This is a genomic window from Citrobacter amalonaticus Y19 (assembly GCF_000981805.1).
GTDB lineage: Bacteria > Pseudomonadota > Gammaproteobacteria > Enterobacterales > Enterobacteriaceae > Citrobacter_A > Citrobacter_A amalonaticus_C.
Genome location: NZ_CP011132.1, coordinates 805,919 through 921,261 on the forward strand (window position 1 = coordinate 805,919; position 115,343 = coordinate 921,261).

Annotated in this window: 105 protein-coding genes (2 of these 105 running past the window's edge); 53 read left to right on the forward strand and 52 right to left on the reverse strand. The window is 54.5% G+C overall.

All coding sequences use genetic code 11. The features are described from left to right. The 3 genes in view from F384_RS03640 to cecR are tightly spaced (each overlapping or abutting the next) and all read right to left on the reverse strand, a layout consistent with a single transcriptional unit that may run on beyond the window. Positions 1 to 853: the 5' portion of an ATP-binding cassette domain-containing protein gene (locus F384_RS03640; protein ID WP_046477689.1), read on the reverse strand. 884 nt of this gene lie to the left of the window's left edge; only the first 853 of its 1,737 coding nucleotides appear in the window; it begins with the start codon at positions 851 to 853; its stop codon lies off the left edge, out of view. Next, complete coding sequence (hlyD, locus tag F384_RS03645; protein ID WP_046477691.1) at positions 846 to 1,841, reverse strand: secretion protein HlyD; 996 nt, start codon at positions 1,839 to 1,841, stop codon at positions 846 to 848. The genes F384_RS03640 and hlyD overlap by 8 nt, the downstream gene beginning before the upstream one ends. After that, a complete protein-coding gene (gene cecR / locus F384_RS03650; protein WP_046477693.1) occupies positions 1,841 to 2,515 on the reverse strand; it encodes a transcriptional regulator CecR in 675 nt (224 codons plus the stop codon). The genes hlyD and cecR overlap by 1 nt, the downstream gene beginning before the upstream one ends. A gap of 231 nt (positions 2,516 to 2,746) precedes the next feature. Between cecR and rhlE the strand changes: the two genes are divergently transcribed. Beyond that, positions 2,747 to 4,123: an ATP-dependent RNA helicase RhlE gene (gene rhlE / locus F384_RS03655; RefSeq protein ID WP_046477695.1), complete on the forward strand. Its 1,377-nt coding sequence runs from the start codon at positions 2,747 to 2,749 to the stop codon at positions 4,121 to 4,123. 674 nt (positions 4,124 to 4,797) lie between these two features. Here rhlE and F384_RS03660 read toward each other — a convergent pair. Further along, positions 4,798 to 5,532: a GntR family transcriptional regulator gene (locus F384_RS03660; RefSeq protein ID WP_046477697.1), complete on the reverse strand. Its 735-nt coding sequence runs from the start codon at positions 5,530 to 5,532 to the stop codon at positions 4,798 to 4,800. 202 nt (positions 5,533 to 5,734) lie between these two features. Here F384_RS03660 and pcaB point away from each other — a divergent pair, with 202 nt between their 5' ends. The 3 genes from pcaB to dinG all read left to right on the forward strand — a co-directional run bounded on the left by pcaB (position 5,735) and on the right by dinG (position 10,941). Further along, entirely contained in the window at positions 5,735 to 7,087 is a 1,353-nt protein-coding gene (gene pcaB, locus F384_RS03665) for a 3-carboxy-cis,cis-muconate cycloisomerase (RefSeq protein WP_046477699.1), read from the forward strand. Between the two features lie 33 nt (positions 7,088 to 7,120). After that, entirely contained in the window at positions 7,121 to 8,542 is a 1,422-nt protein-coding gene (locus F384_RS03670) for a DASS family sodium-coupled anion symporter (protein WP_046477701.1), read from the forward strand. A 221-nt stretch (positions 8,543 to 8,763) separates the two neighbouring features. Then, positions 8,764 to 10,941, forward strand: a complete 2,178-nt coding sequence (gene dinG / locus F384_RS03675; RefSeq protein ID WP_046477702.1) for an ATP-dependent DNA helicase DinG — start codon at positions 8,764 to 8,766, stop codon at positions 10,939 to 10,941. Here dinG and F384_RS03680 read toward each other — a convergent pair. The 5 genes from F384_RS03680 to F384_RS03700 all read right to left on the reverse strand — a co-directional run bounded on the left by F384_RS03680 (position 10,928) and on the right by F384_RS03700 (position 16,284). Further along, positions 10,928 to 11,431 carry a fimbrial protein gene (locus F384_RS03680; RefSeq protein WP_046477704.1) on the reverse strand — a complete coding sequence of 168 codons (504 nt, stop codon included), beginning with the start codon at positions 11,429 to 11,431 and terminating at the stop codon, positions 10,928 to 10,930. The two genes, dinG and F384_RS03680, sit on opposite strands and share 14 nt — an antisense overlap. Then, a complete protein-coding gene (locus F384_RS03685) occupies positions 11,428 to 12,411 on the reverse strand; it encodes a fimbrial protein (RefSeq protein WP_046477705.1) in 984 nt (327 codons plus the stop codon). Before F384_RS03685 ends, F384_RS03680 begins: the two co-directional genes overlap by 4 nt. A gap of 20 nt (positions 12,412 to 12,431) precedes the next feature. After that, positions 12,432 to 14,975: a fimbria/pilus outer membrane usher protein gene (locus tag F384_RS03690; RefSeq protein ID WP_080949868.1), complete on the reverse strand. Its 2,544-nt coding sequence runs from the start codon at positions 14,973 to 14,975 to the stop codon at positions 12,432 to 12,434. A gap of 30 nt (positions 14,976 to 15,005) precedes the next feature. Then, complete coding sequence (locus F384_RS03695) at positions 15,006 to 15,680, reverse strand: molecular chaperone (protein ID WP_046477706.1); 675 nt, start codon at positions 15,678 to 15,680, stop codon at positions 15,006 to 15,008. Positions 15,681 to 15,747: 67 nt separating this feature from the next. Further along, entirely contained in the window at positions 15,748 to 16,284 is a 537-nt protein-coding gene (locus tag F384_RS03700) for a fimbrial protein (RefSeq protein WP_046477707.1), read from the reverse strand. Between the two features lie 253 nt (positions 16,285 to 16,537). Here F384_RS03700 and ybiB point away from each other — a divergent pair, with 253 nt between their 5' ends. Further along, complete coding sequence (ybiB, locus tag F384_RS03705; RefSeq protein ID WP_046477709.1) at positions 16,538 to 17,506, forward strand: DNA-binding protein YbiB; 969 nt, start codon at positions 16,538 to 16,540, stop codon at positions 17,504 to 17,506. Positions 17,507 to 17,614: 108 nt separating this feature from the next. Here the strand turns inward: ybiB and ybiJ are convergent, their stop codons facing one another. The 3 genes from ybiJ to mcbA form a co-directional block, all read right to left on the reverse strand. After that, positions 17,615 to 17,875 (reverse strand): DUF1471 family protein YbiJ, encoded by a 261-nt coding sequence (gene ybiJ / locus F384_RS03710; protein ID WP_043001280.1) that lies wholly within the window; start codon positions 17,873 to 17,875, stop codon positions 17,615 to 17,617. A 285-nt stretch (positions 17,876 to 18,160) separates the two neighbouring features. Beyond that, entirely contained in the window at positions 18,161 to 18,427 is a 267-nt protein-coding gene (locus F384_RS03715; protein ID WP_046477712.1) for a DksA/TraR family C4-type zinc finger protein, read from the reverse strand. Between the two features lie 122 nt (positions 18,428 to 18,549). Next, complete coding sequence (gene mcbA, locus F384_RS03720) at positions 18,550 to 18,810, reverse strand: DUF1471 family periplasmic protein McbA (protein WP_046477714.1); 261 nt, start codon at positions 18,808 to 18,810, stop codon at positions 18,550 to 18,552. Positions 18,811 to 19,096: 286 nt separating this feature from the next. Between mcbA and rlmF the strand changes: the two genes are divergently transcribed. Then, positions 19,097 to 20,023 (forward strand): 23S rRNA (adenine(1618)-N(6))-methyltransferase RlmF, encoded by a 927-nt coding sequence (gene rlmF, locus F384_RS03725; protein WP_046477716.1) that lies wholly within the window; start codon positions 19,097 to 19,099, stop codon positions 20,021 to 20,023. Here the strand turns inward: rlmF and ybiO are convergent. The 6 genes from ybiO to rhtA form a co-directional block, all read right to left on the reverse strand. Continuing rightward, a complete protein-coding gene (ybiO, locus tag F384_RS03730; protein ID WP_046477719.1) occupies positions 20,020 to 22,260 on the reverse strand; it encodes a mechanosensitive channel protein in 2,241 nt (746 codons plus the stop codon). The genes rlmF and ybiO overlap by 4 nt on opposite strands. Before the next feature lie 116 nt (positions 22,261 to 22,376). Next, on the reverse strand, positions 22,377 to 23,099 hold the full coding sequence (gene glnQ / locus F384_RS03735) for a glutamine ABC transporter ATP-binding protein GlnQ (RefSeq protein ID WP_046477720.1): 723 nt from the start codon (positions 23,097 to 23,099) through the stop codon (positions 22,377 to 22,379). Next, entirely contained in the window at positions 23,096 to 23,755 is a 660-nt protein-coding gene (glnP, locus tag F384_RS03740; RefSeq protein ID WP_046477722.1) for a glutamine ABC transporter permease GlnP, read from the reverse strand. The genes glnQ and glnP overlap by 4 nt, the downstream gene beginning before the upstream one ends. 86 nt (positions 23,756 to 23,841) lie before the next feature. Beyond that, complete coding sequence (gene glnH, locus F384_RS03745; RefSeq protein ID WP_046477724.1) at positions 23,842 to 24,588, reverse strand: glutamine ABC transporter substrate-binding protein GlnH; 747 nt, start codon at positions 24,586 to 24,588, stop codon at positions 23,842 to 23,844. Positions 24,589 to 24,952: 364 nt separating this feature from the next. Then, the gene (dps, locus tag F384_RS03750; protein WP_042320427.1) at positions 24,953 to 25,456 is read right to left on the reverse strand and encodes a DNA starvation/stationary phase protection protein Dps; all 504 of its coding nucleotides are present in this window, start codon (positions 25,454 to 25,456) and stop codon (positions 24,953 to 24,955) included. A gap of 309 nt (positions 25,457 to 25,765) precedes the next feature. Then, positions 25,766 to 26,653, reverse strand: coding sequence for a threonine/homoserine exporter RhtA (gene rhtA / locus F384_RS03755; RefSeq protein WP_046477726.1), 888 nt, complete (start codon positions 26,651 to 26,653; stop codon positions 25,766 to 25,768). A 389-nt stretch (positions 26,654 to 27,042) separates the two neighbouring features. Between rhtA and ompX the strand changes: the two genes are divergently transcribed. Further along, positions 27,043 to 27,558 (forward strand): outer membrane protein OmpX, encoded by a 516-nt coding sequence (ompX, locus tag F384_RS03760; protein ID WP_046477727.1) that lies wholly within the window; start codon positions 27,043 to 27,045, stop codon positions 27,556 to 27,558. 66 nt (positions 27,559 to 27,624) lie between these two features. Here ompX and F384_RS03765 read toward each other — a convergent pair whose 3' ends face one another. Then, complete coding sequence (locus tag F384_RS03765) at positions 27,625 to 29,211, reverse strand: phosphoethanolamine transferase (RefSeq protein ID WP_046477729.1); 1,587 nt, start codon at positions 29,209 to 29,211, stop codon at positions 27,625 to 27,627. Between the two features lie 277 nt (positions 29,212 to 29,488). Next, entirely contained in the window at positions 29,489 to 29,617 is a 129-nt protein-coding gene (gene mntS / locus F384_RS03770; protein ID WP_046477731.1) for a manganase accumulation protein MntS, read from the reverse strand. A gap of 185 nt (positions 29,618 to 29,802) precedes the next feature. On the opposite strand from mntS, the gene mntR reads away from it, so the two are divergent. The 4 genes from mntR (at position 29,803) to F384_RS03790 (ending at position 35,309) form a co-directional block, all read left to right on the forward strand. Further along, positions 29,803 to 30,276, forward strand: a complete 474-nt coding sequence (mntR, locus tag F384_RS03775) for a manganese-binding transcriptional regulator MntR (RefSeq protein WP_046477732.1) — start codon at positions 29,803 to 29,805, stop codon at positions 30,274 to 30,276. Continuing rightward, positions 30,273 to 31,379, forward strand: a complete 1,107-nt coding sequence (locus F384_RS03780) for an anion transporter (RefSeq protein ID WP_046477734.1) — start codon at positions 30,273 to 30,275, stop codon at positions 31,377 to 31,379. The genes mntR and F384_RS03780 overlap by 4 nt, the downstream gene beginning before the upstream one ends. A 186-nt stretch (positions 31,380 to 31,565) precedes the next feature. Then, positions 31,566 to 34,661, forward strand: a complete 3,096-nt coding sequence (locus tag F384_RS03785) for an efflux RND transporter permease subunit (RefSeq protein ID WP_046477736.1) — start codon at positions 31,566 to 31,568, stop codon at positions 34,659 to 34,661. Positions 34,662 to 34,694: 33 nt separating this feature from the next. Beyond that, complete coding sequence (locus F384_RS03790; protein WP_046477738.1) at positions 34,695 to 35,309, forward strand: TetR/AcrR family transcriptional regulator; 615 nt, start codon at positions 34,695 to 34,697, stop codon at positions 35,307 to 35,309. Between the two features lie 48 nt (positions 35,310 to 35,357). On the opposite strand, the gene ldtB is transcribed toward F384_RS03790, so the two are convergent. Next, positions 35,358 to 36,278 carry a L,D-transpeptidase gene (ldtB, locus tag F384_RS03795; RefSeq protein ID WP_046477740.1) on the reverse strand — a complete coding sequence of 307 codons (921 nt, stop codon included), beginning with the start codon at positions 36,276 to 36,278 and terminating at the stop codon, positions 35,358 to 35,360. Between the two features lie 217 nt (positions 36,279 to 36,495). Between ldtB and F384_RS03800 the strand changes: the two genes are divergently transcribed. Beyond that, on the forward strand, positions 36,496 to 38,091 hold the full coding sequence (locus F384_RS03800; protein ID WP_042320412.1) for an ABC-F family ATPase: 1,596 nt from the start codon (positions 36,496 to 36,498) through the stop codon (positions 38,089 to 38,091). A gap of 57 nt (positions 38,092 to 38,148) precedes the next feature. On the opposite strand, the gene F384_RS03805 is transcribed toward F384_RS03800, so the two are convergent. The 6 genes from F384_RS03805 to F384_RS03830 all read right to left on the reverse strand — a co-directional run bounded on the left by F384_RS03805 (position 38,149) and on the right by F384_RS03830 (position 48,215). Continuing rightward, positions 38,149 to 39,411 (reverse strand): DUF1479 domain-containing protein, encoded by a 1,263-nt coding sequence (locus F384_RS03805; protein ID WP_046477742.1) that lies wholly within the window; start codon positions 39,409 to 39,411, stop codon positions 38,149 to 38,151. A 193-nt stretch (positions 39,412 to 39,604) separates the two neighbouring features. After that, positions 39,605 to 40,747, reverse strand: coding sequence for a glycosyltransferase family 4 protein (locus F384_RS03810; RefSeq protein ID WP_046477745.1), 1,143 nt, complete (start codon positions 40,745 to 40,747; stop codon positions 39,605 to 39,607). A gap of 90 nt (positions 40,748 to 40,837) precedes the next feature. Then, positions 40,838 to 43,198 (reverse strand): autotransporter outer membrane beta-barrel domain-containing protein, encoded by a 2,361-nt coding sequence (locus tag F384_RS03815; protein WP_080950049.1) that lies wholly within the window; start codon positions 43,196 to 43,198, stop codon positions 40,838 to 40,840. Between the two features lie 692 nt (positions 43,199 to 43,890). Continuing rightward, positions 43,891 to 44,706, reverse strand: a complete 816-nt coding sequence (locus F384_RS03820) for a Cof-type HAD-IIB family hydrolase (protein ID WP_046477747.1) — start codon at positions 44,704 to 44,706, stop codon at positions 43,891 to 43,893. 172 nt (positions 44,707 to 44,878) lie between these two features. Beyond that, on the reverse strand, positions 44,879 to 47,311 hold the full coding sequence (locus F384_RS03825) for a glycyl radical protein (RefSeq protein ID WP_046477748.1): 2,433 nt from the start codon (positions 47,309 to 47,311) through the stop codon (positions 44,879 to 44,881). 4 nt (positions 47,312 to 47,315) lie between these two features. Next, on the reverse strand, positions 47,316 to 48,215 hold the full coding sequence (locus tag F384_RS03830; protein ID WP_046477751.1) for a glycyl-radical enzyme activating protein: 900 nt from the start codon (positions 48,213 to 48,215) through the stop codon (positions 47,316 to 47,318). Between the two features lie 131 nt (positions 48,216 to 48,346). Between F384_RS03830 and fsa the strand changes: the two genes are divergently transcribed. After that, positions 48,347 to 49,009 carry a fructose-6-phosphate aldolase gene (gene fsa, locus F384_RS03835; protein ID WP_046477752.1) on the forward strand — a complete coding sequence of 221 codons (663 nt, stop codon included), beginning with the start codon at positions 48,347 to 48,349 and terminating at the stop codon, positions 49,007 to 49,009. A gap of 114 nt (positions 49,010 to 49,123) precedes the next feature. Here the strand turns inward: fsa and moeB are convergent, their stop codons facing one another. Next, the gene (moeB, locus tag F384_RS03840) at positions 49,124 to 49,882 is read right to left on the reverse strand and encodes a molybdopterin-synthase adenylyltransferase MoeB (protein WP_046477754.1); all 759 of its coding nucleotides are present in this window, start codon (positions 49,880 to 49,882) and stop codon (positions 49,124 to 49,126) included. Beyond that, entirely contained in the window at positions 49,882 to 51,117 is a 1,236-nt protein-coding gene (gene moeA, locus F384_RS03845; RefSeq protein WP_046477756.1) for a molybdopterin molybdotransferase MoeA, read from the reverse strand. Before moeA ends, moeB begins: the two co-directional genes overlap by 1 nt. 184 nt (positions 51,118 to 51,301) lie before the next feature. On the opposite strand from moeA, the gene iaaA reads away from it, so the two are divergent. The 5 genes from iaaA to gsiD are packed head-to-tail and all read left to right on the forward strand — an operon-like array spanning position 51,302 to position 57,544. Then, positions 51,302 to 52,267, forward strand: a complete 966-nt coding sequence (iaaA, locus tag F384_RS03850) for a beta-aspartyl-peptidase (protein ID WP_046477758.1) — start codon at positions 51,302 to 51,304, stop codon at positions 52,265 to 52,267. Further along, complete coding sequence (gsiA, locus tag F384_RS03855; RefSeq protein ID WP_046477760.1) at positions 52,254 to 54,125, forward strand: glutathione ABC transporter ATP-binding protein GsiA; 1,872 nt, start codon at positions 52,254 to 52,256, stop codon at positions 54,123 to 54,125. The genes iaaA and gsiA overlap by 14 nt, the downstream gene beginning before the upstream one ends. Before the next feature lie 28 nt (positions 54,126 to 54,153). Further along, entirely contained in the window at positions 54,154 to 55,692 is a 1,539-nt protein-coding gene (gsiB, locus tag F384_RS03860) for a glutathione ABC transporter substrate-binding protein GsiB (protein ID WP_046477762.1), read from the forward strand. Between the two features lie 17 nt (positions 55,693 to 55,709). Continuing rightward, on the forward strand, positions 55,710 to 56,630 hold the full coding sequence (gsiC, locus tag F384_RS03865; protein WP_046477764.1) for a glutathione ABC transporter permease GsiC: 921 nt from the start codon (positions 55,710 to 55,712) through the stop codon (positions 56,628 to 56,630). 2 nt (positions 56,631 to 56,632) lie between these two features. After that, complete coding sequence (gsiD, locus tag F384_RS03870) at positions 56,633 to 57,544, forward strand: glutathione ABC transporter permease GsiD (RefSeq protein WP_046477766.1); 912 nt, start codon at positions 56,633 to 56,635, stop codon at positions 57,542 to 57,544. A gap of 85 nt (positions 57,545 to 57,629) precedes the next feature. On the opposite strand, the gene rimO is transcribed toward gsiD, so the two are convergent. Then, a complete protein-coding gene (rimO, locus tag F384_RS03875) occupies positions 57,630 to 58,955 on the reverse strand; it encodes a 30S ribosomal protein S12 methylthiotransferase RimO (protein ID WP_046477768.1) in 1,326 nt (441 codons plus the stop codon). A 230-nt stretch (positions 58,956 to 59,185) separates the two neighbouring features. Here rimO and bssR point away from each other — a divergent pair, with 230 nt between their 5' ends. Then, positions 59,186 to 59,569 (forward strand): biofilm formation regulator BssR, encoded by a 384-nt coding sequence (gene bssR, locus F384_RS03880; protein ID WP_046477770.1) that lies wholly within the window; start codon positions 59,186 to 59,188, stop codon positions 59,567 to 59,569. 106 nt (positions 59,570 to 59,675) lie between these two features. Further along, entirely contained in the window at positions 59,676 to 60,803 is a 1,128-nt protein-coding gene (locus F384_RS03885) for a PQQ-dependent sugar dehydrogenase (RefSeq protein WP_046477772.1), read from the forward strand. On the opposite strand, the gene F384_RS03890 is transcribed toward F384_RS03885, so the two are convergent. Beyond that, the gene (locus tag F384_RS03890) at positions 60,775 to 61,854 is read right to left on the reverse strand and encodes a cellulase family glycosylhydrolase (RefSeq protein ID WP_046477774.1); all 1,080 of its coding nucleotides are present in this window, start codon (positions 61,852 to 61,854) and stop codon (positions 60,775 to 60,777) included. The two genes, F384_RS03885 and F384_RS03890, sit on opposite strands and share 29 nt — an antisense overlap. Before the next feature lie 226 nt (positions 61,855 to 62,080). Further along, a complete protein-coding gene (locus F384_RS03895) occupies positions 62,081 to 62,707 on the reverse strand; it encodes a glutathione S-transferase family protein (protein ID WP_046477776.1) in 627 nt (208 codons plus the stop codon). A 247-nt stretch (positions 62,708 to 62,954) separates the two neighbouring features. Here F384_RS03895 and dacC point away from each other — a divergent pair, with 247 nt between their 5' ends. Next, positions 62,955 to 64,157: a serine-type D-Ala-D-Ala carboxypeptidase gene (gene dacC, locus F384_RS03900; RefSeq protein ID WP_046497703.1), complete on the forward strand. Its 1,203-nt coding sequence runs from the start codon at positions 62,955 to 62,957 to the stop codon at positions 64,155 to 64,157. Between the two features lie 49 nt (positions 64,158 to 64,206). Here the strand turns inward: dacC and deoR are convergent, their stop codons facing one another. Beyond that, on the reverse strand, positions 64,207 to 64,965 hold the full coding sequence (gene deoR / locus F384_RS03905; protein ID WP_046477778.1) for a DNA-binding transcriptional repressor DeoR: 759 nt from the start codon (positions 64,963 to 64,965) through the stop codon (positions 64,207 to 64,209). A 71-nt stretch (positions 64,966 to 65,036) separates the two neighbouring features. Continuing rightward, on the reverse strand, positions 65,037 to 65,645 hold the full coding sequence (ybjG, locus tag F384_RS03910; protein WP_046477779.1) for an undecaprenyl-diphosphate phosphatase: 609 nt from the start codon (positions 65,643 to 65,645) through the stop codon (positions 65,037 to 65,039). Positions 65,646 to 65,939: 294 nt separating this feature from the next. On the opposite strand from ybjG, the gene F384_RS03915 reads away from it, so the two are divergent. Continuing rightward, positions 65,940 to 67,172: an MFS transporter gene (locus F384_RS03915; protein ID WP_046477782.1), complete on the forward strand. Its 1,233-nt coding sequence runs from the start codon at positions 65,940 to 65,942 to the stop codon at positions 67,170 to 67,172. A gap of 101 nt (positions 67,173 to 67,273) precedes the next feature. Here F384_RS03915 and F384_RS03920 read toward each other — a convergent pair whose 3' ends face one another. Both F384_RS03920 and F384_RS03925 read right to left on the reverse strand, forming a co-directional pair. After that, entirely contained in the window at positions 67,274 to 68,086 is an 813-nt protein-coding gene (locus F384_RS03920) for a Cof-type HAD-IIB family hydrolase (RefSeq protein WP_046477783.1), read from the reverse strand. Beyond that, positions 68,087 to 69,295 carry an MFS transporter gene (locus tag F384_RS03925; protein WP_046477785.1) on the reverse strand — a complete coding sequence of 403 codons (1,209 nt, stop codon included), beginning with the start codon at positions 69,293 to 69,295 and terminating at the stop codon, positions 68,087 to 68,089. 85 nt (positions 69,296 to 69,380) lie between these two features. Between F384_RS03925 and F384_RS03930 the strand changes: the two genes are divergently transcribed. Continuing rightward, on the forward strand, positions 69,381 to 69,917 hold the full coding sequence (locus F384_RS03930) for a TetR/AcrR family transcriptional regulator (RefSeq protein ID WP_046477787.1): 537 nt from the start codon (positions 69,381 to 69,383) through the stop codon (positions 69,915 to 69,917). Between the two features lie 7 nt (positions 69,918 to 69,924). Here the strand turns inward: F384_RS03930 and F384_RS03935 are convergent, their stop codons facing one another. Together F384_RS03935 and F384_RS03940 are read right to left on the reverse strand one after the other, a co-directional pair. Continuing rightward, positions 69,925 to 70,722: an SDR family NAD(P)-dependent oxidoreductase gene (locus F384_RS03935; protein WP_046477789.1), complete on the reverse strand. Its 798-nt coding sequence runs from the start codon at positions 70,720 to 70,722 to the stop codon at positions 69,925 to 69,927. A gap of 242 nt (positions 70,723 to 70,964) precedes the next feature. Then, a complete protein-coding gene (locus F384_RS03940) occupies positions 70,965 to 72,650 on the reverse strand; it encodes an aspartate:alanine antiporter (RefSeq protein WP_046477790.1) in 1,686 nt (561 codons plus the stop codon). 267 nt (positions 72,651 to 72,917) lie between these two features. Between F384_RS03940 and F384_RS03945 the strand changes: the two genes are divergently transcribed. Beyond that, positions 72,918 to 73,280 (forward strand): inner membrane protein YbjM, encoded by a 363-nt coding sequence (locus tag F384_RS03945; protein WP_046477792.1) that lies wholly within the window; start codon positions 72,918 to 72,920, stop codon positions 73,278 to 73,280. A 54-nt stretch (positions 73,281 to 73,334) separates the two neighbouring features. On the opposite strand, the gene F384_RS03950 is transcribed toward F384_RS03945, so the two are convergent. Continuing rightward, positions 73,335 to 73,598 carry a GrxA family glutaredoxin gene (locus tag F384_RS03950; protein ID WP_046477794.1) on the reverse strand — a complete coding sequence of 88 codons (264 nt, stop codon included), beginning with the start codon at positions 73,596 to 73,598 and terminating at the stop codon, positions 73,335 to 73,337. A gap of 172 nt (positions 73,599 to 73,770) precedes the next feature. Between F384_RS03950 and F384_RS03955 the strand changes: the two genes are divergently transcribed. The 10 genes from F384_RS03955 (at position 73,771) to rlmC (ending at position 82,521) form a co-directional block, all read left to right on the forward strand. Further along, on the forward strand, positions 73,771 to 74,058 hold the full coding sequence (locus F384_RS03955; protein WP_046477796.1) for a DUF1418 family protein: 288 nt from the start codon (positions 73,771 to 73,773) through the stop codon (positions 74,056 to 74,058). Then, a complete protein-coding gene (gene nfsA, locus F384_RS03960) occupies positions 74,042 to 74,764 on the forward strand; it encodes an oxygen-insensitive NADPH nitroreductase (RefSeq protein WP_046477798.1) in 723 nt (240 codons plus the stop codon). Before F384_RS03955 ends, nfsA begins: the two co-directional genes overlap by 17 nt. Before the next feature lie 60 nt (positions 74,765 to 74,824). After that, entirely contained in the window at positions 74,825 to 75,727 is a 903-nt protein-coding gene (gene rimK, locus F384_RS03965; protein WP_046477799.1) for a 30S ribosomal protein S6--L-glutamate ligase, read from the forward strand. Positions 75,728 to 75,816: 89 nt separating this feature from the next. After that, complete coding sequence (locus F384_RS03970; protein WP_046477801.1) at positions 75,817 to 76,293, forward strand: YbjN domain-containing protein; 477 nt, start codon at positions 75,817 to 75,819, stop codon at positions 76,291 to 76,293. A gap of 363 nt (positions 76,294 to 76,656) precedes the next feature. After that, positions 76,657 to 77,769: a spermidine/putrescine ABC transporter substrate-binding protein PotF gene (potF, locus tag F384_RS03975; RefSeq protein WP_046477802.1), complete on the forward strand. Its 1,113-nt coding sequence runs from the start codon at positions 76,657 to 76,659 to the stop codon at positions 77,767 to 77,769. A 97-nt stretch (positions 77,770 to 77,866) separates the two neighbouring features. Next, positions 77,867 to 79,000: a putrescine ABC transporter ATP-binding subunit PotG gene (gene potG, locus F384_RS03980; protein WP_046477804.1), complete on the forward strand. Its 1,134-nt coding sequence runs from the start codon at positions 77,867 to 77,869 to the stop codon at positions 78,998 to 79,000. Between the two features lie 9 nt (positions 79,001 to 79,009). Continuing rightward, the gene (gene potH, locus F384_RS03985) at positions 79,010 to 79,963 is read left to right on the forward strand and encodes a putrescine ABC transporter permease PotH (protein ID WP_046477806.1); all 954 of its coding nucleotides are present in this window, start codon (positions 79,010 to 79,012) and stop codon (positions 79,961 to 79,963) included. Beyond that, on the forward strand, positions 79,960 to 80,805 hold the full coding sequence (potI, locus tag F384_RS03990; RefSeq protein WP_042320333.1) for a putrescine ABC transporter permease PotI: 846 nt from the start codon (positions 79,960 to 79,962) through the stop codon (positions 80,803 to 80,805). The genes potH and potI overlap by 4 nt, the downstream gene beginning before the upstream one ends. A gap of 59 nt (positions 80,806 to 80,864) precedes the next feature. After that, a complete protein-coding gene (locus F384_RS03995; protein WP_046477807.1) occupies positions 80,865 to 81,353 on the forward strand; it encodes a YbjO family protein in 489 nt (162 codons plus the stop codon). A 40-nt stretch (positions 81,354 to 81,393) separates the two neighbouring features. After that, positions 81,394 to 82,521, forward strand: coding sequence for a 23S rRNA (uracil(747)-C(5))-methyltransferase RlmC (gene rlmC, locus F384_RS04000; protein ID WP_046477809.1), 1,128 nt, complete (start codon positions 81,394 to 81,396; stop codon positions 82,519 to 82,521). Between the two features lie 112 nt (positions 82,522 to 82,633). Here the strand turns inward: rlmC and artJ are convergent, their stop codons facing one another. The 6 genes from artJ to F384_RS04030 all read right to left on the reverse strand — a co-directional run bounded on the left by artJ (position 82,634) and on the right by F384_RS04030 (position 87,147). Next, positions 82,634 to 83,365: an arginine ABC transporter substrate-binding protein ArtJ gene (gene artJ / locus F384_RS04005; protein ID WP_046477811.1), complete on the reverse strand. Its 732-nt coding sequence runs from the start codon at positions 83,363 to 83,365 to the stop codon at positions 82,634 to 82,636. 169 nt (positions 83,366 to 83,534) lie between these two features. Continuing rightward, entirely contained in the window at positions 83,535 to 84,203 is a 669-nt protein-coding gene (gene artM / locus F384_RS04010) for an arginine ABC transporter permease ArtM (protein ID WP_046477812.1), read from the reverse strand. Further along, a complete protein-coding gene (gene artQ, locus F384_RS04015; protein ID WP_046477814.1) occupies positions 84,203 to 84,919 on the reverse strand; it encodes an arginine ABC transporter permease ArtQ in 717 nt (238 codons plus the stop codon). The genes artM and artQ overlap by 1 nt, the downstream gene beginning before the upstream one ends. 6 nt (positions 84,920 to 84,925) lie before the next feature. Then, complete coding sequence (artI, locus tag F384_RS04020) at positions 84,926 to 85,657, reverse strand: arginine ABC transporter substrate-binding protein ArtI (RefSeq protein WP_046477815.1); 732 nt, start codon at positions 85,655 to 85,657, stop codon at positions 84,926 to 84,928. A gap of 16 nt (positions 85,658 to 85,673) precedes the next feature. Next, positions 85,674 to 86,402, reverse strand: coding sequence for an arginine ABC transporter ATP-binding protein ArtP (artP, locus tag F384_RS04025; RefSeq protein ID WP_046477816.1), 729 nt, complete (start codon positions 86,400 to 86,402; stop codon positions 85,674 to 85,676). A gap of 229 nt (positions 86,403 to 86,631) precedes the next feature. After that, a complete protein-coding gene (locus F384_RS04030) occupies positions 86,632 to 87,147 on the reverse strand; it encodes a lipoprotein (RefSeq protein WP_046477818.1) in 516 nt (171 codons plus the stop codon). Between the two features lie 128 nt (positions 87,148 to 87,275). Here F384_RS04030 and F384_RS04035 point away from each other — a divergent pair, with 128 nt between their 5' ends. From F384_RS04035 to F384_RS04045, 3 genes are all read left to right on the forward strand, one after another. Beyond that, entirely contained in the window at positions 87,276 to 87,599 is a 324-nt protein-coding gene (locus F384_RS04035; RefSeq protein ID WP_042320310.1) for a heavy metal-binding domain-containing protein, read from the forward strand. After that, positions 87,596 to 88,426 carry an N-acetylmuramoyl-L-alanine amidase gene (locus F384_RS04040; RefSeq protein WP_046477820.1) on the forward strand — a complete coding sequence of 277 codons (831 nt, stop codon included), beginning with the start codon at positions 87,596 to 87,598 and terminating at the stop codon, positions 88,424 to 88,426. The genes F384_RS04035 and F384_RS04040 overlap by 4 nt, the downstream gene beginning before the upstream one ends. Positions 88,427 to 88,698: 272 nt before the next feature. Beyond that, complete coding sequence (locus tag F384_RS04045; protein WP_046477822.1) at positions 88,699 to 89,322, forward strand: helix-turn-helix domain-containing protein; 624 nt, start codon at positions 88,699 to 88,701, stop codon at positions 89,320 to 89,322. Here F384_RS04045 and F384_RS04050 read toward each other — a convergent pair whose 3' ends face one another. Both F384_RS04050 and F384_RS04055 read right to left on the reverse strand, forming a co-directional pair. Further along, a complete protein-coding gene (locus F384_RS04050; protein WP_046477824.1) occupies positions 89,323 to 89,961 on the reverse strand; it encodes a hypothetical protein in 639 nt (212 codons plus the stop codon). After that, on the reverse strand, positions 89,961 to 91,538 hold the full coding sequence (locus tag F384_RS04055; RefSeq protein ID WP_046477826.1) for an ExeA family protein: 1,578 nt from the start codon (positions 91,536 to 91,538) through the stop codon (positions 89,961 to 89,963). Before F384_RS04055 ends, F384_RS04050 begins: the two co-directional genes overlap by 1 nt. Positions 91,539 to 91,838: 300 nt before the next feature. Between F384_RS04055 and gspC the strand changes: the two genes are divergently transcribed. From gspC to F384_RS04130, 15 genes are all read left to right on the forward strand, one after another. Further along, the gene (gene gspC / locus F384_RS04060; RefSeq protein WP_046497705.1) at positions 91,839 to 92,570 is read left to right on the forward strand and encodes a type II secretion system protein GspC; all 732 of its coding nucleotides are present in this window, start codon (positions 91,839 to 91,841) and stop codon (positions 92,568 to 92,570) included. A 12-nt stretch (positions 92,571 to 92,582) separates the two neighbouring features. Then, positions 92,583 to 94,505, forward strand: a complete 1,923-nt coding sequence (gene gspD / locus F384_RS04065) for a type II secretion system secretin GspD (RefSeq protein ID WP_046477828.1) — start codon at positions 92,583 to 92,585, stop codon at positions 94,503 to 94,505. A 14-nt stretch (positions 94,506 to 94,519) separates the two neighbouring features. After that, complete coding sequence (gspE, locus tag F384_RS04070) at positions 94,520 to 95,998, forward strand: type II secretion system ATPase GspE (RefSeq protein ID WP_046477830.1); 1,479 nt, start codon at positions 94,520 to 94,522, stop codon at positions 95,996 to 95,998. Then, the gene (gspF, locus tag F384_RS04075; RefSeq protein WP_046477832.1) at positions 95,998 to 97,206 is read left to right on the forward strand and encodes a type II secretion system inner membrane protein GspF; all 1,209 of its coding nucleotides are present in this window, start codon (positions 95,998 to 96,000) and stop codon (positions 97,204 to 97,206) included. Before gspE ends, gspF begins: the two co-directional genes overlap by 1 nt. Positions 97,207 to 97,209: 3 nt before the next feature. Beyond that, the gene (gspG, locus tag F384_RS04080) at positions 97,210 to 97,659 is read left to right on the forward strand and encodes a type II secretion system major pseudopilin GspG (RefSeq protein ID WP_046477834.1); all 450 of its coding nucleotides are present in this window, start codon (positions 97,210 to 97,212) and stop codon (positions 97,657 to 97,659) included. Beyond that, positions 97,659 to 98,144 carry a type II secretion system minor pseudopilin GspH gene (gene gspH, locus F384_RS04085; protein ID WP_046477836.1) on the forward strand — a complete coding sequence of 162 codons (486 nt, stop codon included), beginning with the start codon at positions 97,659 to 97,661 and terminating at the stop codon, positions 98,142 to 98,144. The genes gspG and gspH overlap by 1 nt, the downstream gene beginning before the upstream one ends. Further along, positions 98,137 to 98,517 (forward strand): type II secretion system minor pseudopilin GspI, encoded by a 381-nt coding sequence (gene gspI, locus F384_RS04090; protein ID WP_046477837.1) that lies wholly within the window; start codon positions 98,137 to 98,139, stop codon positions 98,515 to 98,517. The genes gspH and gspI overlap by 8 nt, the downstream gene beginning before the upstream one ends. Next, positions 98,514 to 99,203: a type II secretion system minor pseudopilin GspJ gene (gene gspJ, locus F384_RS04095; RefSeq protein ID WP_046477839.1), complete on the forward strand. Its 690-nt coding sequence runs from the start codon at positions 98,514 to 98,516 to the stop codon at positions 99,201 to 99,203. The genes gspI and gspJ overlap by 4 nt, the downstream gene beginning before the upstream one ends. Further along, positions 99,203 to 100,213 carry a type II secretion system minor pseudopilin GspK gene (gene gspK, locus F384_RS04100; RefSeq protein ID WP_046497710.1) on the forward strand — a complete coding sequence of 337 codons (1,011 nt, stop codon included), beginning with the start codon at positions 99,203 to 99,205 and terminating at the stop codon, positions 100,211 to 100,213. Before gspJ ends, gspK begins: the two co-directional genes overlap by 1 nt. Before the next feature lie 15 nt (positions 100,214 to 100,228). Next, positions 100,229 to 101,371, forward strand: coding sequence for a type II secretion system protein GspL (gspL, locus tag F384_RS04105; RefSeq protein ID WP_046477841.1), 1,143 nt, complete (start codon positions 100,229 to 100,231; stop codon positions 101,369 to 101,371). Next, positions 101,368 to 101,853 carry a type II secretion system protein GspM gene (gspM, locus tag F384_RS04110; RefSeq protein ID WP_046477843.1) on the forward strand — a complete coding sequence of 162 codons (486 nt, stop codon included), beginning with the start codon at positions 101,368 to 101,370 and terminating at the stop codon, positions 101,851 to 101,853. Before gspL ends, gspM begins: the two co-directional genes overlap by 4 nt. Then, positions 101,850 to 102,647: a prepilin peptidase gene (locus tag F384_RS04115; protein WP_046477845.1), complete on the forward strand. Its 798-nt coding sequence runs from the start codon at positions 101,850 to 101,852 to the stop codon at positions 102,645 to 102,647. The genes gspM and F384_RS04115 overlap by 4 nt, the downstream gene beginning before the upstream one ends. Before the next feature lie 258 nt (positions 102,648 to 102,905). After that, positions 102,906 to 105,665 carry a glycosyl hydrolase family 18 protein gene (locus F384_RS04120; protein ID WP_046477847.1) on the forward strand — a complete coding sequence of 920 codons (2,760 nt, stop codon included), beginning with the start codon at positions 102,906 to 102,908 and terminating at the stop codon, positions 105,663 to 105,665. 137 nt (positions 105,666 to 105,802) lie between these two features. Continuing rightward, positions 105,803 to 106,249 (forward strand): type III secretion system invasion protein IagB, encoded by a 447-nt coding sequence (gene iagB, locus F384_RS04125; protein ID WP_046477849.1) that lies wholly within the window; start codon positions 105,803 to 105,805, stop codon positions 106,247 to 106,249. A 140-nt stretch (positions 106,250 to 106,389) separates the two neighbouring features. After that, positions 106,390 to 108,225, forward strand: a complete 1,836-nt coding sequence (locus F384_RS04130; RefSeq protein ID WP_046477850.1) for a glycoside hydrolase family 19 protein — start codon at positions 106,390 to 106,392, stop codon at positions 108,223 to 108,225. Positions 108,226 to 108,761: 536 nt separating this feature from the next. Here F384_RS04130 and F384_RS04135 read toward each other — a convergent pair. The 4 genes from F384_RS04135 to poxB all read right to left on the reverse strand — a co-directional run bounded on the left by F384_RS04135 (position 108,762) and on the right by poxB (position 114,073). Continuing rightward, entirely contained in the window at positions 108,762 to 109,775 is a 1,014-nt protein-coding gene (locus F384_RS04135; RefSeq protein WP_046477852.1) for an NAD-dependent epimerase/dehydratase family protein, read from the reverse strand. Between the two features lie 92 nt (positions 109,776 to 109,867). Continuing rightward, complete coding sequence (locus F384_RS04140) at positions 109,868 to 111,304, reverse strand: SDR family oxidoreductase (RefSeq protein ID WP_046477854.1); 1,437 nt, start codon at positions 111,302 to 111,304, stop codon at positions 109,868 to 109,870. 10 nt (positions 111,305 to 111,314) lie between these two features. Further along, positions 111,315 to 112,316: a low-specificity L-threonine aldolase gene (ltaE, locus tag F384_RS04145; RefSeq protein ID WP_046477855.1), complete on the reverse strand. Its 1,002-nt coding sequence runs from the start codon at positions 112,314 to 112,316 to the stop codon at positions 111,315 to 111,317. A 38-nt stretch (positions 112,317 to 112,354) separates the two neighbouring features. Further along, complete coding sequence (gene poxB / locus F384_RS04150; protein WP_046477857.1) at positions 112,355 to 114,073, reverse strand: ubiquinone-dependent pyruvate dehydrogenase; 1,719 nt, start codon at positions 114,071 to 114,073, stop codon at positions 112,355 to 112,357. A 152-nt stretch (positions 114,074 to 114,225) separates the two neighbouring features. On the opposite strand from poxB, the gene F384_RS04155 reads away from it, so the two are divergent. Continuing rightward, the gene (locus F384_RS04155; protein WP_046477860.1) at positions 114,226 to 114,660 is read left to right on the forward strand and encodes a DoxX family protein; all 435 of its coding nucleotides are present in this window, start codon (positions 114,226 to 114,228) and stop codon (positions 114,658 to 114,660) included. Positions 114,661 to 114,750: 90 nt separating this feature from the next. Here the strand turns inward: F384_RS04155 and hcr are convergent, their stop codons facing one another. After that, positions 114,751 to 115,343, reverse strand: the 3' portion of a protein-coding gene (gene hcr, locus F384_RS04160) for an NADH oxidoreductase (protein ID WP_046477862.1). Its footprint extends 376 nt past the window's final position; 593 of the gene's 969 nt are visible here — the last part of the coding sequence; its start codon lies beyond the right edge, outside the window — the gene reads right to left on this strand; the stop codon is at positions 114,751 to 114,753.

A 115,343-nucleotide genomic window follows, 5' to 3' on the forward strand; every position in this document is an offset into this window, starting at 1 on the left:
GCATTCCGTTGCCGTGGCGGATGTCGTCCGCCGTGGCCTCTTTTTTCAGGATCAGACGCACCGATTTCCCCTGGATCATGCCGTCGCTGACCTGCGGCAGTTTCAGCGCCCGCTGGAGCAGTTTGCGGTTGTTTTCCTGCGGGCTGTGCATCAGAAAGCTGCGCCCGGCCATGGTTTGCGTCAGTTGCGTCGGTTCGCCCTGATACAGCAGTTCGCCTTCATTCATCAGCAGCACGTCCCGACACTGCTCGGCTTCATCCAGATACGAGGTGCTCCACAAGATAAGCATCCCGTCGCCCGCCAGTTCGTGCACCATCTGCCATAGCTCGCGCCGTGAGATCGGGTCAACGCCGACGCCGGGTTCATCCAGTAACAGTACTTTGGGTTCGCCGACCAGCGTACAGGCCAGCCCCAGTTTCTGTTTCATCCCGCCGGAGAGTTTTCCCGCCAGACGACCGGTAAACGGGCCGAGCGAGGTAAATTCCAGCAGGCGGGCAAAGGTTTTTTCCCGCACGTCGCCCGTCACGCTGCGTAAATCGGCGTACAGGTTGAGGTTCTCCATCACGGTGAGATCCTCATACAGGCCGAATTTTTGTGGCATGTAACCCAGCACCGCATGCAGCGCGCTGTCGTTTTTAATCGGATCAAAGCCAATCACCGTTGCGCTGCCGCCATCCGGCTTCAGCAATCCCGCCAACATTCGCATCAGCGTGGTTTTTCCTGCGCCGTCCGGCCCCACCAGCCCGGTTACATACCCGGCGTGGATCGTACAGTCGAGCGGGGCAACCGCCGGTTTTTCCAGCCCGGCAAAACGCTTAGTCAACCCGCTCAGCGTGATGACGGCGTCATTCATGTCCAGCCTCGTTGCCGAACTTCACCGTCACCGGCATGCCCTGGCGCAGGGCGTCGTCGGCATCGGTGACCACAATGCGCAGGCGGTAAACCAGATCGGTACGCAGGTCCGGCGTCTCGACCGTTTTCGGGGTGAATTCTGCGGTCGGGGAGACAAAGCCGATTTTACCGTGATAAGGCTTGTCGGGACGTCCATCGGTGTACAGCAGGATTTCGCGTCCCGGCTGTGCCTGAGAAAGATGACGCTCGTCGACGTAGGCGCGCACCCAGACCGGTCGGGTGAGGGAGAGCGTCAGCACGGTCCCCCCTGCGCTGAGCATGCTGCCGGGTTCAACCGCGCGGGTTAACAGCGTGCCGTTCGACGGGGCGACAAGCGTGGTGTCATGGAGGTCGAGTTCCGCCTGAGCCAGTTGTGCCTGCGCCTGTTCAAGGCTGGCTTTCGCCTGGGCGATATCCTGTTCACGATTACCGGAACGGTACTGACGCAGTTTATCCTGCGCGGATTTCAACGTGGCCAATGCCTGGTCGCGGGAAGAGCGGGCGTTTTCCAGATCGTTAGCGGAAATAGTGCGGCTTTTCCACAATCCCTGCTGACGGTTGTAGAAATTCTGCGCGTAATCATAGGCGGCCTGCGCCTGTTTCACTGCCGCGGCCGCCTGGGCAATCTCTTCCTGACGATAACCCGCCAGCATCAAATCGTACTGGGCCTGAGCGACGGAAACCCCGGCTTTTGCCTGCATCAGGGCGTTCTCATAGGGAGCATGATCCAGCTCGCCCAGCACCTGTCCTGTTTTGATGGCATCGCCTTCATCCACCGCCAGCGACGCGAGTCGACCACCGACGCGAAAGCTGAGGTTAACGGTACGGATGTCCACGTTGCCGTAGAGCGTCAGTCCGTTGTCCTGCCGGCTTTGATACCACCATGTGCCACCGGCAATCACGGCGAGCAGCGCCGCAATCACCAGGCCAATAACGACAGGCTTTTTCATCAGTCCAGACTCCTTTGCGATAAACCTTGCAGAATAAGATCGATATGACAGGTCACGGTCTGCGTAATCAGCGCTGTTTTTTCTTCATCAAACTGCGACCAGCCGGTACGTAACAGAATGGTTTCTTTACCGAGACGAAATGCCAGCACTTCGCCGAGCAGCGCGTGGGTATGCAGAATCATGCGCGTGTCGTGGGCGTCGCAGCCGGTATACGCGGCGATGAGACGGGTCAGATGACTGTGCAACGGCTCGATAACCTGCTCGTGCACCCGTTGATACGCTGCGGTAGGGGAGAGCTGTTCGCGCGAAATAAATTTGCTCAGATTGACGGTGTCATCCTGGGTTAACAGCATGATCATGTTTTTACAGGCCCGCAGAATCAGCTCGCGCATGGCGGCACGGTCAGGATGGGCCTGGGCGAATAAACGTTCGGCGTCTTCCGCGTGCGGGCGAAACTGACTGCCAATGAAATCGGCAATCCACTGGGCGCAGGCGAGGTATAAATCCTCTTTTGAGCCAAAATAGTAGGTAATGGCGGCAATGTTTTGCCCGGCCTGCGCGGCAATATCGCGAGTGGTGGCATGCAGACCATACTCGCCAAACTGGGCGAGCGCGGCGGCAATCAGTTGGCTTTTGGCCTGTTCACCTTTCGTGGTCATGGTGGGAGTATTCATCACGCGACCTAAGTATTAATCAATCGATTGATTAAGATTATGACTGAAAATCATCCTTGTCCAGTCTGGTGGTTTATTTTGTCGGTGCCAGTAAGAGGGATAATTTATGCGGTGCGTCACAAAAACTGCTACACTCCGCCCCTTCATGACATTGTGGTTTTTGTCATTCCCAAATTGTATGTATCTCCCTGAAAACGACACCGGGAACGGTCGGGGCGGTTCGGAGTAGTTATGTCTTTTGATTCCCTGGGTTTGAACCCTGATATTCTGCGCGCCATTGCCGAGCAGGGTTACCGTGAACCTACCCCTATTCAGCAACAGGCGATCCCCGCCGTGCTGGAAGGTCGCGACCTGATGGCGAGTGCGCAGACCGGTACCGGTAAAACGGCGGGCTTTACGCTGCCGCTGTTACAGCACCTTATTACCAAAGAGCCGCACAGCAAAGCACGTCGCCCGGTACGGGCGCTGATCCTGACGCCGACGCGTGAACTGGCGGCGCAGATTGGTGAAAACGTCCGTGATTACAGCAAGTATCTGAACATCCGTTCGCTGGTGATTTTTGGCGGCGTGAGCATTAACCCGCAGATGATGAAACTGCGCGGCGGCGTCGATGTGCTGGTGGCAACGCCGGGGCGCTTGCTGGATCTGGAACACCAGAACGCGGTGAAACTGGACCAGATTGAGATTCTGGTGCTGGATGAAGCGGACCGTATGCTGGATATGGGCTTTATTCACGACATTCGCCGTGTGTTAGCGAAACTGCCGGCGAAGCGTCAGAACCTGCTGTTCTCTGCGACATTCTCTGATGAGATAAAGGCGCTGGCCGAAAAGCTGCTGCATAACCCACTGGAAATTGAAGTGGCGCGCCGCAACACGGCGTCAGAACAGATTACGCAGCACGTGCATTTCGTGGATAAGAAACGCAAACGTGAGCTGTTATCGCAGATGATAGGCCAGGGTAACTGGCAGCAGGTGCTGGTGTTTACCCGTACCAAACACGGCGCCAATCATCTGGCGGAGCAGTTGAACAAAGATGGCATTCGCAGTGCGGCGATCCACGGCAACAAGAGTCAGGGGGCGCGTACCCGTGCGCTGGCTGATTTCAAATCCGGTGACATTCGCGTGCTGGTGGCAACGGATATTGCCGCGCGTGGTCTGGATATCGAAGAACTGCCGCACGTAGTGAACTACGAGCTGCCGAATGTTCCGGAAGATTATGTACACCGTATCGGTCGTACCGGGCGTGCTGCGGCTACCGGTGAAGCGCTGTCGCTGGTTTGTGTTGATGAACACAAAATGCTGCGTGATATCGAAAAACTGCTGAAAAAAGAGATCCCGCGCATTGCCATTCCAGGCTACGAGCCGGATCCATCGATTAAAGCTGAGCCGATCCAGAATGGTCGCCAGCAGCGTAGCGGTGGCGGCGGCGGTCGAGGCCGTGGTCAGGGGCAAGGGCAGGGCGCGGGTCGCGCTCAGCAGCCACGTCGTCAGGACGGCGGTGCGCCAAAAGCCGGCGCTAAACCTTCACGCCGCACAGGCGATGCGAAACCGGCTGGCGAAAAACCGCGTCCGCCGCGTCGTCCACGCAGAATTACGCCAGTGCAATAAGGGGCCAGGGGTGCCTGATACTCTGAGAACTTTTACGTTCACTTTGTATTCAGTTATTCTCTGAAACCTCAGCACACGTGAACGTGCAAGGGAGGCTCGCCGCCGCCTCCCTTGCAACCCTGGCTCCCGGCAGGGAAAATCGCCACTTTGTGGTGCATTCGCCTTATGCCGTCTGCCTGTCGGGTCGGGGCCGAGCCTGCATCCCTGCAGGCCGGCCCCTCCGCCCGCATCCCTGCGGGCGGTCCCGGTCAGCCGTCAACGTCTCATCGATTTTCACGCCGGACCAACGGCATCGCTTCGATTTTCTGCTCTACAAACAAATTCTTTTCGCTGTTAAAAAGGCAAACCGCAATCATGGTCAGGTGTGGAGTGGTCCGGCTGAAAATTGCCGACGTGTTTCCGTAGGGCCGGGGGAACCCGCAGGGATGCGGGTTCAGGGTGCGCGAAGCAGGGATGCTGAGTCGCACCCGACCCGGTAGCCTGAAGGAATAAGCGGAGGGCATCGCGAAGCGACAATTTTCCCGCCGGGAGCCTGGATTGTTAAGGAGGCGGCGACGAGCCTCCTTAACACGTTCACAGGTGCTGGTGCACCAGACAAGCGGCGAACATGAGGTGAACGTAAACCATCACCGGTGGTGGCATATTCACGCTTAAAAGCGTAGGCAACCCCCCCCTTATTCCCCCGAATTCTGCGATTTCAACACAATAGAGCAGGTATATCTTCCCGCCGGGTGAATTGAAATCGTGGTCTCGAACACCTTTCCGTCTCGATCCCGATAGCGTCGCACGATGCGCAGCCCCGGAGAATCGGGCTCGACATTCAGTATCTTCGCGATTTTCTTCGGTACGCCAACGGCGGTGATCGTCTGGTGGACTTCGTGACTCTTAATCCCATAGTGCGTTTCAATAAGATCGCTAATCAGCGAGTGCGGATCGTCACGGATAAACGCGCGCAGCCTGGTGTAGTCGGTGCTGGCGTAGCTGTCCGTCCAGCAAATGGGGGCGTCCGGGTTTTGCGCATCCTCGCGAATACTGGCGATATGTAGCCAGCGTGAGCCGGGCGGACAATCTATCAGCTGAGAAAGCTCAATATCCGCCACAATCTCATCGATCTTCTTTATCACCCGCAGATTGTTTTTCGCCAACAGCAGCAGATCTTCCAGATGCGACAGCGGATGGTTTACCCCGCTCGCCTGCGGTTCACAGACGCGAGTACCCGCGCCTTTACGCCGCGAAATCAGCCCCTGTTCTGTTAATTCCCGCAACGCTTCGCGCATGGTGTGACGGCTCACCTGCCAGGTTTCGCACAGTTCCATTTCCGTCGGAAACAGCGAACCCGGCGGATAAGTTCCCGTCGAGATTTGATGGGCCAGTTCACGGGCTATCCGCTTGTACAGAGATTCTTTCATCGCAGTTTCATCAAATAATTAATGATCACAGTCACAAAAATGTGTACGGGCTATTCCATACATTCATCATGATTATTATAAATGTCCGTACATTTAAAATGTACGGACATTGTTTTATGTTCGGACATTCAAGCTGTCCCGACTGAGGTGTAAACCGGGACAGGCACACATCTTATCACTATCGGATTAAACCGGGGGATTTATGGCTTCGAATGTAATGGATTCTGTTTTATTTAGAGATTCTTTTGGGACACCGGCAATGCGTGCGGTGTTTGATGATTACGAACTCATTCGCAAATATGTCGAAGTGGAGGTGGCGCTCGCCAAAGCGCAGGCGCGCTGTGGGGTGATCCCGGAAGCGGCAGCCAAAGAGATCGCCGAGAAGTGCAATGCCGATACGCTGGATTTTGATTTGCTGCGCCATGAGACAGAAATTGTCGGTTACCCGATCCTGCCGCTCGTCCACCAGATTTCAAAGCAGGCCGGCGAGTCTGGTGGCTACGTACACTGGGGGGCGACGACGCAGGACATTATGGACACGGCGGTGGTACTGCAAATCCGTGATGCCTTCGAACTGATCGAGGCAGACATGGACCGCTTGCGTGCGACGCTGGCTGACCTGTCGCTGCGCTATCGTGATACGCCAATGGCTGGACGCACCCACTTACAGCAGGCATTGCCGGTGACGTTTGGCTATAAAGCCGCCATCTGGCTGGACATGTTTGAACGCCATGCCGAGCGTTTGCAGCAGGCGCGTCCGCGCGTGCTGGTCGGTGAATTTGCCGGGGCAGCGGGCACGCTGGCGTCGCTGGGTGATAAAGGATTGGCGGTACAAAAAGCGCTGATGGAAGAGTTGGGTCTCAACGTCCCAACCTCCACCTGGCATGTGGCGCGCGACGGCTTTGCCGAAGCGGTGAACCTGCTGGCGGTTATTACCGGTTCGTTAGGGAAGATTGCGTATGACGTCATGCTAATGGCGTCGAACGAGTTTGGCGAACTGTATGAACCGTTCGTCAAAGGACGCGGTGCGAGCAGCACAATGCCGCAAAAACGCAACCCTATCTCCAGCGAACTGATGCTGGCCTGCGCGAAAGGCGTTCGTCAACAGGCCGGACTGATGCTGGATGCGATGGTTCAGGATCTGGAACGCGCGACCGGGCCGTGGCATGCGGAGTGGATTGCGATCCCGGAAAGTTTCGTGCTGAGTGCAGGCGCGCTGCATCAGGCCAACTTTATGCTGGCAGGGCTGGAAGTCGATGAAGCGGCGATGCTGCGCAATCTGGGGATGACCAATGGGCTGATCGTGGCAGAAGCGGTGATGATGGGGCTGGCTCCGTACATCGGTCGCCAGGATGCTCACGATGTCGTCTATGACGCCTGTCGTATCGTCAACGAGAAGGGCGGTCACCTGGCCGACGTGCTCAACGCCATGCCGACCGTCGCGCAACGGCTGGATCCGCAACTGATTCACCAACTGACCGACCCGGCAAATTATTTGGGCATGGCGCCTGAAATGGTCGATCAGGTGCTGGCCAAATATCAGTCACGGAAATGAACGTTCTCGTGTTAACGGAATAAGGATATTGCTATGTCTACGAATTCTGTCGCGGGAAAGAAACTTATCTCATTTCTGATCCCGCTGGTGATTGGTGCCGTCATTTGGTTTATTCCCGTCCCTGACGGGTTAACACCGGCGGCCTGGCATATGTTTGCGATTTTTGCCGCGACCATTGCGGCAATCCTGACCCAACCGCTCCCGTCGGGGGCGGTGATGCTGATTGCGCTTTGCGTGGTTATCTTTAGCAACACCTTGACCGAGGCGAAGGCGCTGTCGGGTTTTGCCTCCGGCACCGTGTGGCTGATTTTCTGCGCCTACGTGCTCTCGCTGGGGTTTGTGACCTCCGGACTGGGGAAACGTATTGCCTATAAAATGCTGTCGCTGTTTGGCGGAAGCAGCCTGGGAATAGCCTATTCGCTTGGTGTTTCCGACCTGATCATGGCCCCGGCGATGCCTTCCGTGACGGCGCGTTCTGGTGGGATTATTTTCCCTATCGCCCGCTCAATCAACGATGTACTCGGCTCGGCACCCGGCGCGACCGGTAAGCGAATTGGCGATTTCTTAACGATGGTCTGCTTTCAGTTCACGCCGATCACCGGGGCCATATTTTTAACGGGGATGGCGGCGAACCCGCTGGTGGCAAGTCTGGCAAAATCCACGCTGGGCCTGGAGATCACCTGGGGCGGCTGGTTTATTTCCGCCGTGGTACCGGCGATGGTCTGTTTTTGTCTGATGCCGCTGCTGGTCTACAAGCTGCTGGATCCGGAACTGAAGCACACGCCGGAAGCCAAAGCGATGGGCAAACAGTCGCTCAGCGAACTGGGCGGGATGAGCAGTAATGAGAAAAAGGTCGCCGTGGGTTTTGTGCTGGCGCTGGTGGGCTGGGGAACCAGTCTGATCACCGGGATCTCCGCGACGTCAGTCGGGCTGGGTCTGGCCGCCTATCTGTTTGCGACCGGGGCCGTCAGCTGGAAAAGTCTCCTCAATGACCATGCGGCATGGGATACGGTTATCTGGTTTAGCGTGATCATCAGCCTGGCGACGGGGTTGGCTGATTTGGGATTCATCAAATGGATGACGGTGAAGTTGGGCAGTGGGATTCAGGGATTCGGCGCAATGGAAGCCTTTATCGTGCTCGGGGTCTTGTACATCTACGTCCACTACCTGTTTGCTACCGCCACGGGGCACGTTGCCGCGCTGTACGCGCCGTTTGCCGCAACGGCGATTGCGGCCGGGGCACCGCCGATGATGGTGGCTATCTGCTTCGGTATCTTCAGTAACCTGATGTGGGGAAACACCGAGTACGGCGGCGGACCCGGGCCTATCTACTTCGCGCAAGGCTATTTCGAGCGACCGCGGTTTTACCGAATCAACCTGTGCGTGGTGACGTTCAATGTGATTATCATTTTTGCAGTTGGCATGCTGTGGTGGAAGCTGCTGGGTTACTATTAAGTCGCAGCGCAGCTGCCTGATGGCGCTGCGCTTATCAGGCCTACGCGATGCACTTATCCGGCCTGGCGTATGCTTATACGTAGGCCGGATAAGGCGTAAGCCGCCATCCGGCACTTCGCCTCCAGGTTGCGACGCGCTTTCCAGAACCGGCAAAAAAGGTACGTTCCAGGCCTGAAATGTGCCACAATAGTGGCTGTTTATACAGTATTTCAGGTTTTCTCATGGCATTAACCGCTGCGCTCAAAGCGCAAATCGCCGCCTGGTATAAGGCGCTTCAGGAACAGATCCCCGACTTTATCCCCCGTGCGCCGCAGCGGCAGATGATTGCTGATGTCGCGAAAACGCTGACCGGAGAAGAAGGGCGCCATCTGGCGATTGAAGCACCCACCGGGGTGGGGAAAACCCTGTCTTATCTCATTCCCGGTATTGCCATTGCGCGGGAAGAGCAAAAAACGCTGGTAGTCAGTACCGCCAACGTGGCGTTGCAGGATCAGATCTACAGTAAAGATCTGCCATTACTGCGCAAAATCATTCCCGATCTTCGCTTTACCGCCGCGTTTGGTCGCGGCCGCTATGTGTGCCCGCGAAATCTGACTGCGCTGGCCAGCACTGAGCCCACGCAGCAGGATCTGCTCGCGTTTCTTGATGATGAACTCACACCGAACAATCAGGAAGAGCAGAAGCGCTGCGCAAAGCTGAAAGGCGACCTTGACAGCTACAAGTGGGACGGCCTGCGCGATCATACGGATATCGCCATTGATGACGATCTCTGGCGGCGACTGAGTACCGATAAAGCCAGTTGCCTGAACCGCAACTGTCATTACTATCGTGAATGCCCGTTCTTTGTGGCGCGTCGCGAGATTCAGGAAGCGGAAGTGGTGGTGGCAAACCATGCGCTAGTGATGGCGGCGATGGAAAGCGAAGCGGTTTTGCCGGACCCGAAAAACCTGCTGCTGGTGCTCGATGAAGGCCATCACCTGCCGGACGTCGCCCGCGATGCGCTGGAAATGAGTGCCGAAATTACCGCCCCCTGGTATCGCCTGCAACTGGATCTGTTCAGCAAACTGGTGGCGACCTGCATGGAGCAGTTTCGTCCCAAAACCACGCCGCCGCTGGCGAATCCGGAGCGTCTGAACGCCCATTGCGAAGAGCTGTATGAGCTCATCGCCTCGCTTAATAGCATCCTCAATCTGTACATGCCTGCCGGGCAGGAGGCGGAATATCGCTTTGCGATGGGAACTCTGCCGGATGAAGTGATGGAGATTTGCCAGCGTCTGGCGAAGCTCACCGAAACGCTGCGCGGTCTGGCGGAGCTGTTTTTAAACGATCTCAGCGAGAAAACCGGCAGCCATGATGTTGTGCGCCTGCACCGGGCTATTTTACAGATGAACCGGGCGCTGGGGATGTTTGAGGCACAAAGCAAACTGTGGCGGCTGGCCTCGCTGGCTCAGTCGTCCGGCGCGCCGGTGTCGAAATGGACGACGCGCGATGTGCGCGACGGGCAGCCTCACGTCTGGTTTCACTGTGTAGGGATCCGCGTGAGCGATCAACTGGAGCGGTTACTCTGGCGCAGCGTGCCGCATATCATCGTCACTTCTGCCACGCTGCGTTCGCTGAACAGCTTTTCACGCCTGCAGGAGATGAGCGGTCTGAAGGAGAAGGCCGGAGACCGCTTTGTCGCGCTCGATTCGCCGTTTAACCATGTCGAACAGGGGAAAATTGTCATTCCCCAAATGCAGTATGAGCCGCTTATCGATAATGAAGAGCAGCATATTGCGGAGATGGCGGCCTATTTTCGTCAGGAGCTTGAAAGCAAAAAGCACACCGGGATGCTGGTGCTGTTTGCCAGCGGAAGGGCGATGCAGCGATTTCTGGAACATGTCACCGATCTGCGTCTGCTGCTGCTGGTCCAGGGTGACCAGCCGCGTTACCGACTGGTGGAACTACACCGTAAGCGGGTGGAGAACGGTGAGCGTAGCGTGTTGGTTGGGTTGCAATCTTTCGCCGAGGGGCTGGATCTGAAAGGGGATTTGCTCAGCCAGGTGCATATCCACAAGATTGCGTTCCCGCCCATCGACAGTCCGGTGGTGATCACCGAAGGCGAATGGCTCAAAAGCCTCAACCGCTATCCGTTTGAGGTGCAAAGCCTGCCCGCCGCGTCGTTTAATCTCATTCAGCAGGTCGGACGTTTGATTCGCAGCCATAGCTGCTGGGGCGAAGTGGTGATTTATGATAAACGGCTCCTCACCAAAAATTATGGTCAACGGTTGCTGAACGCGCTGCCGGTATTCCCGATTGAACAACCCGACGTGCCGGAAGTAAAAAAACGCCCGGCAACACTCGCCGCCGGGCGTAAAAAAAGCGTCCGTACTAAAAAGCGCGGTTCTACTGGTAAATAAATGTCACCTGCACAACGCTGCTGAAAGTGCCTGCCGTCACGGGCATCGACGTTGCATAGTAGCGGGCGGCCAGCGGGAAATCCGCCGTGTGATCGCTTTGGTTGATCAACACGTTGAAGCTTGAGTGTGGCGCGAGCGCTATCTGATCCTGAGGGTCAGCGAGCTCAAGCGCCAGTCCTTTTGCCGTACCGGTATTGGCGAATTTTGTCGGATGCACGCTGTCCGGCATACCGTGAAAGGTGGCGGTCGCCAATACCAGGCTTGAAGGACAGCTCGACAGCGTCAGATCAAACGTCTTCCACACGCCAGTATCGCCCACGTCTTTAAAATCGCTTGAATTCGCCTTACCCAGGCTCACCGTTAAATCCTGGCTGGCGCTGTCCACCTTACACGTGTTGGCATAAATGTTGCCCAGAATGCTAATCGGGATCTCGTCTGCCATGGCCTGACAGGCCATCCCGCAAAGCAGAACAAACCAGAATGTTTTCATTTGTAACCCAGCGTAATGGTGGCAACGGCGTTGGCTGTTCCCGGCGTTACTTCGTCGGCCGTTTGTTCATAAGCGAAAGTAAACGGAATGGAAGAATTAATGTTTTCATAGACAGGGGTTGCCGTCGTCGTGTAAGTGCCAAATCGCACGCTTTGTCCGTTCATCATGACCCTGACGCCCACACCGGTAGCGACATTGCTTTCCTGTGTCAGCTTTAGCACCCCAGAATAGTTTTGCTCATAGCCATTTCCGCTGGTGACCATGACCTGAGGCTGCACGGTTTGGTTACACAGCATAGTGATGTCGACCACTTTCTGTGGGAGTACTTTTCCCGGGCCGGTGAACGAGCTAAGCGGAATGTCGCCCAGTTGGACGGTAAGCGATTTGGGGGCAACAGAGCAGGTTACGTTTTTAACCTGTACATCACCCGAGTAGGAGATAGAGTTGGGATAGCCAATCCCTTCCTGGCCATAAACGCCAATGTTGAACTGTGTATTACTGGGTGTGAGTGAGCCGGAGTCGACGGTTTCGCTGGTCTTCACCAGTTCCAGCGTGACGTCAAAGCTAAACGATCGCGAGCCGTCACTGGCGACTTCGCCAACGGGCATTGTCGCTGGACAAAATCGAGCTGCCGCGCCTGTCACGCGTTGCCCTTGTTCATTCCTGAGCGCTACGCCAACGCCGGAAACACCGCTATCATAGACGCCCGGGAGTCCCGGTATTTCCTGGCCGAAGCCGTTGTAACAGGCGATGATAGGGAGTCCCACATCTATGTCCATCAAACATTCCCCTGCCACATGCACGGTACGTTCAGTTCCCGGAATCGTCTCCCCGACGGGAAGACTGGTGGCTACCGAAATAGATGACAGTGATAATAGCGCCGGTATATTGGGTGTTTGGCAAGAGGCTTTTGCGTGCGGCATAAAGAGCGCAGCGGTCGCCAGAATCAGAAGTAAAAAACACTGTTTTGCTATTTGCATGATTACGTTTCCAGAGTCAATCAGCGACACTGCGCGGCAGCGTTGATGATTGCATTTTTATTTTTCTCTTCAGGCAACGCATATTGCACGTCACAATGCTCGCTGGCGTCCTGACCCCAGGAAACAGAGAGCAGACCGTGCGAGGGCATGCCGGAGAGGTAAGTCTGGCCATCATTGCCAACAATAAACTCGCCATCCTTGTCCTGAGTGGTCACGCTCGCCCCAAAGGGCAGCGGTTTCCCGTTTTGCGTCAGTCGCATTAATACTCTGCTCCCCACACGGGTGTTGAAACTGGCGCGTACCACGGCGCCTCGGGTCGGTGTGACCGTCAACGCGGCATGCGTGACATCGGCATCATCCGGTAGCGTCTCGGTATCCAGCGAGAGGGCATTGTGGCGATAGGCAGTGACAAACGGCACCACGGTATAACCGCGAAAATCCGTTTCCACGCCGGTCTGGTTAGTGATATGTGTGCCATGTGTGCCTGGCGCTTTAATCAGCGCGATGGTTTCACCGAGCGGCTGGCTCAGGGTGATACCGTTGGCATGGGCCACGACACCGCCCTGGAGAGCGACGTTAACGGTCTGTTGATATTTATCCTGACTCACGCCGCCACTCAGTTCGCCGTAAGTGGACTTGTAATCGGCGTTCATGCTGGTCGAGCTACCGCTACCCGTTGTGCTCAGCCCGTGCTGGATATTCCAGTTCAGATTGTCATTTTGCAGAGCCGTACCGTTAATCCCCATATTTTGCGTGGTGCCATCTTTGGTGTTGTTCAGGTTGTACGTGGCCCAGGTGTTGTGCATCCAGCGGTCGAGCGGCACGGAGACGCTCAGCGATAACTGTTTGTCATTGCTTACAGATTCACCGAAATCGCCATTGTCCTGACTGTTTTTATTCATGCTGTAGCTCAGGCTGTAACTGATGCCACGCCAACTGTTGTTATAGCTGACGCTCATGGAGGTCATATCCTGACTCTGACTCCAGTAAGTCTCTTTGACCAGGCTTAGCGTGACGGATCCCCAGCCTTCACCCAGGGTCTGGTCGATGGACGCTTCAGTACGGGCGCGGCGCTGTTGCGGCGCGGAAGCGTCAGACGAATGGGTGTAAGACGACATGGTGTCTTCCAGGGTGTAAAACCCTTTGCTGTTATAGCGATATCCGGCCAGTGAAAAGTTGGTACCCATACCGGCAAAATTTTTGCTGTAGCGCGCGCGCCACGACTGACCTTTGCTCGACTGCTGCTTTTTAAGCAGCGCTTTCGCGCGCGTCACATCGATGGAGAATGCGCCAAGACTGCCCATGTTTTTCCCGGCCCCCAGCGCTTGTGACTGGTAGTGACTGCTCTGTTGTGCACCACCATAGGCGGTGAAACCATGGGGCAGACCATAAATGGCGCTCCCCTGGGCAAAGGGCGTTTTTTCTACATCGGTGTCATAAGAGCGGTAACGGCCTGCGGTCACGTTGTAATGCAGGCTTTTCTCACGCTGTAGCACTGGCACTGAGGCATAAGGCACGACGAAATGGCTTTCGCTGCCATCTGTCTCTTTCACCGTGACCTGAAGGTCACCGCTGCTGCCCGTGGGGTAGAGGTCGTTAATTTCGAAGGTTCCGGGCGCGACCGTGTTCTGATAGATGACGTAACCATTCTGGCGAACCATCACCAGGGCGTTACTGTGCGCGGTGCCGCGAATGATCGGCGCGTATCCTTTCTCGCTATCTGGCTGCATGTCAGTGTCGGAATTAAGCTGGGCGCCGGTATAAGGTACGCTGTCGAACACGTCTGACGGGGAGGAACTTTGCCCGACGGTCAGGCTGCTTTTCATCGCCACGATATCGCGCTGGGCATAGGTATAAACCGATGAAAATTTCTGCTGCGTCTCGTGGCCCGTGGTGCTGCGATTCCAGGTTGAGTAGTTACGCAGACGCCATGCGCCGAGATTAAGGCCAGGGCGCAGGTTGACATACTGACTGCTATTATCCTGAACGCCTGGCTGGCGGGAATAACTCTGGCTGGCGGTAGCGCTGTAGTTAAGTAACCCTGCGTTTATCCCTTCGTCGTATTCTGTTGGATCAATATAGCCGCGTGGCACCTGGCCCAGCGCAGACTGAGGAATACTGAGCAGCAGTTGCTGATTGCGAACGTGAAATGTCGCGGAAGCGGATGGAATCGCGCTTAAGTTTGCACACTGGTTTTCGCCTATCAACTGTGAGAATTTTTTGGTTTTAATGCCGAGGTTTTTTAAATCATCGAGACTAAAACACGGCTGTAGCGATGAATTTCCGTCACCGTCCTTTTGCAAGTTAAAGGTGACATCGCGAGTGTCGATTTTATTATTATTAATAAAAATGGAAACCTGATATTTGCCTGGTGCCTGGCCAGGCCCTTTCTCATAAATGGAAAGGTCTGTTTTTTCCTGCTGCGGGTTATCAACATCCAGCAGCGCGGGGTTAAAATAATCATCTGCTCTTGTTTGCTGCGCAAAACACGCTATTGCCAGGCCAAATAAAATGACCAGCAGCGTGAATAATCGGCAGGATAAGGGTTTCTGATTCGTGTACATGTCGATTCCAGGTGCCGAAGCACCGGGTTATTAATGAACGGTTTTTGACCAGGTTTTGCTGATGCTGCCGTAATCCGTAATGATGGACCAGGCCACGGTCGTCCCTGCGGTATTGGCAGGAAGGGCAATATGCGTCTCGGTTTCAGGAACAGCCCAGGTCGCTTTTGTCACCTTGTTACCGTTGAGCGTGACGCTCTGGAAGTTCATATAGAACGGGGTCGGGTTATTCACGACCAGATCGTTACCTTCACGATGCCATTCCAGTTTTTCCGCCACCTCTTCCGGCTTACCTTTCACGCCAGAAGGTCGATATAACAATTTAATCCGGGTATTGATGGCGATTTGCAGGGTATTTGCATCCTTATCCTGTTTGGAGGACGGAATAGCTTTAATATTTAACCAGTACAGTGACTCCCGATCTTCCTGGATATTTCCGCCAGTACGCACTACGCGCAAAACATTATCCTCTTTGGCATTGAGTCGAAATAATGGTGGAGTAATCAGAAAAGGCGCCTCCGTTCTTTTTTTCATACCGGCATCCACCCATGACTGAACCAGATAATCCGTTGTGTCTGGGTTTGAAAGACCGATTGATGACTCTTTTTTATCACCCTGGTAAACCAGTCGAGTGCCATTAATAATCACACCTGCGTGAGCTGTTGTTACAGCGAGTAAAAGAGAGCTGAGTAAAAGACCGTGGCGCATAGATATTTCTCAAATGAAGAAGAGATATTAATGCTGAACACGCGTTAATATCTCTGGTTGAAGACGATTAGTTATAAATTACGGTAAACGTAGAAACTGAGTTAGCCGGACCTGCAGTGATAGCTGTCTGAGTCTGAATATAACGTGCACCGAATTCGAGATTGTTGACCGCGGTACCGGACGCTAACGGATACTGCCGGGTAGGGGAATAGAGACTGACGGGTTGCGCTGAAGAGTCAACCAGTTGGATCGCCACGCCCGTTGCCGCATCGACATCCGGTGTTAACGCCAGCGTGGCGTTGTTATCCGCATCCGGTGTACCACCGAAATTAATGGCTGCTGAGGTGACTGTCTCAGGGCAATCTTTCAGTTGGATATCAAATTTCGTCAATGTGCTGGTAGAGCCAGCACCGGTAAAGACGGTTTTAGAGACCTTGCCTAACTGTACATTCAATGGATTACTGACAGCATTCACCACCTGACAGGCGGAATCGATGATTTCCCCTGTAAAGTTAATTTGTCCTTCACCATCAGTGGCTGCAAATGCAGATGCGGAACATCCCACGGTTGCAGCAATAAATAAACCTAACGCAATTTTGTTCATGTTAAATCCTGGTATTCTCCTGTGAAAACCTTGCCTGGAAGTTTTCAGATTGACAATTAACTATTTTCCGGGAGCTATTAAACCAGAATATTCAGGGAGACTGTTTTTCTATAGACATCACTAGTATTTTAAATAATTCTTGCGTTTTGATATTTTCTACAAAAACAGCCGTGTGGCGGCCTGGAAAAAAACTCACCGCAGGGCCTCCTTAGGCGCTATATTGTTAAAAAAAGTCGCATAGAGAAGAGACGTTATGGATTATCGCAAAATTATTAAGGAGATCGGCCGGGGCAAAAACCATGCCCGCGATCTGGACCTGGACACAGCCCGCGGTCTGTATACTCACATGCTCAACGGGGATGTGCCTGAACTGGAGATGGGTGGCGTGCTGATTGCGCTGCGTATTAAAGGGGAAGGGGAAGCTGAAATGCTGGGCTTTTATGAGGCGATGCAAAACCATTCCATTACGCTGACCCCGCCGGTTGCGAAACCGATGCCGATTGTCATTCCCAGCTATAACGGCGCGCGTAAACAGGCGAACCTGACGCCGCTACTGGCCATTTTGTTGCACAAGCTGGGTTTTCCCGTGGTGGTGCATGGGGTGAGTGAAGATCCGACCCGCGTGCTGACGGAAACGATTTTCGAGCTGATGGGGATTACCCCGACGCGGCATGCCGGACAAGCGCAGGCAAAGCTGGATGGACATCAGCCGGTCTTTATTCCGGTGAGTACGCTCTGCCCGCCGCTGGAAAAACAGCTGGCAATGCGCTGGCGGCTGGGCGTGCGTAACAGCGCGCATACGCTGGCGAAGCTGGCGACGCCGTTTGCTGAGGACGCTGCGCTGCGACTTGCCAGCGTGTCGCATCCGGAATATGTGCCGCGCGTGGCGAAATTCTTCAGTGATATTGGCGGGCGCGCGCTGTTGATGCATGGAACCGAAGGTGAGGTTTACGCCAACCCACAGCGTTGTCCGCAGATTAGCCTGATTGATAGCGCTGGCTCCAGGGTGTTACAGAACCGACAAAGCGACATGCCCGACGAACCCATACCGCTGCCTGCGGCAAAGGATCCTGAGACGACCGCGCGCTGGATCGAACGCTGTCTGGCGGGAAGCGAGCCGGTACCGGCATCGTTGAAAATCCAGATGGCCTGCTGCCTGGTGGCAACGGCAGAAGTGGCAACACTCGAGGAAGGACTGGCGCGGGTGAACGACAATTTTTAGCGCGACAGATAAAAAAAAGCCCGTCCAGTGGCGGACGGGCAAATAAGGGTAATTCAGGTTCAATGAGGGTTGGAGCAGGGTGTCTGTTGGCAGCAGACGGGGTAAATCTTATTTGTAGATAACAGCAGTACCGCTCATTTTGTTGTTGTTGTTGGCAGACGTGATGCTGTAACCACTTGCGCCAGCAGCAGCGGCTTTCTCAGCCAGTTTTGCTTCCAGGCCGTCCAGCGTGGTTGCGCCTTCAGCAGAAACCACACCGATTTTATTCATGCTTTGCGCCTGAGCAGCCGTAACAGGTTCGGCAGCGAAAACGCCAAAAGACAGGGTAGACAGGGCAACAGCGGCAACAGCATATTTGATAGTTTTCATTGTTAATCTCTCGCAGGTTATTTATTAAGGAAGACGATGTTCCGTCGATGTGATGAGTATCACGCTTTTTGCCGAGAGATAAAATCGAAGAGAATTGACTACCTTCATCAAATAAATTGAATGACAAATAACTTATTGATTATTAATTAATTCGTGAGATGAATTTACGGTTCTTCGCAGTTCGCTTTACAGTTGTGCGGTGAACGGCACGTTTTGCTACGCAGAATGCAATTTAACGTGAGCGTAAGCGAAACGGCATGTTCTTTATATCTCTGTAAAAATCGGTCAACGTAGCTGGCTTTCTTTTGAACCTCTGCGATTATATCCCGTATAGGATGAATTTTTTGAATCTTTCTCCTGCTGGCAGTTAAGGCACAGTCTTACGCCGCGCACTGCCTGTCGGCGTGCTTCGGGTATCGGGTCACCGCATTCTTCACATTCATACAGGCTATCACCGCGCGGAATTTCACCTCTTGCGCGGGCGACAGCATCTTCAATTGTACTGTTGATCTGTTCGTTCACAGCGTCGTCATTTGCCCAACCTGAGGCCATAGCGATAGTCTCCTCACGCGTTATCACAGAGGTCATTATAGTCAAAATGGGGTCAAAAATTGCTCGGTCAAGGGGGCATTGCCCGATAAGCGAAGCCGCTATCGGGCAGGTTGTGGGGAAGGTTACTTGTAAATGGTCGCGGTGCCGTACATCTGGTTCTTACCGCCTGCGGAATTAACCACAAAGCCTTTCGCGCCTTGTTCTTGCGCTTTTTCCGCCAGTTTATCCTCCAGGTCGCTCAGGTTGGTTGCGCCAGTCGCAGAGACGGTACCTGACGCGCGTAGCTGACTGGTATCGGGGCTATTGAGAGGCTGTGCTGCTGATGCCGCGAATGCCACACCGGCAAGCGTAGTGGCGATGAGTAATGCGAGGCATTTTTTCATGATGCTCTCCTCAATGAAACAACGTGTAGTGCCAGATAAGTTTAGGTCGTCAGTGCGGCAGAAATGGCGTAAAAAATCGATGATGATCCGCTTAAAATTTGAACGATAAATATTGACGTATGTTGACAAATCAATGACATGCATATCACAGATTCTCGGGTGATTTGTGCCGCTTCGCCCCATTTCGTGCTCTACTATGCTGCAACGACGCGGTTGTTTCTTTTCAACCAGGTTTACCGCGTTGCGTTATGCGGGTATCTTACGCCGCTGTTAACAGGAGAATGCTATGTCCCCCCAGAAACCGGGCCTACACCCGCGTAACCGTCATCACAGCCGCTACGATCTTGCCTCGCTCTGCAAAGGCACGCCTGAGCTGGCGCAATATCTTGTCCTGACTCCCGCAGGCGAGCAAAGCGTAGATTTTGCCAATCCACTGGCGGTAAAGGCCCTGAATAAGGCGCTGCTGGCGCATTTCTATGGGGTGGCAAACTGGGATATTCCGGAAGGTTTCTTGTGTCCGCCTGTGCCAGGGCGTGCAGATTACATCCACCATCTGGCCGATCTTCTTGCTGAGACGTCGGGAAGTGTGCCAACCCAGGCCACGATCCTGGATGTCGGCGTTGGCGCGAACTGTATTTACCCGCTGATTGGCGTACATGAGTATGGCTGGCGGTTTACGGGCAGCGAGACGCATGAGCAGGCGCTAGCCAGCGCACAGGCGATCATCAGCGCCAATCCAGGCCTGACGCGCGCCATTCGCCTGCGTCGGCAGAAAACCCCGGCGGCTATCTTTAACGGCATCATTCATAAGAATGAGCAATATGATGCAACGCTGTGCAACCCGCCATTTCACGACTCTGCCGCGTCTGCCCGGGCAGGAAGCGAGCGCAAGCGCCGTAACCTCGGACAAAGCAAAGACGATGCGCTGAACTTCGGCGGCCAGCAGCAGGAGTTGTGGTGTGAAGGTGGCGAAGTGGCATTTATCAAAACGATGATTGCTGAAAGTCAGGCCTTTGGCCGTCAGGTGATGTGGTTTACCACGCTGGTGTCTCGCGGTGAAAACCTGCCGCCGCTTTATCGCGCGCTGACTGACGTGGGGGCGATCAAGGTGGTGAAAAAAGAGATGGCCCAGGGGCAAAAGCAGAGTCGCTTTATCGCCTGGACCTTTATGGATGACGACCAGCGCCGCCGTTTTAGCACGCGTAAACGCTAGAGGGTCGGCTCGCCGGGTGGCAGCGGCGTCGGTGTGGTCGGCGCTGTCGGTGTCGTTGGCGCGGCGGGCAGCATCTGCCAGGTTTGCACCGGTGGACGAACGCCCGCCCGGTCGAAATGTTTTTTCACCTGGCTGTCCAGCGCAAAGCGGACCGTCCACTGTTTCAGCGGCAGCGTGGTGAACGACACCCGCAGCGTAAATGCCGTGTTGGTTAATCCGACAATCCCGGCAAATGACGGCTCGCCAATAATCAGCCCACGAACCTCTTCGGTTTCCATCACCGCCGCGACCGCCTCTTTCAACGCCTGATTGGCTTTATCGGCATCTTCATGGCGATCCACATCGTAATTGGCAACCACCGACCCAATGCCGCGGACAAAGTTGGCGAAGGTGGTGATCGATGACCACGGAATGATATGGTACGCCCCGGTGTCCTGGCGCACGCCAACGGAACGAATTGACATCCGCTCTACCGTACCGGTTAACGGCCCGATGGTCACCAGATCCCCGGTGTTCATGCCATTCTCGAACTGAATAAAGACCCCGGTAATAATATCTTTCACCAGCGTTTGCGAACCAAATGAAATCGCCAGCCCCAACGCCCCGGCCCCCGCCAGCAGGGGGGCGATGTTAACGCCAATTTCCGAGAGCACAATCATGATGGTGATCGTGCTGATGATCACCGCCAGCGCGTTACGGAACAGCGTTAACAGCGTACGGGTACGCGCGCTGGGCAGAGGACGCCCATGAATATCGGAGGCCAGCCGGTTTTCGATCAGGCTGGCAAGCAGCGTCCAGCCTACCGCGGAGAAAAACAGGATCAGCGCAATACGGATCAGAATATCGACCGTCTTCTCACCGGCACCGTTGTGCAGCCAGTTCCAGAAATCAAACAGTCCCCATGCGTTCAACAGCAACATGATGGCGACGCACACCGTCAGGATCCGCGCCACGTTCAATGCGGTCGAGAGCCAGCCGTTAAGCCGCTTTTGCAGTTCGGGGTAATTGCGCTGGGTATGCGGGGAGAGGGTAATGGTTTTGGCAATCCAGCGGGTGAACATCCCGGAAACGAAGGCCGCAATGCCGATGATCACCAGACTGCGTACCGTCGCCCCCATCATAAATTTCAGGCTGTTGCCAGGGTCGAACAGCGAGAAGAAAAACAGGACGATGAAATAGGCGCTCGCCAGCCAGTGCCAGACCAGTGCAAAGGCGCGGATAAACAGACTGAAAAAGGCCAGCGACCGTTCCGCCAGATTCAGCAGGTGCTGGGTAATCTCTTTCTTGTTACGGAAGATCAGATACAGCGCCCACAGTGTGATACACAGCATGATGACCACGTTGGCCATGGCGCCGACCTGCACATTTACCTGATTGGAAATAATAGGAACAGCAACGATCAGGCCATAGCCAATCAGGCTGCTGAGCGAACTCAGCCGCCGGTTCCAGTAACGTGCGCTGCTGTCCTGAATGTTAAATGGTCGCAGTTGCGCCACGTTCGGACAAAAAATCAGCCGCAGAATCGCTTTGAAAAATTCAATCAGCGCAAAGGCGTTCAGAAACAGTCCTTGCTGAAACGCGATGGTGCGGCTGCCAGCATTCAGCCGGTCGCTCAACAACTGTCCGACAAACAGGGTCAACGCCAGCAGAAGCAGGTCGATAATAAAAGCGCCAACGATCATGGCCGGTAGCTGGAGCCAGTTGCTGCGCTCGCGGTTTTTTTTCCGCGCCCAGTCGCCCATTTTGCGGTACAGCGGCAGCGCACACAGACGGATCAACCAGTAGAAGCCGAACACCGCGGCGACCAGCATCAGAAAATGGCTGAGGGCATTATTAAAGGTCTGGCTGTTAAACGGTTTATGAGGCGCATCGGTGATGTTGCGATAGAGTTGGGCAAAGCGGTCAGACAGCGCTTCGCCGTAATGGCGGCTGAGATCGGTGACGTTCTCCAGCACGGTTTTTTCCTCAACCACCACCGGCGGCGTGATTTTTGGCACCGGGTCCGGCGGCGGCGTGGCCGCGACGGTGCGCAACTGGTCAATCAGCTCCTTGCGCGAGGTGTCATTCTCCAGTACGTCGGCCAGCGCGCCATAGGCCGCTTTCTTTTGCTCGACGTCAGGTTCTGGCGCAGCAGTGGTTTGTGCGTCAGCGTCTGTACCGGTCGTGACGCCGGGGATGGTCACCGCCTGGGCGGGTGCGCCCAGCAGGCAAAAGAGGATGAACAGGATCCACCGCATGACTCCTCCAGTGAGAAAACAGAACAAAAAGATAAGTATAGTTGCTGGAGGAGCGGCGATTCGAAATGGGAAGAGTCGTAGAAAACCTCCCTTCCAGGCGGAAGGGAGGCGGACCGTCAGGAGACGTGCTGCAAAAACTCCTGCAAGCGCTGGCTGGGCGGGTTTTCAATCAGGGTTTGCGGATGGCCGTCTTCGGCAATACGGCCCTTGTCGATGAAGATCAGACGTGAGGCGACTTTCTCGGCAAAGCCGATTTCGTGCGTAACGATGACCATCGTCATCCCTTCTTCCGCCAGATCCTGCATCACTTTCAATACTTCGTGACGCAGTTCTGGATCGAGCGCAGAGGTGGGCTCATCAAACAGCATCATCTTCGGTTTGACCGCCAGGGCGCGGGCGATGGCCACACGCTGCTGTTGACCGCCGGAAAGTTCAGAAGGGTAGTGGTGGGCGCGCTCGGCCAGACCCACTTTCGCCAGCAACTCTCTCGCCTGTTTCTCGGCTGCGTCTTTCTTCGTCCCCCGCACGCGTTGCGGACCGAACATGACGTTTTCCAGCGCGGTCAGGTGAGGGAAAAGATAGAACTGCTGGAACACCATGCCGGCTTCCTGACGAATCAGACGCTCGTCCACCTTCGGGTCGTTGACCTTCAGCCCATCAACGAACAGATCGCCAGAGGTGATTTCTTCGAGTTTATTAATGCAGCGCAACAGCGTGGATTTACCGGAGCCTGATGGTCCGATAATCACCACCACTTCGCCCTGCTTTATGTTCAGATCAATGTTATGCAGCACCTGGGTCGGACCAAAATGCTTTGAGACGTTTTTAAATTCGATCACAGGATTTTCATCCTTCTTTCCAGACTACGAAGCACGATGTTCAGGACCTGCGTGATAATGAGATAGATAACCCCCACCGCGGTCCAGATCTCCAGGGCACGGAAGTTACCGGCAATAATCTCCTGACCGCTACGGGTCAGTTCGGCCGCGCCGATCACGATAAACAAAGACGTATCTTTGATACTGATGATTAACTGGTTACCGAGCGACGGCAGCATACGGCGCAGCGCAAGCGGCATGATCACGTGGAGAATGGTTTCGCGACGGGAAAGACCCAATGCCAGACCGGCTTCGCTGAACCCTTTATGGATAGACAAGACTGAACCACGGGTGATTTCCGCGATATAGGCGCCGGAGTTAATCATTATCGTGATAACGGCGGCGCTGAAGGTGTCGATACGCAAGTCCGGGAAAGCCATTGGTAGGGCAAAATAGATGTACATCACCTGGACGACGATCGGCGTGCCACGGATGATCTCGATGAAGACAAGAGAAACGTGATTGGCTATCCAGCCGCCATAGGTACGGGCTAAACCCGCCAGCAAGCCGATGATGATTCCGCCCGCCAGGCCAAGGATGGAGATCCACAGGGTCATCTTGGCACCCTGAAGCAGGATCGGAATGGCGGGCCAGATGGCACTCCAGTCAAACTGCATATGTTGTTCCTGTTACCGTGGTGAAAAAAATCAAATGCCCGGTACGCTTAGCGCCCCCGGGCAACATCTGAAGGCAAAACGTCTTATTATTTAGGTTCGGAACCGAACCATTTTTTGTAGATTTCGTTATAGGTACCATTGTCACGCAGCGTTTTCAGCGCGCCGTTCACTTTCTCACGCAGTTCGTCGCTGCCTTTCGGGAATGCGATACCGTACTGCTGTGCTTCCAGTGATTCGCCAACCGCTTTGAACTGGCCGTTACCTGCGGTTTTGATGAAGTACAGGATGTTCGGCGTATCGTGCAGAACCGCATCTGCGCGGTTGGTACCCAGTTCCATGTACGCGTTATCGATGTTCGGGAACTGACGCAAGTCTTTCGTTTTGATGTTGGCTTTCGCGTAATCAACGGAGCCGGTGCCGCTCTTCACTGCGACGACTTTGCCGTCCAAATCTTTTACGCTTTTCACGTCGTTGTTGTTGGTTTTCACCATCACTAACAGGCCGCTTTTGTAGTAACCATCAGAGAAATCGATAGCCTTTTTGCGCTCGTCAGTAATGGTGATGCCCGCCAGCGCTAGGTCAACGTTCTTGGTTTGCAGTGCCGGGATAATGCCGCTGAAATCCATCGGTTTCAGTTCATAATCCAGCTTCAGTTCTTTTGCTACGGCGGCCCACAGGTCCACATCAAAGCCAACGTATTTGTCGCCCTGTTTGAATTCAAACGGCACGAACGCGGTGTCGGTAGCGACAACCAGTTTCTTATCCGCGGCATGAGAGGACACCGCAAAAGCCAGGGCAAGTGCTGCCAGTGAAACTTTTAATACAGACTTCATAGCATTTCCTTTTTTATCCACGGGGCGATCCCCTGCGAGAACGATAAGTGTAATGAAAGAATCGTGCCAGTTTTGCAACCCCTTGTTTTCACAAGAGGGACTCGCGCTCTTTTGCACTGTGAGCGGAGCAAAACTCGCTTTTTGCACCATGTTGGGGCACTGATTTAGTGCAACCCGAAGGGCGTGTTAACGGTCTGCCTATTTAGCGCAAAGATCGTTGATAAAACAATCTTTCGTTAACGATTGTGTGAGGTGATTATTACAAATATTTTACTTTACCGCAGAGGGAAGGCGAAGTGGTGCACCATAAAAGTGCAAAACCCCCGCCGTGGCGAGGGTTATAGAGGGAATACTTATGATGCGATTATTCGATGTTGGATTCGATGAACCACAGGAATTTGTCGAGATCGCGAGATGCGGCGGTAAAGATATCTGCGGTATCTTCGTCTTTCGCTTCACTGATGGCTTTACGGACATCATTTGCCACTACAGCATAACGGTCTGCCAGCTCTTTCAGGTGATCCTGGACGGTATGGATGTCCAGCGGATAGCTTTTCAGCGGCGTTTTGCTATTGATAACCTGCGTGGTTCCCAGGGCAACGCCGCCCAGTTGCACGGCACGCTCTGCCATGGTGTCGAGATGATCGGTCAATGCCGTACGGAAGCCATCCAGCATCTCATGAACGGCAATAAAGTTTGCACCGCGCATGTTCCAGTGGGCCTGCTTAGTGATCAGCGACAGGTCAATAAACTGGATCACCTGACGATTCAGCAACTCAACTGTTGCTTTCTTATCGCTGTCAGAAACATCGTTACGGGTATAAAGCAGATTGGACGCTTTTGTTTTTACCAATTTAGCGGTACTCATAATTTCATGTCCTCTTGATGTTATGTCCCAGTAATTTACGAGATTCAGTATAGCACCGGTTATCGTTCCTGCTTTTCTGGCTGTGCCTATCGCTTTAATAGCATTTAACATTATCTGTATTTAATTGCATTACTATTCATGGTGTTGCGAGTGTAAAAGAGTGAGGTGTAAATATTATCCCGGTGACATGAGCATCAGAATAAATAGGCGGGGTGAGACAAATGAGCGGTGGAGAAATATCAGGAAAATAGAGGGAAAACAGCGGGAAGATATTCTGCATGGTTATGCAAACCATGCAGAAATGTAAAATTAATTTACATCAACCTCTTTTATTTCGCTCTCCCGCCGAATGGTCAGCGTTGAGCCCATCGAGGCGGCAATAATCGCGCCGAGCGCCAGTAACTGTATCGGCGTCAGCGTTTCGCCGAGAAACAGGATACCCGCCACCGCGGCCAGTGCCGGCTCCATACTCATCAACGTACCAAAGGTGCGCGTAGGCAGACGGGTTAAGGCAATCATTTCCAGCGAGTAGGGGAGTGCTGTCGACAGCACTGCGACCGCCAGACCCAGCGGGATAACCGACCAGTGCCAGAGCGCTTCTCCGGCCTGCGCCACGCCAAGTGGAACGAAAACCAGCGCGGCAATCAGCGAGCCTACCGCAACGGTAGCCGGGCCATGCTCAGCGCCGGCGCGTTGACCGCTAAGAATATAGATAGCCCAACAGGCACCCGCGCCCAGCGCCATGGCGGCACCGAACAGGTCGACATGCGAAACGTCCTGACCCAGCGGCAGCAGGAACCAGAGTCCCAGAACGGCCAGCACCACCCAGATAAAATCAACGGGGCGTCGCGACGAGAACAGCGCGACCGCCAGCGGCCCGGTAAATTCCAGCGCAACCGCGATCCCCAGCGGAACCGTCTGAATCGACAAATAGAAGAGGTAGTTCATTCCCCCCAGCGACAGGCCGTAAAAAAGCAGCGGCAGGCGCTGCTCTTTGGCAAAACGCAGACGCCAGGGTTTGAAGAAGGTAATAAGGATCAGCGTGCCCAGGGCCAGACGCAGGGCGGTCACGCCGGGCGCGCCCACCAGCGGGAACAGTGATTTTGCCAGCGATGCGCCGCTCTGGATCGAGGCCATGGCGATTAGCAGTACTAAAATGGGCAACCAAACTGGCGTTTTACGTGACGACCCTGGCATCCGTTCTCCCGACAATAACTGTAGATACACGCCATCCAGCAACTTGCCTGATTTGTGTATAGAAAAGTAAAAGAGGCAGTGTAATGGAAATAACCTTCTGCGGTTGAGTCTTCGTTGAAAAAAAATTCCTGGAAAACCGTAAAATGGCGACAAGTTGATGGATTAATACGCTGGCAGATTAGGAATAATCTGGATGAATGTCCTTTATTATGCGCGTAATAATGGGACGAATATCTGGAAAAGTGATGTTAATTGAAAGAGATAGCGGTGCATAGAAATGTTCTGTTACACGAAATGGACCGTTAGACATCACTAATCGCAAAGAGTTTCTCATCAATTTTTGATATATTTAACACTTAGGATTTATTTGAAGCACATTTGAGGTGGTTATGAAAAAAATTGCATGTCTTTCAGCACTGGCCGCTGTTCTGGCTATCTCCGCAGGTTCTGCTGTTGCTGCGACGTCTACCGTTACCGGTGGTTATGCTCAGAGCGATGCTCAGGGCGCGGCGAACAAAATGAACGGTTTCAACCTGAAGTATCGCTATGAGCAGGACAACAACCCGCTGGGCGTGATCGGTTCCTTCACTTACACCGAAAAAGATCGTACTAACGGTGCAGGCGATTACAACAAATCTCAGTACTACGGCATCACTGCGGGTCCGGCTTACCGTCTGAACGACTGGGCAAGCATCTACGGTGTTGTCGGTGTCGGTTACGGTAAATTCCAGGACACCAACTACCCGACGCATAAAGATGATACCAGCGACTATGGTTTCTCTTATGGCGCAGGTCTGCAGTTCAACCCGATCGAAAACGTTGCGCTGGACTTCTCTTACGAGCAGAGCCGTATTCGTAGCGTTGACGTTGGCACCTGGATCGCAGGCGTCGGTTACCGCTTCTAATCACGTCGGTGATATAAAAAATCCGCCTCGAGGGGCGGATTTTTTTTGGCTGTTTTTCTCGACGGTTTAGCGCGATTTGGTACTAAAAATGTCGGTTCCCAGGTGAGTGTAGTCCACCTTCTGCAACTTGAAGTTGGTGATATACACCGGCCCGGCCTTCTGTTCAGAGATAAAACGGTACTTCGTGTTAATCTCTTTCGCGCTGATCCCCGTCCACTGTGAGAAGAAACCGAGGAAATCGTTGGCGGAACGCCGCGCTTTGACGACCTTGTGCACTTTATCATCGCTGGAGAGCACCATAAACGGGACCTGGAAGTTTTGCTGGAACTGGTCATCATGCGCCAGATATTGCACTTCCTTTCCACGCTCTTTAAAGGCGAGACCGTGATCGGAGAAGTACACCAGCGAGAAACTGCCGCCGCTGTTGCGAAGCTGATCGTAGAGTTTTCGCAGCAGGTCGTCGGTCTGGGTCATGGTATAGAGATAGCAGGAGGTCTCTTTCGACTGGACGAACGTGTCGTACTTGCCTTTTGTGCGGTCACACGCCTGCGGATGAGAGCCCATCAGATGCAGTACAATCAGTTGCGGCTGGGTTCGTTCGGTTTCCAGCACCTGCGCGGTCATTTTTAACAGCGCGTCATCCTGAGTGTTTTTGTCCGCTTCGAAGTCGCCGCTTTTCAGAAAATGCACTTCATCCGCCCGCTTCGCGATACTGGCGATGGCGGTGTCATATTCGCCGATTTGTCCCTGATTCGAGAACCACCAGGTCTGGAAACCGGCGCGGTTCGCCAGCGTGACAAAGTTATCCTGATACTGCGGCTTATCGTCGACGACCCGGTTGAGGGTCAGCCCGAGTGATTTTTGCGTTGACCCACTGGCCGCGACGTAGTCGGCAAACAGATAGCCGTTGACGCTGCTGGCAAACGGCGTGTTATCCCAGTGGCCGCCAAACGCTCCCAGCGCATCACGGCGAGCGCTTTCACCGATCACCACCACGTAGGTGTGATACTTCGGCTTCACGGCAGTGACGGTCCAGGTGTCTTTCATGCTGGCGAATTTCGCCATGCGTTCCTGCTCGTCAATCACTTCCTTGTTATTGACGATGACGTCTTTGGCGAAGCGGAACACCGGGTAGCCGGTGTCCTTCAATTTAAATACGCCGCCCCAGGCCAGGTTCTGCACGGGGGTGACAAAAAAAGCGACGACGCTGAACAGCAGGCACAGGCTGTCATATTTATTCCAGCGCTTTTTCTCTTCGCCGGGTTTGCGCCGCACGGCAATCACGCCAAGGGCAAAGATAAACACGCCCATCAGGTAATTGTACCAGGGGAAAATCGTCAGGATTTCCGTGGACTCTTCCATGTTGGTTGAGTGCAGCGCCAGCAGCGTATTAAAGTTTGGCGACCCGTAGGCCTGACCGAAAGGAAAGTAGAAGGCGGCGACAAGCGAGCAAACGCCGATCAGAACCTTTTGCGCTTTCGGCGCACTTCGCCAGAGCAGCTGCAATATGCAGGTAAAGGCAATGGTATACAGCAGACTAAACGGATAGCCCAGCGCCAGATTGATTAGCAGGGACTGCAAAACATAAAAGCCAGTCCACGGGCTAAGGGCCCGGCTGCGGGCAAGAAGCGAGTCTTTGAGGGTTAAATTCATATGCCATTATCGCAAAAACGCCATGTGCTTACCCTGGCGCCAAGGGTCATTACCTGCTGAGAGTGCGTGAAGAGGGGGATGAGGTCCGCATCTGCGAGCCGCAAGTTAGGCAGGGCTGCAAGAAGATAGAGCGTGTGAATGTGAAGGTCAACTGGCAGAAAGAAATTGTTTTGCGAAGGGGTTAGCAAATCCGACAAAAAGAGGGGCTATTTTGACATAACAGGAGTGTAACGGCTGAATATGACAACCTGATGAAGCGGCGTACCGCGACGCCGCGTTATTTTTCTGAGGGTTTATCCTGCACTGGTTTGCTGTTGATCATATCGCACAGCATCGAGAGCAGCATTAACCGGACTTTAAAGGGAGAGTGACTAAACACGCGCATACACCTCTTGAACTCGCTCATATTGGCCTCCTGACTTTCTGGTCCCTCGATCCGTGAGGGATGACTGCATTACATACAGATATAGCACAGGCTATATTATATAGCTATTGCTAAAACGTTAATTTTTTGTGCCCGGGCAACTCTGGTTTACAATGAGCGCTCTCCAATTAGATGCTGTTAACGCGTCACAGGAATGAGGAAGCAGAATGAGTCGTCGCGCAGGTATGCCAACAACAAAAAAAGTGACGCAGTTAGTGAACGTTGAGGAACACGTTGAAGGGTTTCGTCAGGTGAGGGAGGCGCATCGCCGCGAGCTGATCGACGACTACGTTGAGTTGATTTCTGACCTGATTATCGAAGTCGGCGAGGCGCGTCAGGTGGATATGGCTGCGCGACTCGGGGTGTCCCAGCCGACGGTAGCCAAGATGCTCAAGCGTCTGGCATCGGTGGGGCTTATCGAGATGATCCCCTGGCGCGGTGTTTTCCTAACCCCGGAAGGGGAGAAACTGGCGCAGGAAAGCCGTGAACGCCATCAGATAGTAGAGAATTTCCTGCTGGTGCTGGGCGTGAGCGCGGAGATTGCCCGTCGCGATGCCGAGGGGATGGAGCACCACGTCAGCCAGGAGACGCTGGACGCTTTTCGTCTGTTCACCGAGCAGCACGGAACCACAGTGGAATGAATCTGCCTTTCTTACGGGCGCTGAAACGCGACCGTTTTTTTCATTTGTTGATTGTGGTGGGCATCGGATTGAGTCTGTGGGTGCCGTTCACGCCACGGACGTGGCCCGGCGCCATTGACTGGCACACGATTATCACCCTGAGCGGCCTGATGTTGCTGACCAAAGGCGTAGAGCTGAGCGGTTACTTTGATGTCCTGGGCCGTAAAATGACCCGCCGCTTTGCGACCGAACGCCGTCTGTCGATGTTCATGGTGCTGGCCGCGGCGCTGCTTTCGACGTTCCTGACGAACGATGTCGCGTTATTTATTGTCGTCCCGCTGACCATTACCCTGAAGAAGTTGTGCGCAATACCGGTTAACCGTCTCATTATCTTTGAAGCGCTGGCGGTGAATGCGGGTTCTTTGCTCACCCCCATAGGGAATCCGCAAAATATCCTGATGTGGGGACGCTCTGGTCTCTCGTTTGTGGCATTTATCGGTCAGATGGCACCGTTGGCCGCCGCGATGATGTTGACGCTGCTGGTGCTCTGCTGGTTCTGCTTCCCCGATAAACCGTTGCAATACCATACCGGGACAAGTCAGCCAGCGTGGCAACCCCGGCTGGTGTGGGGTTGTCTGGGGCTGTACATCGTCTTTCTGACGGCGCTGGAGCTTAAGCAGGAGTTGGTTGGTCTGGCGATGGTGGCGCTGGGGTTTCTGCTGTTGGCGCGGCGGGTGGTGTTAAGCGTGGACTGGACGCTGTTGCTGGTGTTTATGGCGATGTTTATTGATGTCCATTTACTGACGCAATTGCCGGTCCTGCAGGGAGTGTTAAATCATGTCGGAACGTTGTCAGAACCCGGACTGTGGCTGACGGCAATTGGTCTGTCGCAGGTTATCAGTAATGTTCCCAGCACCATCTTACTGCTGAACTATGTTCCTCCTGGCGTGCTGCTGGCGTGGGCGGTCAACGTCGGTGGATTCGGCCTGCTGCCGGGATCGCTGGCGAATTTGATTGCTCTGCGGATGGCGAACGATCGGCGCATCTGGTGGCGCTTCCATCTCTATTCGGTACCCATGTTGCTATGGGCTGCCGTCGTAGGATTTGTTCTGCTTAAATTCTAGTCCCGACTTGCGCTCCATTCTGACAAAAGCAAATCCGTTTCCTGGTTGAATGGATTTGTTTGATCTATTTATTTACTTTACTATAAAGTAAATAAATGGTGATTAAATGCGCTGAGCAGATAACGGACACCAGAGTTTCGGCTTGTGCGGCCTTTGTTCAGCAGACCCGGATGGGGGAAGTGGCTCATGTTGGCGCGTTTTTTTGTTATCCGACCTGTTTTTTCCGCAGTGATGGCCATTTCAATCATGGCCGCAGGGACGCTTGCGCTGTTTCTGCTGCCCGTTGAACAGTATCCCGATATTGCTCCTCCGGGGGTGAATATCACAGCGAACTACCCTGGGGCATCTGCCCAGAGCGTTGAGGACAGCATCACCCAGGTGCTGGAGCAACAGATTAAAGGGATTGACGGGCTACTCTATTTCTCATCAAGCAGCAGTTCCGCCGGCCAGGCCCGAATCAGCCTCAGCTTTAATCAGGGGATAAATCCCGACATGGCGCAGGTCCAGGTTCAAAACGCGGTCAACCAGGCGATAACACGCCTGCCGCCCGAAGTGCAGCAGCAGGGGATTACCGTGACCAAATCGCAGGGGGATAGCCTGATGGTGGTCGCGCTTTATGATGAAACCCGGCAACTCAGCAGTCTGGATCTTAACGATTTTCTCATTAGCACATTGCAGGATCCCCTCAGTCGGGTTGATGGCGTTGGCGAAACTACCGTTTTTGGCGCGCAGTATGCGATGCGCATCTGGTTGGATCCTTACAAACTCACCAGTTACGGGTTGATGCCGTCTGATATCCGGGCTGCTATTGAAGCTCAGAACGCCCAGGTCACCGGAGGGGAGATAGGCTCACTGCCTGCAGTAGAGGGACAATACCTCAATGCGACCGTGATGGCGCAGTCGCGACTTGAAACGGTCAAACAATTTGAAAACATTGTTGTTCGTATTAATAGTGATGGGTCTGTCATCTATTTACGTGATGTTGCCCGTATAGAGTTAGGGGCAGAAAACTATCAGAACCAGACGACCCTCAACGGCTTTCCGGCCGCCGGGATTTCCATTCAACTGGCTTCAGGGGCGAATGCCCTGGCGACAGCTGAAAAGGTTCGCGCTGAAGTTGAGCGTCTCAGTGCGCTGTTTCCGCAGGGTGTGATCAGTGCTTACCCGCGTGACAGTACGCCGTTTGTGACCGTTTCTATTGAAGGCGTCGTATGGACGTTAATTGAAGCCATCTTCCTTGTGATTGTGGTGATGTATCTGTTTTTGCAAAACTGGCGCGCCACCTTTATTCCCGCGATCACCGTGCCGGTCGTCCTGCTCGGTACGTTCGGTATGTTAAGTGTCCTGGGCTACAACATGAATACCCTGACTCTTTTTGCCATGATACTGGCGATCGGCCTGTTAGTGGATGACGCTATTGTGGTGGTCGAAAATGTTGAGCGTGTGATGGCCGAAGAAGATATGACGCCCACGGAAGCGACACTGCATTCAATGAGGGAAATCACCAGTGCGCTGATTGGTATCGCGCTGGTATTAGCTGCCGTTTTCATTCCCATGGCTTTCTTTGGCGGTTCCGTGGGGATTATTTACCGTCAGTTTACCGTAACCATCGCGGCGGCAATGACACTCTCCGCGCTGGTGGCGTTAACATTGACGCCGACCCTCTGCGCCCATTTGCTGAAAAAAGAGCACTCGAAGAAGGGGCGCTTTTTTAGCGGTTTTAACCAGGGAGTGGAAAAGAGCCAGCAGGGTTATTTAGCCACGCTGCGACGGATTGTTTCGCGCCCCCTACGTTCATGCATGATTGCGACGTTACTGGTGCTGTTTATGGTGTGGGAATATCAACGGTTGCCGACCGGTTTTCTTCCTGATGAGGATCAGGGGGCGGTGATGATTCAGTTTACCCTCCCAACCGGATCGCCACTCTCCATGACCCAACGCGTGGGTGATGCCATTACCGATTATTTTCTGACGCAAGAGAAAGATAATCTCAGCGTTATCTTCATGGTCACGGGACGCAATAATGCGGGTAGCGGCCAAAATGTCGGAATGGCTTTTGCCGAATTAAAGCACTGGGACAGGCGAGTCGGGGAACACAATAGTGCCAGAGCGATCATTTCCCGTGCGAACGACTACTTCAAAACGGTCCCTCTGGCATCGATCAACGCGATGTCCCCGCCTACCGTGCGGGGGCTTGGACAGTCCAGCGGATTTGAAATGTGGCTTCAGGATCAATCGGCCAGCGGATATGAAACGCTCCTGCAGGCGCAGCAGACGCTTTTACGTCAGGCCGGTGCCAGTGAATATCTCACGGCGGTCAGAATTAACAGCCTGGAAGAAAAGGCACAGCTACAGGTTGACATTGATCCACTGAAAGCCGGTGCGCAGGGCGTTGTTCACGCAGATATCAATGAAACGCTTTCCGCTGCGCTGGGCGGTGTTTATATCAATGATTTTCTCGATCGCGGACGTGTTAAAAAGGTGTATATGCAGGGGGATGCCGAGTGGCGTGCAAACCCTGAGAATCTTGCCGCCTGGTTCGTGAAAGGCGCGAGTGGCAACATGGCCTCTGTCGCGAGTTTCGCGTCATTCAGATGGACAACGGGTCAGCAGATGCTGCAACGCTTTAATGGGTTACCTGCGGTACAATTTCAGGGGAATGCCGCAGCAGGCACCAGTTCGGGTCATGCGATGGACGTGATGGCAGAGAAGGTAGAGGAAATGCCCGGTCTGGGGTTGCAGTGGAGTGGCTTGTCGTATCAAGAAAACGCGTCGTCCGCGCAGACTCTCTGGATGTACATGGCGTCACTCATTTTTATTTTTCTCTGTCTTGCTGCTTTGTATGAAAGCTGGTCAATTCCATTGGCTGTTATGTTGATAATCCCACTGGGAATTCTGGGGGCGGTGACAGCCTCAATGCTCGTCGGATTCAATAACGATATTTATTTCCAGGTTGGCGTATTGACCACCATGGGATTGTCGGCAAAAAACGCGATTTTGATTGTTGAGTTTGCGCAGTCGCGTATCGCCGATGGTCTTGATATCACGCAAGCGGCGTATGAGGGAGCAAGGTTACGTCTGCGGCCCATCATCATGACCTCACTGGCATTTGTGGCAGGCGTTATCCCTCTGGTACTCTCTACCGGTGCGGGGGCAGCCAGCCGAATAGAGATCGGTACCGCCGTCATTGGGGGAATGCTTTCAGGTACGGTATTAACGCTGCTTTTTGTGCCGCTGTTTTTCATCCTTATTCGACAAGGATTACGGTATCTGAAGAAGTAAGATGTCATCGATAAATCATTAAGGACAGTTTTAATGGCCAATCAACGTGGGCGTCCGATGAAAGCGCGCCCTCGCATTTTACAGGCTGCCTGTGATCTTTTTCTTGAGCAGGGGCTTGATGTGTCGCTGGACGCCATCGTCGCCACCGCCGGGATCTCCAGGCCTACACTGTATAGCCATTTCCCTGGAGGCAAAGACGCTCTGCTGGTTGAAGCGTTTTCATTTCTCAATGACAGAATGCAACCGCCGCTCCAGAAGATGGTGACCGATAACGCGGACGATTTACCTGCATTACTGCTCGGCTTTGCGAAAGTGGTGCAAGAACACTTCTATGCCCCTGAGCATATCCATTTTCAGCGGTTGTTAATTCAGGTTCTGGTACAGAAACCAGAGCTTTACGCCTCGCTTAAGCAGCGTCCAACAGGGCGCGTTTTACAGGCGCTGGCAGAAATACTGAAGCAGTATCAGGAGCAGGGGAGAATACAGCTCGATAATCCGACACTTCAGGCGACCGCCTTTCTCGGTGCGATAATGGGATACTCATTCCCGGGCGCATTGATTGATCAGCAACCGTTGGATAGCCGTGGGCTGGAGCAACTTGCGCACTCGGCGGTTAACACCTTTCTTATCGCCTGGCGCTACCATTAAAAAAGGGCTCAGTGGATGAGCCCTTTTTCATTAATCAGTACAAAACAATCAGTTCAAACGAACGGGCATCCCTGAACGGTTCTGAACCGCCTGTTCCACCACGTTCTGGTCAACATCAGGCTGGTTAGTGATGTTCTGAATGCTCTTCGACAGCGTGATCGGTACGATTTCGCCGCCTTCAAACTGCGCTTCGGTGGTCGACAGCGGGTTGTGAACTTCAATGTAACGGCTGCCATCTGGCTCAGTCGTTGCTTTTACCGGTTCATCGATAAACTGTACGCGCGTCCCGACAGGCACATTCTGGAACAGGAATTTGATGTCTTCATTACGCAGACGCACACAGCCGTGGCTCACGCGCAGGCCGATACCGAAGTTTGCGTTAGTACCGTGAATGGCGTACAGACGGCCAATGTACAGGGCATACAGACCCATCGGGTTATCCGGACCGGCAGGCACGACGGCGGGCAGCGGTTCACCTGCGGCACGATATTCAGCGTGCATTTTCGCGGTTGGCGTCCAGGTCGGGCCGGCTTTCTTACGTTCTACTTTGGTGGTCCAGTTGATTGGCGTGTCTTTACCTAACTGGCCGATACCGATTGGCAGGACGATCACGGTATTCGTGCCTTTCGGGTAGTAGTACAGACGCATTTCCGCGCTGTTGATCACGATGCCTTCATGCACGGTGTCCGGCAGAATCAACTGCTGCGGAATGTTCAGCACGGTGCCGCCTTTCGGCAGGAAGGTATCCACGCCCGGGTTGGCTTCCAGCATGTTGGAAAGCCCCATCTGGTATTCAGCAGCAAAATACTCCAGCGGCTGCGAGTTACCTTCCGGGATGGTGATGACCTGATTCTGACCAATGACGCGACTACCATCCGTTGGCAGAGGATAGGTGACAGCGGATGCGGTACTGCAAAAGCCGACTACCGCGAGTGCTGCCGCGAAAAACGTTGTTAATTTCATATTCATGTTATGCGAGATTCATTGCCTGGCAGGCTGTTGGGTTGAGAATTCTGTAGTGTTGGGAGCGCATTATATGTGCATTCCCGTTAACAGGGAATTCAGATGTGTACGAAATCACATTTTTTTCCTGTTCCCCCAGTGTAGCCGTTTGCGACAGGGCGCGATCTTATTTAAGACTTGTGGCATAATATGAGGTTTGTCACATATTCTTTAGGATACGTCCGTGTTAGTTTCCAGCAACGTCACCATGCAGTTCGGCAGTAAGCCGCTGTTCGAAAACATTTCCGTCAAATTTGGCGGCGGCAACCGTTACGGCCTGATTGGCGCTAACGGTAGCGGTAAATCCACCTTTATGAAAATTCTCGGCGGCGACCTCGAACCGACGCTGGGTAACGTTTCTCTCGATCCCAACGAGCGTATCGGTAAGCTGCGCCAGGATCAGTTCGCTTTTGAAGAGTTCACGGTACTCGACACTGTCATCATGGGCCACGGTGAGCTGTGGGAAGTGAAGCAGGAGCGCGATCGCATCTATGCGTTACCGGAGATGAGCGAAGAAGATGGCTACAAAGTGGCCGATCTGGAAGTGAAATACGGTGAGATGGATGGTTACTCTGCTGAAGCGCGCGCCGGTGAACTGCTGCTCGGCGTGGGGATCCCGGTAGAGCAACACTACGGCCCGATGAGCGAAGTCGCCCCAGGCTGGAAGTTACGTGTGCTGCTGGCGCAGGCGCTGTTTTCCAACCCGGATATTCTGCTGCTCGACGAACCAACCAACAACCTGGACATCGATACCATCCGTTGGCTGGAGCAGGTGCTGAACGAACGTGACAGCACCATGATCATCATTTCGCACGACCGTCACTTCCTGAACATGGTGTGCACGCACATGGCGGACCTTGACTACGGCGAACTGCGTATCTATCCGGGCAACTACGACGAATACATGACCGCCGCGACTCAGGCGCGTGAACGTCTGCTGGCGGATAACGCCAAGAAAAAAGCGCAGATTGCCGACCTGCAATCCTTCGTTAGCCGTTTTAGCGCCAACGCCTCTAAATCACGTCAGGCGACGTCTCGCGCCCGTCAGATTGATAAAATCAAACTCGACGAAGTGAAGGCCTCCAGCCGTCAGAACCCGTTTATCCGCTTCGAGCAGGACAAGAAACTGTTCCGTAACGCGCTGGAAGTGGAAGCGCTCAGCAAAGGCTTTGATAACGGCCCGTTGTTCAAAGGGGTTAACCTGCTGCTGGAAGTTGGTGAAAAGCTGGCGGTACTGGGAACCAACGGCGTGGGTAAATCAACGCTGCTGAAAACGCTGGTGGGCGATCTGGACGCCGATAGCGGTACGGTGAAATGGTCTGAAAACGCGCGCATTGGCTACTACGCGCAGGATCACGAATACGAGTTTGAAAACGATCTGACGGTCTTCGACTGGATGAGTCAGTGGAAACAGGAAGGCGATGACGAACAGGCGGTGCGCAGCATCCTCGGTCGTCTGCTGTTCAGCCAGGACGACATCAAAAAGCCGGCGAAGGTCCTTTCGGGTGGTGAAAAGGGTCGTATGCTGTTTGGTAAACTGATGATGCAGAAGCCAAACATTCTGGTGATGGACGAACCGACCAACCACCTTGATATGGAATCCATCGAATCGCTGAACATGGCGCTGGAAATGTATCAGGGAACCCTGATCTTCGTTTCTCACGACCGTGAATTTGTGAGTTCACTGGCGACCCGGGTGCTGGAAATTACCCCTGAGCGCGTGGTGGACTTCAGCGGTAACTACGAAGATTATCTGCGCAGCAAAGGCATCGACGGGTAATTTTCCCGCCGTCTTAAACGTGACAGGTGTAACCAACACACCTGTCACGTTTTTGCATTACACCATCCCCAGCGCGCGCTTGCCGTGGATATTCAAATCTGCCAGCGTAAAGCGTCCTTCCCAGTTTGTTTCGTAATCCTCACGCGGGAAATCACCCGGCGATGTCCCTTTTTCCAGCGCCGCTTTCACTTTGTGCGCATAGGCCAGATTCTTCTCGCACAGAGGGGCAGCGGGTATGTACATCACATTTCCCCAGCCCTGCTGATTGTCGACCGGCGCCACGGCGTGAATCACATCGCAATGCCACCAGACGGAATCGCCGGCTTCCAGTTGCGGAATGCTGGTGAGCGCCTCAATCAACAGGGGATGCCACTGTTCGGATACCGGCAGCACCCGCCCTGGCGCCACGCCACACAGTTCATCTTCCGGGACATCATCCATCAGCGGACGTAACAGCACATAGGCCATGGCTTCCGGAATGGGCACGACATGCAGCAAGCCCTGACCGGGCAGCATATCCGACAGCGCGGTCCAGCCCTGGAAGGTGCGGAACACCGAACATTTAGTGGTGTTATCCACGGTATACTCTTCCACCTCAGTGCGATGAGCGGCATGCCACGGATCGTATTTCGCCAGGTTGCCGTTAAAGACACTGGCGAAAACGCGCTGATAGGCCGGCAGCAACCAGCGCTCCAGCGCGCCGGAATCGGTGTGCGCGCCCAGCCCTTTTGAGGTGGTGCCCGGTGGACGGCGGCGGATCCTGTCCGGGTAGATCACGCTCACATCCGGGTTAAACCACTGCTTGCCCTCGCTCTCAAAGGTCCACAGACGGTTGAGGAACGATTGCACGTTCGCCATTTCCTCACTCTGGCGTGCCTGCATTTGCGCCTGCGACCAGTAGATCGGAAAGATCTCCGGGCGCGAAGCGGAGAGGGTGCCAAAAAAGTTATCGCCAGGCCCTTTGTACACCTCGTCAAAGTGGTTGCGGTCCAGATAGTCCAGCATCGACTGATCCCAGGCCAGCGCCTGCTCACGCGGGAAGTGACCTTTGATGACCGCACAGCCGCGGCGTTTGATCTGTTCACGCTGTTGTGCCGTGATCGTGCCAGCGCTGATATCGGCATAAGACAGCTCAGGCCAGACCGGCGCGCCCTGTGCTTTAAGCGCGTTGATTTCTGCCACGCGGGCGGCAATGGCATCGCTAATCTGACCGAAGATCTGCTCAACGTCGCCAAGCTGCGCCCGCAGTTCCTGCTTCATCTGACGGATAGCCGCTTTGTGATCGGCCGGTAATGTGTCGCTTGTGAAGGTAAAAGCCATAACCACCTCGCATAACTTTCATTCGAAACTCATTTGACTTACAGTTGATAATATAAGTTATAAAAAAGTTAATGCAAGTTTAAATGTTTGCTGGTTGGGATCGTCGCGCCGCGGGTCCTGGCAACGCATCCGGGGGCCGGATGAATGAACGGATTGTGGCGCACGACGGCGCCATAAAGGGCAGGGGAACAACTTACTTCGTGGGAGTCGCTGCGCTCATTAACTTTTGATGCAACTTTTTCCAGACTTCAATATAGGATTCCGTCATGTTACTGAGCGTGTATTCCGGATTATTTACGCTCTGGCGAAACACCTGATTATCCTGATCGCGGCGGAGTTGTTCAGCCTGTGAGAGATAGTGGATGATGCGCTGTTGCAGCGCGGCCACCGTAGGTTCGCAGGCGTATTCAGAAGGCATGTATGCATCCATACCCAGTCCTGGTGTCGCGATCAGTGCGCAGTTTGAGAGCAAGGCTTCCAGTCCGACAATGCCGAAACTCTCCTGAACGCTGGGGAAGACCACAATGTCGGTTTCCGCAAAAGCCCGTTTTTTTTCCTCGCCCTGAACAAATGTCAGGCCTTTAAAACCTTCTTTCTCCATGTAGTCAGGGATCTTCTCTGGCCCATAAACCCGGGCTTCAACCTGGTTGCGATACGCTTTTGGAAGCGTATTGATCGACTCACGAAAAATCTGGAAGTTTTTCACAATATCAGTGAATCGCCCGAAGAAGCTGATGACCACTTTTCCTTGCGGATGCCGGATTTTTTTTTCCGGGTAATCGGCGAAATCGACACCGATTGGGAAGATATCGGGAGGAACAATATCGGCGGAGACGTGCTGAATAATTGAACGGTGTGCCCAGTCGCTGTGCAGAACGACCGCGCCGCTCTGACGTACCGCGATTCGCTGTTCCCAGTAATGCTGCATCCCTTTCTGGGTTCGGGTCAGATAATGCTGCATGCCGATATAGCTGGAATGCAGCGTAAATTGCACTCTGTGTAACTCAAAGTAAAACGGTAATAGAGGCGAGTTTTCGTGCACCGAGATGATATCGGGTTTGAAGTCATTGAGTATGGGCTGAATTTTTTGTGCCGTACTCCAGGCCACATTCAGGCTCAGTGATTCCAGGGAGGAGTCAAAAGGTAATGAAGGTTCAACGGCAATCTCATAATCGGCCAGTGTTGACGCTCGGGTTTTCTGATTGTTCAGGTATAACACCTTGAAAGGGTAGCGACGGCGCGTTAATTCCTGCCAAAAATGCTGATTGAAAAAGCCCAGGCCACTGAACAGAACATCAGGGGCTTCTGTGGTGACAATTAAAACGCGTGGTTGCATGACCATTCCTGTTATCAAATGCGTTTGGTATAAATCGACAGGCAGGCAGACGGACAACACGCTCCGTCTGCCTGGGTACCCTGCTACTGGCTAGAAACGGTATTTGATCCCTATCATTGCCTGAGTATCACTGTAACCACTGCTTCCGATTTGCTGCGTCACGTTACCCCACATATCCAGCTGTCGGGAGAGTTGTCCCTCAACCCCAATTTTGGCTTCACCAATATTGCGGGTGCCGGCAATTTCATTCCCCTGGCCATTGATACTTGCCCCAAAATCACGAGTGTTATGGATCCAGTTTGCTTCAATGAAGGGTTGGAACTCGCGATTTTTGCCCTTGTCTGCCGTGCTGTGTCCTTGCAGGTAGGCGCGAACACCCAATCGACTTTGAAGATTGCCATCGCCATCGAATGAGACGCGGGAACCGCCGCTACTTTGGCGTTCAGTATGATCGCTGGATCTGACGCCCATCCAGATTAGCTGGGCTTTAGGCTGGATGTAATATCCCACCGCATCGGTTTCTCTGCTGCCTAATTCAAAAGTATAACCGGCTTCTACAGAGGCGGTAATGCCGCGAGATTTATACTTCTCGGTCGCCAGTTGATCGCCTTTCACTTCGTTATCAAACCAGTTATAGAGTACCCAGCTATCGACATAGCTCCCGGTTTTCTTCTCATCGTTGGCATACCAGGTTCCGTACAAACCTGCGCTATAGCCTTCGACTGAGCTTTTGGATTGATAATGTGAGTATCTGGATTCGGTATTGTTACTTTGTCGGGCGTAGCCCGCCATGATACCCAGATGCCAGCGATCCCGTTGATCGGAACTCCACTGCGCAATGTCACCACCCATTTGCGCGACATAGCGATTTCCCTGGTTTTTAAACTGACCAGCGCTGTCCTGAGAACGGTTATGCCCACCGACCTGACGAAGCCACAGGCTGGTTGTCTGTTCACCGGTTAACGCATCGGTATACTGCGCTTCACCGAGGCGATCGTGAAGACGCGTCTGGAAGAGGGTATTGGCAGCCATGTGGTTAAACATATAGCTGCCGATTTCCGGACGTTGTACGGGGTCGGGAGTCTGGGGATCCGGCGTGACCGAAGGCAGTTCGGAGCGTAAGTACCAGTCGCCATCCTGAACGCTGAGACTATTTTTGTGTAAATAGTATTCATATGCTCCACCGACAATACGCCCGCTCTGCGTGAACACACCCGATGAATCGCCATTGACCTCAATGACTTTTATGCCTTCACGGGTTTGCGCCCCGGTGCCACCGAGATTATTGATGGACAGCACGCTTTGCCCTGACGTTGAGCCGTTAATAATGAGCTGGTCGGTCAGTGAGTTGTCGTCACCCAGAACCGTATCAAGCGCAATAACGCCGCCGACTCCGACATAATCCCCGTTAAGGGTAAAGCGATCGCCCGCGACATTGTTGGTTAACTGCAGGCTACCCTGATTTCGCAATGTTGGCAGGTTATCAAACAGCGCATGATTGGCTGTTCCATCCGGGCGCGCGGTGAGGGAAATCACGCCACGGTTATCCAGTTCCGTCGTTCCTCCACCAAAATCACTGGTTGCCACCGCAGCGACCGTATCCCGGGTACCGTCGCGATCCGAATCAGACCACTGTCGCACGTTCCAGACACCCGTAGACTCGTTAATCACCGTATCCTGACCGCTGGAGAGGCGTACGACGCCCGTCATGGTCCCTGCGTTAACGATACGGGTTTCTGCTCCGCTATAATGGGTACTGTCTAGCGGCGAATTGAGCATGGCGGGATCGCGCAAATAAAAACCGTCAAAGCCTGCTACGTCGATCGCCACATCGGATAGCGCGCCAAGCGTAGCGCCCTGATCGATTTGCACAGTGGACTGCGTTCCCCCTGTGGTTTTGATACCCGCGCCTTCGCTTCCCCCTTCGACAACGCTGTCGGCTTTCAGGTGAACATCAAACACGCCCTGCGGATCGACAATGATGTAACCGCCGCTGGAATAGGTATATTCAGGCGGGGTGCTTTCCAGGCGAATGGCATCACCGACCTGGGAACGAATCACGCCTGAGCTGGTAATCCGCGATTCCAGCGCCTGCGAATAGATAGCCGCGGTATCTTTACTCGCGCTGTTGTTAACAATCTGGCTTCCGGACTGCTGAAGCACTGAGCCGAGAGCTAATACCCCGCCTGATGTCCCGGACAGATAAACCCCGGCATGCTGCGTATCCCGGACATTGGTTTTATCAAAAATGATGCCGCCAGAGGGGCCAGTAATCGGCCCAAGCGGATCCGCCGCATCGCTATCGGTTATCTTACCGGTATAGATGTTTCCCGATGTGCTGACTTCTATTTCGTCAAGAGCATGGGGATTGCCTTGCGCCAGTATCCCATTCTGATCGGCCGTAATTGTCTTACCCGCGTCCAGAGAGATGACGACGTTATCAGACTGCATCCCGTTTTGAGCGTTGAATGAGTAGGCGGGGTAAGGGGTAGGGCTGTCAATATCTGCCTGAATATTAATATTTAATTGACTACCGTTTTGTACGCAACTCACTCCAGTTTGCCACGCCAGGTTATCACAGTCATCCGCATAAGCAGAGTGGGCTGCTAATAAAATGGCGCTGGCGAGAAAAGTCTTATTAAATTTTCTCGAAAGGAGAGTAAGGTTCCTGACCTGGTGTAATTTCAGAGTGTAATCCATGTTAACTTGTCCATAATGGTTAAATTATAATAAAAAATTTAACATTTAATAAGCGGGGTAAACAACGCTTTCTGCTTGTCAATTAATAGTCTAAATGATTTGTGCGTTCATGAAAATAAAGTAAATATCACATTATTTATATTGTTAGTTATTTTATATGTTTATCAGTGAGTTAGTGATGAATTTTTTCTTACGTCGATATTGATTGTCCGGCTAAAATATAACGCCATCACTTATTGTAAAGTGATTGTTAGAGAGGTTTTTTATAAATTAAATCGCGACAGGAGTTCAACAGGGTTAAGAATTTTGCCAGCCGAGAGATATCAATATAAAAGAATATTAAAAAAACTTTCCGTTATTATTATCAAAAATCTTAATGCTGATAATAATAATCTGAATGCGGCGCTGGAATTTAAATATTCTCCAGCCGCCGCATTTTGACATCACAGGTTGAAGGGGGGCGTGTTATCCAGCACGGCCTGAATCACGTTCAGCGCACCCTGATGGTTATTGTCATCTGTCTGATAGCGGGAGAGCGCTTTGATACTGTCGGTGGCATTCGCCATGGCGAAAGAGTAGTGCGCCATGTTCAACATTTCTGCATCGTTGCCGCTGTCGCCAATGGCGACCACCTCCTTCGGCGAAAGGTTCCAGCGTTTCAACAACCGGCTGATGCCATTGGCCTTGTGGAGCCCCGGAATGATCAGATCGATAAAGCCGAAACCGCTGGTCACAGGTTTCATAATGCCGTCCAGCGCCGTATGCAGTTTGTCGATAACCAACGGGATCTGCTGGTCCGGCAGATTCAGCGAGAACTTAAACAGCACGTCGTCGATGTCGTGATAGTCCTTCACCGGCTTCAGGCGGTGATAGTGCTTTGCCATCAGCGCAACAAAGGATTCCGGGGCGTGTTCGCTGACGTAAGCGCTTTGCAGACCACAGGCGACAAAGTTGAGCTGTTTATCTTTGAGCAACTCGCCTATCACGCTCCGTGATTCGTGGCGGGTGAGTTCGCCGTGAAAAAGCTGCTTGCCATGCTCAAACACCAGCGCGCCGTTTTCGGCAACGAAAGAGATCTCGTCTTTGAGTTCGGGGAAGAAAGAGATGAGCTGAAAGTACTGATTGCCGCTGGCGACGACAAACTCGATGTTGCGTTTCTTTAGCTCGTGGTACTGCGCCATAAAACGTGCGTGATCGTACTTTTTGGCGTCATTGAGAAAAGTTCCGTCCATATCGGTGACGATAACTTTAACGGTCATATAAAGCTCCTGGCTCAAAACTGCGACCAGAAACATTTTAATAACAATGTGACCTAAAGCACAAATTTAATTTCGAATGAAAGCAAAAGCGCCGGATGGCGGCTGCGCCTTATCCGGCCTACGGAGAGAGGCTTTTAGGCCCGGTAAGCGCTAGCGCCACCGGGCGTGAGTGTTAAAGCATATGTTCGGTACGGGCGATGATATCGTCCTGGGCGTCCGGTGAAAGTGCGGTGAAGAAGGCGGAATAACCGGCCACACGAACCACCAGATCACGATACTGGTCCGGGTGCTTTTTCGCGTCCAGCAGGGTTTCACGCGAGACGATGTTGTACTGAATGTGCCAGCCTTTGTGCTCTTCAAAGAAGGTCCGCAGCAGGATCATCAGCTTCTGTTTGTCGGACTCATTCTCCAGCGTCGCCGGGTTCAGCTTCTGGTTCAACAGCACGCCGCCCAGAATCGAACCGGTAGGCAGTTTGCCGACGGAACCAATCACCGCCGTTGGACCAAGATGGTCAGTACCGGATGCCGGGCTTGCCCCTTCAGCCAGCGGGGTATGGGCTTTACGGCCATCAGGCGTCGCCATGGTCGCCGCGCCAAACGGCACGTTTGCCGAGATAGACGAGGTGCCCGCGTAGTAATTACCGCCGACCGGGCCGCGTCCGTAACGCGGGTTATGGTATTGCTTCAGTTCATCGATATAGGTCTGATAAGCACGGGCCAGCAGGGTGTCGACGGTGTCATCATCGTTGCCATATTTCGGCGCGCCGTTGATTAAACGCTGGCGCAGCTGCTCGTGGGTCAGGCCATCAAAATCATCTGCCAGTGCAGCCGCCAGCTGCTGCTGACCGATTGCCCCCTGGTCAAAGACCAGTTTTTTCACCGCGGCCAGGCTGTTGCCAAGGTTCGCAATACCCACCTGCAAGCCGGATACCCAGTCATACTTCGCCCCACCTTGCTTAATACTCTTTGCCCGCTCGATGCAGTCATCCACCAGCGCCGAGCAGAGAATATCGTGCACGTTCTCTTCCAGCATGGTGTCGACCACATATTCGATCTCAATCGATTTGCGCGTGTAGTAGCGGATCTGGCTATCCCACGCCGCCATCACCTCGTCGAAGTTGTTGAAATTACCGGCGGAGAGCGCTTTTTCCTGCGGTAAGAAGACCTTCCCGCTGGTGGCGTCTCGGCCACCTTCCAGCGCGGCCAGCATCACGCGGGCAAAGTTGATAAAGCTCATTCCGGTGCAGCGGTAGCCCCACTTGCCGCCCACGGCGGTTTCAATGCAGCCAATCGCCGCGTAATCGTACGCATCCTGCGGTTCAATACCGAGCTTAATGAATTCCGGGATCACGATTTCGTCGTTGTTAAAGGCTGGCATACCAAAGCCACAGCGGATCACCTGTACGCAGGCGTCGAGGAAGTCATTGCTCATCCCGGCGTGATAACGCACGCTGAGGTTCGGCTGGGTGGAACGCAGACGACCGCAGGACTCGAGGATCGCGTAAGAGAGCGGATTGACTGCATCCATCGGCTGACCGTTGACCAGGTTTTGTCCGCCAATGGTCACGTTCTGATACAGCGGGCTGCCTGCAGACGCTTTAGAATGCGAGCCGGAGCGGATTTTGTTCACTTCCAGCAGTTTCAGCCAGCAACTGTGCAGCAGCTCAATGGCATGTTCCCGGTCCAGCGACTGGTTCAGCTCCACATCGCGGCGGTAGTACGGATAAAGATACTGGTCCATGCGCCCGAACGATACCGAGTGACCGTTGGACTCAATTTGCAGAATCAACTGGATGAAGTAGCACAACTGCAGCGCTTGCCAGAACGTCTGCGGCGGCTGGTGGGCGATCAGGTCGCAGTTTTCCGCCATCGCCAGCAGCTCGTTACGGCGGCTGACGCGCGTTTCTTCGCTCGCCATTTTACGCGCCAGTTCGGCGAAGCGGGCGATATGGTCGCTGACGGCAATCAGCACAATATCAATGGCTTTCAGGAATTGCTCGCCATGCAGATCGTCGAGAACGGTCAGGTTAATGCGTGAACGGCGCTCCGCGACTTTTGCCCGCAGGCCGTCAATGCCTTTTTCCAGCAGCAGCGGGAAGTTGACCGCCAGATGCGCGTCACCGGAAGTCATGTTGCCTTCCGCTTTGATAATACCGGTTTCCAGCAACCCTTTTTGCTCATCGGTAAACATGCCGTAGCAGCGATCCTGAACGGTCTGACCGCGCCACCACGGACAGACGGTATGCAATACGCGCTTATTCTCTTCACTGACCGCAAAACCCGCACCCGGTCTGTCCGCCAGGTCGTCTATCTCTTTTTCAATCCACGAAACGGTGTATTCCGGGAAGATCGGCGCGGCGCGCACTTCGCTCGCCTGGTTGCCGATGATCAGCTCGTCGTGTTTGATCCAGATGGTCCGTTCAGCCAGATGATGCGCCAGCGCCAGCGCGCGGCGTACCGGAATCGGTTTGTCCAGATGCTGCTGGTACATTTCGGTGTAATGCTGCGCGCGTTCGGTACAGACCGGCGGTTTGACGATGTGCACCAGCGCGGTTTTGTGCGCTTTGATGCGGTCGCTGAGCGTATCCAGTTTCAGTTGGGTCATGGGATTATCCTCGTAAAATCGCGGTCAAACCTTTCGTGCAGGCGTACTGCTGCGCAAAGGCGAGCAGATCGGGTGCATCCAGCGGCTTATCCGGCGCGTGGTAGGGTTGGCTGAGTAAGTGGTATTTGTTGATGCCCAACGTGTGGTAGGGCAAAAAGTGGATCTCGCCAACGTGCAGTTCATCGGCGGCAAAATCGGTAATTGCTTTAATAGCCTCTTCATCGGCGTTAAACCCCTGAACCAGCGGAACGCGGATGATGATTTTTTTCCCGGCGGCAGCGAGCTTTCTCAGGTTTTCCAGCACGCGTGACGCGCTGCCATCCGTCCACTGCTTAAACGGCGCGTCGGCGACGTGTTTCAAATCCGCAAGGAACAAATCGATATAGGGCAGTGACGGTTCAATATATTTCCACGGCACATGCAAACAGGTTTCAACCGCGGTATGAATGCCTGCGTCGTGGCTGGCTTTAAACAGCGATGCCGCCAGTTCCGGCTGCATAAACGGTTCGCCGCCGGAAAGCGTCATGCCGCCGCCGCTGCGGTCATAAAAAGGTTTATCGCGCAGGACCGTGGCCATAATCTCATCGACGCTTTTCACTTCGCCGCAGACGGTCAGCGCCTGAGTGGGGCAACAGTCGGTCAGGCTGGCAAGATGCGCGTCAGTCAGTTTTTCGCGATGGATAAGGAGGCCATTTAGCGCGCGTTCGATAACGCCCGGTGCCGCCTGGGCGCAAAGCTCGCAGCCTTCGAGGCACAGACGTGCGTCAAACAGCAGATCCTGCGTGCGTGCCCGGCTTTCCGGATTCTGACACCAACGACAGCCCAGAGAGCATCCTTTAAGGAACACCACGGTGCGAATACCGGGGCCATCGTGGGTAGAATAGCGCTGAATATTGAAAATCATAAACGGCCTCTCTTGTTTCGTATGAAGATTAAATAACTTTCGAATGAAAGTTATGTTGACGTGCGTCAACTAACAGAGAGGTTTTGCCGTGGTATCTTTCTTTTATGCAAACTAGTCGTTGAGGAATGATTATGGAACTCTATCTGGATACGTCCGATGTTGACGCGGTGAAAGCGCTGGCGCGAATTTTCCCGCTGGCGGGCGTGACCACTAACCCCAGCATTGTGGCGGCGGGTAAAAAACCACTGGACGTCTTACTGCCACAATTGCATGAAGCGATGGAAGGACAGGGGCGCTTGTTTGCCCAGGTGATGGCGACAACGGCGCAAGGGATGGTAAATGATGCGCGCAAACTGCGTGGGATCATCCCGGATATCGTCGTGAAAGTGCCCGTCACGGCGGAAGGTCTGGCGGCAATCAAGTTACTTAAAGAGGAAGGTATTCCGACGCTGGGAACGGCGGTGTACGGTGCGACACAGGGCCTGCTGTCGGCACTGGCGGGGGCGGAGTATGTTGCGCCTTACGTGAACCGCGTGGATGCGCAGGGCGGTGATGGCATTCAGACCGTTACCGATTTGCAGAATTTACTGAAGATGCACGCGCCGCATGCCAAAGTACTGGCAGCCAGTTTCAAGACGCCGCGTCAGGCGCTGGATTGTCTGCTGGTGGGCTGTGAATCCATCACCTTACCGCTGGACGTTGCCCAACAGTTGATTAGCTCTCCGGCTGTTGATGCGGCGGTGGCGAAGTTTGAACACGACTGGCAGAACGCCTTTGGGCGTTCGTCGCTGTAAGTTGTAGTGGTAGGCCGGATAAGGCAACGCCGTCATCCGGCAATTCGTGCCGTCATCCGGCAATTCGCGCCGTCATTGCCTGATGGCGCTACGCTTATCAGGCCTGGAATCTGATCAGGATGAGGCTTCCCCGCACACCTCGCAGCCAGGATTTCGCATCAGCTTCATTTCGCGAAACTGGCAGGTCATGGCGTCGTACATGACGATTTTCCCCGAGGCAGGTTGACCATAATGCGCCAGCAGCTTAATGGCCTCCATCGCCTGTAACGACCCAATCACGCCGATCAGCGGCGCCATCACCCCCGCTTCCACGCAGGTTAATGCATTTTCACCAAACAGGCGGCTCAGGCAGCGATAGCAGGGCTCATCCTCTTTGTAGGTAAAGACGGTAACCTGACCTTCCATGCGGATCGCCGCGCCAGAAATCAGCGGGACTTTCGCCGCGTAACAACCGGCATTGAGCTGATTACGAATCGCGACGTTATCGGTGCAGTCCAGCACCAGATCGTGTTCGGCGATGAGTGCCCGAAGGGCGGTCTCGTCCAGCAGCGCATTTACCGTAGTAATAGTCACGTGCGGATTAATACGGCTCAGTGCCGCGTGCGCCGACGCCACTTTCGGTTGGCCGAGGGTCGCATCGCTGTGCAGCGTCTGGCGTTGCAGATTTGACAGCGACACGGTATCGAAATCGAGCAGCGTCAGGTGGCCGACGCCAGCGCTCGCCAGATACTGCGAGGACGCACAGCCCAGCCCACCGAGACCGACAACCAGCACGTTGGCTTCCTTCAGCGCTTCCTGCCCGTCAAAGTCAAAGCCGCGCAGGATTATTTGCCGGTTGTAGCGCAGCATCTCCTGATCGCTGAGTTCCGCCATCAGAGACCTCCGAACAGCGCATTGAAGGGTTCGACTTCCACCCATTCACCGGCCTCGACGTTACCGCGATCGCGCTCCAGCACAATGAAACAGTTCCCCTGACTGAAGGAACTGAAAATATGTGAGCCCTGGTGGCCCGTGGTGCTCACTTCCAGTTCGCCGTTGGCGGTGCGCTGTAGCATGCCGCGCTGGAAATCGAGGCGTCCCGGCGTTTTCTTCAGTCGTGAGGCGGTACGTACGCGCTGGCGTGCAGGCAGCCCGCTGGCCGTGTTGCCGCTCAGTTTCGCCAGCAACGGCTGAACCAGTTGGTAGAAGGTCAGCGCCGCTGACACCGGGTTACCCGGCAGTCCGCAGAACCAACTATTACTCAGTTTGCCGAAGGCGAACGGTTTGCCGGGTTTGATCGCCAGCTTCCAGAAGGCGATTTCGCCCAGCTCTTCAAGAATGGTTTTGGTGTAATCGGCTTCACCCACCGATACGCCGCCAGAGCTAATCACCACATCCGCCTGACTGTCGGCTTCGATAAACGCCGTGCGCAGTGCGTGTGGGTCATCGCGGATGATGCCTAAATTGATCACGTCGCAGCCCAACTGTTGCAGCATCAGATGTACGGTCAGGCGGTTGGTATCATAAATCTGACCTTCGCCGAGCGGTTGACCGGGCAGTTGCAGTTCATCGCCGGTTGAGAACAGCGCGACGCGGACTTTACGCACCACCTGAACGTCAGCAATACCCAGCGATGCCAGTACTGGCAGTTCGCCGGTAGTCAGGCGCGTACCGGCAGGAAAAACCACCGCATTTTGTTTGATGTCTTCACCACGATGGCGGATGTTTTGCCCGGCGCGAACGTCGGCGGTAAAACGCACGCCATCATCAGTCTGTGCCGTCTGCTCCTGCATTACCACGGCGTCACATCCCGCCGGTATCGGCGCGCCGGTCATAATGCGAATGCAGCTCCCCACAGGCCATTCTCCCTGGAACGGTTGACCGGCGAACGCTTTACCGGCGACCGACAGCGGCTGTCCACTGGCGAGATCGGCCAGTCGCACCGCGTAGCCGTCCATCGCCGAGTTATCGAACCCCGGTACGTCGAGCGGTGAAACCACGTCGGTCGCCAGAATACGGCCAAAGCACTGCACCAACGGCAGCGTCTCTACGGCAGTCAGCGGGGTAACACGCGATAACATTTCGGTAAGCGCCGTTTCCAGCGGCATCAGTCCGGCGGTAAATTCCATGAAAACACTCCTGCGGGGCAAAATCGAATCCGTCTATTATGTCAGAAAACACGAGGGGACTGTATGCCACCTCAGACTTAGAAAGGATGTGAACGCTTTACATGCTAATCGCATCTTTCTATAGTCAAAAATCGAATCAATAAGTCTACAAAATTCTGATATTTGTAGAAGACGGACGACAAACATGGGCAAAGCAGTCATTGCAATTCACGGCGGCGCGGGGGCGATTACCCGCGCGCAGATGAGCCAGGAGCAGGAATTACGCTATATCCAGGCGCTTTCCGACATTGTCGACGTCGGGCAAAAAATGCTGGAGGCGGGAGAAAGCGCGCTGGACGTGGTCACTGAAGTCGTGCGATTGCTTGAAGAGTGTCCGCTGTTTAATGCCGGGATCGGCGCGGTGTATACCCGCGACGAGACCCATGAACTGGATGCCTGCGTCATGGATGGCAATACCCTGAAAGCCGGGGCCGTGGCCGGGGTCAGCCATTTGCGTAACCCGATACTCGCTGCCCGGCTGGTGATGGAGCGCAGCCCGCACGTCATGATGATTGGCGCGGGAGCCGAAAAATTTGCTGCCGGGCAGGGAATGGAACTTGTCTCTGCGGATCTCTTTTCGACGCCTGAACGTTATGAACAACTGCTGGCCGCACGCTCAAGCGGCGAAACCGTGCTGGATCACAGCGGCGCGCCGCTCGATGAAGGCAAAAAAATGGGCACCGTGGGCGCAGTGGCGCTGGATGTGCACGGCAATCTGGCGGCGGCGACCTCGACAGGGGGCATGACCAACAAATTACCGGGTCGCGTCGGCGACAGTCCGCTCGTCGGCGCGGGCTGTTATGCCAATAATGCCAACGTGGCGGTTTCCTGCACCGGGACGGGGGAAGTGTTCATCCGCACGCTGGCCGCCTACGACATTGCCGCGTTGATGGACTACGGTGGCCTGAGCCTGTCGGAGGCCTGCGAGCGAGTGGTGATGGAGAAATTACCGGCGCTGGAGGGGAGTGGCGGGCTGATCGCCATCGATCATGAAGGGAATGTGGCTTTGCCGTTTAATTGCGAAGGAATGTATCGTGCCTGGGGTTATGCCGGGGATACACCAACGACCGGGATCTACCGGGAAAAAGGGGATACCGTTGCCACACAGTGATGCGCTTGACGTCAGCGACGTGCTGGCCGTCAGCAATCTGAATATTGCTTTTCAACAGGACCGGCAGCGTACTGAGGCGGTACGGAATCTGTCGTTTCGTCTTAAGCGCGGCGAGACGCTGGCGATTGTCGGTGAATCCGGCTCGGGAAAATCGGTCACTGCGCTGTCGCTGATGCGACTGATTGAACAGTCTGGCGGCGAGGTTCAGTGCGAGCAGATGCTGCTGCGCCGTCGTAACCGCGAGGTGATCGAACTGGGCGAACAGAGTACGTCGCAGCTTCAGCGGGTGCGTGGCGCCGATATTGCCATGATCTTCCAGGAGCCAATGACGTCGCTCAATCCGGTGTTTACCGTCGGCGAGCAAATTGCCGAGTCTATCCGTTTGCATCAGGGGGCGGGGCGTGAAGCGGCGATGGCGGAAGCCAAGCGGATGCTCGATCAGGTGCGCATTCCGGAGGCGAAAGCGATTCTTTCCCGCTATCCCCATCAGCTTTCCGGCGGCATGCGCCAGCGGGTGATGATTGCGATGGCGCTCTCCTGTCGCCCGGCGGTACTGATTGCTGATGAACCGACAACCGCGCTGGACGTCACGATTCAGGCGCAGATCCTGCAACTGATCAAAGTTCTGCAGCAAGAGATGTCGATGGGGGTGATTTTCATCACTCATGACATGGGCGTGGTGGCGGATGTCGCCGACCGCGTGCTGGTGATGTACCAGGGCGAGGGCGTGGAGACTGGCAGTGTCGAGCAGATTTTCCGCTCGCCGCAGCATCCCTACACGCAGTCGTTATTAGCGGCAGTACCGCAACTCGGGGCGATGAAAGGTCTCCCTTATCCACGTCGCTTCCCGCTGATCTCCCTGAACGAGCCAGAAAAGCGTGAGCGCCCCGTCGATCAAAATACGGTGGTTGAGGGGGAGCCCATTTTGCAGGTACGCAACCTGGTTACCCGTTTCCCGTTACGCAGCGGCATTCTTAATCGGGTGACCCGCGAAGTGCACGCGGTGGAAAATGTCAGCTTTGATCTCTGGCCTGGCGAGACGCTGTCGCTGGTTGGCGAATCGGGCTGCGGCAAATCGACGACCGGACGTGCGCTACTGCGCCTGGTGGAGTCGCAGTCCGGCGAGGTTATCTTTAACGGTCAGCGAATCGATACGCTTTCTGACAGTCAATTACAGCCTTTGCGCCGAGATATTCAGTTTATTTTTCAGGATCCCTACGCCTCACTCGACCCACGACAAACGGTGGGTTATTCCATCATGGAGCCGCTGCGCGTTCACGGCCTGTTGCAAGGTAAGGCGGCCGCCGATCGCGTGGCGTGGCTGTTGGAGCGCGTCGGGTTGCAACCTGAGCATGCGTGGCGCTATCCGCATGAGTTTTCCGGTGGCCAGCGTCAGCGGATCTGTATTGCCCGCGCGCTGGCGCTCAATCCTAAAGTCATTATTGCCGATGAATCGGTCTCCGCGCTGGATGTGTCGATTCGCGGACAGATTATCAACCTGCTGCTCGACCTGCAGCGGGAACTGGGTATCGCCTGGCTGTTCATCTCGCATGATATGGCCGTCGTTGAGCGGATCAGCCACCGCGTTGCGGTGATGCACATGGGGCAGATTGTGGAGATCGGCCCGCGTGCCGCGCTGTTTGAGGATCCGCAGCATCCGTATACCCGTAAACTCATGGCGGCGGTTCCGGTTGCCGACCCCGGACATCACCGGCCGCAGCGGGTGCTGCTGTCGGATGAGCTGCCGAGCAACATTTACCGGCGCGGCGACGCGCCAGCACCTGTTTCATTGCAGTTAGTCGGGCCCGGACATTATGTCGCGCGTCCACAACGAGAAAATGCGCTATCGCGTTTATAACATTCAGGCAGGGTTCAGGAGAAAAAAGATGACAAAATTGCTCGCCCGACATTGGCTGCTGGCATTAGGCGCGACGACCGTGCTGGCTGCGTCCCCGGCGTTTGCCGCGAAAGATGTGGTCGTGGCGGTGGGGTCCAACTTCACCACGCTCGATCCGTATGATGCGAATGACACGTTATCGCAGCAGGTCGCGAAGTCGTTTTATCAGGGACTGTTTGGTCTTGATAAAGAGATGAAACTGAAGAACGTGCTGGCGGAGAGTTACACCGTTTCTGACGACGGTCTGGTGTATACCCTCAAACTGCGTCAGGGGGTGAAATTCCAGGATGGCACCGATTTTAACGCGCAGGCGGTGAAAATTAACCTCGACCGCGCCAGCGATCCCGCCAACAGTCTCAAGCGCTATAACCTGTATAAAAACATCGCCAAAACAGAGGCCGTCGATCCCGCCACGGTAAAAATCACCCTGAAGCAGCCGTTCTCCGCGTTTATTAATATTCTGGCGCACCCGGCGACCGCGATGATCTCACCGGCCGCGCTGACGAAATACGGCAAAGAGATTGGCTTCCACCCGGTTGGTACGGGTCCGTACACGCTGGAGACCTGGAATCAAACCGATTTTGTGAAGGTGAAGAAATTTGCCGGTTACTGGCAGCCGGGGTTACCGAAGCTCGACAGCATCACCTGGCGTCCGGTCACCGATAACAATACCCGTGCGGCGATGCTGCAAACCGGGGAAGCCCAGTTTGCCTTCCCGATCCCCTACGAGCAGGCGGCGTTGTTAGAGAAAAACAAAAATCTGCAACTGGTTGCCAGTCCGTCGATCATGCAGCGTTACATCAGCATGAACGTGACGCAAAAGCCGTTTGATAATCCGAAGGTCCGCGAGGCGTTAAACTACGCCATCAACCGTCAGGCGCTGGTGAAAGTGGCGTTTGCGGGATACGCGACCCCGGCTACCGGCGTGGTGCCGCCGTCGATTGCGTATGCGCAAAGCTACACGGCCTGGCCTTACGATCCGGCAAAAGCCCGTGAACTGCTGAAAGAAGCGGGTTACCCGAACGGGTTTAGCACCACGCTGTGGTCATCGCACAATCACAGTACCGCCCAGAAAGTGTTGCAGTTTACCCAGCAGCAGCTGGCGCAGGTGGGGGTTAAAGTGCAGGTGACGGCGATGGATGCCGGTCAGCGCGCGTCGGAAGTTGAAGGCAAAGGACAGAAAGAGAGCGGTGTGAGGATGTTCTACACCGGCTGGTCGGCCTCGACGGGTGAAGCGGACTGGGCGCTGTCGCCGCTGTTTGCCTCGCAAAACTGGCCGCCAACGCTGTTTAACACCGCGTTCTACAGCAATCCGCAGGTTGATACCGACCTTGCCGACGCGCTGAAAACAACCGATCCGCAAGAGAAAGCGCGATTGTACAAAGAGGCGCAGGATGTTGTCTGGAAAGAGTCGCCGTGGATCCCGCTGGTGGTGGAAAAACTGGTCTCGGCGCACAGTAACAAACTGACCGGTTTCTGGATCATGCCAGATACGGGGTTCAGCTTTGATGATGCAGATTTGAAATAAGCCACAGCGGAAACCTGATGCTTAACTATATTCTCAAGCGCCTGCTGGGGTTGATTCCGACCCTGTTCATTGTTGCGGTGCTGGTGTTTTTATTTGTCCACCTGTTACCCGGCGATCCGGCGCGGCTGATTGCCGGGCCGGAAGCCGATTCGCAGGTGATTGAACTGGTTCGTCAGCAGCTCGGTCTCGACCGGCCGCTGCACGTCCAGTTCTGGCATTACATGACGAATGTGTTGCAGGGCGATTTTGGACTCTCGATGGTTTCCCGCCGCCCGGTTTCAGAAGAGATCGCCAGCCGGTTTATGCCTACGCTGTGGCTGACGTTGACCAGTATGATCTGGGCCGTTCTGTTCGGCATGGCGGCGGGGATTGTCGCGGCGGTATGGCGTAATCGCTGGCCGGATCGCCTCAGCATGACGCTGGCGGTGACCGGGATCTCCTTTCCGGCGTTCGCGCTGGGGATGCTGTTGATGCAGGTGTTCTCCGTAGAGCTGGGCTGGTTGCCGACAGTCGGGGCCGATAGCTGGCAGCACTATATTCTGCCCTCTGTCACCCTCGGCGCGGCGGTGGCCTCGGTGATGGCGCGCTTTACCCGCGCCTCGTTTGTCGATGTGCTCAATGAAGACTATATGCGCACCGCCCGGGCGAAAGGGGTCAGTGAAACGTGGGTGGTGCTCAAGCACGGACTGCGCAATGCGATGATCCCTGTCGTCACCATGATGGGGCTACAGTTCGGCTTTTTACTCGGCGGTTCTATTGTGGTCGAAAAGGTCTTCAACTGGCCTGGCCTCGGACGTCTGCTGGTGGACTCCGTGGAGATGCGTGATTACCCGGTGATTCAGGCGGAAGTCCTCCTGTTCTCACTGGAATTTATTCTTATCAACTTAGTGGTGGATGTGCTGTATGCCGCCATTAACCCGGCTATCAGGTACAAGTAAGGATGCGATTACTTAACTGGCGCCGTCAGGCGATTTTAAATGCCATGCCAACGGTGAAACCCGAGCGGGTGCGTACGCCGTGGCACGAATTCTGGCGACGTTTCCGTCGTCAGCATGTGGCGCTGATTGCAGGTTTGTTTGTGCTGCTACTGATTCTGGTGGCAGTCTTCGCTCGCTGGCTGACGCCGTTCGATGCAGAAAACTATTTCGATTACGACAGGCTGAATGACGGACCGTCGATGATGCACTGGTTCGGCGTGGATTCGCTGGGCAGAGACATCTTCAGCCGCGTGCTGGTTGGCGCGCAAATCTCGCTGGCGGCAGGTGTGTTTGCGGTGTTGATTGGCGCGGCCGTTGGCACCGTACTGGGGCTACTGGCAGGTTATTATGAAGGCTGGTGGGACCGGATTATCATGCGCATCTGTGACGTGCTGTTTGCGTTTCCGGGGATCCTGCTGGCGATTGCCGTGGTGGCGGTGCTGGGTAGCGGCATTGCTAACGTGATTATCGCGGTGGCGATCTTCTCCATTCCGGCGTTCGCGCGTCTGGTACGCGGCAATACGCTGGTACTGAAGCAGCAGACGTTTATCGAGTCGGCGCGCAGCATTGGTGCCAGCGATGCGACGATTATTTTCAGCCATATCCTGCCAGGGACCGTCTCATCGATTGTGGTCTTTTTTACCATGCGCATTGGCACCTCGATAATCTCAGCGGCAAGCCTGTCATTCCTGGGGTTGGGCGCACAGCCCCCGACACCGGAGTGGGGCGCGATGCTGAATGAAGCGCGAGCAGATATGGTGATTGCGCCGCACGTGGCGCTGTTCCCGGCAGTGGCCATCTTTCTGACGGTACTGGCATTTAATCTGCTCGGCGATGGCCTGCGCGACGCGCTGGATCCGAAGATTAAAGGGTGAATCGTAGGCCTGATAAGACGCGTTAGCGTCGCCATCAGGCATTGCCGGATGGCGGCACAAATGCCTTATCCGGCCTACGTTAGCGTTAAACGCGGGTGCCCCACAGATCGTACTCGTCGGCGTTTTCCACCTTCACGCGGATCACATCGCCTGGTTTCACGTTGGTTTCACCATTGAGATAAACCGCGCCGTCAATTTCCGGGGCATCGGCCATACTGCGGCCAATCGCGCCTTCTTCGTCGACTTCATCGACGATCACCAGAATTTCGCGACCCACTTTCTCCTGCAGACGCTCAGCGGAGATCTGCTGTTGCAGTTGCATAAAGCGGTTCCAGCGCGCTTCTTTAACCTCTTCCGGCACCTGATCCGGCAGTTCATTGGCGCCTGCGCCGTCTACCGGGCTGTATTTGAAGCAGCCTACGCGGTCAAGACGCGCTTCTTTCAGGAAGTCGAGCAGCATCTGGAAATCGTCTTCCGTTTCACCCGGGAAACCGACAATAAACGTCGAGCGCAGGGTCAGTTCCGGACAGATTTCGCGCCACTGCTTAATGCGCGCCAGTTGACGGTCAACCGAGCCTGGGCGCTTCATCAGCTTGAGAATGCGCGGGCTGGCGTGCTGGAGAGGAATATCCAGGTACGGCAGGATCTTACCTTCCGCCATCAGCGGGATAACGTCGTCGACATGGGGATAAGGGTAGACGTAGTGCAGACGCGTCCAGATACCCAGTTTTGACAGTTGTTCGCACAGGCTGACCATACTGGTTTTCACCGGTTCACCGTTATAGAAGCCGGTACGGTGCTTCACGTCCACGCCGTAGGCGGAGGTATCCTGTGAAATCACGAGGATCTCTTTGACACCCGCATCGACCAGACGTTTTGCTTCACTCAGCACATCGCCAATCGGACGGCTGACCAGATCGCCACGCATTGATGGAATGATGCAGAAGGTGCAGCGATGGTTACAGCCTTCAGAAATTTTCAGGTAGGCGTAATGACGTGGAGTCAGCTTCACGCCCTGTTCAGGCACCAGGCTCAGGAACGGATTGTGCTTCGGTTTCGGCACGTAGTGGTGTACGTGTTCCAGAACTTGTTCATAGCTATGCGGTCCGGTGATTTCCAGCACTTTCGGATGAACTTCACGGATCTGATCTTCTTTCGCGCCCAGACAGCCGGTGACAATCACTTTACCGTTTTCGTTCAGCGCTTCGCCAATGGCTTCCAGTGATTCCTGCACTGCGCTGTCGATAAAACCGCAGGTGTTGACGATCACCATGTCGGCGTCGTCGTAGCTCGGGACAACATCGTAGCCTTCGGTACGCAGTTCAGTCAGGATACGTTCCGAATCGACGAGGTTTTTCGGACAGCCGAGGGAAACGAAGCCGATTTTCGGCTGGTGGGTAACTTTGCTCATAGCTTAAAAATTGTTCAGTTATTGGAATGTTCAGGGCAGGGATTCTACAGAGTTCCGCACAAAAATTGTATTGCTATCTCACCCGATCGATGAAGGGAAACCTGCACCGGCTTATAGATAGTATGTAAATAATGTTAATTCTGAGTGAATTGTTGATCCCAGGCATCCTTTTGTACAAAAAATAGCCATACTATTATGTTGCACCATGGCTGGAAGAGGAGGAACGAAGTATGTTCGTTGACAGACTGAGAACCGATCTGCTGAATAAGCTCATCAACGCCAGGATCGACCTCGCTGCGTATCTGCAGCTAAGGATGGCGAAAGGATACATGTCAGTCAGCGAGAATGATCATCTACGTGAGAACTTTTTCGAACTGAACCGCGAGCTGCACGATAAATCGTTGCGCTTGAATCTGCATCTCGATCAGGAAGAGTGGGATGCTTTGCACCACGCCGAAGGTGCACTCGCCGCTGCGGCGGTGTGCCTGATGAGCGGACACCACGACTGTCCGACTTTTATTGCCGTCAATGCAGATAAACTCAATACCTGCCTGACAACCTTAACGCTGAGCATTCAGAGTCTGCAGGCTCATTCAACGCTTGAAGATGCCTGATTTTCGGGGGGAGGCGGCTCCCCCCTTCATCGTTAAGTTTTTGTAAAAATGCCTCCCCGACGTTCCTCGCTGACTACGCTTTAACCAGAGTCAACAAGGAGGCGTTATGCGTCGTTCGCTTATCCCTTTAATTCCATTTCTTATTTTCCCCTGGTATAGCCAGGCCGAAACGCCTGCGGTGAACGTCGAGGTGCTGCAAACCAAACTTGACCATCCGTGGGCGCTGGCTTTTCTGCCAGGCGACAACGGCATGCTGATTACCCTCAGGGGCGGGCAGTTGCGTCACTGGCAGGCCGGTAAAGGGCTTTCTGACCCGCTCCCTGGCGTGCCGAAGGTCTGGGCGAACGGGCAGGGCGGTCTGCTGGACGTGGCGTTGGCGCCGGACTTTAGCCAGTCGCGGCGCGTCTGGCTCAGTTTTGCGCAGGCTGACGCGCAGGGCAAGGCAGGAACCGCGGTGGGCTATGGTCGACTTAGCGACGATCTTTCGCGACTGGAAAACTTCCAGACCGTCTTCCGCCAGATGCCAAAACTGTCAACCGGCAATCATTTCGGTGGGCGACTGGTGTTTGACGGCAAAGGGTACCTGTTCATTGGACTGGGAGAAAACAACCAGCGGTCGACCGCGCAGGAGCTCGACAAATTGCAGGGTAAAGTGGTGCGCCTGACCGAACAGGGGAAAATCCCGCAGGACAATCCGTTTGCCAGTCAGCCGGGGGCGCGTGCAGAAATCTGGTCTTACGGGATCCGTAATCCCCAGGGGATGGCGATGAACCCGTGGAGCAATGTGCTGTGGCTGAACGAACATGGGCCGCGCGGCGGAGATGAAATTAATATCCCCGAAAAAGGGAAAAATTATGGCTGGCCGCTGGCGACGTGGGGCATCAACTACAGCGGGTTTGCGATCCCGGAAGCGCAGGGTGAAAAGGTAGCAGGCACCGAACAGCCCATTTTCTACTGGCAGAAATCACCTGCCGTCAGCGGGATGGCATTTTATGACCGCGAGACGTTCCCCCAGTGGCACAAGAAACTGTTTATTGGCGCACTGAAAGATCAGAATGTGATTGTGATGAGCGTAAATGGCAATAAGGTGACCGAAGACGGACGTATTCTGGGAGAGCGGGGGCAGCGGATCCGTGATGTGCGCGTCGGGCCAGACGGTTATCTGTATGTGTTAACCGACGAGTCCGACGGCGAGTTACTTAAAGTCAGTCCCCGTTCCGCCGGGGATCCGTAAGCCGTTTCACCAGTTGCATTTCCTCCTCACACCAGGGTGTGCCATCCGGTTTCAGAACATCGTGAAACCACAGTGACTGCGGATCCGGATGAGATTGATTCACGCCAGGCCAGGGGAGCCAGGTCTGGGTTTTTCCCTGCACCAGCCCCCAGTGATAGCAGCCGGTGTTAAAGGTGCTAAAAAGCGGAAGTTGCTCACTGAACACGCAGCGGGTATGGCGTGAAAGCCACTCAGTACACAGTACCGGACGGTTAAACTGAGAAAGGGCATGCAAAATGTCAGACTGCCTGGCGGCAGGCACGTAGGCGTGATAGCTGATGATATCCGAGAGATCCAGCGCAGCGACGTCTATCGGGTGCTTAAGCGTTCCCCAGCGTTCATGATCCACATGCCATGCACCAACGGTTAACGGTTGCAATGGATCCACGCTGCGCGCCCAGCGAAAAACGGCGTGCACCAGCCGCAGAGCATACTCTTCCAGCGCCACATCCGCTTCGATATACTCGTGTGGGGAGAGGAAAATCCCCCGGTTGCCGGGTTCATTGTACAAATCCCAGATAGCAATGCGCGTGTCGCGGGAAAAGTGAGTGAGGATATCGCGAACGTAAGCTTCAACCTGCGGCCACTGGTTGGGATCCATCACGATGGCTCTGCCTGGACTGGCTGCCGCCTGACTGTTATGCACGCCCGGCGTAGGCGCTTTTTGCGGACCGAACCACGGCTCATCGCCAGAAAAGCCACAGTCATCCATTAGCGTCAGCATCACCTGAATCTGGTGGCGCGCGGCGACCTCCAGAAATGCGTCAATTCGCGACAGTAAGCCCTCCCGGTCGTGCTGCCAGACGATAAACGGCAGGTTGGTCCGTAAGGCGTTATAGCCGTAGCTTTCCGCCCAGGCGAGTTCCTGCTCAATGACCGGTAAATCGAAAGTGTCGGCCTGCCACATTTCGTTCCAGTTGACGGCGGTTCGTGGCAGATAATTAAACCCGCACGCCCATCCATGATGTTGATACCAGGACTGCGCCCGGGCGGTACTCCATTGTTGTGGCATCGTTGGTCTCCATGCAGATAGTTTGCTCGCTAATGTTTATTAGTTTCGGCTTTGCGGCAATGGCCGCCGCGACGTTCTGCAAAGCGCTTCACGAATTCAGTTGCGCATTTTGAAAGGGAATGCGTGAGGTATAATGTGATGAAATATAAAGAAAAAAATGATAGGGGCGAGTGATGGTTTTTAGCAGGAAACAGGCGCACGGCAACAGGCCGCGCGCCGTAAGGACTTAGCTGACCGCGATCATGACCGTTTTACGAAACGCCGGACGCTCGCTGAGTTGCTGGTACCAGCGCTCAAGATGCTGACGCGGCGTCCACGTCAGCCCCACGTTGTACAGGTTGTAGACGAACGGCGCGACGGCGATATCACCGGTGCCAAACTCGTTGCCTGAAAACCAGGGCTGGTTGGCCAGTGCGGCATCAAGGATCGCAAACAGCTCGTCGCAGCGTTTCGCCCCCGCCTCAATGGCGGCGCGATCGCGCTGTTCCGGCGGCGTTCTCACTAAACCAAAAAGCACCACGCGGTGCGCCGGACTTAAGGTTTGATTCGCCCAGTCCATCCATTTTTCGCCTTCCGCCCGACGCGCCGGAGACTCGACCCACAGACGTTTTTGTCCATACTGTGCAGCCAGATAACGTACGATAGCGTTGGATTCCCACAGCAGCAGGTCGGTTTCATCATCACGCAGCAAAGGCACCAGACCGTTCGGGTTCATCGCCAGATAGTCGGCGTCGTGGTTCAGGCCAAACTGACCGCCCGCCAGGATATGGTTAAACGGCAATTCCAGTTCTTCGAGCGTCCACAACACTTTCTTGACGTTGGTTGAGTTATTCCTGCCCCACAGCGTAATCATAATTACCCCTCAAAAAATGGACAGCCTCAGGGCTGCGTTCACTCCACATGGTGAGATAAACCCAACATTTACGCAACAGCCAACAAAAAATTCCTCTCCGTTGCGGCATCGCGGGAGGTTATTGCATAAACTTTAAAAACTTTACCAACTTACGGTTCCCTTACGCTTCTTAGTGCGTTATTACTCACCGCACTTATCATACGGTGGTATGACGTATATTTTTTGAATGGATACTCGGGTGGCATTTATGACGCAATACGTTTCTTCCCTTCGTAATTTCGCAGCGGGTTCAGCACTTTTATTTCTCTTCGCGCCAACGGTGATGGCGGCGGAACAGACGATTGACGCGCCGGGCGTCGATGCGCGCGCGTGGATTTTAATGGATTACTCCAGCGGTAAAGTGCTGGCAGAAGGCAATGCCGATGAGAAACTGGATCCCGCCAGTCTGACGAAAATCATGACCAGTTATGTGGTGGGACAGGCGCTAAAAGCGGGGAAAATAAAACTGACCGACATGGTGACGATAGGCAAAGACGCCTGGGCGACGGGGAACCCGGCGCTGCGCGGCTCCTCGGTTATGTTCCTGAAACCTGGCGATCAGGTGGCGGTTTCCGATCTCAATAAAGGGGTCATTATTCAGTCCGGCAACGACGCCTGTATCGCGCTTGCAGACTTTGTTGCGGGCAGCCAGGAGTCATTTATCGGTTTGATGAACGGCTATGCGAAAAAGCTCGGGCTGACAAACACCACCTTCCAGACGGTACATGGTCTGGATGCGCCGGGTCAGTTCAGCACCGCGCGCGATATGGCGCTGCTGGGTAAAGCGCTGATCCACGATGTGCCGGAAGAGTATGCTATCCATAAAGAGAAAGAGTTCACCTTCAACAAGATTCGCCAGCCCAACCGTAACCGTCTGCTCTGGAGCTCCAGCCTGAACGTTGATGGCATGAAAACCGGCACCACGGCGGGAGCCGGATACAATCTGGTCGCGTCGGCCACCCAGGGCGATATGCGGCTGATTTCGGTGGTGTTAGGCACCAAAACCGACCGTATCCGTTTTAATGAATCAGAAAAGCTGCTGACCTGGGGCTTCCGCTTCTTTGAGACCGTGACGCCTATCAAACCGGATGCCACCTTTGTGACCCAGCGCGTCTGGTTTGGTGACAAGAGTGAGGTGAACCTGGGGGCGGGCGAGGCTGGTTCTGTGACCATTCCGCGTGGTCAGTTGAAAAACCTGAAAGCCAGCTTTACGCTGACCGAACCGCAACTCACCGCGCCGCTGAAAAAAGGCCAGGTGGTTGGGACCATTGACTTCCAGTTGAACGGCAAGTCGATTGAGCAGCGTCCGCTGATCGTGATGGAAGCGGTAGAAGAGGGCGGATTCTTTGGCCGGATGTGGGATTTCGTGCTGATGAAATTCCATCAGTGGTTCGGTGGCTGGTTCTCTTAAACGTTTGTAGATTGCCGGATAGCGCTGACGCCTGTCCGGCAAGCGACAATTAGTACATCAGCGTGATCCGCTGTGCTTTGGCAAAGCTGACAAATTCATCGTCAGGACAACAGTCGCTGATCACCGCGTCAAAGTGCTTTAAATCTCCCATCCGCGCCGGACGGACCTTACCGAATTTGCTGTGATCGACCACCAGCACATGGTACTGGGCCATCGACATCGCCCAGTGTTTCACCGGCAACTCTTCCAGATTAAAGCAGGTCGCCCCTTTACTGACGTGGATGCCCGCCGCCGAGTAGAAGGCGATATCCGGACAGATCGTGTTTAACGTTTCCCGGGCATCCAGCGGTTTGAAAATCGCATTACTGGCGTGGAATTCGCCGCCCGAGAGGATCGCCCGGCACAGCGGTTTTTCCTGCAACGCCAGAAACGTATTCAGGGAATAGCAGACGGCGGTAAACGGGATGTCATTGTCAATCGCTTCGATTATCCACGGCGTGGTGGTGCCGCAGTCAAAAAACAGCGTCTGATGCGGCTGCACCAGGCTTGCCGCCAGTTGCGCCGCGAGACGCTTTTCTTCCACCAGACGAGACTTTTGATCGCTGAGCAGATAGTGGCTGGCGCTGCGGGGTTCCAGCACAATATAGCCACCTAACAGCACCACCGGCGCGCTGTTGTTATTCAGGTCGCGACGAATGGTCATTTCAGAGACGCCCAGCAGGGTCGCGGCTTCCTTAAGATGGAGCTTATCGCTGCGTTTCAGCGCCTGCAGCAATTGACCAATACGCTCTTCGCGACGTGTTTCCATAATTCCCCTGGATGAATAAATAGGCGCTCTGTCCGCTACAGAGTGCCTAATATTACTCTTTTTTCCTTCGTTTAGTCACGCACCCAGCCTTTACGAATCGGCAGGGCGAAGCAGATGCGGTAACCATGTTGCAGGCCACGGTAGAGGGCCGGGCCGAATGTTTGCCAGAAAATCTGCGCGCTCAGGCAGCCAATCATCCCGGCCAGCAGTCCGCCGAGCATGTCGAGCGGCCAGTGCACGCCGAGATAGACCCGGGACCAGGCGATAGTGACGGCCAGCGCCATCAGCAAGACGCCGGACCAGAGACGATGCCAGAACAAAAACGCCAGCGCGAAGGTGAATATCACCGTGCCGTGATCGCTGGGGAACGAGTCATCCGCCGCATGCTGGAGATAATTGTAGCCAATGTGATCGGCAAACGGGCGATCGTGCGGGAACAGGTGTCCCATTACCCAGGACACCAGCAGGCTGACCGCCAGCGCCATCGCCATTTTGACGATCAGCTGCCGCTGTGCGCCAACCTGTTCGCGCGGGCCCCACAGCCAGAGGACAATGGCTAACAGCGGGACGATGTTGATCAGATCTTTGGCGATAAAAATGGCGAGAGAAATCATCCACGATGCCGAGTCCGGCGTGGCATTGATCAAGTAGAACAGTGAATAGTTAATATTTTCCAGCATAGGATCCAGACTCAGTACGTTTAATGAATATCCAGGCAGGCCGAGAATAAAAGTGTCTGTCCACGGGGTAAAGAGGGATTGTCTTATTTACCTGTAAAGTAAAGGTGTTTCAGACACCGCTTGCGATTTACCCCAGAGTAACCGCATTAACTTAGATTAACCTTAAACAAAGGGCGCGGGTTTTCATGAACAGGTAAAAATGTGCGCATTTTTCCTTTACCACGCATAATTCACTATCTCAGATGAGGCGCTTTCATTACACTTTGCGCGATTTTTTATTGTCGAAGAGATTGCATGCAAAACCGTTTACAACAAGGTGCCCGTCTTGGACGTCAGGCGCTGCTTTTCCCTCTCTGTCTGGTGCTCTACGAATTTTCCACCTACATTGGCAACGATATGATCCAACCCGGCATGCTGGCGGTGGTGGAACAATATCAGGCAGGGATCGACTGGGTACCCACCTCCATGACCGCCTATCTGGCCGGGGGCATGTTTCTGCAATGGTTGCTAGGGCCGTTGTCGGATCGCATTGGCCGCCGTCCGGTGATGTTAGCGGGCGTGGTGTGGTTTATTGTGACCTGCCTGGCGACGCTGTTGGCGCAGAGCATTGAACAATTTACGCTGCTGCGTTTTTTGCAGGGGATCAGCTTGTGCTTTATTGGCGCGGTAGGTTATGCGGCGATCCAGGAGTCCTTTGAAGAGGCGGTGTGTATCAAAATCACGGCGCTGATGGCGAACGTCGCGTTGATAGCGCCACTGCTGGGCCCCCTGGTGGGGGCAGCCTGGGTGCATGTCCTGCCGTGGGAGGGCATGTTTGTGCTGTTCGCCGCACTGGCGGCGATCGCCTTCTTTGGCCTGCAGCGTGCGATGCCAGAGACCGCCACGCGGATCGGCGAACCGCTGTCCCTGAAGGCGCTGGGCAGCGATTACAAGCTGGTGCTGAAAAATGGTCGTTTTGTCGCTGGCGCACTGGCGCTGGGATTTGTCAGCCTGCCGCTGCTGGCCTGGATTGCCCAGTCGCCGATTATTATCATCAGCGGCGAGCAACTCAGTAGCTACGAGTATGGGCTGCTACAGGTACCGATTTTTGGTGCGCTGATCGCCGGGAACCTGGTGCTGGCGCGCCTGACCGCGCGACGTACGGTGCGTTCGCTCATCATCATGGGCGGCTGGCCGATTGTGCTTGGGCTGATAGTTGCCGCTGCGGCAACGGTGGTCGCGTCTCACGCCTATCTGTGGATGACGGCAGGATTGAGCGTTTACGCCTTCGGCATTGGCGTGGCAAACGCCGGACTGGTGCGCCTCACGCTGTTCGCCAGCGACATGAGTAAAGGCACGGTTTCTGCGGCGATGGGGATGCTGCAAATGCTGATCTTTACCGTCGGGATTGAGCTGAGCAAATATGCTTATCTGGGCGGAGGGAACGGCCTGTTCAGCCTGTTTAATCTGGCAAACGGTATTCTGTGGCTGCTGCTGATGTTTATCTTCCTGAAAGATAAACAGGTCGGAAATACGCGGGAAGGGTAATAGCGCCCGCATTGCGCACCGCTGTCAGGCAATAAAGCCGGATGGCGGTGTAAACACCTTATCCGGCCTGGTGAATGACGCTATTTTAGACTTAGCAGGCGTTAATTAAACGGCGCTTCGTTGTTCAGGACACAATCAATGATGTCCAGGACACCTTCTTTGTTGTTCGAGCCTGCGCGGTATTTCGCCGCTTTCGCCACCACATCCGCCGCATTTTCCATTGCAAAACTAAATCCTGCCTGACGCAGCATTTCAAGATCGTTGCCGCCGTCACCAAACACCACTACGTCGTTATCATCAATCCCCCAACGCTGCTGGAGCAGGCGCAGACCGTTTGCTTTGTGTACGCCGGGAATAATGAGATCGATACTGCCATAGCCGGTATGTACGGGCACCATGATATCGCCAATGGCCTCATGTAGCGCTTGCTGAACTTCCGGGATCCGGTCGTCAGAGATGTTGAGGCCAAATTTGAAAAACACATCATTGATATTGTCGAAGTCATCCACGAACTCGAGGCGGTGATAGTACATACCCGCGGTGGCTTTCATCTCGTCGTTGTACGTTTTCAGGGTATACGCACTGTTCTTACCGCAGGCGATGATTTCAACATCGGCGCGGGTCAACAGATGATCGACAATGGCGGTAAAATCGGACTTCGCCAGATCGCCATTGAAGATATCCTGACCTTCGCTCACCACCCAACCGCCGTTTTCGGCGACAAAGGCGATCTCATGGGCTATCTCGGGAAAGAAAGAGATGAGCTGGTAATACTGGTTGCCGCTGGCGACCGCAAAGCGAATACCCTGCGTTTTCATCTGCTGATACTGCGCCAGAAAACGTTCGCGATTATAGGTCTTTTGATCGCTCAGAAAGGTGCCATCCATATCGACTGCAATTAACTTAATACCCATTTATCCCTTCTCCATCGCAGTTTGCGTAGTTGAATTTGGTTTGGCGACGGCTCTGGCGACAACGGCAGCCAGCAGCACCAGCGCCAGCACCACCAGCATGGCGCTACGTAAACCGTAGTGCTCGCCGAGGTAGCCCAGCAGCGGAGGGCCAACGAGAAATGCCAGATAGCCGGTGGTTGCCACAACGCTGACGCGCGTCGGCGCATCCGGCCCCGTGTCGCTGGCCGCTGAAATCGTTAACGGGAAGCCGAGCGATGCCCCCAGGCCCCACAGTACTACGGAAACGCCCGCCACCCAGGCGCTGTCGACGAAAATAATCAGACCGATGCCAAGCGCACCCATCAGGGCGCTGGCGCGCACCACCGCCACGCGACTGTAGCGGTCAATAAACCAGCCGCCGGTAAAGCGCCCGACGGTCATCCCGAGCGTGAAGCCCGCGTAAATCAGTGAACCTGAGGTGGGGCTGAACCCGTGACCGTCCACCATCAACAGCGGTAACCAGTCGTTGGCGGAGCCTTCAGCAAACGCCATCGCCAGCACCACAACGCCAATCAGCAGCAACTGAATATCGCGCCAGAAGGGAACGCCTTTTTCCTGGTGATGAGAACCGTCGCTGGCGTTTTTGCCTGTCCCGTCGGGAATGGCTTTGATCGCAATAAAAACCGGCGCAATCGCCACCAGAGAGGCCAGCACAATATGAGTGGTTGCCGCGACGCCAAATGCCGTCAGCGCCATTCCGACGCCCGCGCCCGCCAGCGTGCCGAAGCTGTAAAATCCATGCATCATCGGCAGCACGGTTTTGTTCATCTCACATTCGACGGCCGCCCCTTCAATATTAATCGCCACTTCCGCAGAGCCAAAACTGGCGCCGAACACGCCTAAACCCAGCGCAAACAACAGCGGTGAGGTCAACCATAGCGCCAGACTCAACACCAGCATCCCCACAATCGCGCAGGACATGGTGGTGCGAATCACTTTTCGCGTGCCAAATCGTTTCACCAGCCAGGCCGAACAAAGGATGCCGCTCATCGAACCAATCGAGAGGCCAAACAGCACTGCCCCCATTTCCGCCGTCGAAACCGAGAGCGTGTCGCGAATGGCAGGCGTACGCGTGGCCCAGGAGGCCATAAGCAGACCGGGTAAAAAGAAGAACATAAAAAGCGCCCAGGTTCGGCGTTGCAGGGCTTTGCGTGAAGCGATGACAGTCATAATTCCAGATCGGCAGATAAAGAGAAGAAGACAACATTAGCAAGCTTGTGTACATTTGTACACAAACCCGTTGAGAGGAGTAAATGTGCGACGTGCTAACGATCCGCAGCGGCGAGAAAAAATCGTTGCCGCGACGCTGGAAGCAGTGAAAGTGCATGGCATTCATGCTGTGACGCACCGAAAAATCGCTGCGCTGGCCGGCGTGCCACTGGGATCGCTGACCTACTATTTTTCCGGCATCGAAGAGTTGCTGACCGAGGCGTTCACGCAGTTTACGCAGACGATGTCCGTGCAGTATCAGGACTTTTTTACGCAGGTTCCGGACGAAGAGGGGGCGTGCCACGCGATCGCCGACATGATCTACAGCTCTCAGGTTACCACGCCGGATAATATGGAACTGATGTATCAACTGTACGCCTTTGCCAATCGCAAACCCGCGTTAAAAACGGTGATGCAAAACTGGATGCAGCGCAGCCAGCAAACGCTCTCCCGGTGGTTCGAACCCAGCACCGCGCGTGCGCTGGACGCCTTTATTGAAGGGATGACGCTGCATTTTGTGACCGACCCGACGCCAATGACGCGTGAAGAGATCTTACTGATGGTTAAACGCATCGCCGGGTGAGGCGCCGTTATCCTGTCGTGGCGCCAGCGGTGATATTCACGATGGTTGCCGTCATGACGCTGGCGCTATCCGAGGCCAGAAAGGTCATGAGCGCGGCGATGTCCGCAAGCGTGGGCAGGCGTTTGAGCATTGTGCTTTGCGCTGCCCCTCCCAGCCATTCTTCTGTTGTTAATCCCATTTCCTGCGCCTTTGCGGCAAAAATTTCCCCGGTATAAGACCCAGCCTTAACGGCATCGACGATCGCGTGGGAACGAATACCGATGACGCGGATATTTCTGGGGGCGAGTTCAGCCGCCAGGGCTTTAACAAACGCTTCTGTCCCTGCACAGCCCACCACGTGTCCTGAATGACCCGCGATCGCCATCGCACCTGCAGGCGCGACGACGCTGAGAATCACACCTGTGCGTTCTTCCCCCATATGGGGCGCTACGGCTTTTGCGATAGTGAACTGAGCGGTGAGGAAGGGGCGGATCCCTTGCATAAATTCGTCCAGGGTTAATTCCGCGACCTCCTTACCCTGGTCGTGCATAAAACCGGTGGCATTGACGACAATATCGAAACCTCCGCTCCTGCTTGCCAGTTCCGCTACCTGCGTCATCATCGATTGCTCGTCGAGAACATCAATGAGGACAGTATCGACCGTTCCTGCTGCGGCACGAATCTCGTGCGCCACGCGATCCAGTTTTTCCTGACGGCGAGCGACCAGACAGACCCTCGCCCCTTCACGCGCCATATTCCGCGCCACGGCGCTACCGATAGCGCCGCTACCGCCAAAAATCACCGCGACTTTGTTTTTAAGCAACATAAGGCATTCACCTTCACAGGCCGATAATAGAGGAAGTATGGGTGATGAATGACAGGGCGCAAGGACGGTGGGGGAACTTCAGGCAACAAAAAACCCATCAACCTTGAACCAAAACGGCGGGGTTGATGGGCTCCACAAATTGGGGACATCAAAGAAAAGCAGTGGCAATAGTTATGACTGACGCCTTGAAGAAAAGTTCTACATATCTGCAAAAAATTTTCACTTAAGGGGCAACTTCAGTTTTATCCTAAGCCAGGCCAGATGATGATGATGAGTGTCCCTGCCAGCGTCAGCAGCACGTTGGCTATTGCGTAGGTGCCTGCGTAACCGAGTGCCGGGATGTTGCTGCGCGCGGTATCGCTGATGATTTCCATCGCTGGCGCACAGGTACGTGCTCCCATCATGGCACCAAAAAGGAGCGCCCGGTTCATGCGCAGCACATAGGCACCGAACAGGAAGCAAATGATCACCGGCACCAGGCTGACGACCAGACCGGCAATCAGCATTTGACCGCCGATCGCCCCCAGACCATGACCGATGCCGCTGCCCGCGCTCAGGCCAACACCTGCCATAAAGACCATCAGGCCGAACTCTTTTACCATATTCAACGCGCCCTGCGGGATGTAACCAAACGTGGGATGGTTGGCTCGCAGGAAGCCCAGCATGATCCCGGCGAACAGCAATCCAGCCGCGTTACCAATGCCGAAACTGAAGTTACTGAACTGGAAGGTGATCATGCCGATCATCAGACCAATAATGAAGAATGCACAGAAGGCCAGCAGATCGGTCACCTGGCTGTGAATCGAGATAAAGCCGATACGATCTGCGATGGTTTTCACGCGACGCGCGTCGCCGCTAACCTGCAATACGTCGCCTTTGTTGAGTACCACATTGTCATCAATTGGCATTTCAATCTGCGAACGAATCACGCGGTTCAGGAAGCAGCCGTGGTCGGTGAGCTTCAGTTGGGCAAGACGGCGTCCCACCGCATTGTGGTTTTTCACCACGATCTCTTCCGTGACGATGCGCATGTCGAGCAGGTCGCGATCGAAAACCTCTTTGCCGTTACGAAAGCTGGGATCGAGACGGGCGTGGGCATCCGGATAGCCGACGAGTGCGATCTCATCGCCCATTTGCAATACCGCATCGCCGTCCGGGTTTGCCAGAATACCGTTGCGGCGGATGCGTTCAATGTAGCAACCGGTCGCGCGGTAAATGCCCAGCTCACGCAGATTTTTCCCGTCGGTCCAGGCTACCAGTTCAGGGCCAACGCGGTAAGCGCGAATGACCGGCAGGTACACCTTCCGGTTTGTGTCGGTATCCAGACCGCGTTCACGGGCAATCTGCTGGGCGCTGGTTTGCAGATCCTGATGCTGTAATTTAGGCAGATAGCGTGCGCCGACAATCAGACTGACCAGACCGATCAGGTAAGTCAGCGCATAGCCCAGACTCAGGTTATCCAGCGCCCGGGAAAGCTGCGCACTTTCCATCCCGAAATGGCGTAGCGTATCGCCAGCACCGACCAGAACCGGGGTGGACGTCATTGAGCCTGCCAGCATACCGGCCGTCAGGCCGATGTCCCAGCCAAATAGCTTACCCAGCCCCAGGGCGATCAGCAGCGCGCTACCGACCATTACCAGAGCCAGCATCAGGTAATTCTTCCCATCCCGAAAAAAAATGGAAAAAAAGTTAGGACCCGCCTCGACGCCGACACAAAAAATAAACAGCATGAAGCCCAGATTCAGTGCATCGGTGTTAATAGTGAAATGCTGTTGGCCTAATAAGAGAGAGACGACTAAAACGCCAATGGAATTACCCAGTTGGACAGAACCCAGGCGTAATTTACCGAGACACAGGCCAAGAGCCAGTACAACAAATAATAACAGGATGTAATTCCCATTTAACAAATCGGCGACGTTTATATTCACGGAGGCTAACTTCTTGTTTACGAGTAAGCTGTTGAAAGAAATAGTAATTTGGGCTACTGTTTTTGCTATCAATTAAGGGGATTGTGACATATCCATACCCTGAATATAAGCAACACAGCAATATATTTGACTAGTTTAATCTCATTACGTTTCAACGGCTATAAGAATCGTGTTGGCGTATTTTAGCACGGAATGCTGAACGGCTTTATCTGACTGGACGCCATTGGCGAAAAGTGTGCTTGATAGAGACAGTGTCAGGAGAAATGATTGAAATATAAACATGGTTGGGCAAGCGCAGTCTGCTGCTTTGTGCTCTTTGTGGTCGTCTGCCTTGCATTGGCAATGAACATGAAAGGCGCATTCCGGGCAACCGGACATCCAGAAATGGGGCTACTGTTTTTTACGTTGCCAGGCGCGGTGGCCAGCTACTGCTCTCAACGTCGGGAAATAGTCAAACCGCTTCTCGGTGCGATGGTTGCAGCGCCTTGTTGCCTGTTACTCATGCGGTTTTTCTTTACGCCTACCCGCTCGCTTTGGCAGGAGATGGCATGGTTATTCAGCGCGGTGTTCTGGTGTGCGCTGGGAGCCTTGTGCTTTCTGTTCATCAGCAGTCTGCTCAGACCGCGGTAGCGTTAAGATGACAAACGCCCTCCAGTGAGGGCGTTTTTGCATCTGCTACAGCGATTAAGCAAACAGGTTCATATTCTCTTTCGCCCAGGCTTCAAAATCGGTGCAACCGCCAATGTGTTTCTGATCAACAAAAATCTGCGGTACGGTCTCTACCGGTTTGCCAACGGTCTTTTCCAGATCCGCTTTGGTGATACCTTCCGCGTGGATGTCGATGTAGCGATAGTTGAAATCTTCGTGCTCGTTGCTCAGTTTTTCTGCCAGTTCTTTTGCGCGAACACAGTAAGGGCAACCCGGGCGACCAAAAATAACGGTGAACATTGTAGTCTCTCTCCTCGAACTCAAAGCCTGACGGCGAATGACTGCTATGATGACGCCAATTGTCAGCCTTGAACAGTAGGTTGCACCTTTTACTTCGATACATTTAGTCTATATCTGTTAAACACATTCACGCTGAACGCCTTACACTATGTCTCACAAAAGAGGGCTTCCTGTGCGTACGACTGGCGCGTTACCGAAAAGTGTATTGATCCTGGAAATAGTGGGGATGGTGCTTCTGGCGCTGGCTTTGCTGTCGCTGAACCACTACCTGACACTGCCCGCACCGTTTAACACCTCGCTCGCGGTCGTCATCATGCTTTTTCTGGGCGTACTGTTGATGATCCCCGCCGCGCTGGCGTTTGCCTGGCAAGTCGCCCAGCGGCTCGCGCCACAGTTGATGAAGCCCCCAGCCGATTCCTCCCATTCAGACAGAGAAAAAAAGAATGACTCCAACCATTAACCTTCTGCGTCGGCATCGTTCGATTCGCCATTTCACCGATCAACCGATCACACCTGAACAGCGAGAGGCGATTCTGGCCGCCGCCCAGGCGACGTCCAGCTCCAGTTTTTTGCAGTGCACGTCTATCATTCGGATTACGGATCCGGCGCTACGTGACGCGCTGGTGCCATTAACCGGAGGTCAGCAGCACGTTGCGCAGGCTGCCGAGTTTTGGGTTTTCTGCGCGGATTTCAATCGCCATCTACAGATTTGCCCTGAAGCGCAGTTAGGTCTTGCAGAGCAGTTGCTGCTGGGCGTGGTGGACACCGCGATGATGGCGCAAAACGCGCTGACGGCGGCGGAATCGCTGGGGTTGGGCGGCGTCTATATCGGCGGGCTGCGCAATAATATTGAGTCCGTCACCGAATTGCTGGCGCTGCCAAAACACGTATTGCCGCTGTTTGGACTGTGCCTGGGCTGTCCTGCCGATAACCCGGATCTGAAGCCGCGTCTGCCTGCGGCGATTGTGATGCACGAGAACCACTATCAGCCGCTCGACAGGGACGCGCTGGCAGACTATGACGAACAGCTCGCGCAATATTATCTCAGCCGCGGCAGCAATACTCGCCGTGACACCTGGAGCGATCATATTCGCCGCACGCTGATTAAGGAAAATCGTCCCTTTATCCTGGAATATTTGCATAAACAGGGTTGGGCCACGCGCTAAAAACGCCGCCGCTGTGTATGATACTCGGGATTTTGATCGGGTTATGCAGAGAGGTGCAGGGTGAAAATTGCCATATTGTCCCGGGATGGAACGCTCTACTCGTGTAAGCGTCTGCGTGAAGCCGCGATGAAGCGTGGCCATCTGGTCGAAATACTCGATCCGCTTTCTTGCTATATGAACATCAATCCGGCTGCGTCCTCGATTCACTATAAAGGACGCAAGTTGCCTCATTTTGATGCCGTCATTCCGCGTATCGGTTCGGCTATCACTTTTTACGGCACAGCGGCGCTGCGCCAGTTTGAGATGTTGGGCAGCTATCCGCTAAACGAATCCGTGGCGATTACCCGCGCGCGCGATAAATTGCGCTCGTTGCAGTTACTGGCGCGTCAAGGCATCGATCTCCCGATTACCGGCATTGCGCACTCGCCGGATGACACCAGCGATCTGATCGATATGGTCGGCGGTGCGCCGCTGGTGGTGAAGCTGGTGGAAGGAACCCAGGGGATTGGCGTGGTGTTGGCAGAAACCCGCCAGGCCGCAGAGAGCGTCGTGGATGCATTCCGGGGGCTTAACGCCCACATTCTGGTGCAGGAATATATTCAAGAGGCCAAAGGTCGAGATATTCGCTGCCTGGTGGTGGGGGACGAGGTGGTCGCCGCCATTGAGCGGCGGGCGAAGGACGGCGATTTTCGCTCTAATCTTCATCGCGGCGGCGTGGCCTGCATTGCCAACATTACCCCCCGTGAGCGAGAGATTGCGATAAAAGCCGCGCAGACGATGGCGCTTGATGTTGCTGGTGTCGATATATTACGCGCTGAGCGCGGCCCGCTGGTGATGGAAGTGAATGCATCTCCAGGTCTGGAAGGCATCGAAAAAACCACCGGCATCGATATCGCCGGGCGGATGATTCAGTGGATCGAACGCCACGCGACGGCTGAATTTTGTCTCAAAACGGGCGGCTAGTCTTAATATCGCCGATGATCGTGGAATGACGAACACTTTTTGCGTAAGCTGTGCCGGTATTTTTTCATCGTAAGAGGTAGCACATTATTATGACAGAATTGGTCGTTCCCACTCTGGATACGTTGCGGCAATGGCTCGACGACCTGGGCATGAGTTTTTTTGAATGTGATACCTGTCAGGCGCTGCATTTACCTCACATGCAAAATTTTGACGGCATCTACGACGCGAAATTAGATCTCGTCGACAATACGCTGCTGTTTTCCGCGATGGCGGAAGTGAGGCCTTCTGCGTTACTGCCACTGGCGGCAGATCTGTCTGCCATCAATGCCAGCTCCCTCACCGTAAAAGCGTTTCTGGATATGCAGGATGATAATCTGCCAAAGCTGGTGGTTTGCCAGTCTTTATCCGTTATGCAGGGGGTGACTTACGCGCAGTTCGAATGGTTCGTACGCCAGAGCGAAGAGCAGATATCCATGGTCATTCTTGAAGCGGGCGCACACCAGATGCTGTTTACCGCTGAAGAAGACGCGCAAAAAAACAGCGTCGAGAACCATTTTCTTCACTGATTTCAACTTGAAGTATGACCGTATAGCGCAGTCGCTGCCAGAGCGGCTGCGGTTTGCGTTGTTTTATTCTGCATTTAACCTTTCTTTAAAGAATTATTCACCTCCTTTCCCGCTGTTTCGCTTTATCACATAGACATAAATTGCATAAAAAATTGATAAAAGGCGTTTTTTAATCTGGGCTATAGCCTGAAACCCTGGCTAAAGTTATTCTTGCGAAGCTTAATCACAGCGAGCAATAACGGTTGGGGGAGCGTCAACTCTTCCTGGTTTTTTCCGAATGACAAACTATGCACGTTTTTTGCATAGCATTGAGTGCAACTTTTTTGGTTCGTTTGTTAACGAACTTTGATAAGGAAAGAGATTATGACCGCCTTAAATAAAAAATGGCTATCGGGTCTGGTTGCGGGCGCTCTGATGGCCGTCTCTGCCGGCACGCTCGCTGCGGAACAAAAAACACTCCATATCTATAACTGGTCTGATTATATTGCGCCGGATACGGTTGCGAATTTTGAGAAAGAGACCGGCATCAAAGTGGTCTACGACGTCTTTGACTCCAACGAAGTGCTGGAAGGCAAACTGATGGCCGGCAGCACCGGTTTTGACCTGGTGGTGCCTTCTGCGAGCTTCCTTGAGCGCCAGTTGACGGCAGGCGTTTTTCAGCCGCTGGATAAGAGCAGACTGCCGGGCTGGAAAAACCTCGATCCGGAACTGCTGAAACTGGTCGCCAAACATGACCCGGACAATAAATTCGCCATGCCGTATATGTGGGCGACCACCGGTATTGGTTATAACGTCGATAAAGTGAAAGCGGTACTCGGCGCGGATGCGCCGGTCAACAGCTGGGATCTGGTGCTGAAGCCGGAAAATCTCGAAAAGCTGAAGAGCTGCGGTGTCTCTTTCCTCGATGCGCCGGAAGAGGTGTTTGCGACCGTGCTGAACTATCTGGGTAAAGATCCGAACAGCACCAAAGCGGACGATTACACGGGGCCGGCCACCGATCTGCTGCTCAAGCTGCGTCCGAACATCCGCTACTTCCATTCTTCGCAATACATCAACGACCTGGCTAACGGCGATACCTGCGTGGCGATTGGCTGGGCAGGGGATGTCTGGCAGGCGGCTAACCGGGCGAAAGAGGCGAAAAATGGCGTCAATATCTCCTTCTCGATTCCGAAGGAAGGGGCGATGGCCTTCTTTGACGTCTTCGCGATGCCGGCAGATGCCAAAAATAAAGACGAGGCCTATCAGTTCCTCAATTATCTGCTGCGCCCGGACGTGATTGCGCATATCTCTGACCACGTGTTCTACGCCAATGCCAACAAAGAGGCGACGGCGCTGGTGAGTCCGGAAGTGCGTGATAACCCAGGCATTTATCCGCCAGCAGACGTGCGCGCGAAAATGTTCACCCTGAAAGTTCAGGATCCGAAGATTGACCGCGTGCGTACGCGTGCCTGGACCAAGGTGAAGAGCGGTAAATAATCCGCCGTTGAAGAGCCGGGTACGCGTTGCGCTGCCCGGCAAAACGCACCTTTTGGGTGCGTTTGCACCATGATTTGTTTCTGCCGGAGAGCACCCCGTGAATGATGCCACCCCACGCCCGCAGGCGAAAACCCGTAAAGCGCTGACGCCGCTCCTCGAAATCCGCAATCTGACCAAATCCTTCGAGGGTCAGCACGCGGTCGATGACGTAAGTCTGACTATTTATAAAGGCGAAATCTTTGCCCTGCTGGGCGCATCAGGCTGTGGCAAGTCCACGCTGCTGCGCATGCTGGCAGGGTTTGAACAACCCACCACCGGACAAATCATGCTGGACGGCGTCGACCTGTCCCAGGTACCGCCTTATTTACGGCCCATCAACATGATGTTTCAGTCCTATGCGCTGTTTCCCCATATGACGGTGGAACAGAATATTGCCTTTGGTCTGAAGCAGGACAAACTGCCGAAAGCGGAAATCGCCAGCCGGGTCGAAGAGATGCTGGGTCTGGTACATATGCAGGAGTTCGCCAAACGCAAACCGCATCAGCTTTCCGGCGGCCAGCGTCAGCGCGTGGCGCTGGCGCGAAGTCTGGCAAAACGTCCCAAACTCCTGTTACTCGACGAGCCAATGGGCGCGCTGGATAAAAAACTGCGTGACCGTATGCAACTCGAAGTGGTCGATATCCTTGAGCGCGTCGGTGCGACCTGCGTGATGGTGACGCACGATCAGGAAGAGGCGATGACCATGGCTGGGCGTATTGCCATCATGAACCGGGGCAAGTTCGTGCAAATCGGTGAGCCGGAAGAGATTTATGAGCATCCGACCACTCGCTACAGCGCGGAGTTTATCGGCTCGGTCAACGTTTTTGAAGGGGTGATCAAAGAGCGACAGGATGACGGTCTGGTGCTGTATTCCCCAGGGCTGGTACATCCGCTGAAGGTTGATCCGGATGCGTCGGTGGTCGACAACGTGCCGGTGCACGTGGCGCTGCGCCCGGAAAAAATCATGCTGTGCGACGAGCCGCCCGCCGACGGATTTAACTTCGCCGTCGGCGAAGTGGTGCACATTGCCTATCTTGGCGATCTCTCCATTTATCACGTGCGGCTGAAAAGCGGACAGATGATCAGTGCCCAGTTGCAGAATGCCCACCGTTATCGCAAAGGTCTGCCAACCTGGGGCGATGAGGTGCGTCTGTGCTGGGATGCGGACAGCTGTGTGGTGTTGACAGTTTAAGGAGCGAAAATGAGTACACTTGAACCTCCGGCACGCGTGGAAAAACCGGGCGGCTTTGCCTTATGGCTGGCGCGCGTGCAGATGAAACACGGGCGCAAACTGGTGATTGCGCTGCCTTACGTGTGGCTTATCCTGCTATTTCTGCTGCCTTTCCTGATCGTCTTTAAAATCAGTCTTGCGGAAATGGCGCGGGCGATCCCGCCGTATACCGAGCTGATGACGTGGGCCGACGGGCAACTGTCTGTCACCCTTAATCTCGGTAACTTCCTGCAGCTAACGGACGATCCGCTCTACTTTGACGCCTATTTGCAGTCGCTACAGGTGGCGGGGATTTCGACGCTGTGTTGTCTGCTGTTGGGTTATCCGCTGGCGTGGGCGGTGGCGCACAGCAAGCCGTCAACGCGCAATATTCTGTTGCTGCTGGTGATCCTGCCATCGTGGACCTCGTTTCTGATCCGTGTGTATGCGTGGATGGGGATCCTGAAAAATAATGGTGTACTAAATAACTTTCTGTTGTGGCTGGGGGTTATCGATCAGCCGCTAACCATTCTGCACACCAATCTGGCGGTGTATATCGGCATTGTGTATGCCTATCTGCCGTTCATGGTGCTGCCGATTTATACCGCACTGACGCGGATTGACTATTCGCTGGTGGAAGCGTCGCTGGATCTGGGCGCCCGTCCGCTGAAAACCTTCTTTAGCGTGATCGTCCCGCTGACCAAAGGCGGCATTATTGCCGGTTCCATGCTGGTGTTTATTCCGGCGGTGGGGGAGTTTGTTATCCCGGAACTGCTCGGCGGGCCAGACAGCATCATGATTGGGCGCGTGCTGTGGCAAGAGTTCTTTAACAACCGCGACTGGCCGGTGGCGTCTGCGGTCGCGATTGTCATGCTGCTGCTGTTGATCGTCCCGATCATGTGGTTCCACAAACATCAGCAAAAAAGCGGAGGGGTCCACGGATGAACAACTTACCGGTAATTCGTTCGCCCTGGCGCATTGTGATTCTGGTGCTCGGGTTTACTTTCCTGTATGCGCCGATGCTGATGCTGGTCATCTACTCGTTTAACAGTTCCAAACTGGTTACGGTGTGGGCGGGATGGTCAACGCGCTGGTACGGTGAACTGTTTCGCGACAGCGCGATGATGAGCGCGGTGGGGCTGAGCCTGACCATCGCCGCCTGTGCAGCAACCATGGCGGCGATACTCGGCACGATTGCTGCGGTGGTGATGGTACGCTTTGGTCGCTTTCGCGGGTCGAACGGCTTTGCCTTTATGATCACCGCGCCGTTAGTCATGCCCGATGTGATCACCGGGCTCTCTCTGCTGTTGCTTTTTGTCGCGCTGGGGCACGCGATTGGCTGGCCGTCGGATCGTGGAATGCTGACCATCTGGCTGGCGCACGTCACGTTCTGTACGGCGTATGTGGCGGTGGTGATTTCATCGCGCCTGCGTGAACTGGATCGCTCCATTGAGGAAGCGGCGATGGATCTGGGGGCAACGCCGCTGAAGGTGTTCTTTGTGATAACGCTGCCGATGATTATGCCGGCCGTGGTCTCCGGCTGGCTGCTGGCGTTCACGCTGTCGCTGGACGATCTGGTCATTGCCAGCTTTGTCTCCGGGCCGGGGGCGACCACTTTACCGATGCTGGTCTTCTCCAGCGTGCGGATGGGCGTTAACCCGGAAATCAACGCCCTGGCGACGCTGATCCTCGGTGTGGTCGGAATTGTCGGTTTTATCGCCTGGTATCTGATGGCCCGTACGGAAAAACAGCGGATCCGCGATATCCAACGTGCAAGACGTGACTGAAGACACTAAAATCTGTCAACCTGGCTACACAATGCCGCGCTCGTCGCGGCATTGTTTTCATGGAAGACGATTCGTTGGGATTTTTTAAGAAATCATCCTCATCACATGCCCGCCTGAATGTGCCTGCGCTGGTGCAGGTGGCGGCGCTCGCCATTATTATGATCCGTGGGCTCGACCTGCTGATGATCTTTAATACGCTTGGCGTTCGCGGACTGGGTGAGTTTATCCATCGCAGTGTGCAAACCTGGAATTTGACGCTGGTTTTTCTGGGCAGTCTGGTGCTGGTGTTTGTTGAGATTGGCTGCGCATTTTCACTGGTGAAAGGGCGTAACTGGGCGCGGTGGGTGTATCTGCTCACACAGGTGATTGCCACAGGCTATTTGTGGGCGGCTTCGCTGGGCTACGGTTATCCCGAGTTGTTCAGTATTGCCGGTGAGTCAAAGCGGGAGATTCTGCGTACGCTGGTGATGCAAAAACTGCCCGATATGCTGGTGCTGGTATTACTGTTTGTGCCCGCGGCCAGTCGTCGCTTCTTCCGCTTACAATAATGTGTATAATCCTCGCCCCTGTTTAGATAAAGGTCTCTGTATGCAGTGCGCACTCTATGACGCCGGTCGCTGTCGCTCCTGTCAGTGGATAACGCAGCCCGTTGACGAGCAACTTGCCGCCAAAACCGCCGATCTGAAAAATCTGCTTGCCGGTTTTTCGGTCACAGAGTGGTGCGCGCCGGTCAGCGGCCCGGAAAAGGCGTTTCGCAATAAAGCGAAAATGGTGGTCAGCGGCAGTGTGGAAAAACCGCTGCTGGGGATGCTGCACCGCGACGGGACGCCCGAAGATCTGTGCGATTGCCCGCTCTATCCCGCCTCGTTTGCGCCCGTGTTTGCCGTGCTGAAACCGTTTATCGCCCGCGCCGGATTAACCCCTTATAACGTGGCGCGCAAGCGTGGGGAGTTGAAGTACCTTCTGCTAACGGAGAGTCAGTTTGATGGCGGTATGATGCTGCGCTTTGTGCTGCGTTCCGAAAGCAAACTGGCGCAGTTACGCGCTGCACTGCCGTGGTTGCAAGCGCAACTGCCGCAGCTGAAGGTCATCAGCGTGAATCTCCAGCCGGTGCATATGGCGATTATGGAAGGGGAGACGGAAATCTTCCTGACCGAACAACAGGCGCTGGCGGAGCGGTTTAACGACGTGCCGCTGTGGATCCGTCCACAAAGTTTCTTCCAGACCAATCCGGCGGTGGCTGGCCGGTTGTATGCGACGGCGCGTGACTGGGTGCGCCAACTGCCGGTGAGTCACATGTGGGATCTGTTCTGTGGCGTTGGCGGTTTCGGTCTGCACTGCGCGACGCAGGACATGCAGTTGACCGGAATTGAAATCGCGCCGGAGGCGATTGCCTGTGCGAAGCAGTCAGCGGCGGAACTGGGCTTAACCAATCTTCATTTCCAGGCGCTGGATTCCACGCAGTTTGCCACCGGGCAGGGTGCCGTGCCGGAGCTGGTGCTGGTGAATCCGCCACGCCGTGGTATTGGTAAACAGCTCTGCGATTACCTGGGGCAGATGGCGCTGCAGTGCATTATCTATTCCAGTTGTAACGCGCAGACGATGGCCAAAGACATTGCCATGTTGCCGGGCTACCGTATTGAACGGGTACAGCTGTTCGATATGTTCCCGCATACCGCGCATTATGAAGTGCTGACATTATTGTTGAGGGACTAGCCACGGTTTGCCGGATGGCGGCGCTGGCGCCTTATCCGGCCTACGAGCGGTGCAGATATTGTAGGCCTGATAAGCGTAGCGTCATCAGGCATTCTACCACCAGCGACTCGACTTACTGCGGGAACCACTGATCGTTGATTTTTTGGTAAGTCCCGTCGGCTTTAATGGCCGCCAGCGCCGCGTTCAGTTTATCCAGTAGCACTTTGTTGTCCGGGCGAACGGCGATGCCGAGGCCGGTGCCGAAGTACTGCGGATCGGTCACTTTCTCGGTGGCTGGCCCCAGTTGTGGGTTGGTTTTCAGCCACTCGTTCACCACCGCGGTATCACCGAACACGCCATCAATACGACCATTTTTCAGGTCGATAAACGCATTCTGATAGCTGTCATAGGCCACCGTTTTCACTTCCGGATGCTTATCCTGCAAGTATTTCTGGTGGGTGGTGCCGTTTTCCATCCCAATGCGTTTGCCTTTCAGATCGGCAAAGGTTTTGTAGGTGTCTTTCTTCGAAATGACCAGCGCTGAGTTGGCATAGTAGGGGGTCGTAAACGCCACCTGCTTGCTCCGCTCCGGCGTGATATCCATACCGGAAATCACCGCGTCATATTTCTTGAATTTGAGTGCCGGGATCAGACTGTCAAACGCATGGTTGGTGAAAGTACATTCTGCCTGCATCTGTTTGCACAAGGCTTTTGCCAGATCGAGGTCGAAACCGACAATTTGGTTATTCTCATCCATAGACTCGAACGGCGGATAGGTCGCAGAAACGCCGAAGCTGATTTTTTCAGCGGCAGAGGCGCCGACGGCAAAAGAGGCAAGTAATGCGGCCAGAACTAACTTTTTCATGGTTGGACTCCCGTTATGATGAGGCGCCGTTTCTGCGGCATGGATTTACAATGCCAGTTATTGAATTTATATGCAATAAAAATGATTAACTATTTTTTATGAAATAAAAAAAGACGGACAAGTTATAACGTTGTCCGTCTCTGTGATTATGTTTTATGCAATATAACGCTTAGTTGCGGCGTTCGAAAGCCAGTGCTTTGCGCTCGATAAGACGCATCATTAACGTCAACAAGCCGTTGACGACCAGGTAGATGACGCCTGCTGCGCCGAACACCATCACATCGTAGGTGCGGCCGTACAGCAACTGACCGTATCCCATCACTTCCATCAGGGTAATGGTATACGCCAGAGACGTGCTCTTGAACACCAGCACCACTTCGTTGGAATACGAGGAGAGGGCGCGTTTAAAGGCATACGGCAACAGGATCGCCAGCGTGTCTTTCTTGCTCATCCCCAGCGCGCCGCAGGATTGCCACTGGCCTTCCGGAATCGCGCGGATCGCGCCGTAGAACAGTTGCGTGGTATAGGCTGCGCTATTGAGCGACAGCGCAATCAGTGCGCACAGCCACGGCTCCGATAGCAGATGCCACAGAACCGGATACTCTTGCAGAGACGGAAATTGCCCCGGCCCGTAGTAAATCAGGAAGATCTGCACCAGCAGCGGGGTGCCGGTAAACAGCGTGATATAGCCACGAACCAGCCAGACCACAACCGGCGTTTTAAGCGTCAGAACGATAGTGAAAACCAGCGCCAGAATCAGGGCGACGACAATGGACGCCACCGTCAGCGTCAGGCTGGCATGCAACCCTTTAAGCAGTTCAGGTAAATACTCAAACATCAGCCCGGTCTCCGCTCAAAACGTGTCGCGCGCAGGTCAATGCGTTTGAGAATGTACTGACTCACCAGCGTAATCACCAGGTAGATCGCCGCGGCGATGATGTACCAGTTAAACGGCTCCTGGGTTCGCGTGGCAATGCTCTTGGTTTGCAGCATCAGGTCGTTAACGCTGATGAGGCTCACCAGCGCCGTGTCTTTCAGCAACACCAGCCACTGGTTGCCCAGCCCCGGCAGCGCGTGACGCCACATCTGCGGCATCACCAGCCGGAAGAAAATGGCGGTCTTCGACAGTCCCAGCGCCTGACCAGACTCCCATTGACCCAGCGGGACGGCTTTCAGCGCGCCGCGCAGCGTTTGTGACGCATAGGCCGCGTAGAGCAGAGAGAGGGCAATCACACCGCACAGGAAGGGGCTGACGTCGAAGTTTTCGATCTCCATTTGGACCGGAATCTGCACCACGCCCAGATTGACAGTAAAGCCATCCGAGAGCATCAGCAGCAGTTGAGAGGAGCCGAAATAGATAAACAGCACCACCAGAATTTCCGGCAGGCCGCGTAAAATGGTGACCAGCGCGGAGCCTGTCCACGCCACAGGACGCCATTTCACTGATTCCCAGACGGCGAACAGCATTGCCAGCGCCAGACCGAGGATCAGTGCACAAACGGCAAGGCCGACGGTCATCCCGGCGGCGCTTGCAAGGGGGAAAAATTCGTTCATCAAGGCTTACTTCTGGAACCATTTGTTATAGATGGTCTCGTAAGTCCCATCTTTCTTCACTTTTTCCAGCGCAGTGTTGAATTTCTGCTGCAGTTCCGCGTTGCCCTGGCGTACGGCGATGCCGAGGCCGGTGCCGAAGTAATCTTTATCCGTCACTTTATCGCCCACCGGAGCCAGCTTCGGATTGTCTTTCAGCCACTCTGTGACCACTGCGGTATCACCGAACACACCGTCAATGCGGCCGTTTTGCAGATCCAGTTTCGCATTCTGGTAGCTGTCATACGGAACCGTGGTGATTTCCGGGTGTTTATCCATGATGAATTTCTGGTGAGTTGTGCCGTTCTGCACGCCCACTTTCTTGCCTTTCAACTGATCAATACTGGTGAATTTACCCTGCTGACCAATGAACAGCGCGGAGTTGTCATAGTAAGGGGCGGTGAACAGCACCTGCTTTTCACGCTCAGGCGTGATATCCATCCCGGCCATCACCGCGTCGAAACGGCGGAATTTGAGGCTTGGGATCAGGCTGTCGAACGCCTGATTGGTAAAGGTACAGGTCGCGTCGATCTCTTTACACAGCGCATTGGCCAGATCAACATCGAAGCCGACAATCTTGTTATTAGCGTCCATCGATTCAAACGGAGGATAGGACGCTTCGGTCGCAAAACGAATGGTCTGGGCTGCTGTAGCGGAAAGGCTAAAGCCTGCGATAAGCGCGGCAATCAGAACTTTTTTCATTGTGTTGTCCCGAATCTTAGTGAGAGAGATAGTTTTTAAATGCTTCGGTCTGCGGGTCGGCAAAGCAACTCGCATTACCCTGCTCGACGATATGACCGTTTTCCATATACACGACGCGGCTGGCGGTTTTACGCGCCACTTCCACTTCGTGCGTCACGATCACTTGTGTAATGTTGGTTTCCGCCAGTTCACGAATGATGCTGACGATTTGCGCGGTGATTTCCGGATCCAGCGCGGCGGTGGGCTCATCAAACAGCAGCACCTGCGGCTCCATCATCAGCGCACGGGCAATGGCCACACGCTGTTGCTGACCGCCGGAAAGATGCAGCGGAAAGCGATCGCTGTAAGGTTTCAGACGCAGGCGATCCAGCAGTTTTTCTGCACGCGCCAGCGCCTGATCTTTCGACAGACCCAGCACGCGGCAGGGCGCTTCAATCAGGTTCTGTTGCACGGTGAGGTGTGGCCACAGATTGTATTGCTGAAAGACCATTCCGACGTTCTGACGCAGTTCGCGAATCGCTTTATCTGACGGTGTTTTGCGGAAGTCGAAGTGGTTTCCCGCAATATTGAGCGTGCCTGAACGCGGCATCTCAAGCAGATTGAGTACCCGCAGCAGTGAGCTTTTACCGGCCCCGCTTGGGCCCAGTAACACCAGTGTTTCACCCTGTGGGCAATCCAGCGTGATATCGAACAGCGCCTGATGCGCGCCGTAGAAGCAGTTAATGCCGTTTAATTGAATACTCATTGATACTCGTATACTGGCCGTCTGATAGCTATTGAAGCCGCAAATAGTACCTTTGACAGAATAGTTATGCAATATTTATGCTTTAAAAGTTAAATATAGCGCGCATTTACTCTTAAACATAGCACAAAATAGCGAGGGTGAAGGCCAGTAAGAACAATTGTCGGCATTCCATACAGAATGCCGGACAATTTACGGGGGTTACGTTTTTTATCGCGGTAAAGCGGAAGGATTAACGGTTTTCTACCGACTGGCGAAGCGTACCGGCCGGGGCATGCACGCTGCCGCCGAGATAACGTACGTCATCAATGACCCAGCACTGACCTTCTCGGATCATCAGCACTTCATCCTGCCAGTTCTGATCGCCCTGTTTCAGCGCAACGCGCAGCGGAATGTTGCGTGCATCACTATTCGGAATGGTCGAGGCACTGGCGACGCTGGCGCTGTCCGGCGGCGTTGCGCGACTGGAGAACGGGTCGCTGCTCATCAGTTGACGATGCGCACTGTCACGACTGGCATCAGACAGCAGTTTCGCCAGGTTGTCGCTCAGGTAAGGGCGCAGGGCGGTGACATCGTTACTGCGGTGCTGGATACGATAGTCATAGAATTGTTGAGCCACACTGTCCGGGCCGCCATCCACACAGGCACCCGTACGCGGCCCGTTGTCTTTGTAGGCTGGCGTGACGGTGGTGCAGGCGCTGAGAAGCAGCGCGCAGGGGACAAGCAGGGAGAGTTTCGAATAGCGCATAGTGATTTCCTTATAAGCTTTCTGCCATGAGTCTTCTAAGATAACAGTCATCTACGATAATCAAGTATATCCTTTCAATAATAGTGTATGGCGCTGATAATGTGCTGAATGTAACCAGGAGAGACATCATGCAATTTTCGACAACCCCCACGCTCGAAGGACAAAGCATTGTGGAATACTGCGGTGTGGTCACCGGCGAAGCCATTCTGGGCGCGAACATCTTCCGGGACTTTTTTGCCGGTATCCGCGATATCGTCGGCGGTCGTTCAGGCGCTTATGAAAAAGAGTTACGCAAAGCGCGTGAGATTGCCTTCGCAGAACTGGGTGAGCAGGCGAAAGCGCTGGGCGCTGACGCGGTGGTCGGCATTGATATCGATTACGAAACGGTTGGCAAGGACAGCAGCATGCTGATGGTCAGCGTGAGTGGGACGGCGGTGAAAACCCGCCGATGAGACGTTCGCTTTCAACGCTCCTGCTGGCGATGGTGCTGGCAGGGTGCGCCACGGATAACGGCATTGTTGATAAAGGCGCCTATGAGCTGGATACCCGGCATCAGGCCCAGGCAGCGTACCCGCGTATCAAGGTCCTGGTGATTCACTATACCGCCGATGACTTTGACAGTTCGCTGGTCACGCTGACGGACAAAAATGTCAGCTCCCATTACCTCATCCCCGCGAACCCTCCCGTACCTGACGGCAAACCGCGTATCTGGCAGCTTGTGCCCGAGCACGATCTGGCGTGGCATGCTGGCATCAGCGCCTGGCGCGGCGCGACGCGCATTAACGACACCTCGATTGGCATTGAACTGGAAAACCGCGGCTGGCAGAAGACAAACGGCGTCAAGCGCTTCATGCCGTTTGAGCCGGCGCAAATTGCCGCGCTGATCCCGCTGGCGAAAGGGATAATCGCCCGCTACAACATTAAACCGGAAAACGTGGTGGCCCACGCGGACATCGCCCCCCAGCGAAAAGACGATCCTGGCCCGCTTTTTCCCTGGCAGGCGCTGGCGCAGCAAGGGATTGGCGCGTGGCCCGATCCGGCGCGTGTAAACGTCTATCTTAATGGGCGGCCGCGCTATCAGGTCGTGGATACGGCGGCGTTACTCGAACGGTTAACGCGTTATGGCTATGAAGTCCCTTCACAGAGTACTCCGGCGCAGCAGAAACGGGTGATCATGGCGTTTCAGATGCATTTCCGCCCACAGTTGTGGAATGGTATTGCTGATGCAGAGACGATGGCGATTGCCGAAGCGCTGTTAGAGAAATACGGGCAGGGGTGAGTCTCCCCTGCGTTTTGAGGAAATCATTTTTCAGTCCGTAATCGGACAGACAAATCCTGTCATATCAATCCATCGTAGTTATAATTACTTCATTCAAATTACTCACATGAATAGTTGACACGAGACGAGTGAGCTAATGATGAAAATAAAACAGACGAACAGAGATACGTTCTCACCATAAGGTTATTTTCTTTTAAAAAGGATTGTCGGTGAAGTTTTCACAACTGAGTTCATTCGTCTTTAACCATTAATTATCTTAAACGGGTATAACAATGTTAAGCATCTATAGTAAAAAACTGCGTCCACAACATGAAATGGATACCATTATCGCTGCGTTGTCAGGTTATGAAGAAAGAACGTTGAAAAAATGGCAAAAATTAACCACGACGGATTCTGACTATATTCACATCATCGTCAGCGGTGAAGTAGAATTCCGTCGCGAGTCAGATGAATTATGCATGTTTACCGTCGCAGGGCAGTGCATTTTCGGTCTTTCCTCTATGTTCTATCACTCAACCCATATGTATGGTCTGGTTCGCGCCAACACCGTCGTGCGCTCCATTAAAAAAGAGGACTTTATACGCGAGTTGACGGAAAAAAACTTATGGAAAGAACTCACCAAAGTGCTCTCATGGTATGTTTGTATTCTGAGTAAGCGTGATGACATCCTGGTCGCTCGCAGCGCATACGCCGTGGTGCGCGAGTTTTTATTAGAAATTAATGATCTGATTATTCAACATAAACGCGATATTAATATCTATGATTATATTCAGGAATACACCAGTCTGGCACGCAGCACCATTATTAAAATTCTTTCCGATCTGAAGAAAGGCAATTATATCATTGTCGAAAATGGACGACTCCTTAATCTTACTACCCTTCCAGAAAAATATTGATTATTCCAGCCGATCGCCTTTTTCGCTCAGTGGCGGTCGGGAATGATCATTGTGCCTCGTGGTCGCCTGTGAATTATCCTGCGTTTCGTCAACCGGCGGCGCAGGCGTTTTCCCTTGCGCATAATCCTGCTGTTGTTCTTTTAATGCCTGCTTAAATAACTCCGTTAACGACGCGTTATCATGACTTTCGCTGACGCCTGTATGCGCAGCGGCATCCTCGTGCGCGTCAGTCCCCGGCAAGGTCTCGCGTGAGATATCCTGAGGGATATTTCCGTCCGGTGCTTGCTGCCAGTCACTCTCATCACTATTTATCGGGATATCCTGCATTGCCGGGATAGCCTCATGTTTGGGCGCAGGTTCAGAATGCGGATGGGGGAACGGTTTACTCACGTACACATAATGCATATCTGAAAGCTGGGTGTCCGGCTTGACGACGCTTGCGTTAACCGGCGCTGGCATCGGGTGACGCAGGTTCCAGTAAAGATGCGCGTAAAGCCCGACGACCAGTAACGTGAAGAGTCCCAGCATCCATAACAGGCTGTGACCGACAATTTTTTTCATTGCGGGGAAGCGATATGAAAACCAGACCGCTTCTCCGGTGCTATAGCTGCGCTGCGCTGCAAGACAGATTGTAGACATCAGGAATGGTTCTCCGCTGTTTGCGTATTTGTTACCGCCTGAGTGGTCTGGATCAGTACGCTCGGGGTGGTGTTGGTTTCACGCATCAGTTGCATTAGCGTCTCTTCGCCTGGAATACCGTCTACCTGTAGATTCATTTTCTGCTGGAACTCGCGGGTGCGTTTCATCATCTCTGCCGTCCAGCCCTGCGAATGCGTTTCGGGTTCGGCGAGTGTCTGACTCAACTGCTGATCGAGCCAGGCCAGATCTTTACCCCCGCTGGCCGGGCTGATGGCGTCTTTGCCTTCCGGCGTCAGACGGTGCAACTGCGTAAAATTCCCGGTGGCATGCTGGTTAAACCAACTGCGGCTCACCTGCCAGGTACGGTTATTCATGAGCAAATCCAGTGAGTCGCTTCCGACGCGGGCAACCACGGCGTAGTTAAGGTGATCCCCGGTTTTCATTTCACCGATCCACGGATAACCCTCTTTCGCCAGATCATCCAGCGGGGCATTCCCCTGTTTACACATCAGATTTACCTTCGCGGCGTTCTGACAAAGGGCATCTTCCGCTGAGGCGTCGTAACCCCACATCACATACAATTGGTGCATCGCATCAGGCTGATTGACCATTTCGTTGTCGACAACGGGCACCACTGGCGCCTGCGTTTTCGGCGTCGTCTGACTCCAGCTCGCCGGAACCGGTAGCGGGACAGGCAGTCCGGCGCTAATTGTGGAGGTCAGATACCAGCCGCAGGTGGCGAACAATGCCGATGCCAATAATCCCACGGTGGCCAGGCGCTTACCGTGTTTTTGGGGCGGCAGGATCTCGCCGGCGGCCAGACGTAAATGACGTGGCCCTATTGCCGCGGCGCGTTCTGTCCATGCCGCTAACATTGCCAGATGGGCGAGTTCATTGAATTTACCAATCTGACCTTTCGTCAACGCATGCATTTTGCGTACACGAGAGGCGGATAACGGTGAGGTTTCACAACCGTGTTCTTCACACTGCGCTTGCGCATAGTCCAGCATTTCGCGACAGTTCAGAGAACGAATCACGTGGTGCGTATGCACATACGGCTGGAGTCCGGCGTGCTGCATCAGAACGGCTTCCTGATCGGCGCTGCCCATCAGCACAATCGACAGCGGAAACTCAAGTTCCTGCGCCCGGGTCAGTAACATTCCCAACACGTCGCGGCAGTTATCTTTCATGGCTTCTGTATGTGAAATCACCAGCACTTTGTTTCTCGCCTTGCGCGAAACGGACGCTTCGCGCCATTGGTGCAGCACGGCATCCACCGCATGAAGGCGGCTTTTACTCTCTTTGCTCCCCGGATTGAGCTTATACAGCAGGCTACTGGCACTCAATTTCGGGAACGCATTAACAGTAAAGATGTCGTGACTGGCACTTTTCAGCGCGTCGCTGTACTGACAAAGCAGAGCGGTATCGTTGCAAAAGAGTCCGGTAACTCCCGCCAGACCGGTTTTCTCTTTCAACACGTTGAAGATATCCTGGTGATAAGGCACAAAAAAATCGCCCGAGGTTCGGGTGACTTTTTTGAACGGCGGATTTTTAAAATTGAAATGACTCTGATACATAGCGACTGACCGTCTCTTTACATGATTAACTCTGGACGAGAAAGTAAGGGATGCGATGAACCAGGTCAATTTGCCAACAGAGTAAAAATAACCTCTCCGGACGCACTATCATCAGGATTAGCATCGGTCAATATTTTTCTGTATTAAAGTTAATGGCAAAGCGAGTGGTCGGTTCCGCCATGAATAATTATTATGCTTTTCACATATTGGCGCAGTACGACGCTGTTTAAATTCGCTTTGCAAAAGGCCAGATGAATAATGAGTTTCTCATTTCTATCCCGATGGATAACACCCGGTATGATGTTTATGCTGCTGATTTTTTGCGGTCAGCAAGGGTATGTGGTCATTAAAGATTATCGAAAAGTCTCAAATAAACTGGCGAGCGCAGAGACAACGCCGAAAAAAACGCACAAGGACGAAAAGACGTTTGCGCTTTTTGCCGCTCAGGTACGCCAGCAAACCCCGACAGCGGTCGCGAAAGCACCATTGGCTGCTGAAATTGAAGGCATTGTCAGCAGTGACGAATCATGGCTCTCTTTTGCCGTCATCAAGACGCAGGGGGGACAGAAGAGTTACCGCGAAGGTGAAAATCTGACGGGATTTGATAATGCGTATATTGAGGAGATCAATAAAGATAATGTGGTGGTTAATTATGAAGGTATTTCGCAGATACTGGCATTAAAAAAGCCAGACTATTTTAAGGGCGGCGTAGACAGCGGCCCGGTAACGAAATCGACAAAAGATGCAGGCGCTGACAGTTTGCATCTGGATGATTATCTGGTGTTAAAACCGATAATCGAAAAGGGCCAACTGGAGGGTTACAACATTAACCCAAGGGATGCCTCCGCGTTTTACAGCCATTCAGGCCTGGAAAAAGGTGATGTGGCGATAGAAGTCAATTCCGTAGACATGACCCAGGAAACACAGGCGAAGAATATCCTTGCCAACTGGTCAAAAATGAAAGAAGCGGAGGTCGTCGTCAGACGTCACGCTCACCTTGAAAATATTCGGGTTAATGTTCTAAACAATTAAAAGTGTACAGACATGAAGAAATTTCCCTGGGCGTGTATGGCGTTGACCGCATTATCGTTATATTCCGGTTCCCTGCTTGCAGCCAACTTTAGTGCCAGTTTCAAAAATACGGATATCCGTGAGTTTATCGATACGGTAGGCCGTAACTTAAATAAAACCATTCTGGTCGATCCTTCCGTTCAGGGACAGGTATCGGTCAGAACCTATAACGTGCTGACGGAAGATGAATATTATCAATTCTTCTTAAGCGTGCTGGACCTGTACGGTTTGTCGGTGATCCCCATGGACAACGGGATGGTGAAAGTGGTGCGCTCAAGCGTGGCGCGCACAGCCGGTGTACCGATTGCCGACAGCGCAAACCCGGGTAAAGGCGATGAGATAATCACTCGCGTAGTGAGGATGGAAAACGTCCCGGTGCGCGAGCTGGCACCGCTGCTGCGCCAGCTTAACGATGCTTCCGGTATTGGTAACGTGGTCCATTTTGAACCGTCAAACGTTTTACTGTTAACCGGTAAGGCCTCGGTGGTCAACCGACTGGTCGACCTGGTACAGCGCGTCGACAAAGATGGCGTGCAGCGTCGTGAGATCGTGCCATTGCGTTTCGCCTCAGCCAAAGAGTTGTCGGAGATGTTGAACAATCTCAACAACGAAGAGCAGAAAGGGCAGAACGCGCCGCAGCTCGTCACCAAAGTGGTGGCCGATGATGAAACCAACAGCCTGGTGATCAGCGGCTCGGAAGATGCTCGTGCACGGACGCGCTCGCTGATTGGTCAGTTGGATCGCGAGCAAAATAATGAAGGGAACACCCGCGTGTTCTATCTCAAGTACGCCAACGCCAGCAAAGTGGTGCCGGTGCTGACCGGAATTGGCGAACAGCTGAAAGACAAACCGGGAGCGACGAAAGGCAAAGCCGCGCCGATGGCAAGTGATCTGAATATCACTGCTGATGAATCGACCAACTCGCTGGTGATCACCGCGCAGCCTAACGTGATGAACTCGCTTGAGAAGGTGATCGACAAGCTGGATATTCGTCGTCCACAGGTGTTAGTGGAAGCGATTATTGCTGAAGTGCAGGACGGTAACGGTCTGGATCTCGGCGTACAGTGGTCCAGTGAACACGGCGGCGTGCAGTTCGGTTCGACCGGTCTGCCGATTAGCCAGATCAAGAAATCAAGAGTTATCGGCAGCTATACGGGGCTGGCGACCGGCTTCTTTAATGGTGATTTTGGCGCGCTGATGACGGCGCTTTCCACCAACGGCAAAAATGACATTCTCTCCACGCCGAGCGTGGTGACGCTGGATAACAAAGAGGCGTCGTTTAACGTCGGTCAGGATGTGCCGGTGCTTTCCGGGTCGCAGACCACCAGTGGCGATAACGTCTTTAACTCGGTTGAACGTAAAACCGTGGGGACCAAGCTGAAAATTGTTCCGCAGATTAACGACGGTGACATGATCCACCTGAAAATCGAGCAGGAAGTGTCCAGCGTAGATAACAGCGCGACGGAAGATGCCAGCCTGGGCCCAACCTTCAATACCCGCACCATCAACAACGAAGTGATGGTGCACAGCGGTCAGACGGTGGTACTCGGCGGTTTGATGGAAAACGTGACCAAGCAGTCGGTCTCCAAAGTGCCGCTGCTGGGCGATATTCCTCTGGTCGGCCAGTTGTTCCGCTACACCTCGCAGGATTCGGCGAAACGTAACCTGATGGTCTTTATCCACACCACCGTACTGCGTGATGACGATAACTACAGCGCGGCGTCAAAAGAGAAATATGACCAGCTTCGTGTGCGGCAGCAGCAGCGCATGGAAGAGCATAAGATGGGTATTATTGAAAACGCCGATAGCCCTGTACTGCCTGAATTCCCGGCACAGAGCAGCGCCGCGCCCGTGCAAACCCGCACTGGCGCGCCCCGCAATCCATTCAAAGGGTAAAGTGGGAGCGCAATGTGGACGAACTGAGTAAAAATCTGTGCAGCAGTAGCTACGCGAAGGATAACGGCATCCTGTTGTATAACAACGAGATCTATATCCGTGACGATACCCCCGCGTTTGCCTTGCTGGAAATGCGCCGGGTACTGGGACGCTCTTATGTGCCAGTTACCCTGACGGCGGAAGCGTTCGACGAGATGCTGGCGAAGATCTGGCAGCAGAACAGCGGCGTCTCCCAACAGCTGGTGGACGACATGGATGCGGATATCGATCTGATGGCGTTAACCGAGGAGATCCCGGACAACGAAGATCTGTTGGATAACGACGAAAACTCCCCGGTGATCCGTCTGATCAACGCTATTCTTGGCGAAGCGGTGAAAGAGGGGGCATCGGATATTCACATCGAAACCTTCGAGCGCACGCTGAGCATCCGTTTTCGCGTCGACGGCGTGCTGCGCCCGGTGCTACAACCCGCGCGCAAGCTCGCGCCGCTGCTGGTATCGCGTATTAAGGTGATGTCCAAACTCGATATCGCTGAGAAGCGTTTGCCGCAGGATGGGCGTATCTCTCTGCGTATTGGCCGTAAGGCGGTCGATGTGCGTGTTTCCACCATTCCGTCGCAGTATGGCGAGCGGGTGGTGATGCGTCTGCTGGATAAAAGCAATCTGAAGCCGGACATCAACAAGCTTGGGCTGATTGACGAAGAGCTGGCGAAGTTAAAAGAGCTGATTGACCGTCCGCACGGCATCATTCTCGTCACCGGACCAACGGGGTCCGGGAAAAGTACCACGCTCTACGCCATTCTGTCGGCGCTCAACGGCCATGAACGTAACATTCTGACCGTCGAAGATCCGATCGAGTATGAGCTTGAAGGGGTGGGGCAAACGCAGGTGAACCCGCGTGTAGACATGACCTTTGCCCGAGGACTGCGCGCTATTTTGCGTCAGGACCCGGATGTGGTGATGATCGGGGAAGTGCGTGACGCGGAAACGGCGCAAATTGCGGTACAGGCGTCGCTCACCGGTCACCTGGTGATGTCTACGCTGCACACCAACAGCGCTGCGGGAGCGATTACTCGCCTGCGCGATATGGGGCTGGAGTCCTTTTTAATCGGTTCATCGTTGCTTGGCGTCATTGCTCAGCGTCTGGTGCGTCGGCTGTGTCCTCACTGCCGAACCACCAGTCCGCTGGATGACAATGAAAAAGCGTTATTCAGCTTTATGGAGACGCCGCCAAACGCGATTTTTCGTGCCGTGGGCTGTGAGCATTGCCGCCAGAGCGGCTACCAGGGCCGCGCCGGGATCCACGAGTTTCTGGTGGTCGACACCGCCATGCGCCGCGCCATCCACGAAGATAAAGATGAGATGTCGATTGAAACGCAACTGTTTAAGCAGGCCTATAGCCTGCGTGAAAACGGTCTGCTGAAGGTGATTAGCGGCGTGACGTCACTGGAAGAAGTGATGCGCGTAACCGCCGAGCGTGGAGGCGATGAGTAATGGCCTTCTACGCATGGACGGCGACGGACGCAGCGGGGAAAACCCAACGCGGCACGTTGCAGGCTGAGGGGCAAAAGCAGGTTCGCCAGCAGTTGCGCGAGCAAAAGCTGATGCCCGTCAGTATCAATGAAACCCGCGAGAAAGCGGCGACAGGCGCCGCGAAAACCGGCGCAAAACTCTCAACGCCGGTGTTGTCCATGTTTACCCGCCAGTTGTCCACACTGGTAAACGCGGCGTTGCCGCTGGAGAGCGCCCTGAAGGCGATTTCGAAACAGACTGAAGATAAAAAGCTGGCGGCGATGGTGGTGGAGATCCGCGAAAAGATCGTCGAAGGACATACGCTGTTTGATGCCTTCAGCCAGTTTCCGCGCACCTTTGACAAGCTCTACTGCACGCTGGTGATGGCGGGTGAAAAAACCGGTCATCTTGGCGGCGTGCTGGAAAAACTGGCGGAATATAACGAGCAGCGCCAGAAGATGAAAAGCAAGCTGACGCAGGCGATGGTCTACCCGATTACCCTGACGGTCGTGGCCATTGCGGTGATCAGCATTCTGCTGGTGGCGGTGGTTCCGCAGGTGATTGAGCAGTTCACTCATATGAAGCAACAACTGCCGATGACGACTCGCACGCTGATTGCGGTGAGCGATTTCCTGCAGGCGTTTGGGATCTACATCGCTGGCAGCCTGGCGGGCGGATTTATCGGTTTTAAGGCGTGGCTTCGCAATGAGAAAAATCGGTATCGCTGGCACCGCTGGCTGGTCAACGGTTCGCCGATAAAAAAGCTGGTCTGCGCCATTAATAGCGCCCGCTACATCCGCACGCTGAGTATTTTGCAGGCGAGCAGCGTCCCACTGTTGGAAGGGATGTATATCGCGATGGACGGTATTGAAAATCTCTATGCCCGACAGGTGCTGGAGCAGGCGGCAGATACCGTGCGTCAGGGGGCGACACTCTATGCGGCGCTGGAGCAGGCGAAATTATTTCCGCCCACCATGCTGTATATGATTGCCTCCGGCGAGGAGAGCGGTGAATTAGGCAACCTAATGGATCGCGCAGCGGAAAACCAGGAATCAGGATTACAGCACCGAATTACATTAACACTGTCGGTATTTGAACCGGCGCTGGTGGTCTCAATGGCGACAATCGTTTTATTTATCGTGTTGTCAATATTACAACCGCTTCTGCAACTTAATAATATGGTAGGTTAAATCATGTCTTTGAAAAGAAAACACCTGGCTCGCCAGGCGGGCTTCACTTTGCTCGAATTAATGGTGGTTATTGTTATTCTCGGCGTGCTTGCCAGTATGGTGGTGCCTAATTTAATGGGCAACAAAGAAAAAGCGGACCAGCAAAAGGCGACCAGCGATATTGTGGCGCTCGAAGGCTCGCTGGATATGTATAAGCTGGATAACCACCGTTATCCCACTACCGAGCAAGGCTTACAGGCGCTGGTGACCAAACCTGAAATCGCGCCCATTCCCAACGGCTATCGCGCGGATGGTTATATTCGCCGCCTGCCGCAGGACCCGTGGGCCAGCGATTATCTGCTGGTCAGCCCTGGTGAACATGGCGCTGTTGATGTCTTTTCTGCTGGTCCGGACGGTGAAGCCAATACCGCCGATGACATTACCAACTGGTCTCTCGATAAAAAATCGAAATAATGAAAAAACAACGCGGCTTTACGTTGCTGGAAATTATTCTGGCGCTGGTGATATTTGCCAGTTGCGCCATGATGGTGGTGTCAACCATTCCTTCACGCAGCGGTGCGGATATATTTGGCCAGCAATTAAAAGCCCTTGTTGATTATGGTTCTGACCGTGCGGTGATGGACGGAAATATCGTGGGGCTGGTGGTGACAACGGATAATTATCAACTGGTGACGCTGGAAGATAAAAATGGCGAGCGTCACTGGGTGCCTTTATCCGCAGGTCGTATTACCACCCAGGGCGATTTTCCAGAAGATATGCACGTTTCGCTCACGCCGCAACGGCTGGCCGCCACGGTGGATGCTGAACCGCAGGTGGTCTTTTTGCCGGACGGCGAAATCAGTCGATTCACGCTGACGCTGCAAAGTGATGACAAGCAGCACCATTTTCGCGTGGTGTCGCAAGGGGCGGCGCCCGTATCGGTAGAAAACGATGGCTAACGGCAAGAAAAAGCAACAAGGCATGACGCTGCTGGAAGTGATGGTGGCGCTGGTCATCTTCTCCACCGCCGCGCTGGCGCTGATGAACTCGGTCACCCTCAACGTGCGTTTCACCCACGGTCTTGCCGATACGCTACAGGCCAGTTGGGTGGCGGAAAACCAGTTAGCGGAAGCGCAACTGAGCAAAAGCGATTTTCCCGATACGGAAGAGCATGGGACGGAGATGATGGGCGGGCGCAACTGGAACTGGCGCAAACAGCGGGTAAAAACGGCGGATAACCGCTGGGCTAACGCGATACGGGTCTATGCGGAAGGCGACGAGAGCCAGCCGGTTATGACGTTGCAGGTCGTTCCACCAGGAGAAAATCAGTGAAAAACAGGCGACGCCAGCGCGGATTTACCCTGCTGGAGGTCATGATTGCGCTGACCATCTTTGCGGTTATCAGCACCCTGGCCTGGCAAATTCTGGACGGGGCGATGCGCACCAGTTCCGCAACGGATGCCAGCGCGGCGAAGCTTAATCAGCTCCAGCGCGCCTGGAGCCTGATGGAGCGCGATTTCTTCCAGCTACAGGCGCGTGCGCCGCGTAATGAGCCAGACGTATTCCGCCAGGATGACGATGCCCTTGAACTGACCACGCTGAACGGCGTGAGTGGTTCGGTGCAGCTAGAGCGCGTGCGCTGGCGGCTGGCGGAAGGGCGTTTGTATCGTGACGTCTGGCCCGCCATCGATAGCCCGGCGAACATCAAGTCTGAGGCGGTGCCGATAGTCAGCGACGTGAAATCCGCGGTCTGGCGTTTTTACAGCAAAGGCTGGTTAAAAAACTGGCCTGATTCTGCGCACCAGCCGGACGGAGTAGAGCTGACGCTGACCATGAAAGAGGGTGAAACCTGGCGCTGGGTGTTTATGACGCCGGGCGATATACCGCAAGCAGCGGCTGCGCCGAAAGACAACGCCGAAGTCCCAGCATCGAAAGACAATGCCGATGCGCCAGCCCCGGCGGCAGACGCTGCGCCTGTCGGGCAGGCGAAACCACAACCCGCGCCGGAAGGTAAATGATGAGCGCATTACGCAAACAGAAAGGCGTGGCCCTGCTGGTGGTGTTGATTCTGCTGGTCATGATGTCGGCGCTGGCGGCGAAAATTAGCCAGCAGTTCTGCCGCAACCTGCAAAAAACGCACTATCAGGTGAGCCAGCAGCAGTTGCGTTGGGCGATGCAGGCGCAGGAAAAGGTGGTGAAGGACAGGCTACAGACCGACGCCAGCGGCGAAAGCAAAGCGCTGGCACCCGACGGCGACTGGCATCAACCGCTGGAAACCCGTGGCGAAGATTACACGCTGGTAAGCCAGGTGGAAGACGCGCAAACCTGCTTTAACGTCAATAACCTGCTTGCCGAAGAGAAAGTGGCTGAGGTGCAGAATGCCCCGGCGGTGCCGGAAAAACCGCTAAAGGAGCTGAGTGTTGAGCAGATCCTGACGCGAAGCGGCGTCGCGCAGACAACCGCCGAAGAGATCTATTTGCAACTGGTGGATTACCTTGACGGCGACACCACGACGGTCAAAGAGGGCGCGGAGAACGATGCCTGGGCTGGGCTGGTCCCGGCCAGACAGCCTGCTAACCAGATGATGCGCAACATCGCTGAGATCAAGCTGTTGCCTGCGTTCCCGGCTGTTGCGTACGCCAAAGTGAGCAAACTGCTGTGTGCGCTGCCGGATTCTGCGACCAAAGTGGACGTCAATACGTTAAGCGTGGAACAGGCGGCGGTTCTGGCGGCGCTGTTTCCTGGAAAAATGACGGAAGATGACGCCGCTCGCCTGATTGAGGCGCGGCCTGAAGCCGGTTGGGAAAACCTTGAGGACTTCAGCACGCTGCTGGAACAAAACTTCCCTCAACTGAAAGACGAGTTGCCGCGCGTGGCGGAACAGATAGCCATCAACAGCCGATATTTCCGCGTTAACTATACCGGCAATACCGATGATTTGACGCTGCGAGTGGTCAGCCAGCTTCAGGTGAATAACGAAGCCGGTGAGATCGTGACGTGGCAGCGTCGTTACCGAATGATTGAATAACAAAAGTCGAATGCTATGAAACAGGTGCTTTTTATTCGTCCCGACAGCCGCGAGGACGGGAAATTATGGTGGTGTGAATCGGGAAGCCAGCAGGTGGAAACGCTTGATAGTCTGGCGGACTTGAGTGCGCTGGCAGACCATCCTCTGGCCGTGCGGGTGTGTCTGCTATTGCCCGCCAGCGAGATGATCTTCCGCCACTTTACGTTGCCGAAAAAAATCTCGTCACAGGCGACGGCGTTCTCGTGGATGGCTGAAGAGACGCTGATCGGCGAGGTGGATAACCTTCACTGGACGGTACTCAATAAGAAAGGGCGCGAGGTGGATGCCGTGGCGATTGACGCCACGCGTTTGCGCCACTGGCTGAGTTGTTTTCACGACGCAGGGCTAAACGTGGTTCAGGTTCTGCCGGACGCCTGGCTGTTACCGGTGGCGCCGGGGGGAAGCACGATGGTCGCTCTGGATGAGAGCTACTGGCTGCGTTTTTCGCCGGATGGCGCTTGCGATGTGGACGCCACGCTGCTGCCGCTGTTATTGCAGAAAACCCGAGAAGGTGAAGTGTGCTGCTACGGGGAGACCCCCGATGGCGTGGAGGTGGATGAACACCTGGCATGGCAACATCCGCTGGTGCTGATTCAGGCGCAATGGCAGGCGTGTCGTATCAACCTGCTGCACGGTGAATTCAGCGTCAGAGCGGCATCCGCTGGCGTATCAAAAAGGATCAAAGCGGCGATGATTGCCGCAGGGATCCTGTCGCTAGGGCTGCTGTTGGGGCCGCGTATTGCGCTGGCCTGGATGCTGGTGCAGGAAGAAAATCACGTTCAGCAGGAAATTGTGCAGATTTACCAGTACCACTTCCCGAGCATGCGGCAGACGACCAACATCAAATACCACTTTGGCCAGAACATGAAGAAACAAAGTAAGGGCATCTTCCTGCAACTGGATGAGCTGGAAAAAGCTAAACAGTCGGTTCCGGAAATGGAAATTGACCTGCTTGAGTACGATGGCTCTCGGGGCGCATTGACGCTGAGCGTTAGCGCGGAAAACCCGCAGGCGCTACAGGCGTTTGTGAATCAGACGGGTGAGCATTTTGATTTTGCTTTGCAGCCTGTGTCAAAAGAGGCGCCCTATACCGCCATGATTACCGGGAAATATAAATGAGAGAGCGAATCGCGCAGTTGAAATCGCGCTATCAGAATTACAGCATCAGAGAAAAAGCGTGCCTGAAAATATGCGCCGCGGTGATGTGTTGCGCCGCCGTGTATTACATCGGGGCTATTCCGCTGGATAATATGATTCAAAGCAGTAAATCCACGCTGGCGCGGCAAAAGGAGACGCTGAACTGGATGCGTGGAGAAATTGATAAAAATCATCTTCAGGTACAGCAGGTGAAAACGGACAATCCACGCAGTATCGTGGAAAAGAGCGCGCGGGATATTCATTTATCACTGACGGATGTGCGTCAGGATGGGCAGTCATTATCGTTTGTCGTTGGCCGGATCAATATTTTTCAATTAAAAAACTGGCTGCGGGAAATGAACATGTCCTCCGGCATTCGCCTGGAGAAAATGAGCCTTACGCCAGTGGATCATCTGAGTGACGTTAATGCGAAAATTCAACTCACCTGGAATAAAGTGACATGAATACGTTTACTCTGCTCCGGGAGAGTTACCCGGTGGCGGTGACCGGGATGAGTGCAGTATTGGGGGCAATCATCGGCAGTTTCCTTGGCGTGGTGGCGGAACGCGTGCCGGCAATGGTCATGGAGGAGGAGAGTCGCACAAATTTACTCTTTCCGGCGTCGCATTGCCCGGTCTGTCAACATTCTCTCAAGGCCTGGGAAAATATCCCAATTGTTAGCTGGCTGGCGCTTCGCGGCCGTTGTAGCCATTGTCAAACGGCGATTCCGCTGCGGTTATTTGCCATCGAACTGGTCACCGCGCTGTTTTTTGGCGTGACGACAGGATGGGGGGCGGATGTTCAGACGCTTCGCTCACTGTGGCTGCTCGCGGCCTTTTTACTGCCGCTGGCGATGATTGACGCGCAGCATCAGTTGCTGCCCGATTGCCTGACGCAACCGCTCTTGTGGGCCGGGCTATTGACTCATGCGCTGGGCCATTCATTACCGCTCACTGACGCGCTTTTCGGCGCGGTCGCGGGTTACCTGTCGCTTTGGCTGCTCTACTGGGCGTTTCGACTGGCAACCGGGCGTGAAGGGCTGGGCTACGGCGATTTTAAACTGCTGGCGGCGCTCGGGGCATGGTGCGGCTGGCAGGCACTGCCTTCCATTGTATTACTTGCGGCATTAAGTGGGATTGTGGTTTTTTTCGTATTAAATATTTCAGGTAAAAATACCCGCATTATTCCTTTCGGTCCCTCACTGGCTTTTGCTGGAATGGTGGTATTCAGCGGGCAGGTGTTTGCTTTCACATTCTGAATATACGGGTCAAGTTTTTTTTAAAATTATTTCAACGGGGAAAGGGAAGGCATAATGTTTCCCGTCAGAGTATTGTAAACAACATAAGCTATACGGATTTTGAGCTTGTATCTTTTAATGGAGGAGTACAACGCGTCATAAAATAATATTCTCTATGGTTGTTGTTTTTTAAATAAAGAATTTGCAATAGATATTCCATGCTTTAAAGGAAGACATGGGTCATTAACGTTATATGAATACATTTATCAGGAAATAAAAATGAAATTTATGAAGCCTAAATACCTGGCGCTCTTTATTGCGGCAGCGACAAGCTCTGCATTTGCTGCAGCACCGGGTACTCCTTCTATTGGCAGCGGCAATGACAAATTTGCCCTTGTTGAAGTGGACCAGGCAGCACAGGCGTACAGCAACCTCATCAAAGTACATAAAGATGGCGTAGATGTGAAGGTTGAGTGGAACGTCTGGAGTGGCGCAGCGCCAACATCAGCGAAAGTGCTGCTGGATGGCACCACCGTCTGGACAGGAGCAGGCAGCACCTCTGGCTCTGCGACTTTTAAAGTGAAAAAAGGCGGACGTTATCAGGAGCAGGTCGAACTGTGTAACGCCAGCGGTTGTACCAAAAGCGCCAGCAAGCTGATTATCGTTGCCGATACCGACGGTAGCCACCTGCTGCCGCTGAATGCGGCGATGCGTGAGAACAACAAAACCTTCGCTCAGCATACCGATAAAGTCGTGGGGGCATATTATCCTGAGTGGGGCGTGTATGACCGTGACTTCCAGGTCGACAAAATTCCTGCGGCTAACCTGAACCATATCCTGTACGGCTTTGTTCCGATTTGTGGCGGCGATGGCATCAACGATGGTCTGAAAACCGTTGAAAACGGCAACAGCTTTGCTGCGCTGCAACGCGCCTGTAATGGCAGCCAGGACTTTACCGTCGCTATCCACGATCCGTGGGCCGCGCTGCAGAAACCGCAATCCGGCGTTTCTAACTGGGACGACCCCTACAAAGGTAACTACGGTCAGTTGATGGCGCTGAAAAAAGCGCATCCGGATCTGAAAATTCTGCCTTCCATTGGCGGCTGGACCATGTCCGACCCGTTCTTCCATATGGCTGACCCGGCTATTCGTGCGCGCTTTGTTGGCTCCGTCAAAGAGTTCCTGCGGACCTGGAAATTCTTCGATGGCGTGGACATTGACTGGGAATTCCCGGGCGGCGGCGGTGTGACGGAAAACCTGGGCAATCCGCAGCAGGACAAAGCCACCTATACCGTGCTGATGCGTGACCTGCGCACCATGCTGAACGAACTGAAAGCAGAGACTGGCCGTACCTATGAGCTGACCTCGGCGATCGGTTCCGGTAGCGATAAGATTGAAGACGTGGATTACACCACGGCGCAGCAGTATCTCGATCACATCTTCCTGATGAGCTACGACTTCTACGGCGCGTGGAGCAATACCGAACTGGGTCACCAGGCGGCACTGTACGCTCCTGCAGATCGTCCGGATACCAACTACACCACGGCAAACGGTGTTAAAGCGATGCTGGCGCAGGGCGTACAGCCTGGCAAGATCGTTGTTGGTGCAGGCATGTACGGTCGCGGCTGGACTGGCGTTCACGGTCAGACTGGCAGTAATCCATTCACCGGCACCGCGACAGGCGCAGTGAAAGGGACCTGGGAACCGGGCGTTGTTGACTATCGTCAGATTGTTAACGAATTCAAAGGTAAAGCAGGTTGGGAATACGGCTATGATACAGCCGCTGAAGCGCCTTACGTCTTTAATAAAACGACTGGCGATCTTATCAGCTACGAAGATGCCCGTTCGACAACCGCGAAAGGCAAATATGTCCTGGCGAACAATCTGGGCGGCTTGTTCGGATGGTCTATCGATTCCGATAACGGCGACATTCTGAACGCCATGAATGAAAGCCTGCTGGGTGGTGGCTCTACGCCGGTTGATCCGGTGGTGACTAACCACGCGCCAATCGCTTCTGCGGCCGATCAGAATGTGACCGGTCCGGTTACCGTCACGCTTGATGGTTCCGCGTCCAGCGATCCGGATGGTGATGCGATGACTTACAAATGGACCCAGGTTTCTGGCCCATCGGTGACTATCAGCAACAGCGCCAAAGCGAAAGCGTCCTTTAACGTTGCCGCGGCGACCAGCGATCAGACCATGGTATTCCGCCTGACGGTGACTGACGCCAAAGGGCTGAAAAACGCAATTGATGTCCAGATTGTGAACAAAGCGCCGAAAGCAAACCAGGCACCGGTGGTGAACCAGATGGAAACCATCACCCTGCAAGCGGGCGAAAGCCACTCTCTGCATGCGCAGGCTGCGGATCCCGATGGTGATGCACTGACCTATACCTGGAGCGTTCCAGCGGATATGCAAGCGACCGGCGCTAATACCGCCAACGTGAACATCACTGCGCCAGAAGTGACCTCCGAGTCTACCTACACCCTGAGCGTTGTGGTGAGCGATGGTAAAACCAGCGTGCAGTCTAACGTACAGGTTGTGGTCACGCCGAAACCTGCAGACGAAGGCAATACCCCATCTGACGAAGGCAACACGCCGTCTGACGAAGGTAATACCCCATCTGATGAAGGCAACACACCGTCTGACGAAGGCAATACCCCATCCGATGAAGGCAGCACGCCATCTGACGAAGGGACGGCGAACGGCAGCTGTGACAAACCGGTTGATGCGAATGCCAGCAAATATGCAGCATGGAACGCCGGCAAAGTTTACAACAGCGGCAATACCGTCAGCTTCGACAATCTGGTGTGGAAAGCGAAATACTGGACGCAGGGCAACCAGCCTGGCTTCGGTGTGGACGCCTGGGATCTGGTCAGCAAAGTGAGCATGAACTGGCGTTCTGATGTGGTCTACAACAGCGGTGAAACCACCACTTACCAGGGTTCTGTCTACCGTGCGAAATGGTGGACCCGTGGTGATAAACCGGGCAACAGCGACGTATGGGTGAAAGAAGGGGCATCAGCAGATTGCAAATAATTTTCTGACCCTGACATTACGGGCGTGATCTGCGCCCGTAATGGCTGACTACCCCCTCTTCGGGGTGGTCAGCCACTCACCAGGATTCACGGATGTGCGTAAGGAGAGAATGGAAAATAAAAGCAGCAGGTAATGAAATGAAACGGTTAATCTTGTTATTGCTGATCGTCAGCCAAAGTGTTTTCGCCAATTGCTGGGATAAAGCAGCTCATTATTATCACGTCGATCCGTATTTGTTATTTGCTATTGCGAAAGTGGAATCCGGTATGAACCCTTATGCGGTTGGCTGGAACCATGATGGTTCGCGAGATGTCGGCCTGATGCAAATTAACAGTTCTCATTTTGATGAACTCCAGCGTCAGGGGATCAATGAGCAACGCTTAATTGCCGAGCCTTGTACCTCTATTATGGTCGGTGCCTCTATTTTATCGAATATGATTAAAGTCTATGGCTATAACTGGGAAGCGGTAGGCGCATATAACGCGGGACTGAAAAAAGAAAATTATACTAAGCGCATGCGCTATGCCCGTAAGGTCTGGAATAAATACCAGAAAATAAAACCCAGCACTTCTGTTGAATATTAATATTTTTGTTTTTTGAAGAGCACAAAGCGGTGTTCTTCAAAAAATGAAAAACACGGCAATCCCAGTCTTATGTATTAATGGAGTAATACATAAGGCGGGATCGTCAACACCATTGTTGTTTACGAACAGGATTATTTGAGATGACCAAAAGGACACTACTGAGCGTTCTCGTTGCGGGCGCTTGTGTCGCCCCGTTTATGGCCCAGGCGAACACGTTGCAGGCGACCAGCAGCGAGCCCTACACCGTTCACGCCAGCGATCTGGCGAAAAAGGAAAAAGAGCTCACCAATTTCCCATTGATGGTATCGGTAAAAGACACGATTGCCACCCTGGACAACAGTCTGGTTGAGCAGATTGAACCCGGTCGCGCGGCGAACCCGGATAACGTGAAACGCGTTGAAGGTATCGTCAAAGCCAGCGACTGGGAATATCTGTTTCCCATGCGCGCACAGTCTTACACTTACAGCAACTTCCTGAAAGCGGTGGGTAAATTCCCGGCGCTGTGTAAGACCTATAACGACGGGCGTGATAGTGATGCGATTTGTCGCAAAGAACTGGCAACCATGTTTGCTCACTTTGCGCAGGAAACCGGCGGTCACGAGAGTTGGCGTCCGGAAGCCGAATGGCGTCAGGCGCTGGTGTATGTGCGCGAAATGGGCTGGAGCGAAGGGCAGAAGGGCGGCTATAACGGCGAATGTGCTCCGGATATCTGGCAGGGTCAGACCTGGCCGTGCGGTAAAGACAAAGATGGCGATTTCGTCAGCTACTTTGGTCGTGGGGCAAAACAGCTCTCCTACAACTACAACTACGGCCCGTTCTCTGAAGCCATGTTCGGCACAGTCCGCACATTGCTGGACAAACCGGAACTGGTGGCAGATACCTGGCTGAACCTGGCGAGCGCCATCTTCTTCTTCGCTTACCCGCAGCCGCCAAAACCAAGCATGTTGCAGGTTATCGACGGTTCCTGGAAGCCGAACGATCACGATAAAGCCAACGGTCTGGTTCCGGGCTTTGGCGTGACCACCCAGATTATTAACGGCGGCGTGGAGTGCGGCGGCCCGACTGAAATTGCGCAGTCTGAAAACCGTATCAAGTACTACAAAGAGTTTGCGAAGTACCTGAAGGTCGCGGTTCCGGCAAATGAAGTGCTGGGTTGCGCCAACATGAAACAGTTTGACGAGGGCGGCTCAGGCGCGCTGAAGATTTACTGGGAGCAGGACTGGGGATGGAGTGCGGATACACCAAGCGGCGCGACATACTCTTGCCAGCTGGTGGGCTATCAGACGCCGTTCAGCGCGTTCAAAGAGGGCGACTACAGCAACTGCGTGAAGAAATTCTTTAATGTGAACATTGTCAATGATGATGGTTCTGCAACGACCCCAGACGATGGGCAGGTCACGCCGACGCCAACGCCGCCAGACGATGTGACGCCAGTGCCAACGCCGGATCCTGAGCCGACGCCGGATGAAACGCCAGATGTGCCAGCAGTTGTTAACCATGCGCCAGTCGCGCAGATTGCCGGTCCGATCGGCGCCGTTGAAGCGGGGGCGAAAGTCTCTCTGAGCGCGGAAGGTTCCACTGACGAAGACGGTAATAAACTGACTTATACCTGGCATTCCCAGGATGGTCAGACGGTAACCGGCACCGATAAAGCGGTGGTGACATTCAACGCACCGGAATCCGCGACGGCTCAGCAGTATGAAGTCAGCCTGACCGTGAGCGACGGCGAACTGAGCAGCACAACCACCTACCTGCTGAACGTGAAGGCGAAAACCGCGTCTCAGGACGGCGGCACCACCGGGTCTTATCCGGCGTGGGTGGCGAAAAGCAAGTACAAGGCAGGCGATATCGTGAACAACCACGGTAAACTGTTCCAGTGTAAACCGTTCCCGTACAGCGGCTGGTGTAACAGCGCCGCGACGTACTATGAACCTGGCGCAGGTCTGGCCTGGGCTGATGCCTGGACGGCTCTGTAAACGCAATACGCAAAAAGCAAAACGGCAACCCAAAGGTTGCCGTTTTTTTTGTCCATCCAGCGGTGGCATATGCATCCTGACGCACAGCGCAGTAACCTGTCTGTCAGGCATCCTGAAGAATATACCCATAAAGTGAAGGGTTACGTTCACTTATATTCAGTGTTCCTCTGAAACCGCACTACACGTGAACGTGCAAGGGAGGCTCGCCGCCGCCTCCCTTGCAACCCAGGCTCCCGGCAGGGAAAATCGCCACTTCGTGGTGCATTCGCCTTATGCCGTCTGCCTGTCGGGTCGGGGCCGAGCCTGCATCCTTGCAGGCCGTCCCCTGCGCCCGCTTCCCTGCGGGCGCCCCCGGTCAGCCGTCAACGCCTCATCGATTTTCACGCCGGACCGGGGTGTCGCTTCAGCATTCTGATTTTCAGTAATTTCCGTCTGGCTGTTTAATCAAAATCTCAGAAGGTCAGGTGCGGATGAGTCCGGCTGAAAATTGCCGACGTGTTTGCGTAAGGCCAGAGGATATATTTACCGGCAGTGAACTAACGATGAAGCTTCCCGTGATCCCGTAGCCACGCGGCCGTTTGCACAATACCGTCATCCAGCGTCACCATCGGCTTATAGCCCAGTTCCGCTTCGGCGCGACTGATATCCAGCGTAAAGTCGAAATTCAGCTTCGACACCCCATAGTGAGTTAACGCCGGCTCTTTGGCTGACTTATTGCCAAAGTGCTCCAGGCTGCGGGCGATCATATCCAGCATTGGATAGGGCACAGAACGGATCCGGCAGTGGATGTTCAGCTCATCAATCAGCTTTTGCACGATACTGCGCAGCGTTCGGGGCTCACCGTTGGTGATGTTATACACCCGACCCGAAGGCAGGGTGTCGCACTGTGCCTGGCTCGCCAGCCACATCGCGTGGACAGCGTTCTCATAATAGGTCATATCAACCATCGCGCTGCCGCCGTGCGGCAACAGCACGCTGCCGTAGTGGTGCATCATGTGCGCCAGACGGGGGATAAACACTTTGTCGTGTGGGCCAAACAGGCTCTGTGGGCGCAGCACCGTAAATCGTGTCTGCGGATTGGCCTGGGCCAGCAGGCTGATGACCTCTTCTCCGGCGGCTTTGCTGCGGGCAAATTCGTTAGCAAAACGATGCGGGCGAAAATCTTCTTTGATATCGCGATGATGGTGATAATCGAAGTAAAGCGACGGGGAGGAGATATGGATAAAGTTACGCACGCCCCATGCGACGGCCCATTCGCCAAGACGGCGGGTCGCTCGAACGTTTGCCAGATCAAAAGCTTCCTGAGTTCCCCAGGGGGAGGTGAAACTTGAGCAGTGCCACAGCGTGTCGATGCCCGCAAGCATGACTTTCGCCTGCGAAGAGACCAGTTCGGTCAGATCCGCATGCACAAACTCCGCGCCCATTTTCTCGAGCAGTTTACCCATCGCTTCGTTGCGACCGGTTGCTCTGACGCTGATGCCTTTGTTGCGCAAAAACTCAACCGCGTTTCGTCCTAAGCCGCTGGTTGCGCCGGTAACCAGTACCTTCATATCAGTCCACTGTGTTTAATAAAACGTCGTGCGCATTCTTCCGTGAATTACGTCGGTATGCAATGGGAAACGTGAAACAATACAGCAAGTTTTTACGATTTATCTGTGATTTGTTCTGCAAGTCTGGCAATTTTTTTTGCCATCCCCCGGAAAATAAACAGGTGTGCCGGGATCATCAGCAGCCAGTAGAATAACCCCGGCATACCGTGCGGATGCCACCAGGCGCGCACGTCAATCTCCCGATGGTCACCTTTATCTTCAAGGGTGAAACTTAACCGTCCCAGCCCCGGTGCCTTCATGCCAAACAGCAGCGTGAGCTGTTTTTCCGGCTCGACGATGATCACTTTCCAGCTGTCTACGGCATCCCCCGGTTGAAGCAGCTCGTGTTCAGGGCGACCTTTTGCCAGCCGGTGGCCGACTAACAGATCCAGCGCCGCGCGGATCTTCCACAAGGCATTGCCGAAGAAATAGCCCTCTTTGCCGCCGAGACGGTTCACGACTCGCCACAATGCCGACACACTGGCAGGCGTCTTCATGGTAAAACCGGCCTGTTTGGCGAAAAAACCATATTCTGGTCGCCAGCGGGCAAATGCCTGCGCGTCATAGCCCCAGTCGCTGGAGTTCACCAGTTCCTCTTCTTCCTTCAGCGTGCTGCGTACGGCATCGTCAAAGGCGATAAGCTTCTGGGGTATCAATGCCCGCAGTTCGCTGTCATCAGCCAGCAGATCGTGTCTGAGGCCCTGTATCAACGCTTTCGCGGTGGTTGGCGGCACCGAGGTGATGACGTTCAGGAACCAGACTGAAATCCAGCTGGTGGGAAAGGGGATGGGAACAAGCCAGCGATGCTTGCCGCTCACCGCCATGAAATGTTCGAACTGCTCCTGGTAGCTGAGCACCTGCGGCCCGGCGGCTTCTAGGATCCGATGCGTCAGGGAAGGGTGTTCCAGCAGCGCCACCAGATAGTACAGCAGGTTTTCCAGCGCAATGGGCGTCGTGCGCGAACGAACCCAGCGCGGCGGGGTCAGTATCGGCAGGTTGTAAACCATGTCGCGCATCACTTCAAACGCGGCGGAACCGGCACCGACGATAATCCCGGCGCGCAGTTCCGTCACCGGCACGCCAGATTCGCGCAGGGTGTCGGCGGTGATTTGTCGCGCTCGCAGATGGTCGGACTGCTCGTGTTCCGGTGCCTGCAAGGAACTGAGAAAAATCACCTGCCCGACCGGCGTTTCACGCAGGGCGTCACGCACATTAAGCGCGACCTGACGCTCATGAGCGATAAAATCGCCGCCTTCTCCCATACCATGTACCAGATAGTAGACGGTATCGACATTTGTCAGCAGAGAAGAAAGAGGCGTCGGCCAGTTCAGGTCAACCTTATGACAGCTGACGTTGGGCAGTTGTCGTTTTTCCAGTCGCTCAATGCGACGTGCCGCCGCCAGCACCTGGTGTCCTTGCTGGCTGAGCGCCTGTACCAGATGCTGACCAATGTAACCACTGGCGCCAAGCACCAAAATTCGTTGCGGCACATCTCTCTCCTTAACGATTCAGGAACGCGCGCCAGTGGGCGACGACCTCGGCAAGCTGTTCCCGCGAGACGTCCAGATGCGTGACCAGACGGACAATCGGCGACGCGTTGATCAGCACGCCCTGTGCCTTCATGTGCTCGCCCAGGGCCGCCGCGTTGGCTTCACCCACGCGGACAAACAGCATGTTGGTGTCGTGACGCATCACGTCCGCCCCGGCTTCCCGCAGTTGTTCTGCCAGCCAGGCCGCGTTGTCGTGATCGTCCTGTAAACGTGCGACGTTATTTTTCAGGGCATACAGCCCGGCCGCCGCCAGGATACCGGCCTGACGCATGCCGCCGCCGGTCATTTTGCGCCAGCGGGTAGCGCGCTTGATATAATCGCGACTGCCGACCAGTAACGATCCCACCGGCGTCCCCAGCCCTTTTGACAGGCAAATGGTAAAGGAGTCGCAATACTGAGCGATCTCTTTGAGTTCGCACCCGTAGGCCACGACGGCGTTAAAAATACGCGCGCCGTCAACGTGCAGCGCCAGACCGCGCTCACGGGTAAACTCCCACGCCTCGCGCAGATACTCGCGCGGCAGCACTTTGCCGTTGTGTGTATTTTCCAGGCTCAGCAGGCGGGTACGGGCAAAATGGACGTCATCCGCCTTAATTTTAGCGGCGACTTTATCCAGCGGAAGCGTGCCGTCACTCGCGGCGTCAATGGGCTGCGGTTGAATGCTGCCGAGCACCGCCGCGCCACCGGCTTCGTACAAATAGTTATGTGCTCCCTGACCGGCGATATACTCTTCGCCGCGCTCGCAGTGGCTGAGTAGCGCCACGAGGTTGGCCTGGGTGCCAGTGGGTAAAAATAACGCCGCTTCTTTACCAGAAAGGTCTGCGGCGTATTGCTGGAGCGCGTTAACGGTGGGGTCATCTCCGTACACGTCGTCCCCGACCGGGGCGGCCATCATTTCTTCAAGCATGGCGCGACCCGGACGGGTGACGGTATCACTGCGTAGATCGATCATTGCACATCCCTATTAATTGAAAGGCGATGTGCATTGTTTTACCTGAGCCAGTTGGTTTTTGCCAGATCGATCACCTCATCACCACGACCGCTGATGATGGCGCGCAGCATATACAGGCTGAAACCTTTGGCCTGCTCCAGTTTGATCTGCGGCGGAATAGCCAGCTCTTCTTTTGCGACCACCACATCCACCAGCACCGGACCGTCAATCGACAGGGCGCGCTGTAGCGCTTCATCGACGTCGGCGGCTTTTTCCACCCGAATGCCGGTGATGCCGCACGCTTCGGCAATGCGGGCGAAGTTAGTGTCGTGCAACTCCGTACCGTCGGTGAGATAACCACCGGCCTTCATCTCCATCGCCACAAAGCCCAGCACGCTGTTGTTAAACACCACGATTTTAAGCGGCAGCTTCATCTGGACCACCGACAGGAAATCGCCCATCAGCATGCTGAATCCGCCATCGCCGCACAGGGCGATCACCTGACGTCCCGGCGCAGTGGCCTGTGCGCCCAGCGCCTGCGGCATGGCATTGGCCATTGAGCCGTGGTTAAACGAGCCCAGCAGTCGGCGTTTGCCGTTCATTTTCAGGTAGCGGGCCGCCCACACCGTCGGCGTACCGACGTCGCAGGTAAAGATGGCGTCATCGGCGGCAAAATGGCTGATTTGCTGTGCCAGGTACTGTGGATGAATCGCCTTGTCGCTGGGTTTGGCGAGATCATCGAGGCCCTTACGCGCATCGCGATAATCGCTCAATGCCTTATCGAGGAATTTACGCTCGGTTTTCTCTTCCACCAGCGGCAGGAGCGCAGTCAGCGTGGCTTTGATATCGCCGACCAGTGCCATATCGACCTTGCTGTGTGCGCCGATGCTGGCGGGGTTGATATCAATCTGAATGATTTTGGCATCGGTCGGATAGAACGCGCGGTAAGGGAACTGCGTACCGAGCAGCACCAGTGTGTCGGCATTCATCATGGTATGGAAACCGGATGAGAAGCCGATAAGCCCGGTCATCCCCACATCGTACGGGTTGTCGTATTCGACATGCTCTTTGCCGCGCAGGGCGTGAACGATGGGGGCTTTAATTTTGGCGGCGAACTCGACCAGCTCTTTATGCGCCCCGGCACAGCCGCTGCCGCACATCAGGGCGATATTGCTGGAATAGCGTAACAGTTGGGCCAGCTTTCTTAACTCTTCTTCCGCTGGCGTGACGATCGGCAACGGCGCGTGATACCAGTGGGTGCTGGCGTTTTCTGGCGCGGGTTTTAACGCCACATCACCCGGTAAAACCACCACCGAAACGCCGCGATTGAGCACCGCTTTGCGCATGGCAATCGCCAGTACCTGGGGGATCTGTTCCGGGCTGGAAACCAGCTCGCAATAGTGACTGCATTCGCGGAACAGCTCCTGCGGGTGCGTCTCCTGAAAATACCCGCTGCCAATTTCACTGGAGGGAATGTGGGCGGCGATGGCCAGCACCGGGACGTGGTTGCGATGACAGTCAAACAGGCCGTTGATCAGATGCAGGTTACCGGGTCCACAGGAGCCCGCACACACCGCCAGTTCGCCGGTCAGTTGCGCCTCCGCACCCGCCGCAAACGCGGCAACCTCTTCATGGCGGGTCGACATCCACTCAATCGTTCCCATGCGATTGAGGCTGTCACTCAGGCCGTTCAGCGAATCGCCCGTTACGCCCCAGATACGTTTCACACCCGCCTGTTCCAGTGTTTTAGCAATAAAAGCGGCAACCGTTTGTTTCATGGTTTTCCATCTCCTTAATTGTGATACCGGTTACAAGTTTAGATGAAGATACTGATTACGCTGCGTGGCACCCCCTTATTTTCAGCAGCTTCCTTTCTGGGGGGATAACGCGTAGCGTGAAAAAAATCAGGGCAAACCAGGAGTAAACTCAGATGCTTACAACATTGTTAAATGCAGTGAATCGGATGCTGACGCACGAGGATTTTGGCAAGTTTTTGTTACGCCTGGCGGTTGGGGGATTAATGCTGTTTCACGGGCTGCATAAGCTGTTTGCCGGTATTGATGGCATTAGCGGAATGCTGATTGCCAAAGGGCTACCGGGCTTTATTGCGTACGGGGTGCTGGTGGGAGAAGTGATTGCGCCTTGCCTGATTATTCTCGGGATCCTGACGCGTCCGGCGGCGCTGGTGCTGGCGTTCACCATGATTGTGGCGTGGCTGATGGTCGGGATCAATGAAACCTGGGCGCTGGATAAAACCGGGGCATGGGCGATTGAAAGCCTGGTCTATTTCTTTATCGGCGCGCTGGCGGTGGCGTTTTTAGGGGCGGGGCGCTTCTCGGTCGCTGGCAATTCCGCCTGGCGGTGAGGAGTTGCCGGATGGCGGCGTAAACGCCTTATCCGGCCTACAACAACATTCGTAGGCCGGATAAGCGCAGCGCCATCCGGCAATCGGCTATCAGGCGAGAACCAGGTCACTCTGCGGATGGCAGGAACAGGCCAGCACGTAGCCGTCGGCAATTTCCGCTTCTGTCAGCGTCATGGTACTGCTCACCGTGTAATTCCCATCCACGACTTTTGTTTTGCAGCATCCGCATACACCGGCGCGGCAGGCGGCAACCACAGGCACCTTGTTGCTTTCCAGCGCATCCAGCAACGTCGTGCCGACCGGCGCGTAAAATTCTTTCGCCGGTTGCAGTTTGGTAAATTTCAGGCCGCTGGTTGCCGCGTCTGCCACCGGGGTGAAGAACTTCTCTTTAAAGAAGCGCGTCACGCCCAGCGCTTTCACTTCCTGCTCTACCCAATCCATATACGGCGCCGGGCCACAGGTCATAACGGTACGAGACGTCAGTTCGGGAATGCGTTGCAGCAGTTCCGTGGTCAGGCGACCGGCCACGAAACCGTCGGTGGCGTTGTTTTCCGCCACCAGCGTGACCGGATACTGACGCCACTCCTCGGCGAAAATGACATCCTGCGGCGAACGCACGTTGAAGATCACCTGCACGTCAGCATGTGGACGGTACTTTGCCAACCAGCGACGCATCGACATGA

Excerpts from the sequence above, each read along its gene's own strand:
- hlyD (WP_046477691.1), bottom strand. The coding sequence starts at position 1,841 with ATGAAAAAGCCTGTCGTTATTGGCCTGGTGATTGCGGCGCTGCTCGCC.
- cecR (WP_046477693.1), bottom strand. The coding sequence starts at position 2,515 with ATGAATACTCCCACCATGACCACGAAAGGTGAACAGGCCAAAAGCCAA.
- rhlE (WP_046477695.1), top strand. The coding sequence starts at position 2,747 with ATGTCTTTTGATTCCCTGGGTTTGAACCCTGATATTCTGCGCGCCATT.
- F384_RS03660 (WP_046477697.1), bottom strand. The coding sequence starts at position 5,532 with ATGAAAGAATCTCTGTACAAGCGGATAGCCCGTGAACTGGCCCATCAA.
- pcaB (WP_046477699.1), top strand. The coding sequence starts at position 5,735 with ATGGCTTCGAATGTAATGGATTCTGTTTTATTTAGAGATTCTTTTGGG.
- F384_RS03670 (WP_046477701.1), top strand. The coding sequence starts at position 7,121 with ATGTCTACGAATTCTGTCGCGGGAAAGAAACTTATCTCATTTCTGATC.
- dinG (WP_046477702.1), top strand. The coding sequence starts at position 8,764 with ATGGCATTAACCGCTGCGCTCAAAGCGCAAATCGCCGCCTGGTATAAG.
- F384_RS03680 (WP_046477704.1), bottom strand. The coding sequence starts at position 11,431 with ATGAAAACATTCTGGTTTGTTCTGCTTTGCGGGATGGCCTGTCAGGCC.
- F384_RS03685 (WP_046477705.1), bottom strand. The coding sequence starts at position 12,411 with ATGCAAATAGCAAAACAGTGTTTTTTACTTCTGATTCTGGCGACCGCT.
- F384_RS03690 (WP_080949868.1), bottom strand. The coding sequence starts at position 14,975 with ATGTACACGAATCAGAAACCCTTATCCTGCCGATTATTCACGCTGCTG.
- F384_RS03695 (WP_046477706.1), bottom strand. The coding sequence starts at position 15,680 with ATGCGCCACGGTCTTTTACTCAGCTCTCTTTTACTCGCTGTAACAACA.
- F384_RS03700 (WP_046477707.1), bottom strand. The coding sequence starts at position 16,284 with ATGAACAAAATTGCGTTAGGTTTATTTATTGCTGCAACCGTGGGATGT.
- ybiB (WP_046477709.1), top strand. The coding sequence starts at position 16,538 with ATGGATTATCGCAAAATTATTAAGGAGATCGGCCGGGGCAAAAACCAT.
- ybiJ (WP_043001280.1), bottom strand. The coding sequence starts at position 17,875 with ATGAAAACTATCAAATATGCTGTTGCCGCTGTTGCCCTGTCTACCCTG.
- F384_RS03715 (WP_046477712.1), bottom strand. The coding sequence starts at position 18,427 with ATGGCCTCAGGTTGGGCAAATGACGACGCTGTGAACGAACAGATCAAC.
- mcbA (WP_046477714.1), bottom strand. The coding sequence starts at position 18,810 with ATGAAAAAATGCCTCGCATTACTCATCGCCACTACGCTTGCCGGTGTG.
- rlmF (WP_046477716.1), top strand. The coding sequence starts at position 19,097 with ATGTCCCCCCAGAAACCGGGCCTACACCCGCGTAACCGTCATCACAGC.
- ybiO (WP_046477719.1), bottom strand. The coding sequence starts at position 22,260 with ATGCGGTGGATCCTGTTCATCCTCTTTTGCCTGCTGGGCGCACCCGCC.
- glnP (WP_046477722.1), bottom strand. The coding sequence starts at position 23,755 with ATGCAGTTTGACTGGAGTGCCATCTGGCCCGCCATTCCGATCCTGCTT.
- glnH (WP_046477724.1), bottom strand. The coding sequence starts at position 24,588 with ATGAAGTCTGTATTAAAAGTTTCACTGGCAGCACTTGCCCTGGCTTTT.
- dps (WP_042320427.1), bottom strand. The coding sequence starts at position 25,456 with ATGAGTACCGCTAAATTGGTAAAAACAAAAGCGTCCAATCTGCTTTAT.
- rhtA (WP_046477726.1), bottom strand. The coding sequence starts at position 26,653 with ATGCCAGGGTCGTCACGTAAAACGCCAGTTTGGTTGCCCATTTTAGTA.
- ompX (WP_046477727.1), top strand. The coding sequence starts at position 27,043 with ATGAAAAAAATTGCATGTCTTTCAGCACTGGCCGCTGTTCTGGCTATC.
- F384_RS03765 (WP_046477729.1), bottom strand. The coding sequence starts at position 29,211 with ATGAATTTAACCCTCAAAGACTCGCTTCTTGCCCGCAGCCGGGCCCTT.
- mntS (WP_046477731.1), bottom strand. The coding sequence starts at position 29,617 with ATGAGCGAGTTCAAGAGGTGTATGCGCGTGTTTAGTCACTCTCCCTTT.
- mntR (WP_046477732.1), top strand. The coding sequence starts at position 29,803 with ATGAGTCGTCGCGCAGGTATGCCAACAACAAAAAAAGTGACGCAGTTA.
- F384_RS03780 (WP_046477734.1), top strand. The coding sequence starts at position 30,273 with ATGAATCTGCCTTTCTTACGGGCGCTGAAACGCGACCGTTTTTTTCAT.
- F384_RS03785 (WP_046477736.1), top strand. The coding sequence starts at position 31,566 with ATGTTGGCGCGTTTTTTTGTTATCCGACCTGTTTTTTCCGCAGTGATG.
- F384_RS03790 (WP_046477738.1), top strand. The coding sequence starts at position 34,695 with ATGGCCAATCAACGTGGGCGTCCGATGAAAGCGCGCCCTCGCATTTTA.
- ldtB (WP_046477740.1), bottom strand. The coding sequence starts at position 36,278 with ATGAATATGAAATTAACAACGTTTTTCGCGGCAGCACTCGCGGTAGTC.
- F384_RS03805 (WP_046477742.1), bottom strand. The coding sequence starts at position 39,411 with ATGGCTTTTACCTTCACAAGCGACACATTACCGGCCGATCACAAAGCG.
- F384_RS03810 (WP_046477745.1), bottom strand. The coding sequence starts at position 40,747 with ATGCAACCACGCGTTTTAATTGTCACCACAGAAGCCCCTGATGTTCTG.
- F384_RS03815 (WP_080950049.1), bottom strand. The coding sequence starts at position 43,198 with ATGCAGTCTGATAACGTCGTCATCTCTCTGGACGCGGGTAAGACAATT.
- F384_RS03820 (WP_046477747.1), bottom strand. The coding sequence starts at position 44,706 with ATGACCGTTAAAGTTATCGTCACCGATATGGACGGAACTTTTCTCAAT.
- F384_RS03825 (WP_046477748.1), bottom strand. The coding sequence starts at position 47,311 with ATGACCCAACTGAAACTGGATACGCTCAGCGACCGCATCAAAGCGCAC.
- F384_RS03830 (WP_046477751.1), bottom strand. The coding sequence starts at position 48,215 with ATGATTTTCAATATTCAGCGCTATTCTACCCACGATGGCCCCGGTATT.
- fsa (WP_046477752.1), top strand. The coding sequence starts at position 48,347 with ATGGAACTCTATCTGGATACGTCCGATGTTGACGCGGTGAAAGCGCTG.
- moeB (WP_046477754.1), bottom strand. The coding sequence starts at position 49,882 with ATGGCGGAACTCAGCGATCAGGAGATGCTGCGCTACAACCGGCAAATA.
- moeA (WP_046477756.1), bottom strand. The coding sequence starts at position 51,117 with ATGGAATTTACCGCCGGACTGATGCCGCTGGAAACGGCGCTTACCGAA.
- iaaA (WP_046477758.1), top strand. The coding sequence starts at position 51,302 with ATGGGCAAAGCAGTCATTGCAATTCACGGCGGCGCGGGGGCGATTACC.
- gsiB (WP_046477762.1), top strand. The coding sequence starts at position 54,154 with ATGACAAAATTGCTCGCCCGACATTGGCTGCTGGCATTAGGCGCGACG.
- gsiC (WP_046477764.1), top strand. The coding sequence starts at position 55,710 with ATGCTTAACTATATTCTCAAGCGCCTGCTGGGGTTGATTCCGACCCTG.
- gsiD (WP_046477766.1), top strand. The coding sequence starts at position 56,633 with ATGCGATTACTTAACTGGCGCCGTCAGGCGATTTTAAATGCCATGCCA.
- rimO (WP_046477768.1), bottom strand. The coding sequence starts at position 58,955 with ATGAGCAAAGTTACCCACCAGCCGAAAATCGGCTTCGTTTCCCTCGGC.
- bssR (WP_046477770.1), top strand. The coding sequence starts at position 59,186 with ATGTTCGTTGACAGACTGAGAACCGATCTGCTGAATAAGCTCATCAAC.
- F384_RS03885 (WP_046477772.1), top strand. The coding sequence starts at position 59,676 with ATGCGTCGTTCGCTTATCCCTTTAATTCCATTTCTTATTTTCCCCTGG.
- F384_RS03890 (WP_046477774.1), bottom strand. The coding sequence starts at position 61,854 with ATGCCACAACAATGGAGTACCGCCCGGGCGCAGTCCTGGTATCAACAT.
- F384_RS03895 (WP_046477776.1), bottom strand. The coding sequence starts at position 62,707 with ATGATTACGCTGTGGGGCAGGAATAACTCAACCAACGTCAAGAAAGTG.
- dacC (WP_046497703.1), top strand. The coding sequence starts at position 62,955 with ATGACGCAATACGTTTCTTCCCTTCGTAATTTCGCAGCGGGTTCAGCA.
- deoR (WP_046477778.1), bottom strand. The coding sequence starts at position 64,965 with ATGGAAACACGTCGCGAAGAGCGTATTGGTCAATTGCTGCAGGCGCTG.
- ybjG (WP_046477779.1), bottom strand. The coding sequence starts at position 65,645 with ATGCTGGAAAATATTAACTATTCACTGTTCTACTTGATCAATGCCACG.
- F384_RS03915 (WP_046477782.1), top strand. The coding sequence starts at position 65,940 with ATGCAAAACCGTTTACAACAAGGTGCCCGTCTTGGACGTCAGGCGCTG.
- F384_RS03920 (WP_046477783.1), bottom strand. The coding sequence starts at position 68,086 with ATGGGTATTAAGTTAATTGCAGTCGATATGGATGGCACCTTTCTGAGC.
- F384_RS03925 (WP_046477785.1), bottom strand. The coding sequence starts at position 69,295 with ATGACTGTCATCGCTTCACGCAAAGCCCTGCAACGCCGAACCTGGGCG.
- F384_RS03935 (WP_046477789.1), bottom strand. The coding sequence starts at position 70,722 with ATGTTGCTTAAAAACAAAGTCGCGGTGATTTTTGGCGGTAGCGGCGCT.
- F384_RS03950 (WP_046477794.1), bottom strand. The coding sequence starts at position 73,598 with ATGTTCACCGTTATTTTTGGTCGCCCGGGTTGCCCTTACTGTGTTCGC.
- nfsA (WP_046477798.1), top strand. The coding sequence starts at position 74,042 with ATGACTCCAACCATTAACCTTCTGCGTCGGCATCGTTCGATTCGCCAT.
- F384_RS03970 (WP_046477801.1), top strand. The coding sequence starts at position 75,817 with ATGACAGAATTGGTCGTTCCCACTCTGGATACGTTGCGGCAATGGCTC.
- potF (WP_046477802.1), top strand. The coding sequence starts at position 76,657 with ATGACCGCCTTAAATAAAAAATGGCTATCGGGTCTGGTTGCGGGCGCT.
- potH (WP_046477806.1), top strand. The coding sequence starts at position 79,010 with ATGAGTACACTTGAACCTCCGGCACGCGTGGAAAAACCGGGCGGCTTT.
- potI (WP_042320333.1), top strand. The coding sequence starts at position 79,960 with ATGAACAACTTACCGGTAATTCGTTCGCCCTGGCGCATTGTGATTCTG.
- F384_RS03995 (WP_046477807.1), top strand. The coding sequence starts at position 80,865 with ATGGAAGACGATTCGTTGGGATTTTTTAAGAAATCATCCTCATCACAT.
- rlmC (WP_046477809.1), top strand. The coding sequence starts at position 81,394 with ATGCAGTGCGCACTCTATGACGCCGGTCGCTGTCGCTCCTGTCAGTGG.
- artJ (WP_046477811.1), bottom strand. The coding sequence starts at position 83,365 with ATGAAAAAGTTAGTTCTGGCCGCATTACTTGCCTCTTTTGCCGTCGGC.
- artM (WP_046477812.1), bottom strand. The coding sequence starts at position 84,203 with ATGTTTGAGTATTTACCTGAACTGCTTAAAGGGTTGCATGCCAGCCTG.
- artQ (WP_046477814.1), bottom strand. The coding sequence starts at position 84,919 with ATGAACGAATTTTTCCCCCTTGCAAGCGCCGCCGGGATGACCGTCGGC.
- artI (WP_046477815.1), bottom strand. The coding sequence starts at position 85,657 with ATGAAAAAAGTTCTGATTGCCGCGCTTATCGCAGGCTTTAGCCTTTCC.
- artP (WP_046477816.1), bottom strand. The coding sequence starts at position 86,402 with ATGAGTATTCAATTAAACGGCATTAACTGCTTCTACGGCGCGCATCAG.
- F384_RS04030 (WP_046477818.1), bottom strand. The coding sequence starts at position 87,147 with ATGCGCTATTCGAAACTCTCCCTGCTTGTCCCCTGCGCGCTGCTTCTC.
- F384_RS04035 (WP_042320310.1), top strand. The coding sequence starts at position 87,276 with ATGCAATTTTCGACAACCCCCACGCTCGAAGGACAAAGCATTGTGGAA.
- F384_RS04040 (WP_046477820.1), top strand. The coding sequence starts at position 87,596 with ATGAGACGTTCGCTTTCAACGCTCCTGCTGGCGATGGTGCTGGCAGGG.
- F384_RS04045 (WP_046477822.1), top strand. The coding sequence starts at position 88,699 with ATGTTAAGCATCTATAGTAAAAAACTGCGTCCACAACATGAAATGGAT.
- F384_RS04050 (WP_046477824.1), bottom strand. The coding sequence starts at position 89,961 with ATGTCTACAATCTGTCTTGCAGCGCAGCGCAGCTATAGCACCGGAGAA.
- F384_RS04055 (WP_046477826.1), bottom strand. The coding sequence starts at position 91,538 with ATGTATCAGAGTCATTTCAATTTTAAAAATCCGCCGTTCAAAAAAGTC.
- gspC (WP_046497705.1), top strand. The coding sequence starts at position 91,839 with ATGTTTATGCTGCTGATTTTTTGCGGTCAGCAAGGGTATGTGGTCATT.
- gspD (WP_046477828.1), top strand. The coding sequence starts at position 92,583 with ATGAAGAAATTTCCCTGGGCGTGTATGGCGTTGACCGCATTATCGTTA.
- gspF (WP_046477832.1), top strand. The coding sequence starts at position 95,998 with ATGGCCTTCTACGCATGGACGGCGACGGACGCAGCGGGGAAAACCCAA.
- gspG (WP_046477834.1), top strand. The coding sequence starts at position 97,210 with ATGTCTTTGAAAAGAAAACACCTGGCTCGCCAGGCGGGCTTCACTTTG.
- gspH (WP_046477836.1), top strand. The coding sequence starts at position 97,659 with ATGAAAAAACAACGCGGCTTTACGTTGCTGGAAATTATTCTGGCGCTG.
- gspI (WP_046477837.1), top strand. The coding sequence starts at position 98,137 with ATGGCTAACGGCAAGAAAAAGCAACAAGGCATGACGCTGCTGGAAGTG.
- gspK (WP_046497710.1), top strand. The coding sequence starts at position 99,203 with ATGAGCGCATTACGCAAACAGAAAGGCGTGGCCCTGCTGGTGGTGTTG.
- gspL (WP_046477841.1), top strand. The coding sequence starts at position 100,229 with ATGAAACAGGTGCTTTTTATTCGTCCCGACAGCCGCGAGGACGGGAAA.
- gspM (WP_046477843.1), top strand. The coding sequence starts at position 101,368 with ATGAGAGAGCGAATCGCGCAGTTGAAATCGCGCTATCAGAATTACAGC.
- F384_RS04115 (WP_046477845.1), top strand. The coding sequence starts at position 101,850 with ATGAATACGTTTACTCTGCTCCGGGAGAGTTACCCGGTGGCGGTGACC.
- F384_RS04120 (WP_046477847.1), top strand. The coding sequence starts at position 102,906 with ATGAAATTTATGAAGCCTAAATACCTGGCGCTCTTTATTGCGGCAGCG.
- iagB (WP_046477849.1), top strand. The coding sequence starts at position 105,803 with ATGAAACGGTTAATCTTGTTATTGCTGATCGTCAGCCAAAGTGTTTTC.
- F384_RS04130 (WP_046477850.1), top strand. The coding sequence starts at position 106,390 with ATGACCAAAAGGACACTACTGAGCGTTCTCGTTGCGGGCGCTTGTGTC.
- F384_RS04135 (WP_046477852.1), bottom strand. The coding sequence starts at position 109,775 with ATGAAGGTACTGGTTACCGGCGCAACCAGCGGCTTAGGACGAAACGCG.
- ltaE (WP_046477855.1), bottom strand. The coding sequence starts at position 112,316 with ATGATCGATCTACGCAGTGATACCGTCACCCGTCCGGGTCGCGCCATG.
- poxB (WP_046477857.1), bottom strand. The coding sequence starts at position 114,073 with ATGAAACAAACGGTTGCCGCTTTTATTGCTAAAACACTGGAACAGGCG.
- F384_RS04155 (WP_046477860.1), top strand. The coding sequence starts at position 114,226 with ATGCTTACAACATTGTTAAATGCAGTGAATCGGATGCTGACGCACGAG.